The organism is Streptomyces sp. NPDC058620 (assembly GCF_042717135.1).
Taxonomy (GTDB): Bacteria; Actinomycetota; Actinomycetes; order Streptomycetales; family Streptomycetaceae; genus Streptomyces.
The window spans coordinates 1-110398 of the sequence record NZ_JBHXQO010000002.1 but is presented as its reverse complement, the minus strand read 5'-3'; the positions used below and the strand labels follow the sequence as shown (position 1 = coordinate 110398).

The 110398-nt window shown below is 70.9% G+C and carries 114 protein-coding genes, 1 tRNA gene, 2 rRNA genes and 6 pseudogenes (1 of these 123 cut by a window edge); 65 read left to right on the top strand and 58 right to left on the bottom strand.

Annotated elements, in window-relative coordinates; translation table 11 throughout:
- Together ACFWSK_RS02895 and ACFWSK_RS02890 are read left to right on the top strand one after the other, a co-directional pair.
- On the top strand, nt 1-180 hold the 3' end of the coding sequence (locus ACFWSK_RS02895; protein WP_328905060.1) for a TerD family protein. 396 nt of this gene lie to the left of the window's left edge; only the last 180 of its 576 coding nucleotides appear in the window; the start codon falls outside the window, past its left edge; it ends in the stop codon at nt 178-180.
- A gap of 120 nt (nt 181-300) precedes the next feature.
- On the top strand, nt 301-819 hold the full coding sequence (locus tag ACFWSK_RS02890; protein ID WP_383781072.1) for a GNAT family N-acetyltransferase: 519 nt from the start codon (nt 301-303) through the stop codon (nt 817-819).
- Between the two features lie 86 nt (nt 820-905).
- Here ACFWSK_RS02890 and ACFWSK_RS02885 read toward each other — a convergent pair whose 3' ends face one another.
- From ACFWSK_RS02885 to ACFWSK_RS02870, 4 genes and pseudogenes are all read right to left on the bottom strand, one after another.
- A complete protein-coding gene (locus ACFWSK_RS02885) occupies nt 906-2345 on the bottom strand; it encodes a M1 family metallopeptidase (RefSeq protein WP_383781068.1) in 1440 nt (479 codons plus the stop codon).
- 46 nt (nt 2346-2391) lie between these two features.
- Nucleotides 2392-2859 (bottom strand): annotated as a pseudogene (locus ACFWSK_RS02880) (YncE family protein); the annotation flags it as partial.
- A gap of 182 nt (nt 2860-3041) precedes the next feature.
- Complete coding sequence (locus tag ACFWSK_RS02875; RefSeq protein WP_383781066.1) at nt 3042-3191, bottom strand: hypothetical protein; 150 nt, start codon at nt 3189-3191, stop codon at nt 3042-3044.
- 34 nt (nt 3192-3225) lie between these two features.
- The gene (locus tag ACFWSK_RS02870; protein ID WP_383781063.1) at nt 3226-3783 is read right to left on the bottom strand and encodes a heme-binding protein; all 558 of its coding nucleotides are present in this window, start codon (nt 3781-3783) and stop codon (nt 3226-3228) included.
- A 259-nt stretch (nt 3784-4042) separates the two neighbouring features.
- Between ACFWSK_RS02870 and ACFWSK_RS02865 the strand changes: the two genes are divergently transcribed.
- The 3 genes from ACFWSK_RS02865 (at nt 4043) to ACFWSK_RS02855 (ending at nt 6546) form a co-directional block, all read left to right on the top strand.
- Complete coding sequence (locus tag ACFWSK_RS02865) at nt 4043-5335, top strand: sensor histidine kinase (RefSeq protein WP_383781060.1); 1293 nt, start codon at nt 4043-4045, stop codon at nt 5333-5335.
- 8 nt (nt 5336-5343) lie between these two features.
- On the top strand, nt 5344-5982 hold the full coding sequence (locus ACFWSK_RS02860) for a response regulator (protein WP_383781889.1): 639 nt from the start codon (nt 5344-5346) through the stop codon (nt 5980-5982).
- A gap of 66 nt (nt 5983-6048) precedes the next feature.
- Nucleotides 6049-6546 carry a hypothetical protein gene (locus tag ACFWSK_RS02855; RefSeq protein WP_383781057.1) on the top strand — a complete coding sequence of 166 codons (498 nt, stop codon included), beginning with the start codon at nt 6049-6051 and terminating at the stop codon, nt 6544-6546.
- A 45-nt stretch (nt 6547-6591) separates the two neighbouring features.
- Here the strand turns inward: ACFWSK_RS02855 and ACFWSK_RS02850 are convergent, their stop codons facing one another.
- Nucleotides 6592-7299 carry a pentapeptide repeat-containing protein gene (locus ACFWSK_RS02850; protein ID WP_383781054.1) on the bottom strand — a complete coding sequence of 236 codons (708 nt, stop codon included), beginning with the start codon at nt 7297-7299 and terminating at the stop codon, nt 6592-6594.
- A 119-nt stretch (nt 7300-7418) separates the two neighbouring features.
- On the opposite strand from ACFWSK_RS02850, the gene ACFWSK_RS02845 reads away from it, so the two are divergent.
- Entirely contained in the window at nt 7419-8612 is a 1194-nt protein-coding gene (locus tag ACFWSK_RS02845) for an NAD(P)-binding protein (protein WP_383781051.1), read from the top strand.
- 70 nt (nt 8613-8682) lie between these two features.
- Nucleotides 8683-9684 carry a zinc-binding dehydrogenase gene (locus tag ACFWSK_RS02840; RefSeq protein WP_383781049.1) on the top strand — a complete coding sequence of 334 codons (1002 nt, stop codon included), beginning with the start codon at nt 8683-8685 and terminating at the stop codon, nt 9682-9684.
- A gap of 19 nt (nt 9685-9703) precedes the next feature.
- Here the strand turns inward: ACFWSK_RS02840 and ACFWSK_RS02835 are convergent, their stop codons facing one another.
- Both ACFWSK_RS02835 and ACFWSK_RS02830 read right to left on the bottom strand, forming a co-directional pair.
- Nucleotides 9704-10180: a GNAT family N-acetyltransferase gene (locus ACFWSK_RS02835; RefSeq protein WP_383781047.1), complete on the bottom strand. Its 477-nt coding sequence runs from the start codon at nt 10178-10180 to the stop codon at nt 9704-9706.
- Nucleotides 10181-10234: 54 nt separating this feature from the next.
- Nucleotides 10235-11155: an aminoglycoside phosphotransferase family protein gene (locus tag ACFWSK_RS02830; RefSeq protein WP_383781887.1), complete on the bottom strand. Its 921-nt coding sequence runs from the start codon at nt 11153-11155 to the stop codon at nt 10235-10237.
- A gap of 24 nt (nt 11156-11179) precedes the next feature.
- Here ACFWSK_RS02830 and ACFWSK_RS02825 point away from each other — a divergent pair, with 24 nt between their 5' ends.
- Together ACFWSK_RS02825 and ACFWSK_RS02820 are read left to right on the top strand one after the other, a co-directional pair.
- Nucleotides 11180-11848 (top strand): rhomboid-like protein, encoded by a 669-nt coding sequence (locus ACFWSK_RS02825; protein ID WP_383781044.1) that lies wholly within the window; start codon nt 11180-11182, stop codon nt 11846-11848.
- Between the two features lie 31 nt (nt 11849-11879).
- On the top strand, nt 11880-13280 hold the full coding sequence (locus tag ACFWSK_RS02820; protein WP_383781041.1) for an NAD(P)/FAD-dependent oxidoreductase: 1401 nt from the start codon (nt 11880-11882) through the stop codon (nt 13278-13280).
- A 2-nt stretch (nt 13281-13282) separates the two neighbouring features.
- Here the strand turns inward: ACFWSK_RS02820 and ACFWSK_RS02815 are convergent, their stop codons facing one another.
- Both ACFWSK_RS02815 and ACFWSK_RS02810 read right to left on the bottom strand, forming a co-directional pair.
- Nucleotides 13283-13840, bottom strand: coding sequence for a DUF1990 family protein (locus tag ACFWSK_RS02815; RefSeq protein ID WP_383781038.1), 558 nt, complete (start codon nt 13838-13840; stop codon nt 13283-13285).
- 70 nt (nt 13841-13910) lie between these two features.
- Nucleotides 13911-13984 (bottom strand) — tRNA-Thr (locus tag ACFWSK_RS02810).
- Between the two features lie 179 nt (nt 13985-14163).
- Between ACFWSK_RS02810 and ACFWSK_RS02805 the strand changes: the two genes are divergently transcribed.
- The 3 genes from ACFWSK_RS02805 (at nt 14164) to ACFWSK_RS02795 (ending at nt 16718) form a co-directional block, all read left to right on the top strand.
- The gene (locus ACFWSK_RS02805) at nt 14164-15300 is read left to right on the top strand and encodes an ABC transporter ATP-binding protein (RefSeq protein WP_383781036.1); all 1137 of its coding nucleotides are present in this window, start codon (nt 14164-14166) and stop codon (nt 15298-15300) included.
- 246 nt (nt 15301-15546) lie between these two features.
- On the top strand, nt 15547-15963 hold the full coding sequence (locus ACFWSK_RS02800; RefSeq protein ID WP_383781033.1) for a hypothetical protein: 417 nt from the start codon (nt 15547-15549) through the stop codon (nt 15961-15963).
- 35 nt (nt 15964-15998) lie between these two features.
- A complete protein-coding gene (locus ACFWSK_RS02795) occupies nt 15999-16718 on the top strand; it encodes an NDP-sugar synthase (protein ID WP_383781030.1) in 720 nt (239 codons plus the stop codon).
- 96 nt (nt 16719-16814) lie between these two features.
- Here the strand turns inward: ACFWSK_RS02795 and ACFWSK_RS02790 are convergent, their stop codons facing one another.
- From ACFWSK_RS02790 to ACFWSK_RS02765, 6 genes are all read right to left on the bottom strand, one after another.
- Complete coding sequence (locus tag ACFWSK_RS02790) at nt 16815-18413, bottom strand: DoxX family membrane protein (RefSeq protein WP_383781028.1); 1599 nt, start codon at nt 18411-18413, stop codon at nt 16815-16817.
- 436 nt (nt 18414-18849) lie between these two features.
- Entirely contained in the window at nt 18850-19806 is a 957-nt protein-coding gene (gene rlmB, locus ACFWSK_RS02785; RefSeq protein WP_383781025.1) for a 23S rRNA (guanosine(2251)-2'-O)-methyltransferase RlmB, read from the bottom strand.
- Between the two features lie 106 nt (nt 19807-19912).
- Nucleotides 19913-21313: a cysteine--tRNA ligase gene (gene cysS, locus ACFWSK_RS02780; protein ID WP_383781023.1), complete on the bottom strand. Its 1401-nt coding sequence runs from the start codon at nt 21311-21313 to the stop codon at nt 19913-19915.
- 274 nt (nt 21314-21587) lie between these two features.
- Nucleotides 21588-22109, bottom strand: coding sequence for a 2-C-methyl-D-erythritol 2,4-cyclodiphosphate synthase (ispF, locus tag ACFWSK_RS02775; RefSeq protein ID WP_383781020.1), 522 nt, complete (start codon nt 22107-22109; stop codon nt 21588-21590).
- The gene (gene ispD, locus ACFWSK_RS02770) at nt 22099-22863 is read right to left on the bottom strand and encodes a 2-C-methyl-D-erythritol 4-phosphate cytidylyltransferase (protein WP_383781017.1); all 765 of its coding nucleotides are present in this window, start codon (nt 22861-22863) and stop codon (nt 22099-22101) included. The genes ispF and ispD overlap by 11 nt, the downstream gene beginning before the upstream one ends.
- Nucleotides 22864-23148: 285 nt before the next feature.
- Entirely contained in the window at nt 23149-23631 is a 483-nt protein-coding gene (locus ACFWSK_RS02765; RefSeq protein WP_006380568.1) for a CarD family transcriptional regulator, read from the bottom strand.
- A 590-nt stretch (nt 23632-24221) separates the two neighbouring features.
- Here ACFWSK_RS02765 and ACFWSK_RS02760 point away from each other — a divergent pair.
- Nucleotides 24222-24896 (top strand): DUF461 domain-containing protein, encoded by a 675-nt coding sequence (locus tag ACFWSK_RS02760; RefSeq protein WP_383781014.1) that lies wholly within the window; start codon nt 24222-24224, stop codon nt 24894-24896.
- Nucleotides 24897-24975: 79 nt separating this feature from the next.
- On the opposite strand, the gene ACFWSK_RS02755 is transcribed toward ACFWSK_RS02760, so the two are convergent.
- Nucleotides 24976-25656, bottom strand: a complete 681-nt coding sequence (locus ACFWSK_RS02755; RefSeq protein WP_173314495.1) for a response regulator transcription factor — start codon at nt 25654-25656, stop codon at nt 24976-24978.
- Entirely contained in the window at nt 25653-26915 is a 1263-nt protein-coding gene (locus ACFWSK_RS02750; protein ID WP_382737265.1) for a sensor histidine kinase, read from the bottom strand. The genes ACFWSK_RS02755 and ACFWSK_RS02750 overlap by 4 nt, the downstream gene beginning before the upstream one ends.
- Before the next feature lie 201 nt (nt 26916-27116).
- Here ACFWSK_RS02750 and phoU point away from each other — a divergent pair, with 201 nt between their 5' ends.
- Both phoU and ACFWSK_RS02740 read left to right on the top strand, forming a co-directional pair.
- On the top strand, nt 27117-27800 hold the full coding sequence (gene phoU / locus ACFWSK_RS02745) for a phosphate signaling complex protein PhoU (protein WP_383781012.1): 684 nt from the start codon (nt 27117-27119) through the stop codon (nt 27798-27800).
- A 180-nt stretch (nt 27801-27980) separates the two neighbouring features.
- Nucleotides 27981-28130, top strand: a complete 150-nt coding sequence (locus ACFWSK_RS02740) for a hypothetical protein (protein WP_383781010.1) — start codon at nt 27981-27983, stop codon at nt 28128-28130.
- 114 nt (nt 28131-28244) lie between these two features.
- On the opposite strand, the gene ACFWSK_RS02735 is transcribed toward ACFWSK_RS02740, so the two are convergent.
- Nucleotides 28245-29585, bottom strand: a complete 1341-nt coding sequence (locus ACFWSK_RS02735) for an MDR family MFS transporter (protein WP_383781008.1) — start codon at nt 29583-29585, stop codon at nt 28245-28247.
- Between the two features lie 205 nt (nt 29586-29790).
- Between ACFWSK_RS02735 and ACFWSK_RS02730 the strand changes: the two genes are divergently transcribed.
- Entirely contained in the window at nt 29791-30552 is a 762-nt protein-coding gene (locus tag ACFWSK_RS02730; protein WP_383781006.1) for a phosphoglyceromutase, read from the top strand.
- 169 nt (nt 30553-30721) lie between these two features.
- Here the strand turns inward: ACFWSK_RS02730 and ACFWSK_RS02725 are convergent, their stop codons facing one another.
- On the bottom strand, nt 30722-32389 hold the full coding sequence (locus tag ACFWSK_RS02725) for an MFS transporter (RefSeq protein WP_383781003.1): 1668 nt from the start codon (nt 32387-32389) through the stop codon (nt 30722-30724).
- Between the two features lie 116 nt (nt 32390-32505).
- Here ACFWSK_RS02725 and ACFWSK_RS02720 point away from each other — a divergent pair, with 116 nt between their 5' ends.
- From ACFWSK_RS02720 to ACFWSK_RS02710, 3 genes are all read left to right on the top strand, one after another.
- Complete coding sequence (locus ACFWSK_RS02720; protein WP_383781001.1) at nt 32506-33417, top strand: TetR/AcrR family transcriptional regulator C-terminal domain-containing protein; 912 nt, start codon at nt 32506-32508, stop codon at nt 33415-33417.
- Between the two features lie 84 nt (nt 33418-33501).
- Nucleotides 33502-33750, top strand: coding sequence for a hypothetical protein (locus ACFWSK_RS02715; protein WP_383780999.1), 249 nt, complete (start codon nt 33502-33504; stop codon nt 33748-33750).
- 86 nt (nt 33751-33836) lie between these two features.
- Entirely contained in the window at nt 33837-34028 is a 192-nt protein-coding gene (locus ACFWSK_RS02710; RefSeq protein ID WP_382737363.1) for a hypothetical protein, read from the top strand.
- A gap of 109 nt (nt 34029-34137) precedes the next feature.
- On the opposite strand, the gene ACFWSK_RS02705 is transcribed toward ACFWSK_RS02710, so the two are convergent.
- The 3 genes from ACFWSK_RS02705 to mshA form a co-directional block, all read right to left on the bottom strand.
- Nucleotides 34138-34920, bottom strand: a complete 783-nt coding sequence (locus ACFWSK_RS02705; RefSeq protein WP_383780996.1) for a hypothetical protein — start codon at nt 34918-34920, stop codon at nt 34138-34140.
- Nucleotides 34921-35114: 194 nt separating this feature from the next.
- A complete protein-coding gene (locus tag ACFWSK_RS02700) occupies nt 35115-35627 on the bottom strand; it encodes a YbjN domain-containing protein (protein ID WP_383780994.1) in 513 nt (170 codons plus the stop codon).
- Complete coding sequence (mshA, locus tag ACFWSK_RS02695; RefSeq protein ID WP_383780992.1) at nt 35620-36972, bottom strand: D-inositol-3-phosphate glycosyltransferase; 1353 nt, start codon at nt 36970-36972, stop codon at nt 35620-35622. The genes ACFWSK_RS02700 and mshA overlap by 8 nt, the downstream gene beginning before the upstream one ends.
- Before the next feature lie 240 nt (nt 36973-37212).
- On the opposite strand from mshA, the gene ACFWSK_RS02690 reads away from it, so the two are divergent.
- From ACFWSK_RS02690 to ACFWSK_RS02680, 3 genes are all read left to right on the top strand, one after another.
- Nucleotides 37213-38073, top strand: coding sequence for a class I SAM-dependent methyltransferase (locus tag ACFWSK_RS02690; RefSeq protein WP_383780990.1), 861 nt, complete (start codon nt 37213-37215; stop codon nt 38071-38073).
- 284 nt (nt 38074-38357) lie between these two features.
- The gene (locus tag ACFWSK_RS02685) at nt 38358-39419 is read left to right on the top strand and encodes a C40 family peptidase (protein ID WP_383780987.1); all 1062 of its coding nucleotides are present in this window, start codon (nt 38358-38360) and stop codon (nt 39417-39419) included.
- A gap of 549 nt (nt 39420-39968) precedes the next feature.
- Nucleotides 39969-41330 (top strand): PP2C family protein-serine/threonine phosphatase, encoded by a 1362-nt coding sequence (locus ACFWSK_RS02680; protein ID WP_383780984.1) that lies wholly within the window; start codon nt 39969-39971, stop codon nt 41328-41330.
- Here the strand turns inward: ACFWSK_RS02680 and ACFWSK_RS02675 are convergent.
- From ACFWSK_RS02675 to ACFWSK_RS02665, 3 genes are all read right to left on the bottom strand, one after another.
- The gene (locus ACFWSK_RS02675) at nt 41312-41626 is read right to left on the bottom strand and encodes a DUF2516 family protein (RefSeq protein ID WP_383780982.1); all 315 of its coding nucleotides are present in this window, start codon (nt 41624-41626) and stop codon (nt 41312-41314) included. The genes ACFWSK_RS02680 and ACFWSK_RS02675 overlap by 19 nt on opposite strands.
- 177 nt (nt 41627-41803) lie before the next feature.
- Entirely contained in the window at nt 41804-42391 is a 588-nt protein-coding gene (locus ACFWSK_RS02670) for a hypothetical protein (RefSeq protein ID WP_383780980.1), read from the bottom strand.
- A 28-nt stretch (nt 42392-42419) separates the two neighbouring features.
- A complete protein-coding gene (locus ACFWSK_RS02665) occupies nt 42420-42962 on the bottom strand; it encodes a helix-turn-helix domain-containing protein (protein ID WP_383780977.1) in 543 nt (180 codons plus the stop codon).
- Nucleotides 42963-43006: 44 nt separating this feature from the next.
- On the opposite strand from ACFWSK_RS02665, the gene ACFWSK_RS02660 reads away from it, so the two are divergent.
- From ACFWSK_RS02660 to ACFWSK_RS02615, 10 genes and pseudogenes are all read left to right on the top strand, one after another.
- Nucleotides 43007-43156, top strand: coding sequence for a hypothetical protein (locus ACFWSK_RS02660; protein WP_383780974.1), 150 nt, complete (start codon nt 43007-43009; stop codon nt 43154-43156).
- Nucleotides 43157-43249: 93 nt separating this feature from the next.
- Nucleotides 43250-43795: a hypothetical protein gene (locus ACFWSK_RS02655; protein WP_383780971.1), complete on the top strand. Its 546-nt coding sequence runs from the start codon at nt 43250-43252 to the stop codon at nt 43793-43795.
- A 35-nt stretch (nt 43796-43830) separates the two neighbouring features.
- A pseudogene (locus ACFWSK_RS02650) lies at nt 43831-43979 on the top strand (dihydrofolate reductase); the annotation flags it as partial.
- Nucleotides 43980-44140: 161 nt separating this feature from the next.
- The gene (locus ACFWSK_RS02645; protein WP_383780968.1) at nt 44141-44470 is read left to right on the top strand and encodes a deoxyxylulose-5-phosphate synthase; all 330 of its coding nucleotides are present in this window, start codon (nt 44141-44143) and stop codon (nt 44468-44470) included.
- 82 nt (nt 44471-44552) lie between these two features.
- Entirely contained in the window at nt 44553-45041 is a 489-nt protein-coding gene (locus tag ACFWSK_RS02640) for a MarR family winged helix-turn-helix transcriptional regulator (RefSeq protein ID WP_383780965.1), read from the top strand.
- Nucleotides 45042-45177: 136 nt separating this feature from the next.
- A complete protein-coding gene (locus tag ACFWSK_RS02635; RefSeq protein ID WP_383780963.1) occupies nt 45178-46662 on the top strand; it encodes an MFS transporter in 1485 nt (494 codons plus the stop codon).
- Nucleotides 46663-46693: 31 nt separating this feature from the next.
- Nucleotides 46694-47224, top strand: coding sequence for a TIGR03618 family F420-dependent PPOX class oxidoreductase (locus ACFWSK_RS02630; RefSeq protein WP_383780961.1), 531 nt, complete (start codon nt 46694-46696; stop codon nt 47222-47224).
- Between the two features lie 58 nt (nt 47225-47282).
- Nucleotides 47283-47906 (top strand): annotated as a pseudogene (locus ACFWSK_RS02625) (HAD family hydrolase); the annotation flags it as partial.
- Nucleotides 47907-47936: 30 nt separating this feature from the next.
- Complete coding sequence (locus tag ACFWSK_RS02620; protein ID WP_383781883.1) at nt 47937-48650, top strand: HAD family hydrolase; 714 nt, start codon at nt 47937-47939, stop codon at nt 48648-48650.
- Nucleotides 48647-49447 carry a phosphotransferase enzyme family protein gene (locus tag ACFWSK_RS02615; RefSeq protein ID WP_383780959.1) on the top strand — a complete coding sequence of 267 codons (801 nt, stop codon included), beginning with the start codon at nt 48647-48649 and terminating at the stop codon, nt 49445-49447. The genes ACFWSK_RS02620 and ACFWSK_RS02615 overlap by 4 nt, the downstream gene beginning before the upstream one ends.
- Nucleotides 49448-49468: 21 nt before the next feature.
- On the opposite strand, the gene ACFWSK_RS02610 is transcribed toward ACFWSK_RS02615, so the two are convergent.
- A complete protein-coding gene (locus tag ACFWSK_RS02610; RefSeq protein ID WP_383780957.1) occupies nt 49469-50110 on the bottom strand; it encodes a TetR family transcriptional regulator in 642 nt (213 codons plus the stop codon).
- Between the two features lie 104 nt (nt 50111-50214).
- On the opposite strand from ACFWSK_RS02610, the gene ACFWSK_RS02605 reads away from it, so the two are divergent.
- Nucleotides 50215-51201 (top strand): zinc-binding dehydrogenase, encoded by a 987-nt coding sequence (locus ACFWSK_RS02605; protein ID WP_383780954.1) that lies wholly within the window; start codon nt 50215-50217, stop codon nt 51199-51201.
- 114 nt (nt 51202-51315) lie between these two features.
- On the opposite strand, the gene ACFWSK_RS02600 is transcribed toward ACFWSK_RS02605, so the two are convergent.
- Nucleotides 51316-52098 carry a TetR/AcrR family transcriptional regulator C-terminal domain-containing protein gene (locus tag ACFWSK_RS02600; protein ID WP_383780952.1) on the bottom strand — a complete coding sequence of 261 codons (783 nt, stop codon included), beginning with the start codon at nt 52096-52098 and terminating at the stop codon, nt 51316-51318.
- 87 nt (nt 52099-52185) lie between these two features.
- On the opposite strand from ACFWSK_RS02600, the gene ACFWSK_RS02595 reads away from it, so the two are divergent.
- Together ACFWSK_RS02595 and ACFWSK_RS02590 are read left to right on the top strand one after the other, a co-directional pair.
- Nucleotides 52186-53142, top strand: coding sequence for an ATP-binding cassette domain-containing protein (locus ACFWSK_RS02595; protein ID WP_383780949.1), 957 nt, complete (start codon nt 52186-52188; stop codon nt 53140-53142).
- Nucleotides 53135-53908, top strand: a complete 774-nt coding sequence (locus tag ACFWSK_RS02590; RefSeq protein ID WP_383780946.1) for an ABC transporter permease — start codon at nt 53135-53137, stop codon at nt 53906-53908. The genes ACFWSK_RS02595 and ACFWSK_RS02590 overlap by 8 nt, the downstream gene beginning before the upstream one ends.
- A 19-nt stretch (nt 53909-53927) precedes the next feature.
- Here the strand turns inward: ACFWSK_RS02590 and ACFWSK_RS02585 are convergent, their stop codons facing one another.
- From ACFWSK_RS02585 to ACFWSK_RS02575, 3 genes are all read right to left on the bottom strand, one after another.
- Entirely contained in the window at nt 53928-55178 is a 1251-nt protein-coding gene (locus tag ACFWSK_RS02585; protein WP_383780943.1) for a GNAT family N-acetyltransferase, read from the bottom strand.
- A gap of 127 nt (nt 55179-55305) precedes the next feature.
- Nucleotides 55306-56283, bottom strand: a complete 978-nt coding sequence (locus ACFWSK_RS02580; protein WP_383780941.1) for an asparaginase — start codon at nt 56281-56283, stop codon at nt 55306-55308.
- A gap of 47 nt (nt 56284-56330) precedes the next feature.
- Nucleotides 56331-57071, bottom strand: coding sequence for an ABC transporter substrate-binding protein (locus tag ACFWSK_RS02575; protein WP_383780938.1), 741 nt, complete (start codon nt 57069-57071; stop codon nt 56331-56333).
- A 114-nt stretch (nt 57072-57185) separates the two neighbouring features.
- Between ACFWSK_RS02575 and dtd the strand changes: the two genes are divergently transcribed.
- Entirely contained in the window at nt 57186-57635 is a 450-nt protein-coding gene (gene dtd, locus ACFWSK_RS02570) for a D-aminoacyl-tRNA deacylase (protein WP_383780936.1), read from the top strand.
- Between the two features lie 31 nt (nt 57636-57666).
- Here the strand turns inward: dtd and ACFWSK_RS02565 are convergent, their stop codons facing one another.
- The 6 genes from ACFWSK_RS02565 to ACFWSK_RS02540 form a co-directional block, all read right to left on the bottom strand.
- Nucleotides 57667-58632, bottom strand: a complete 966-nt coding sequence (locus ACFWSK_RS02565) for a YgfZ/GcvT domain-containing protein (protein WP_383780934.1) — start codon at nt 58630-58632, stop codon at nt 57667-57669.
- A gap of 51 nt (nt 58633-58683) precedes the next feature.
- On the bottom strand, nt 58684-59133 hold the full coding sequence (locus tag ACFWSK_RS02560) for a Fur family transcriptional regulator (protein WP_383780931.1): 450 nt from the start codon (nt 59131-59133) through the stop codon (nt 58684-58686).
- Nucleotides 59134-59178: 45 nt separating this feature from the next.
- Nucleotides 59179-59751 carry an FABP family protein gene (locus tag ACFWSK_RS02555; RefSeq protein ID WP_383780929.1) on the bottom strand — a complete coding sequence of 191 codons (573 nt, stop codon included), beginning with the start codon at nt 59749-59751 and terminating at the stop codon, nt 59179-59181.
- Nucleotides 59752-59987: 236 nt separating this feature from the next.
- Nucleotides 59988-60860: a hypothetical protein gene (locus ACFWSK_RS02550; protein WP_383780926.1), complete on the bottom strand. Its 873-nt coding sequence runs from the start codon at nt 60858-60860 to the stop codon at nt 59988-59990.
- The gene (locus ACFWSK_RS02545) at nt 60857-61678 is read right to left on the bottom strand and encodes a hypothetical protein (protein WP_383780924.1); all 822 of its coding nucleotides are present in this window, start codon (nt 61676-61678) and stop codon (nt 60857-60859) included. The genes ACFWSK_RS02550 and ACFWSK_RS02545 overlap by 4 nt, the downstream gene beginning before the upstream one ends.
- Nucleotides 61675-62583, bottom strand: a complete 909-nt coding sequence (locus ACFWSK_RS02540) for a hypothetical protein (protein ID WP_383780921.1) — start codon at nt 62581-62583, stop codon at nt 61675-61677. The genes ACFWSK_RS02545 and ACFWSK_RS02540 overlap by 4 nt, the downstream gene beginning before the upstream one ends.
- Nucleotides 62584-62689: 106 nt before the next feature.
- Between ACFWSK_RS02540 and ACFWSK_RS02535 the strand changes: the two genes are divergently transcribed.
- The gene (locus tag ACFWSK_RS02535; RefSeq protein WP_383780918.1) at nt 62690-63052 is read left to right on the top strand and encodes a DsrE family protein; all 363 of its coding nucleotides are present in this window, start codon (nt 62690-62692) and stop codon (nt 63050-63052) included.
- 21 nt (nt 63053-63073) lie between these two features.
- Here the strand turns inward: ACFWSK_RS02535 and ACFWSK_RS02530 are convergent, their stop codons facing one another.
- The 8 genes and pseudogenes from ACFWSK_RS02530 to ACFWSK_RS02495 form a co-directional block, all read right to left on the bottom strand.
- Nucleotides 63074-63334 (bottom strand): DUF3099 domain-containing protein, encoded by a 261-nt coding sequence (locus ACFWSK_RS02530; protein ID WP_383780916.1) that lies wholly within the window; start codon nt 63332-63334, stop codon nt 63074-63076.
- A 100-nt stretch (nt 63335-63434) separates the two neighbouring features.
- A complete protein-coding gene (locus ACFWSK_RS02525; protein ID WP_003968135.1) occupies nt 63435-63722 on the bottom strand; it encodes a DUF1416 domain-containing protein in 288 nt (95 codons plus the stop codon).
- A gap of 50 nt (nt 63723-63772) precedes the next feature.
- Nucleotides 63773-64618 carry a sulfurtransferase gene (locus ACFWSK_RS02520; protein WP_383780914.1) on the bottom strand — a complete coding sequence of 282 codons (846 nt, stop codon included), beginning with the start codon at nt 64616-64618 and terminating at the stop codon, nt 63773-63775.
- 146 nt (nt 64619-64764) lie between these two features.
- A complete protein-coding gene (locus ACFWSK_RS02515; RefSeq protein WP_350310325.1) occupies nt 64765-64845 on the bottom strand; it encodes a putative leader peptide in 81 nt (26 codons plus the stop codon).
- Between the two features lie 276 nt (nt 64846-65121).
- Nucleotides 65122-65811, bottom strand: a complete 690-nt coding sequence (locus tag ACFWSK_RS02510) for a DUF2993 domain-containing protein (protein ID WP_383780911.1) — start codon at nt 65809-65811, stop codon at nt 65122-65124.
- Nucleotides 65812-65989: 178 nt separating this feature from the next.
- Nucleotides 65990-67315 carry a hypothetical protein gene (locus ACFWSK_RS02505; RefSeq protein WP_383780908.1) on the bottom strand — a complete coding sequence of 442 codons (1326 nt, stop codon included), beginning with the start codon at nt 67313-67315 and terminating at the stop codon, nt 65990-65992.
- Nucleotides 67316-67325: 10 nt separating this feature from the next.
- Nucleotides 67326-67580, bottom strand: a complete 255-nt coding sequence (locus tag ACFWSK_RS02500) for a MoaD/ThiS family protein (protein WP_383780905.1) — start codon at nt 67578-67580, stop codon at nt 67326-67328.
- 40 nt (nt 67581-67620) lie between these two features.
- Nucleotides 67621-68471 (bottom strand): annotated as a pseudogene (locus ACFWSK_RS02495) (alpha/beta hydrolase family protein).
- 375 nt (nt 68472-68846) lie between these two features.
- On the opposite strand from ACFWSK_RS02495, the gene ACFWSK_RS02490 reads away from it, so the two are divergent.
- From ACFWSK_RS02490 to ACFWSK_RS02465, 6 genes are all read left to right on the top strand, one after another.
- Nucleotides 68847-69653 carry a response regulator transcription factor gene (locus ACFWSK_RS02490; RefSeq protein WP_383780903.1) on the top strand — a complete coding sequence of 269 codons (807 nt, stop codon included), beginning with the start codon at nt 68847-68849 and terminating at the stop codon, nt 69651-69653.
- Between the two features lie 24 nt (nt 69654-69677).
- Entirely contained in the window at nt 69678-70721 is a 1044-nt protein-coding gene (locus ACFWSK_RS02485; protein WP_383780900.1) for a LacI family DNA-binding transcriptional regulator, read from the top strand.
- A gap of 140 nt (nt 70722-70861) precedes the next feature.
- Nucleotides 70862-71971 carry a S1C family serine protease gene (locus ACFWSK_RS02480; RefSeq protein WP_383780897.1) on the top strand — a complete coding sequence of 370 codons (1110 nt, stop codon included), beginning with the start codon at nt 70862-70864 and terminating at the stop codon, nt 71969-71971.
- 49 nt (nt 71972-72020) lie between these two features.
- The gene (locus tag ACFWSK_RS02475; RefSeq protein WP_383780895.1) at nt 72021-72203 is read left to right on the top strand and encodes a hypothetical protein; all 183 of its coding nucleotides are present in this window, start codon (nt 72021-72023) and stop codon (nt 72201-72203) included.
- A gap of 42 nt (nt 72204-72245) precedes the next feature.
- Complete coding sequence (locus ACFWSK_RS02470; RefSeq protein ID WP_383780892.1) at nt 72246-72974, top strand: response regulator transcription factor; 729 nt, start codon at nt 72246-72248, stop codon at nt 72972-72974.
- A gap of 8 nt (nt 72975-72982) precedes the next feature.
- Complete coding sequence (locus ACFWSK_RS02465; protein WP_383780889.1) at nt 72983-74392, top strand: sensor histidine kinase; 1410 nt, start codon at nt 72983-72985, stop codon at nt 74390-74392.
- 37 nt (nt 74393-74429) lie between these two features.
- Here the strand turns inward: ACFWSK_RS02465 and ACFWSK_RS02460 are convergent, their stop codons facing one another.
- Nucleotides 74430-75323 carry a phosphatidylinositol-specific phospholipase C gene (locus ACFWSK_RS02460; RefSeq protein WP_383780886.1) on the bottom strand — a complete coding sequence of 298 codons (894 nt, stop codon included), beginning with the start codon at nt 75321-75323 and terminating at the stop codon, nt 74430-74432.
- A 164-nt stretch (nt 75324-75487) separates the two neighbouring features.
- The gene (locus ACFWSK_RS02455; RefSeq protein WP_383780884.1) at nt 75488-77293 is read right to left on the bottom strand and encodes a bifunctional metallophosphatase/5'-nucleotidase; all 1806 of its coding nucleotides are present in this window, start codon (nt 77291-77293) and stop codon (nt 75488-75490) included.
- A 298-nt stretch (nt 77294-77591) separates the two neighbouring features.
- Between ACFWSK_RS02455 and mshD the strand changes: the two genes are divergently transcribed.
- The 11 genes from mshD to pstB all read left to right on the top strand — a co-directional run bounded on the left by mshD (nt 77592) and on the right by pstB (nt 89376).
- Nucleotides 77592-78515: a mycothiol synthase gene (gene mshD / locus ACFWSK_RS02450; RefSeq protein ID WP_383780882.1), complete on the top strand. Its 924-nt coding sequence runs from the start codon at nt 77592-77594 to the stop codon at nt 78513-78515.
- A 92-nt stretch (nt 78516-78607) separates the two neighbouring features.
- Nucleotides 78608-79018 carry a GntR family transcriptional regulator gene (locus ACFWSK_RS02445; RefSeq protein ID WP_383780879.1) on the top strand — a complete coding sequence of 137 codons (411 nt, stop codon included), beginning with the start codon at nt 78608-78610 and terminating at the stop codon, nt 79016-79018.
- Nucleotides 79015-79920 carry an ABC transporter ATP-binding protein gene (locus tag ACFWSK_RS02440; RefSeq protein WP_383780876.1) on the top strand — a complete coding sequence of 302 codons (906 nt, stop codon included), beginning with the start codon at nt 79015-79017 and terminating at the stop codon, nt 79918-79920. The genes ACFWSK_RS02445 and ACFWSK_RS02440 overlap by 4 nt, the downstream gene beginning before the upstream one ends.
- The gene (locus ACFWSK_RS02435; RefSeq protein WP_383780873.1) at nt 79917-80906 is read left to right on the top strand and encodes an ABC transporter permease; all 990 of its coding nucleotides are present in this window, start codon (nt 79917-79919) and stop codon (nt 80904-80906) included. Before ACFWSK_RS02440 ends, ACFWSK_RS02435 begins: the two co-directional genes overlap by 4 nt.
- A gap of 270 nt (nt 80907-81176) precedes the next feature.
- The gene (locus ACFWSK_RS02430; RefSeq protein ID WP_383780870.1) at nt 81177-83429 is read left to right on the top strand and encodes an RNA degradosome polyphosphate kinase; all 2253 of its coding nucleotides are present in this window, start codon (nt 81177-81179) and stop codon (nt 83427-83429) included.
- Nucleotides 83416-84444 (top strand): CHAD domain-containing protein, encoded by a 1029-nt coding sequence (locus tag ACFWSK_RS02425; RefSeq protein WP_383780867.1) that lies wholly within the window; start codon nt 83416-83418, stop codon nt 84442-84444. Before ACFWSK_RS02430 ends, ACFWSK_RS02425 begins: the two co-directional genes overlap by 14 nt.
- On the top strand, nt 84441-84860 hold the full coding sequence (locus tag ACFWSK_RS02420; protein WP_383780865.1) for an NUDIX hydrolase: 420 nt from the start codon (nt 84441-84443) through the stop codon (nt 84858-84860). The genes ACFWSK_RS02425 and ACFWSK_RS02420 overlap by 4 nt, the downstream gene beginning before the upstream one ends.
- Before the next feature lie 371 nt (nt 84861-85231).
- Nucleotides 85232-86368 carry a phosphate ABC transporter substrate-binding protein PstS gene (gene pstS / locus ACFWSK_RS02415; RefSeq protein WP_383780862.1) on the top strand — a complete coding sequence of 379 codons (1137 nt, stop codon included), beginning with the start codon at nt 85232-85234 and terminating at the stop codon, nt 86366-86368.
- A gap of 120 nt (nt 86369-86488) precedes the next feature.
- Nucleotides 86489-87481 (top strand): phosphate ABC transporter permease subunit PstC, encoded by a 993-nt coding sequence (gene pstC / locus ACFWSK_RS02410; RefSeq protein ID WP_383780859.1) that lies wholly within the window; start codon nt 86489-86491, stop codon nt 87479-87481.
- Nucleotides 87478-88560 (top strand): phosphate ABC transporter permease PstA, encoded by a 1083-nt coding sequence (pstA, locus tag ACFWSK_RS02405; protein ID WP_383780856.1) that lies wholly within the window; start codon nt 87478-87480, stop codon nt 88558-88560. Before pstC ends, pstA begins: the two co-directional genes overlap by 4 nt.
- Before the next feature lie 39 nt (nt 88561-88599).
- Complete coding sequence (gene pstB, locus ACFWSK_RS02400) at nt 88600-89376, top strand: phosphate ABC transporter ATP-binding protein PstB (protein ID WP_383780853.1); 777 nt, start codon at nt 88600-88602, stop codon at nt 89374-89376.
- A 130-nt stretch (nt 89377-89506) separates the two neighbouring features.
- On the opposite strand, the gene ACFWSK_RS02395 is transcribed toward pstB, so the two are convergent.
- Together ACFWSK_RS02395 and ACFWSK_RS02390 are read right to left on the bottom strand one after the other, a co-directional pair.
- Nucleotides 89507-90505 (bottom strand): anion permease, encoded by a 999-nt coding sequence (locus ACFWSK_RS02395; RefSeq protein ID WP_383780850.1) that lies wholly within the window; start codon nt 90503-90505, stop codon nt 89507-89509.
- A 5-nt stretch (nt 90506-90510) separates the two neighbouring features.
- The gene (locus tag ACFWSK_RS02390) at nt 90511-91131 is read right to left on the bottom strand and encodes a DUF47 domain-containing protein (protein WP_073720505.1); all 621 of its coding nucleotides are present in this window, start codon (nt 91129-91131) and stop codon (nt 90511-90513) included.
- Nucleotides 91132-91330: 199 nt separating this feature from the next.
- On the opposite strand from ACFWSK_RS02390, the gene ACFWSK_RS02385 reads away from it, so the two are divergent.
- Nucleotides 91331-91711 carry a metal-sensitive transcriptional regulator gene (locus ACFWSK_RS02385; protein ID WP_383780848.1) on the top strand — a complete coding sequence of 127 codons (381 nt, stop codon included), beginning with the start codon at nt 91331-91333 and terminating at the stop codon, nt 91709-91711.
- Between the two features lie 33 nt (nt 91712-91744).
- On the opposite strand, the pseudogene ACFWSK_RS02380 reads toward ACFWSK_RS02385, so the two are convergent.
- Both ACFWSK_RS02380 and ACFWSK_RS02375 read right to left on the bottom strand, forming a co-directional pair.
- Nucleotides 91745-91946 (bottom strand): annotated as a pseudogene (locus tag ACFWSK_RS02380) (hypothetical protein).
- A gap of 99 nt (nt 91947-92045) precedes the next feature.
- Nucleotides 92046-92927, bottom strand: a complete 882-nt coding sequence (locus tag ACFWSK_RS02375; RefSeq protein ID WP_383780845.1) for a hypothetical protein — start codon at nt 92925-92927, stop codon at nt 92046-92048.
- A 246-nt stretch (nt 92928-93173) separates the two neighbouring features.
- Here ACFWSK_RS02375 and ACFWSK_RS02370 point away from each other — a divergent pair, with 246 nt between their 5' ends.
- Together ACFWSK_RS02370 and ACFWSK_RS02365 are read left to right on the top strand one after the other, a co-directional pair.
- The gene (locus tag ACFWSK_RS02370; RefSeq protein ID WP_383781880.1) at nt 93174-93386 is read left to right on the top strand and encodes a hypothetical protein; all 213 of its coding nucleotides are present in this window, start codon (nt 93174-93176) and stop codon (nt 93384-93386) included.
- 323 nt (nt 93387-93709) lie between these two features.
- Nucleotides 93710-94250 (top strand): annotated as a pseudogene (locus ACFWSK_RS02365) (BBE domain-containing protein); the annotation flags it as partial.
- Between the two features lie 61 nt (nt 94251-94311).
- Here the strand turns inward: ACFWSK_RS02365 and ACFWSK_RS02360 are convergent.
- From ACFWSK_RS02360 to ACFWSK_RS02340, 5 genes are all read right to left on the bottom strand, one after another.
- Nucleotides 94312-95043, bottom strand: coding sequence for a phosphatase PAP2 family protein (locus ACFWSK_RS02360; RefSeq protein ID WP_383780843.1), 732 nt, complete (start codon nt 95041-95043; stop codon nt 94312-94314).
- 298 nt (nt 95044-95341) lie between these two features.
- On the bottom strand, nt 95342-96352 hold the full coding sequence (locus tag ACFWSK_RS02355; protein ID WP_383780841.1) for an NlpC/P60 family protein: 1011 nt from the start codon (nt 96350-96352) through the stop codon (nt 95342-95344).
- A gap of 114 nt (nt 96353-96466) precedes the next feature.
- The gene (locus ACFWSK_RS02350; RefSeq protein ID WP_383781877.1) at nt 96467-96982 is read right to left on the bottom strand and encodes a hypothetical protein; all 516 of its coding nucleotides are present in this window, start codon (nt 96980-96982) and stop codon (nt 96467-96469) included.
- 20 nt (nt 96983-97002) lie between these two features.
- Complete coding sequence (locus ACFWSK_RS02345) at nt 97003-98790, bottom strand: alpha/beta hydrolase (protein ID WP_383780838.1); 1788 nt, start codon at nt 98788-98790, stop codon at nt 97003-97005.
- Nucleotides 98787-99176, bottom strand: coding sequence for a hypothetical protein (locus ACFWSK_RS02340; RefSeq protein WP_383780836.1), 390 nt, complete (start codon nt 99174-99176; stop codon nt 98787-98789). The genes ACFWSK_RS02345 and ACFWSK_RS02340 overlap by 4 nt, the downstream gene beginning before the upstream one ends.
- A gap of 354 nt (nt 99177-99530) precedes the next feature.
- On the opposite strand from ACFWSK_RS02340, the gene ACFWSK_RS02335 reads away from it, so the two are divergent.
- The 8 genes from ACFWSK_RS02335 to ACFWSK_RS02300 all read left to right on the top strand — a co-directional run bounded on the left by ACFWSK_RS02335 (nt 99531) and on the right by ACFWSK_RS02300 (nt 109391).
- On the top strand, nt 99531-100346 hold the full coding sequence (locus ACFWSK_RS02335) for a hypothetical protein (protein ID WP_383780833.1): 816 nt from the start codon (nt 99531-99533) through the stop codon (nt 100344-100346).
- Between the two features lie 110 nt (nt 100347-100456).
- Nucleotides 100457-101356, top strand: coding sequence for an oxidoreductase (locus ACFWSK_RS02330; RefSeq protein ID WP_383780830.1), 900 nt, complete (start codon nt 100457-100459; stop codon nt 101354-101356).
- 676 nt (nt 101357-102032) lie between these two features.
- The gene (locus ACFWSK_RS02325) at nt 102033-102341 is read left to right on the top strand and encodes a hypothetical protein (protein WP_014047394.1); all 309 of its coding nucleotides are present in this window, start codon (nt 102033-102035) and stop codon (nt 102339-102341) included.
- Between the two features lie 181 nt (nt 102342-102522).
- A complete protein-coding gene (locus ACFWSK_RS02320) occupies nt 102523-103389 on the top strand; it encodes a hypothetical protein (protein ID WP_383780827.1) in 867 nt (288 codons plus the stop codon).
- A complete protein-coding gene (locus ACFWSK_RS02315) occupies nt 103379-104740 on the top strand; it encodes a hypothetical protein (RefSeq protein WP_383780825.1) in 1362 nt (453 codons plus the stop codon). Before ACFWSK_RS02320 ends, ACFWSK_RS02315 begins: the two co-directional genes overlap by 11 nt.
- A complete protein-coding gene (locus ACFWSK_RS02310; protein WP_383780823.1) occupies nt 104737-106287 on the top strand; it encodes an SCO6880 family protein in 1551 nt (516 codons plus the stop codon). Before ACFWSK_RS02315 ends, ACFWSK_RS02310 begins: the two co-directional genes overlap by 4 nt.
- Nucleotides 106288-106423: 136 nt before the next feature.
- Nucleotides 106424-107842, top strand: coding sequence for an ATP-binding protein (locus tag ACFWSK_RS02305; RefSeq protein ID WP_383780820.1), 1419 nt, complete (start codon nt 106424-106426; stop codon nt 107840-107842).
- A gap of 1 nt (nt 107843) precedes the next feature.
- Nucleotides 107844-109391 carry a type IV secretory system conjugative DNA transfer family protein gene (locus tag ACFWSK_RS02300; RefSeq protein WP_383780817.1) on the top strand — a complete coding sequence of 516 codons (1548 nt, stop codon included), beginning with the start codon at nt 107844-107846 and terminating at the stop codon, nt 109389-109391.
- A gap of 83 nt (nt 109392-109474) precedes the next feature.
- Here ACFWSK_RS02300 and ACFWSK_RS02295 read toward each other — a convergent pair whose 3' ends face one another.
- The 3 genes from ACFWSK_RS02295 to ACFWSK_RS02285 form a co-directional block, all read right to left on the bottom strand.
- The gene (locus ACFWSK_RS02295) at nt 109475-110032 is read right to left on the bottom strand and encodes a GNAT family N-acetyltransferase (protein ID WP_383780815.1); all 558 of its coding nucleotides are present in this window, start codon (nt 110030-110032) and stop codon (nt 109475-109477) included.
- 97 nt (nt 110033-110129) lie between these two features.
- Nucleotides 110130-110246, bottom strand: a 5S ribosomal RNA gene (gene rrf, locus ACFWSK_RS02290).
- Between the two features lie 79 nt (nt 110247-110325).
- Nucleotides 110326-110398, bottom strand: a 23S ribosomal RNA gene (locus ACFWSK_RS02285); the annotation flags it as partial.

Genomic DNA, 110398 nt, shown 5'->3' with positions numbered 1-110398 from the left:
AACCAGGCCGGTGGCACGGAGCTCGCGCGCTACGACCTGAGCGAGGACGCCGCCACCGAGACCGCCATGGTCTTCGGCGAGCTCTACCGCAACGGTGCCGAGTGGAAGTTCCGCGCGGTCGGCCAGGGTTACGCATCGGGTCTGCGCGGCATCGCGCAGGACTTCGGCGTCAACCTCTGATTCCACCGCTCGGGCGTCCTCGGCGATGAACCGCCGGGGCTCGCCCCAGTGCTCCGGGAGCCCCCGGCCGCGTCCTGTCGGCCGGGGGCTCCCGCGCGTCGCGCGCGTAAGGTGCGCCGCATGATCATCGAACCGCTGGTGCCGGCCGACCACGACATCCCCGGCCCGCTGCTCACCGAACTCACCGCGCTGTACGCGTCGAACCGGGCCTTCCAGCAGCTCAGCGGCGACTTCCCGGACCCGGACGACATCAGCCCCGCCCAGGTCGCCACCGCGCTCGCCGACGAACTGGCGCACCCGGACGCCGAAGTGCTCCTCGCCCGGTCGCGGGGCCGCCTGGTGGGCGTCGCGATCACCCTCGCGCACCACCCCGACCCGGCCGACCCCGATCCGTGGATCGGCCTCCTGATGGTCGACGCCGCTCAGCACCGGTCCGGGTACGGGAGGGAGCTGGCGGAACGCGTCGAGGAACGCTTCCGGGCGGCGGGGCGGCACGGCGTGCGGCTCGCGGTCCTGGAGAACAACCCGGAGGCGCTCGCGTTCTGGACGGCGCTGGGTTACGAGATCATCGCCCACCGCCCCGACCGGCAGCTGAACCGCCCGTGCGCGGTCCTGCGCAAGCCGCTGACGGTTGTCTGACCGTCGCCGGGGTCAGGGGCGACCGGCGGGCCGGGGTCAGGGAGTGACCGGCGGGCCGGGGGTCAGGGCGTGACCGGCGGCCGGGGTCAGGGCGTGACCGGCGCGTCCGGGTCGTCCGGGCGGCCGTCCCCGTACAGCCAGGTGTCCCACAGTCCGCTCAGATCCAGGCCGGTCCGCTTCTCCGCGTAGGCGGTGAAGTCGTCCGTCGACGCGTTGCCGTGCCGGTGTGCCGTCGCCCAGCCCCTGAGCAGGCCGAAGAACACCTTGTCGTCGTCCACCGCCTGCCGGAGCATTTCGAGCACCATGGCCCCGCGCCCGTACACCGGCGGCGCGGACAGTTCCGCGGCGCTCGGCGGATCGCCCGGCGGAAACGCCCAGTTGTCGTCGTCCAGGAACGCCACGGCGAAGCTCTCCCGGGTCGGGGTGCCCTCGAAGTCCTCGGCCCAGAGCCACTCCGCGTACGTCGCGAAGCCCTCGTTGAGCCACATGTCCCGCCAGGTCGCGGGCGTCACCGAGTCCCCGAACCACTGGTGCGCCAGCTCGTGGACGAGGAGGCCGGTGGTGGGCGGGCCGGGGAAGACCGGCCGGTTCTGTGTCTCCAGCGCGTATCCGGCGTCGCCCCGCCGGTCGATGATCGCGCCGGTGGAGGAGAAGGGGTACGGGCCGAACCTCCCGGCCGCCCACGTCATCACCTCGGGGATACGGGCGAGGGCCGGGGCGCTCGCCCGCGCCACCTTCGGGTCGACGGCGGTGAACACCTCAAGGCCCTCTGCGGTCTTCGAGCTCTTCGTCGTGTAGTGGCCGATGGCGACCGTCGCCAGGTAGCTCGCCATCGGCTCAGTGGTGCGCCAGCGGTAGGTGGTGCGGTCTCCGGCCGTCCGGCGGGAGACGGGTTCGCCGTTGGACACGGCCGTCAGCCCCTTCGGGACGGTGACGGCGATGTCGTACGACGCCTTGTCGCTCGGGTGGTTGTTGCCGGGGAACCAGGCCATGGACCCGGTCGGCTGACCGAGCGCGAGGGACCCGTCGGCGGTCTTCAGCCAGCCCTCCTCCGAACGGTCCCGGTCGGTGATGGTCCGTGGGGCGCCGGAGTAGCGGACGACCGTACGGAACGTCCGGCCCTTGCGCAGACGGTCCTCGACGCCGGCGTCCGGGCGCAGGGTCAGTTCGCTGCCCGCGCGGTTGACGGCGGCCGGGCGTCCCTCGACGGTCGCGCTCGTGACGTCGAGCCCGGCGAGATCGAGGTTGAAGGAGCTGAGGTGCTGCGTGGCGCGGGCGGTGATCGTCGCGGTGCCGCGCAGCTCGTCCCGGCCGGAGCGGACGTCGACGTCCAGGTCCAGGTCGTAGTGCGTGACGTCGTAGCCCCCGTTGCCGAGCCTCGGGAAGTACGGGTCGCGCAGCCCGGCCGCGCCGGGCGTGCCCACCACCCCGGCGGTGACCGCGGTGCAGGCGGTGGCGACGGTGGTCAGGACGCACAGCAGGGCCGCGGCGGGCGCCGTGCGCCGTATCGGATTTCGCTGATCCACACCGTTGATCCTATGTGCGGAATGTCGGGTTGGGCGCGTCGCGGCGTCAGAGGACGGCGATGCCGAGGGGGCGCTCGCCGCCGCCGGACCTGACCGGTTTCCGGTCGCCCGTGAGGTCGACGACGGTGATCCCGTTCCAGTAGCCGTCGCGGGTGAAGCCTCCGGTGACGTACGCCGTCCGGCCGTCCTTGGACACCGCCACGTCCTCGTGCGGACCGTCCAGGGGGATGATGCGCTCCTTGCCGTCCGGCGTACGGATGGTGAGGGAGGCGGCCCGGTCGTCGGAGGTGATCGGGCCCGTGCCGACGACCAGGAGGGTGCCGTCGGGGGCGAGGGCCGCACCGTGCTGATGGGTGTCGGCGGTCATCTCCTCGATCGCGACCCTGCCGGTGCGCGGGTCGAGGACGGCGAGCCGTTCGCCCTCGAAGGGCAGGAGCAGCTTTCCGTCCTCGGGGCGTACGACGGCGTAGTGCGGCTTGAGCCAGGAGGCGAGGCCGCCCTCGGTGCCGTACGGGGTGTCACTGCCGAAGTCGGTGACGAGGAGGGTGCCGTCGCGACCATCGGGGGTGCCCCCGGTGGTCGCCACCGGTGTCCTCGGAGTCCCGGTCGTCGGGTCCGTCGCCCCGTTCGTCGTACCCGGCGCGCACCCGGCGAGTACGGCTCCCGCCACGAGGGCCAGCACCGCCCTGCGGGCACTCATCGGTCACCCCCGGCGTCCCGGAGCAGCGGTGTACGCGGTTCCTCGTCGCGGACGTCGGCGCGGGCACCGCCCTCGATCACGGCCCGCACGCCTTCGGTGTCGCCGGTGCGTGCGGCTTCGAGCAACTCGTGATCGAGGGCCTTCATGCGCTTACTCCCTGGGTGAGCCGGGCCGTGCTGACTAGCGGGCGAGCGAGGCGACGCCCGCGCGGGCGAACTTCTCGTCCAGGTCGCCGCTCGGGGCGCCGGCCACGCCGATGCCCGCGACCGGGGCGCCCTTGACCTGGACCGGGGCGCCGCCGCCGAGGAACAGGGTGCCGGGGATGTCCTTCAGCGTGGGGGCCTGGGCCAGGCGCTTGGCAAGCTCGGAGGTCGGTGCGTTCCAGGAGACGGCGGTGAACGCCTTCTTCTCGGCCGCCTCGTAGGACTGCGGGCCCGCGCCGTCGCCGCGCAGCGTCACGAGGGTCTTGCCGTTGCGGTCGACCACGGCGACGGAGACCCGCTGGTTCTCCTTCTTCGCCGCGTCCAGCGTCGCCTGCGCGGCCTCGGTCGCGGCGGCCACGGTGAGGTGCGTGGTCTGCTGGAGGTTCTCGTCGGTGGCGTCGGCCGCGATGGCCGCGGCGGGGGCGGCGGCCGGGGCGGAGGCGTTCGCGGACATCGCACCGAAGGTGCCGGCGCTCAGGGCTGCGGCGGCGACGGCGCCGGTCAGGACGCGGGTACGCATCGACATCTTCTTCATGGCGGGCTCCTCGGAGTAAGTCGTTCGGTGTTTCGTCTCTGCCATCGATCCTCCGGCCGGAACCGGCCCCGTGGCGTCGGCGTACCGGCTCGACGAGCTGCCCGGGACGGTTGACGGCCCCATCGGCCGATCGGTTGATGCGGGGGTCGCCCCAAGGGGTCACCATGGAGGTGTCTGCGCAGGTCAGCGTCGGATCGGCAGGTCGTCACAGGGCATCACAGCAGGGCATCACAGGTCGTCGGCAGGGACGGGGTACGCAGTGCAGCACCGAACCGGACCGGACCTGAGCACGGACCCCGACGCACGGTGGCTCGCGCTGCTCATGCACGCCGCGTTCTTCCTGCTGCTGGGCGCCTCGCTCGCCCGCTTCCTGCTCCGCCACCCCGGCGAGGCCCGCACCCCGTGGATCATCGCGCTGTCGGTCGGCCTCGCCGTGCTCTACCTCCTGGGCCCGGTGCTCGGCTCCCGGCCCACCCCCCGCCGGCTGGTCTGGCTGAGCGTCCTGGTCGTCGTCTGGATGGTCCTGGTCCTCCTCGCGCCGAGCTACGCGTGGTGCGCGGTGCCGCTCTTCTACACCGGGCTGCGGATTCTGCCGTCCCGTGCCGCGTACGCCCTCGTCGCGCTGCTGACCGTGTTCGTCGTCGTCGCGCAGCTGAGCCTGGCCAAGGGCTTCGATCCGAACCTGGTGCTGGCCCCGCCCGCCGTGGCCGCCGTGGCCACGGCCGTCTTCGTACAGATGCAGCGCCAGGCGGCACGCCAGCGGGAGCTGGCCGCACAGCAGCGCGAACTGATCGACGCCCTGTTGCGTACGCGGCGCGAACTGGCCGCCACCGAGCGGCGCGAAGGAACCCTCGCCGAACGCCAGCGGCTGTCCATGGAGATCCACGACACCCTGGCGCAGGGCCTGTCGAGCCAGCAGATGCTGCTCCAGGCCGCCGACCGCACCTGGGACGCCGACCCGTCCGCCGCCCGCCGCCACGTCCTCACGGCGACGGGCATCGCGGAGCGCAATCTCGCCGAGGCGCGCCGCTTCGTCCACGATCTGGCCCCGGCCGATCTGGCGGAGGGCGGCGGCCTGGAGGAGGCGCTGCGCGCACTCGCCGCCCGCGAGACGGTCCAGGGCCGGATCACCGTCCACTGCCATGTGGAGGGCACCCCGCACACGGCGCTTCCGGACCGGGTGCTGTCCGCACTGCTGCGGATCGCGCAGGGGGCCCTGGCGAACGTCCGCGAGCACGCGGAGGCGACGGCGGCGGCGGTGACACTGACCCACCTCGACGACCGGGTCGTCCTCGACATCGCCGACAACGGCCGCGGCTTCACGCCTTCCGCGCCGGTGGTCCGCCCGTCCGGCGGGCTGCGGGGGCACGGGCTGCCGGCGGTGCGGGCGCGCGTCCAGCAGCTCGGGGGGACGCTGACGATCGAGTCCGCACCGGGCGAGGGCACGGTCCTGACGGCGGCGATCCCCCTGTACCCGGCGCCCCCGCCGCCGTCCGCCCCGCCCATGTCATCGCCCACGTCACCGCCCACGTCACCGGAGGAACCCGTATGACCTCGCACATGACCGCGAACGCCCCGGGAACCGTACGCATCCTGCTCTGCGACGACCACGCCGTCGTACGGGCGGGGCTGCTCGCCCTGCTCGGCAGCGAACCGGACATCGAGGTCGTCGGCGAGGCGGGGAGCGGCGAGGAGGCCGTCGCGCTGGCCGCCCGACTCACCCCGGACGTCGTGCTGATGGACCTGCAACTGGGCGAGGGGATCGACGGCGTCGAGGCCACCCGCCGCATCGCGGCCACCGGCGGCGTCCACGTCCTGGTCCTCACCACGTACGACACGGACGCCGACATCACCCGCGCGATCGAGGCGGGTGCCACCGGCTACCTGCTCAAGGCCGAACGCCCGGAGGAGCTGTTCGCGGCGATCCGTGCGGCGGCGCAGGGCCGCACCACGCTCTCCCCGCCGGTCGCCAGCCGGGTCATGGCCCGGATGCGGAAGCCGCTGCCGACCCTCACCGAGCGGGAACTCGACATCCTGGGCCAGCTCTCGCAGGGGCTCGGCAACCGCGACATCGCCCGCGCGCTGTTCATCAGCGAGGCGACGGTCAAGACCCACCTGGGCCGCATCTACGACAAACTCGGCGTCGACACCCGGGCGGGCGCGGTCTCCGTGGCGAAGGAACAGCGGCTGCTGTCGTAGTGCCCGGAAACCGGGCCCCGGGGATCGTGGCCGGGGCCATGACGCCGGGCATGACACCATCGTCATGTGCTCGACATCGGCTACTCCCTCTCCCGGCGCTTCCCCGATCCTCCGCAGACCGACTACCGCCGCGCGGACGTCCGCGCACTGCGGCACGACCTGTTCTCCGGGGATGTCTACCTCGCGGACACCAAGGCGGACCGCGAGGTGTCCACAGCCTGGGGATGGGTGCCGGTGCTCGACTTCGCGTGGGCGCTGTGCGACATCGTCGAGCAGATCGACCAGGACCCCCGGGGCAACCGCTCGCACCGCCGGCAGTACGCCGAGCTGGACTTCACCGAGTCCTCGGACCGGATGATGTTCGAGCGCCGCTTCGGCTGGGTCGACGTCGAGGCCGACTGGATGCCCGGTGACGAGCCCCCGCTGACCTTCAGCCACTCGCTCCTGCGCCGCGAGGCCCGCGACTTCCTGCACGACCTGATCGCCGACCTGGCCGACATGCACGAAGGTCTCGCCGACAACCCCATCGTCTGGGGCCTCCAGTCGCGCTTCCCCCGCCTGTGACGCGCGGCCCGGTCCCCGGCCCGGCCCCCGCTCGGCGGCCCCCCGTCACGCCTCCACCCGCACCCCGATCTGGGCCGCGAACGCCGGGGCCAGCTCCATCAGCTGCGACGGGCTGATCACCGCCCCCGCCAACTGCTCCACACCCCGCGCGATATCCAGCTCCGCGACCGTCCGCAGGTCCACCGACTCCATCCGTACGGCGCTGAAGTCGGCCCGCTTCAGCACGCAGTCCCGGAACTCCACCCGCACCAGGTGGGCGCCCCCGAAGTCCGGCTCGGACAGCACACAGCCCTCGAAGACCACGTCCTTGAGCCGTGCCTTCCGCAGATTCAGGTAGTCGATCTTCCCGCCGCGCACCAGCACCCGCTCCAGCACGGCGCCGTGCAACTGCACCCCGCCCAGGCGCGCGTCCACGATCTCGACATCGCGCAGCGACGCCCCCGCGAGGTCGGTGCCCACGCCCCGTACGCCCGTCAGGACCGAGTCGATGAACCGGGCTCTCGTCAGCTCCGTACGGTCCAGGGCGCAGCCGTCCAGCGCGCAGTCCATGAAGCGGGCGCCCGGGCCCGAGTGGTCGGCCAGGTCCACCCCCTCGAAGCGCACGCTGTCGTAGTCCCCGTCGGGCTCCAGCTCCTCCCCGTCGTACGCCACGAGCGGCGGCAACCGGACCTCCGCCCGCCGCGCCGCCGCGACGGTGTCCTTCCTGCCCGTGCCCCTGCCGCCCCTGCTGCCCCTGCTGGTGGTTCCTGCCATGCCCCCATCGTGACGTACACCACTGACAACGCCCCGGCGCGGATGTCACGAAACCGGGCCCGCGGACCGTCCCCTGCGCAGAACCACCCCAGTCGCCCCACGGTCAAGGAGCTCCGGCCATGCAGCGCATCCACATCGTCGGCGGAGGTTTCGCCGGTCTCACCGCGGCCGTCACCGCCGCGGAGTCAGGCGCCCTCGTCACCCTGCACGAGGCCCACCACACCCTCGGCGGGCGGGCCAGGACCGCCGAAGGCCCCTACCTCACCAACGAGGGCCCGCACGCCCTGTACTGTCGCGGCCCCCACTGGACCTGGCTCAAGCAGCGCGGCCTCCTCGGCCCGATCGCCTCCGTACCGCTGCTCGAAGGCACCCGCTTCCGCTACCGCCGCAACGGCGTCAGCCGCAGGACCCCGCCCCTGGCGATGCTGAGGCTGAGCCGCCGCAGCCCCCGGGAGGCCCCCGTCGGCCGCGACTTCCTCGGCTGGGCCACGGACCAGGTCGGCGACGAGGGTGCCCGCGCCGCCGCGCACTACATGGGAGTGGCCCTCTTCCACCACGATCCCGGTTCGCTGTCCGCCGCGTTCGTCCAGGAGCGGCTGCGCCGGGCCACCGCGCTGCCACCCGAGGCGCGCTACCCGGTCGGCGGCTGGGCGCAGGTCATCGACCGGATGGCCGCCCACGCCTGGAACCTGGGCGTACGGATCGAGACCACCGAGCGCATCGACGCCACCGCGCTCGCCGCCCTGGCCCAGGGCGGCCCGGTGATCGTCGCGACCTCCCTCGACGGCGCCCGCACCCTGCTCGGCGACCCCACGCTGGCCTGGGAGAGCGGCCGGACGGTCCTGATCGACCTGGCGCTGCGGACCCGGCGGGGCGACGCGTTCGTGGTGTCCGACCTCGACGCACCCGGCTGGATCGAGCGCTTCACCGCCCAGGACCCCGGCCTCGCCCCGGCCGGCGAACAGCTGATCCAGGGCCAGATCCCGATCGCGCCCGGCACCCCCAGGGCGGAGGGCATCGCCCGCGCCGAGCACCTCCTCGACCTGGGCTTCCCCGGCTGGCGCGAGCGGACCACCTGGCGGCGCGAGGCGCTGGCCACCGGCCGGACGGGTGCGGTCGACCTGCCCGGCACGACGTGGCGGGACCGGCCGGCCATCGACCGCGGCGACGGGATCTTCCTGGCGGGCGACCAGGTCGCCGCACCCGGGCTGCTCAGCGAGGTGTCGTTCAACAGTGGGATCGAGGCGGCGGTGCTCGCCCTGAAGGGGGTGGAGCGGCGTTCGGGACGGGGACTTGACCTCAAGCGCGCTTGAGGTCGGAGGCTGGGCGCAGCAGCCGAGAAGCAGACGGGTCCGGCCGTCGACACCACCCAGGGGAGCCCTCATGCACGCCATCCGCCTCCACGCCTTCGGCCCGGCCGAGAACCTCACGTACGAGCGGACGGAGGACCCCGTCCCCGCCCCCGGCCAGGTCCGGATCGCGGTCGCCGCGGCGGGCGTGCACCTCCTCGACACCGCCCTGCGCGAGGGCATGACCGGCCCGTACCCGGTGCCCTCCGAGCTGCCCACGATCCCGGGCCGCGAAGTGGCCGGAACCGTCGAGGCCCTCGGCGAGGGGACCGATCCCGGCTGGCTCGGCAAGCGCGTCGTCGCCCACATCGGCATGGCGCCGGGCGGCTACGCAGAACTGACCGTCGTCGACGCCGACAAGCTCCACGAGATCCCGGCCGGGCTCGGCGAGGCCGAAGCGGTCGCCATGATCGGCACCGGCCGCACCGCGATGGGCATCGTCCAGTTCACCGAACTGGGCCCCGGCTCCGTGGCGATCGTCCCGGCCGCCGCCGGCGGCATCGGCACCCTGCTCGTGCAGTACGCCAAGAACGCCGGGGCCACCGTCATCGGCCTGGCGGGCGGCCCCGCCAAGGTCGCCGCCGTCCGGGCGAACGGCGCGGATCTCGCGGTCGACTACACCCTCCCCGACTGGCCGCACCAGGTCCGCGAGCACCTTGGCGAGCTGGGCCGCGGCGCCACGGTCGTCTACGACTCCGTGGGCGGAGCGACCGCCCGCGCAGCCGTCGGCCTCCTCGCCGAGGGCGGACAGCATATCGTCTTCGGCTGGTCGAGCGAAGGCATCCGCGACGGCCAGGCCCTCACCTTCACCCCCGAGGAGCTCGCCGAACGAGGCATCACGTCCGAGGGCGTGCTCGGCCCCGTCATGGTGCAGAAGGCGGGCGGCCTGCGCGCCCTGGAGGACCGGGCCCTGGCGGAAGCGGCATCGGGCCGGCTCCGCCCCGCGGTCCAGCGCTACCCGCTCGCGGAGGCCGCTGCCGCCCACCGCGCGCTGGAGAACCGCGGCACGACGGGCAAGGTCGTCCTCGTCCCGTAGGACCGGGTCGCCGCGCGCGTCACTTCCCGCCGAGCTCCGCCAGCGCACCGTCCGTCAGCCGGTACACCGTCCACTCGTCCTGCGGCCGGGCGCCCAGGGACTCGTAGAAGGCGATGGACGGTGCGTTCCAGTTCAGGACCGACCACTCCAGGCGCCCGTAGCCCCGCTCCGTGCAGATCCGCGCCAACTCCGTGAGCAGCGCCTTCCCGTGGCCGCCACCCCGACGCTCCGGGCGTACGTAGAGGTCCTCCAGATAGATGCCGTGCACCCCGCGCCAGGTCGAGAAGTTGAGGAACCAGAGCGCGAAGCCGACGACCTCACCGTCCTCGTCGGACACGGCGATGTGGGCGTACGCGGCGGGCCGCTCACCGAACAGCGCGTCGCGCAGCTGCTCCTCGGTGGCGTTGGCCTCGTCGAGGGCCTTCTCGTATTCGGCCAGCTCACGGACCATGGCGTGGATGGCGGGGACATCGGCGGGAGTAGCGGTACGAATCATGGGGGCAGCGTAAACACTCGACCCCCGAACACTCCTGCGGATTACCCGGGCCGACTACGCGCGCTCCAGCAGCCGCCGCCCGGTCGCGACCTGCTCGGGCGCCATCCGCGACTCGCCCTCACGCACCCCCCACAGGGCGTTCTGCAGGATGCGCCCCAGCGTCCAGGCCCGCGCCCGGTCGCGGTCCATGCCCAGCGCCTCCGTCAGCACGTCGAAGCGCCACCGCACCTCCCCGGCGTCGAACCGGTTGACCAGCGCGGGAAGGAGGTCGAACCCCGGGTCCCCGGCCAGCGGCTTGGGGTCCAGGGCGGTCCACTCCCCCGCCCGGCCCTCCTCGGCGCGCCCCGCCAGGACGTTGTCGAAGTGCAGGTCCCAGTGCAGCAGCCGGTCCCCCGGTTCGCCCGCCACCTCCCGTACCGCCGCCGCGCAGTCCTCCAGCAGCCGCCGCTCCCCCTCGTCCGCCAGTGCCGACAGCGCCCCGGGTGCCTCGTCGAGCATCCGGGCCGCCGCGTCGCCCAGCCGGCGCATCCCCGCAGGAGCCGGGACGGCCGTCAGCCGGGCCAGCAGCCCCGCGAGGATTCGCACCGCCTCCCGCTCGTCGGTCACCGCCGACAACGGCCGCCGCTCGTCAAGCCGTTCGAGCAGCATGGTGCCGGTCTCCGCGTCGTGGTCCAGCAGCCCCACGGCCCCGGCCCCCGCCGCACCCCACACCCGCAGCGCCACCGGCTCCCCGGCCGTCTCCTCGTCCGGCGCCTGGAGTTTCAGCGCGGCCCGCCGCCCGTCCGCCTCCCGCACCACCGGCAGCACCAGCGCGCACATGCCGTACATGGCGTCGCCGTCCCGCCGCAGCCCCCAGGTGTCGAGGAACCGCCCGGCGAGCCCGGGCAGCGCTGCGGCGAACGTCCGCCCGGGCGCACCGCCGTATGCGGACAGGGTGGCGATCAGCGCATCCGGAATGTCGGTCACACCCTCGATCGTAGGACCGTGCGTCAATCGTCCATGCCCCGAAAACGTCCGGCCGCGCGCGCCCTCACCGCGATCCGCCACTGGATCACCGGCGCTCCCGGTACGTACGCCTGGCTGACGCTCCTCCTCGTCACCACGGTCGTCCTGCACCGGCTGGCCCCGGACTTCGAGCGGGAGTTCCTGGTACAGCGCTCGGCCGACGTCCACGAACTCACCCGGGACCCGCTGCGCGTCCTCGTCTCCGGCGCCCTGTGGATCAGCGGCGGTCACTGGCTCCTGTACGCGGTCCTGTTCACCGTCTTCCACGCCACCGCCGAACACTGGCTCGGCACCCCGCGCTGGCTGGCCGTCGCCGCCGCGGCCCAGTTCCTCGCCCCCTTCGTCACCGCCGCCGCCCTGACCTGGGCCGTCCACCACGGCCACGCCCCGCGGTACGCGGCACTCACCCTCGACACCGGGCCCGGTTACGCGCTCGCCGGGGTCGCCGCCGTCCTCACCTACCGCATCCCCCACCTCTGGCGCGCCCTGTACGCCTTCGCCGTGCTCGTCGCCCACGGCGTGCCGCTGGTCAGCGGCCGTACCTTCGCCGAACTGGGCCACTTCACCGCCGTACTCACCGGCTTCGCCTGCTACCCGCTGGTGCGAGGTCTCCCCCGGCGCAAGACTGGACGGGCTCCGCGCAGTAACGTCCCGGCACAGTAGCTCGGCCGAACACCGGACAAGCAGGGGAAACATGAGCACCGTCAGTACCGTCAACGGCGGCATATCGTTCTGGTACGCGCAGGAGGGCACGCCCGCCCCGCGCGAACCGCTGCCCGGCGACGCGAGCGCCGACATCTGCATCGTCGGCGGCGGATACACCGGACTCTGGACGGCGTACTACCTCAAGAAGGCCGTCCCCTTCCTCAACATCACTGTCCTGGAAGCCAAGTTCTGCGGTTACGGCGCCTCCGGGCGCAACGGCGGCTGGCTCTACAACGGCATCGCCGGCCGCGGCCGCTACGCGAAACTCCACGGCCACGACGCCGCCGTCCGCCTCCAGCATGCGATGAACGACACCGTCGACGAAGTCGTCCGGGTCGCCGCCGAGGAGGACATCGACGCCGACATCCACCGGGGCGGCGTCCTCGAAGTCGCGTACACACCCGCCCAGCTCGCCCGGCTCAAGGCCTTCCACTCGGTCGAGATCGCCTTCGGCGAGACGGACCGCGTCCTGCGCGGCGCCCGCGAAACCGCCGAGCGCATCCGGATCACCGGAGCCGTCGGCTCCACCTGGTCCCCCCACGGCGCCCGCCTGCACCCGGCCAAACTGGTCAAGGGTCTCGCCGACACCGTGGAGGCCCTCGGCGTCACGATCCACGAATCGACGCCCGTCACCGAGATCAAGCCCAAGCACGCCATCACCCCGTACGGCACGGTCCGCGCCCCCTACATCCTGCGCTGCACCGAGGGCTTCACCGCAAGCCTCAAGGGCCAGAAGCTCACCTGGCTCCCGATGAACTCCTCCATGATCGCCACCGAACCGCTCCCCGCGTCGGTGTGGGACACCATCGGCTGGGAAGGCCGCGAGACCCTCGGCGACATGGCCCACGCCTACATGTACGCCCAGCGCACCGCCGACGACCGCATCGCCCTGGGCGGCCGCGGGTTCCCGTACCGCTTCGGCTCCGCCACCGACAACGACGGCCGCACCCAGCCCGCCACGATCGAGGCACTGCGCGACCTGCTCGTCCGCTTCTTCCCCACCACCGCGGGCGCCCGCATCGACCACGCCTGGTCCGGCGTCCTCGCCGTCCCCCGCGACTGGTGCGCCACGGTCACCCTGGACCGCTCCACCGGTCTCGGCTGGGCGGGCGGCTACGTCGGCTCCGGCGTAGCCACCACCAACCTCGCGGCCCGCACCCTGCGCGACCTGATCCAGCAGGACTCCGGCCAGGCGGGGCCCACCGACCTGACGGCCCTGCCCTGGGTCAACCACAAGGTCCGCCGCTGGGAACCGGAACCCTTCCGCTGGCTGGGCGTCCACGGCATGTACGCGGCCTACCGCACGGCGGACCGCCGCGAAGCCACCTCTCCCCGCCTCGGCACCGACCCACTGGCGAAGGCGGCGGACCGGATCGCGGGCAGGCACTGAGGTCAGCGCCGGCGCGCACCGCCGCCCCGGAGCGCGCGCCGGTAGCGGCCCCGGTACACCCGCTGCGCCACCAGCAGCAGCGGAAACAGGTGCCGCCACACACCCCCGGGCGCCCGGCTCGTCAATGACCGCAGGGTCAGCGTGACCCGGCCGTCCGGGGCCCGGCTCACGACGAACGCCTCCTCGCCGGAGACCGGGTGGCCCGGCAGCGTGCCGTACGCGAAACCACACCGGTCGGGCGTGTCGACGACGGCGACGACGAGCACCGGTTCGTGCACGGCCAGCGGCCCCCAGGCCGCCGTGATGCGGTACTCGTCCCCCTCGGAGACCCGCTCACCGGCGGCCCCCAGCGGCGTGACACCGAAACCGCTGCGCCGCTTGACCCCCCAGCGCAGCACGGCCTCGGACGCCGCCCGCCAGTCACTGTCCCCGTGCCCGATGACCACGGACCCCTCGTAACGCCGGTAGCCGGCGGCCCCCGTCACCCACCGCGCCTCACCCGGACACGTCGCTCCGGCCGGAGCGTAGGTCAGGGCACCGGCCGGGGTGTCCGAGGGCATGGGGGCTCCTGTCAGAGTGCGGAATCACCAAGGGCCCAGGGCGGACAGTGTCCGGCCTGGGCCCTTCAAGAGCCCCCTGTCGGATTCGAACCGACGACCTACGCATTACAAGTGCGTTGCTCTGGCCAGCTGAGCTAAGGAGGCATTCCGGAGCAGTGTAACCAACGTCCCGGCCCGGACCGGACGAGATATTCGAGTGTTCTGGACTACTGACAGATTCGAAATGGCCAGGTAGCGTCGCGGAAGGTTCACTCCGGTGGACCAGACCACTCCCATACTCGGATCGTCCGGCACGTTCCTGCCGGTAGAGGAGAAGTATCGCCATGGCTTCTGTCACGTTCGACAAGGCGTCCCGCGTCTACCCCGGCTCCACCAAGCCCGCGGTGGACCAGCTCGAAATCGACATCGAGGACGGCGAGTTCCTCGTCCTCGTCGGTCCCTCCGGTTGTGGCAAGTCGACCTCCCTGCGCATGCTCGCGGGTCTTGAGGACGTCAACGGCGGCGCGATCCGCATCGGTGACCGCGACGTCACGCACCTGCCGCCGAAGGACCGGGACATCGCCATGGTGTTCCAGAACTACGCGCTCTACCCGCACATGTCCGTCGCGGACAACATGGGCTTCGCGCTCAAGATCGCCGGTGTGAACAAGACCGAGATCCGGGCGAAGGTCGAAGAGGCCGCCAAGATGCTCGACCTCACCGAGTACCTGGACCGCAAGCCGAAGGCGCTCTCCGGTGGTCAGCGCCAGCGTGTGGCGATGGGCCGCGCGATCGTGCGTGAGCCGCAGGTCTTCCTGATGGACGAGCCGCTGTCGAACCTCGACGCCAAGCTCCGTGTCTCGACCCGTACGCAGATCGCCTCCCTCCAGCGCCGCCTCGGCATCACCACGGTGTACGTCACCCACGACCAGGTCGAGGCCCTCACCATGGGCGACCGGGTCGCGGTCCTCAAGGACGGTCTGCTCCAGCAGGTCGACTCGCCGCGCAACATGTACGACCGCCCGGCGAACCTCTTCGTCGCCGGCTTCATCGGCTCGCCCGCGATGAACCTGATCGAGGTCCCGATCACCGACGGTGGCGTGAAGTTCGGCAACAGCGTCGTCCCGGTCTCCCGCGAGGCGCTCACCGCCGCCGCGGACCGCGGCGACACGACCGTCACGGTCGGCATCCGCCCCGAGCACTTCGACATCGTCGAGCACGGTGGCGCCGCCGCGCAGACCCTCACCAAGGACTCCTCCGACGCCCCGGCCGGCCTCGCCGTCTCGGTCAACGTCGTCGAGGAGCTCGGCGCCGACGGCTTCGTCTACGGTTCCTCCCGCGTCGGCGGCGAGGACAAGGACCTGGTCGTCCGTGTCGGTGGCCGCGCCGTCCCGGAGAAGGGCACCGAGCTGCACGTCGTGCCGCGCCCGGACGAGCTGCACGTCTTCGCGACCTCGACCGGTGAGCGCCTCACCGACTGACCCCGCCGCACCGGCTGACGCCGTCGCACCACGTACGGCCCCCGCACCCCGCATCGCCCGGGTGCGGGGGCCGTTTGCGTGGCGCGCGATGTTTGGGGTTTCGATCTCGGCCGTCCACAAATACCCCGGCACACCAGGCATTTCGCCCACGTTCGTCAACCGGGGATTCGAAAAGACTCCTCGAACCATCCCCCGCAAGGGTGACGAAATGTCGCCAAATCATCACTGACCGCTACGCTCGCCTGCGTGACCCACACCGCGCGCCGCATCGGCCGAACTCTCGCTCTCGTCCTGCCTGTCGTCATGGTCCTCTCCGGCACCCTCGCGGTGACCCGCGTGCCGTGGGCGGCAGCCAACCCCGAGTCCCAGCTGCTGACCGCGGCTTCGGAGACCCTGTCCAAGCAACCCGCCAAGGCACGCACTCCGCAGGACATTCTGCGCGACAAGCTGCTCGTGGAGCTCCAGGAGAAGGACCCGGCCGTCGCGTTGACGGGCCTCCAGCGCGCCGTCGAGGCCCGCCCCTCGCTCGCCCGCCACTGCATGTCCATCGCCAGGGCGCTGGGCAAGGCCGCGGTCGAGCAGTACGGCCCGACGCGCGCCCACCGCTTCTCCCGCCCGGTCTGCGACACCTCGTTCGCCTCGGGCGTCGCCCGGTTCAGCTGACCGCCGACGCGATGGCACGGCATATCGTGCCTCGCATGCATACGTATCCGACACAGGCCGTGATCCTGGCAGGTGGCCAGGGCACGCGACTGCGCCCGTACACCGATGACCGCCCCAAGCCGATGGTCGAGATCCCCGGAACCGGGACCCCGATCATCGGCCATCAGCTTTCCTGGCTGGCCGCCGAGGGCGTCACGGACGCCGTGGTCTCGTGCGGCCATCTCGCCGAGGTGCTCCAGGACTGGCTGGCCTCGGCCGATCTCCCGCTCAACGTGACGACGGTCGTCGAGACCGAGCCGCTGGGACGCGGCGGCGGCCTCAAGTACGCCGCCGCCCGGCTGCCCGATCCGGACCAGCCCTGGTACGCCTCCAACGGCGACATCTGGACGCGCTTCTCGCTGCGCGAGATGGCCGCCTTCCACGCCGAACGCGATGCCACCGCCACCCTGGCCCTCGCCCGCCCCCGGATTCCGTGGGGCGCCGTGGAGACGGACGCGTTCGGGCACATCACCGACTTCATCGAGTCGCCGCCCTCGCCGTATCTGATCAACGCCGGCGTGTACGTCTTCTCGCCGACGTTCACCACGCTGCTGCCCGAGCGGGGCGACCACGAGCGGACGACGTTCCCCGGACTGGCCCGCGAGCGCCGCCTCGCCGGGTACCCCCTGCCGCACGGGGCCTACTGGCGGGCGATCGACACCGCGAAGGACCTCACCGAGGCGGCCAGGGAACTCGGGGCGCACACGGGCAGGTAGCGGTCTCCACGGGTACGTACGCGCTCACGCGGGAGGGGCGGTCACCGGATGTCCGGTGACCGCCCCTCCCGCGTGTCCGTCCCTGGCCCGCCCGTCTCAGCCGAGCAGGCCGCCGATCGGGTTGCGGCCACCGCCGCCACCGGTGCCGCCGCTGGTGCCGCCGCCGTCCGTGCCGCCCGTCGAGTCCCCGGCGCCGGCGGAACCGGAGGAGGTGGGCCCGGCACTGGTCGTCGGGGGCTGCTCCTGCGGGGTCGTCTGCTGCGGGGGCGCCTCCTGCTGGGTGGTCCCCTGCGTCTGGCTGGGCTGCCTGGTACCGGCGGCCGGTTCCGACTCAGGGACCGTGGCCGCGCCGGGAGTGGTCCGCTCCACCGAAGGTGCGGTGGAGGCGCTGGAACTGGACGGCGCGGGCCGCCGCTCGTCCGGGGTACGCGACGCCTGACGCTTGCCGGTGGACTCCCGGGGAAGCGGGGAGCCGGGCAGCTGGTTCGTCGGGTAGTCGTGCGGGCCCGGTACGGTCACGACCTCGCTGGAGCGGACCGCGCCGCCCAGCAGGGAGCCGACCAGCAGGGTCAGGCCGACGACGACGGTGGCGACGACCGTACCGCGACGCAGCACACGACCGCGCAGGTCCCAGATCGAGGACCGCGGGCCGAGCTTGCGCCACGCCTCCCCGGCGAGACGTCCGTCGACCGAGTAGACGGGAGCGCCCGCGATGATCAGCGGGCTCCAGGCGGCCAGGTAGATGATGTCGGGCGCGTCGTAGACGGCGACGGACCGCCAGCTGACCGTCACCAGGAGAGCCGCGGAGAGCAGCGCCCCGACCGAGGCGGCGACACGCTGCCAGAGGCCGAAGACGGTCAGGACACCGACGACGACCTGGAGGAAGGCAACGGTGAGTCCGGCACCGACGGGGTGGGAGAGGGCGAAGTCGCGGAGCGGCTCGGCGAGTGCCCAAGGGTGCAGCGAGGTCAGCCACTTGACCATGGAGCCCCGGTCGCCGCCGTCGAAGTAGACGGGGTCGGAGAGCTTGCCCATGCCCGCGTAGATCGTGATGAAGCCGAGGAAGACGCGCATCGGGAGCAGGACGACCCCGAGGTTCATCCGGCGGCCCGGGTAATAGGCGTGCCTGACGGGGTCGTTGCCGTGGCGCCGCTCCTGGGCGGCCCTGGTGTCGTCCTCGTCCTCGTCGTCGTACCCGTCGTCCGCACCGGTGTCGACCGGGTCGAACGCACCGACCGCCTGCCGCATCGGAGGCAACAAGGGCCCGACACGACCCCGTTCGGGCTGGTGGGGGGCGGTCAGCAGACGATTGGGCTGGGTCTCTTCGATGCGCGGGATGACCTGGGTGGCGCCCGCCGCGTGACCGCCGGAGAGCTCTGCGCCGAGCCCTCCCTCCAGCCGGCCCGCGGTGGAGTTCCGTACGGCCTGGAGGAGTCCGCCGGCTCCGGGATCACCCGGCTCGGACCTGCCGCTCCAGACGACGGGCGCCCTCCTGCGACGGCCCGCGGCACCGCTCATGGCGGGAATCCGGGCCGTGTCGGCGGCGCCACCGAGCAGCCGTGCACGCTGGCCCGGGGCGAGCTGCACCCGGAAGCTGGCGTGGTTGACGATGACCTGCGCGGGGTCGCAGTCCACCTTGGTCATGCTCAGGGCGGGTTGTTCGTCGAACCGAGGCGTTCTGGTGTCCACACTCATCTAACCGAGTGATGTGTGTTTAGGACACTGCCTTGACACGGCCGAAGTGTCCGAGACCCGTCAACAGTCTGTAGCGGTATGGGTATCCGCGTACGCGAGGCAGGTGGCGTAGTCCGGTAGCTGTCCGGCGGCTGCGGCTTCGGCGAGGGCCGGTGCACCGGCGTCCTTGTCGGACAGGGCGGGGCGTACGTCTTCGGGCCAGGCAATGGCGAGTTCGGGGTCGAAAGGTGAACGCCGCGCTCGCCACCTGGTGCGTAACCCTCGGAGCAGAGGCGTCACCGACCATCGGCACCGCACTCGGCTGACCCGCGCCAAACGTTCGGCGCGACGCCGGGCCCGCCTGCGCGGGCTGCTCTGAGCACGGCCCCGCCGCGTCACCACTCAGGGCCTGTCCGGTGGCACATCACCGGGCAGGCCCGTTGTCCGTACCGACCGGTTATGCCCGGCGGCGCGCCACCTCGTACAGCACGATGCCCGCCGCGACACCGGCGTTCAGCGACTCGGCGCCGCCCGGCATCGAGATCCGCACCCGGTAGTCACAGGTCTCGCCGACCAGCCGGCCCAGGCCCTTGCCCTCGCTGCCGATCACGATGACGACCGGACCCGCCAGGGCCTCCAGGTCCTCGACCGTGTGCTCGCCGTCGGCCGCCAGGCCGACGACCGTGATCCCGGCCTTCTGGTAGCCCTCCAGGGCCCGCGTCAGGTTGGTGACACGGGAGACCGGGGTACGGGCCGCCGTACCGGCGGAGGACTTCCAGGCACCGGCCGTCATCCCGGCCGCGCGGCGCTCCGGCACGACCACGCCGTGACCGCCGAACGCGGACACGGAACGGACGATCGCACCGAGGTTGCGCGGGTCGGTGACACCGTCGAGGGCGACGATCAGCGGGTCCTCGCCGTTGTCGTACGCGGCGGCGGTCAGGTCCTCCGGGTGCGCGTACTCGTACGGCGGGACCTGGAGGACGAGGCCCTGGTGGTTCAGGCCGTTCGTCATCCGGTCGAGCTCGGGGCGCGGGGCCTCCATCAGGTGGATGTTGCCGCGCGCGCCGGCGAGCTGGAGCGCCTCACGCACCCGCTCGTCGTTGTCGATGTACTGCTGGACGTAGAGCGTGGTCGCGGGGACACCGTCGCGCAGCGCCTCGAAGACGGGGTTGCGGCCGACGACCATCTCGGACGTGCCCTTGGCCCCGCCGCGGCGGGGAGCCGGGCGGCGGACGGCGGCCTGCTTGGCCTTGGCGGTCGCGATGCGGTTCTTCTTGTGCTTCTTACGGGCTTCGGCGGGCGGCGTCGGTCCCTTGCCTTCGAGACCACGGCGTCGCTGACCACCGCTGCCGACCTGCATGCCCTTCTTGTTGGACGTGCGGCGGTTCCTGCGCTGGCTGTTCCCGGCCATGACCTACCTGTTTCGTTGCTTCAGAAATATGTCTTCAAGTGAAAGTGTGCCGCCCGGAACCCCGGGCGGCACATTTGCGCCGGTCAGACCGGTGCGGAGAAGCTTGCTAGCGCGGCCCGAGGGTCCATCGGGGACCGCTGGGGCTGTCCTCGATGACGAGACCGGACTGGTTGAGCTGGTCGCGGATCGCGTCGGCGGCGGCCCAGTCCTTGCGGTCGCGTGCCGACTGGCGCTGATCAAGAACGAGCCGTACGAGCGTGTCGACGACACCGTGCAGGTCCTCGCCGCGGTCGCTCTCGCCCGCCCAGTGCGGGTCGAGCGGGTCGAGGCCGAGGACGGCGAGCATGGCGCGTACCTCGGCGAGGCGGGCGACAGCGGCTTCCTTGTCGTCGGCGGCGAGGGCGGAGTTGCCCTGGCGGACCGTGGTGTGGACGATCGCGAGCGCCTGCGGGACCCCCAGGTCGTCGTCCATCGCCTCGGCGAACGCGGGCGGCACCTCGGCGGCGGGCTCGACGGTCTCCCCCGCCTTCTCGGTGACGCGCTGCACGAAGCCCTCGATCCGCGCGAACGCGGACTCCGCCTCGCGCAGTGCCTCCTCGCTGTACTCGATCATCGACCGGTAGTGCGGGGTGCCGAGGTAGTAACGCAGCACGATGGGGCGCCACGCCTTGACCATCTCGCTGACCAGCACGGAGTTGCCCAGCGACTTCGACATCTTCTCGCCGGCCATGGTGACCCAGCCGTTGTGCACCCAGTAGCTCGCGAACGCGTCGCCGTACGCCTTGGCCTGCGCGATCTCGTTCTCGTGGTGCGGGAAGATCAGGTCGATACCGCCGCCGTGGATGTCGAAGGCGGTGCCGAGGTACTTGTGCGCCATGGCGGAGCACTCCAGGTGCCAGCCGGGGCGGCCGCGGCCCCAGGGCGTCTCCCAGCTGGGCTCGCCGGGCTTCGCGGACTTCCACATGGCGAAGTCGCGCTGGTCCCGCTTGCCGGTCTCGCCGTCGCCTGACGGCTGGCGCAGATCGTCCAGCTCCTGGTTGGAGAGCTCCAGATAGCCGGGGAACGACCGCACGTCGAAGTAGACGTTGCCGTCGGACTCGTACGCGTGACCGCGCTCGATGAGACCGCGCATCATCTCGACCATCTCGGTGATGTGGCCGGTGGCGCGCGGTTCGTAGGTGGGCGGGAGGCAGCCGAGCGCGTCGTAGCCGTTGTTGAACTCGCGCTCGTTCTCGTACCCGATCGACCACCAGGGGCGGCCGTGTTCGGCCGACTTGTTGATGATCTTGTCGTCGATGTCGGTGACGTTCCGGATGAACGTGACGTCGTAGCCGCGGTACTCGAACCAGCGGCGCATGATGTCGAAGTTCAGGCCCGACCGGATGTGCCCGATGTGAGGGGCGGCCTGGACAGTCGCGCCACAGAGGTAGATCGAGACACAGCCCGCTGTGAGCGGAACGAAATCACGGATCTTCCGGGCGCTGGTGTCGTGCAGGCGAATAGTCACCCCTCAAGGGTAGTGGGCCCGCACCAGTGCCCGGGCCCCTCGCGGAGGGTTGCGTGTGACACCCCGGTCCCTGGGCGCCGGTTCCGTCCTCGGGCACCGGACGGGCTGTGGTGGCGCCCCGGTCCTCCCGGTGGCCGGTCCGGGGCGCTCCGGGGCCCTTCGTGCACGGAGGGCCCCCGCAGGGGCGGGCGTGCGGCCCGGGTCGCTTACGTACCGGGTGCCGCGCCCGTCCTGGGGAGACACTCCGGAGGGGCCCCACCCCACCACCCACCGGTCAGGTGGACGAGCCCGGCGCGACCGCTCGGTACACCAGCGCCGTCGCGATGCCCGCGATTCCCTCGCCGCGGCCCGTGAAGCCGAGGCCGTCGGACGTGGCGGCGGAGAGGGAGACCGGCGCGCCGACCGCGGCGGCCAGGACCTTCTGGGCCTCCTCGCGGCGCTTGCCGATCTTCGGCCGTACGCCGACGACCTGCACGGCAACGTTGCCGATCTCGTACCCCGAGGACCGCACGATCCGCGCCGCCTCGGTGAGCAGCGTGACGCCCGAGGCTCCCGACCATTCGGGGCGCCCCGTGCCGAAGTGCCGGCCGAGGTCACCGAGACCGGCGGCCGAGAACAGTGCGTTGCAGGCGGCGTGCGCGACCACGTCCGCGTCGGAGTGGCCGGCCAGCCCCGGGCCCTCGCCCTCCCACAGCAGCCCCGCGCACCACAGCTCACGGCCCTCTTCGAACGCGTGGATGTCGGTCCCGATCCCGACCAGGGGGATCACGGGAGCCGGCTGCCGGTCAGAAAGCATCGTTCGCCCTCCGGCGTGCGAGAACCGCTTCGGCCAGCAGCAGGTCGAGCGGCCGGGTCACCTTGAACGCCTCTTCGTGCCCGGGTACGACGACGACCGGAGCTCCGAGCCGTTCCACCATGCCCGCGTCGTCGGTGGCGCCCTCGCCGTCGACGGCCGCGGTCGTGTGGGCGCGGACCAGCGTGTCGCGGTCGAAGCCCTGCGGTGTCTGCACGGCGCGCAGCCTGTCGCGTACGGGAGTGGCGAGCACCGGCTCCGGCTCGCCCCGGGGGCCCGGCTCGACTTCCTTGACGGTGTCGGCGAGCGGCAGGGCGGGTACGACGGCGGGCGCCCCGTCGCGTACGGCCTCGACCACGGCGTCCACCGTGTCCACCGGCACGAGCGGGCGGGCCGCGTCGTGGACGAGGACGACGGAGATGTCGGCGGGCAGCACGTCGAGGCCGAGCTTCACCGACTCCTGGCGGGTCTTGCCGCCGGGCACGACCAGATAGTCGGTGCGCTCGGGCAGCGCGTGTTCGTCGAGGAGGTTCTTCACCTCGGGCGCGCCGTCCGGCGGAGCGACGACGACGACCAGGCTCACGGCGCGGGACGCCGCCATGGCCCGGACCGCGTGGATCAGCATCGGGGTCCCGCTGAGGGCCCGGAGCGCCTTGGGCGCGCCCGGCCCGAGACGCACGCCCCGGCCGGCTGCGGGGATCACCGCGGCGGTGCGGGGAGGGCGCGATTCGTCAGGCGTCGGTGACATCGGTGACATCGGTTGCACTCCGAAGCTTCGGCAGGTTTGTTTCCACGGCCGACATGGGTATGGCCCCAGCGAGCCGGGCGGGACGCTTGACTTGACCAGGACCCTTCCGTGACACCTGGTCGAACGAGCCTCACCGGCCGCTCAATGCGCGCGCATGGCTGAATTGAGCTGGTGAAGAACGGCTGAAAAGGCACCGGTTTTGGAGCCGAACATGCCGCAGCGCCCGGCGACACAGCGTAAATACGGCTGGTCAGCGGGCACCGCGGCACATTCATACGACCGGTGCGATCCGTTTCAGGACGCGAGGACCTCGTCGAGCAGAGCCTCGGCCTTGTCCTCGTTCGTGTTCTCCGCGAGTGCGAGCTCACTCACCAGAATCTGGCGGGCCTTGGCGAGCATGCGCTTTTCACCTGCGGAGAGACCGCGCTCGCGCTCACGACGCCACAGGTCGCGAACCACTTCCGCGACCTTGATGACATCGCCGGAGGCGAGCTTCTCGAGATTTGCCTTGTAACGCCGGGACCAGTTCGTCGGCTCTTCGGCGTACGGTGCGCGCAGCACCTCGAAGACCCGGTCCAGTCCCTCTTGCCCGACCACGTCGCGCACTCCGACGAACTCCGCGTTGTCCGCCGGGACACGAACCGTCAGGTCACCCTGGGCGACCTTGAGCACCAAGTAGGTCTTGTCCACGCCTTTGATCTGGCGAGTCTCAATAGCCTCGATCAGCGCGGCCCCGTGATGGGGATAGACCACGGTGTCGCCAACCTTGAACGTCATGTGACAGGTACCCCTTCCGTGGCTATCCAGAGTAACACGAGAACAGCTTCTCCTGAATGGCGTTTTCGCAGGTCAGGGCATATCTCGGGGCTTGACAACAGCAACAGGAACGTGCTGCGGAAGGCTTCTGGAACGCGGTATTCGCAGGTCGGAGCGGCTGTGCGGTCGACGTGAAACGCGGGTGTCACATCTGCCGGAACCTGCTACGAAGGTGTCGAACGTCCCGTTTTGCCTGGTTCCAGATGATGAACTTTCCGTGTGCCGTTCGGAGATCGATCACCCGTACGGACGTAAGTGGTCGATGGTCATTGAAATTGATCAACGGTCGGCACGGGTGTGGATTATGTGCGCGGAATACGCCACGCCCGGAAATTGATCACCGGGGTTATGCGAACGGAGCGTGAATCGGCGCGGGCGCCGCCCGCTGGTCACACCCCGGATGCCGTAGGAGGCGGGTCGGGTGCGGGACGGGTGGCGCGGCTCGGTAACCTGAGCGCGCTGACACACACTTAGGGCGGCTTTACGCCGCTCGCCTCGCGTCCGCAGAGTCCGAAGTCCGCAGTCCGATCGTTCAAGGAGTTGCCGCCGCCGTGAGCCGCAGCCTTCGACACGGCGCCCTCGCCGCCACTGCCATCGTGTTCTCGATCGCCTCGATGTCCGCGTGCAGCGCGGGCAACGACGCACAGACGCTCCAGGTCAGGCCGGACAACGCAGCCACTGCCGTCGACAACATCAAGATCCAGAACGCGAACGTCATCACTCAGCCCGAGCACGGCGCCGAGGGTCCGGCCGTCGTCTCCGCCCTGCTGTTCAACAACGGCACCAAGCGCGAGGTCCTGGAGGCCATCACGCTGCCGGGCAGCGACACCCCGGTGAAGCTGCACGCCGCCAAGGGCGAGGGCCCGGTCGTCGTACCGGCCGGCGGCTCGGTCATGCTCGGCGGAAAGGGCAACGCGGCCGCCGTGATCGAGAAGGGCCACGAGGCCGCTCGCAACGGTGACGTCCAGACGGTCGTCTTCAAGTTCAGCGAGACCGGCGACGTCGAGCTCGGTGCCTCCGTCGTCCCGGCGACGAGCTTCTTCAAGGGCTTCGGCCCGAACTCGCTGCCCGCGCAGGCGAAGCCCACGCCCACCCGGACGACGCCCTCGGGTGCCGCCTCCGGGACGCCGGGCGCCCCGTCCGGCACGCCGACGGAGCCGGTGACCGGCTCGGCGAGCCCGGACGCCGCGGCGTCCGCCTCGGAGACCTCGGCGACGGGTCACTGACCCCACGTACGTACACGCGAGAGGGGCGCCCCCCGGCCGGGAGGCGCCCCTTTCGCATGTGGTCCGTTCAGCTGCCGGTTTACGGCTCGAACTTGTAGCCCAGACCACGGACCGTCACCAGGTAGCGCGGCGCCCCCGGGTCCGGCTCGATCTTGGCGCGGAGCCGCTTGACGTGGACGTCGAGGGTCTTGGTGTCGCCGACGTAGTCCGCGCCCCAGACACGGTCGATCAGCTGCATCCGGGTCAGCACGCGGCCCGCGTTGCGCAGCAGCATCTCCAGCAGGTCGAACTCCTTCAGCGGCAGGTCGACCTTGCCGCCGGAGACGGTGACCACGTGACGGTCCACGTCCATCCGCACCGGGCCCGCCTCCAGGGCGGCCGGGGCGACCTCCTCCGGCTCGCCGCGGCGGCGCAGGACCGCGCGGATGCGGGCGACCAGTTCCCGCGAGGAGAAGGGCTTGGTCACGTAGTCGTCGGCTCCTATTTCCAGCCCGACGACCTTGTCGATCTCGCTGTCCTTGGCGGTCACCATGATCACCGGGACGTTGGACCGGACGCGCAGCTGGCGGCAGACCTCGGTGCCGGGCAGGCCCGGCAGCATCAGGTCCAGCAGAACGAGGTCGGCGCCGTTGCGCTCGAACTCGTCGAGTCCATCGGGGCCGGTCGCCGCGATGGCGACCTCGAAGCCTTCCTTGCGAAGCATGTAGGACAGGGCGTCGCTGAAGGATTCCTCATCCTCGACGACAAGCACTCGGGTCACGGAAGAGCCTCCGGGGCAGGGAATGGTTCAAAGGTGTCGGTCTCGAACGGTGCCTCGTCGTCGCCGTTGACGATAAGCGGTCCGCCGGTGGTGTGTTCCCGTACGACACCCGATTCGGGCAGTCGCAGGGTGAAGGTGGAGCCCTGACCCTCGGAGCTCCAGACCGTGACCTCCCCGCCGTGCGAGGCGGCCACGTGCTTGACGATGGCGAGGCCGAGACCGGTGCCACCGGTGGCCCGCGACCGGGCGGGATCGACGCGGTAGAACCGCTCGAAGACCCGTTCGCGGTCCTTCTCGGAGATGCCGATGCCCTGGTCGGTCACGGCTATCTCGATCAGATCCCCGCCGGGTGCCACGATGCGGCGGGCGGCGATCCCGACGCGCGTGCGGGCGGGGCTGTAGTTGACGGCGTTCTCGACGAGATTGCCGAGTGCCGCGGCGAGCTGGCCGCGGTTTCCCCAGATGAAGAGGTCCGCGGTGCCGCCCGAGGCCATGGTGATCTGCTTGGAGCCGGCCTGCTGCCGGCAGCGGTCGATGGCCTCGGCGACCAGTTCGTCCACCCGGACGGGCTCGGCGTCCTCCAGCGGGTCGTCGTTCTGCACCCGGGAGAGGTCGATCAGTTCCTGTACGAGGTTGGTGAGCCGGGTCGCCTCGATCTGCATCCGTCCGGCGAACCGCTCCACCGCCTCCGGATCGTCCGAGGCGTCCATGACAGCCTCGGAGAGCAGGGAGAGCGCGCCGGTGGGGGTCTTGAGTTCATGGCTGACGTTGGCGACGAAGTCGCGTCGTACCGCCTCTATCCGGCGGGCTTCGGTGAGGTCCTCGACCAGCAGCAGCACCAGGCGTGAGCCCAGGGGGGCGACCCGGGCGGAGACGGCGAGCGCCTCGCCACGGCCCGTACCGCGCCGTGGGAGGTCCAGTTCGACCTGACGTATCTCACCGTCCCTGCGGGTGTCCCTGGCCATGTGGAGCATGGCGTCGACGGAGAGCCGGCCGCCGCGGACCAGGCCCAGCGCGTATGCGGCGGAGCTGGCCTTGACGACGCTGTCGCTCTCGTCGAGGACGACGGCGGATGAGCTGAGTACGGAGAGGACGGTGTCCACTCCGGGGGGCAGTGCTGCGTTGCCGTCGGGCCGCAGGGACGTACGCGTGGGTCTGTTCTGTTCGCGCTCGCTCCAGCGGAACGCCAGCATGGCGATCACACCGGTCAACAACCCGGCGATCGCTGCAGCTGCGGCGACCGCCGCGTTCACGTCCATGCTTCAAGGTTATGCGTGCTCGACAACTCTCTCCCAGCCATCCGAGTGCCATCTCGAACACTCGTCGCCCAGAGTTCACCGAGGAGCAAGTATCGGTTCACTTCTGCGGTCGGAACCCGACGCGTTCCACCCGCACCGTGGGAGCGTGGGGGTCGGTCCAAGAGACCCCGGCCTCAGTAAGGAAACTGGAGAGGGACTTCCATGCGCGACGCTTACCACGAGGAACTCGACTCGATCGGCGAGGGCCTGGTCGAGATGGCCCGGCTCGTCGGCTCCGCGATCGGGCGGGCCACCACGTCCATGCTCGACGCGGACCTGAAGCTCGCGGAGAGTGTCATCGCCGCGGACCAGAAGGTCGACGACCTCCAGCACGACCTGGAGGCACGTGCCATCGCGCTCCTCGCCCGCCAGCAGCCCGTGGCGACCGATCTCCGGATCGTCGTCACCTCGCTGCGGATGAGCGCCGACCTGGAGCGCTCGGGCGACCTGGCCCAGCACGTCGCGAAGCTGGCCCGGCTGCGCTTCCCGCAGTCGGCGGTACCGCACGACCTGCACGCGACCATCCTGGAGATGGGGCAGCTGGCGCAGCGCCTGATGGCGAAGGCCGCCGAGGTCATCATCACGAAGGACGTCGACCTGGCGCTCCAGCTGGAGCAGGACGACGACGAGATGGACCTGCTTCACCGCACGCTGTTCCAGCACCTGATGGACGACCGCTGGAAGCACGGCATCGAGACCGCCGTCGACGTGACGCTGCTCGGCCGTTACTACGAGCGTTTCGCCGACCACGCGGTGTCGGTGGCCAAGCGGGTCGTCTACCTCGTGACCGGTGAGCACGCCGACGACCTCCAGGCGGCGACCCCGAACCCGGTGGAGAGCGCGTAGCTTCCGCGCTCGGCACACACGCGGCGTGCGCTCCCCGTGCACTCTGGCGGGTGCGCGGGTCGCACGCGTGTTCTCCATGTGTGCGCCGTTGATGCGCCCGCAGGAGTGGGCATCCAATGGGATGGGGGCGGCACACCATGTCCGTACGCCCTCGTGAGCGCGTACGACCGAGGAGGAAGCATGGCCGATTCCCCCGTCAACGAACCCCAGCTGGAGGCACCGACCGAAGTGGTGCACCTGTCCGTGCTCGCCGCCTGCGGCTGCGGTTCGGGCTGCGGGTGCGGCTGCCAGTCGGGCGGCCCGTGCCAGTGCGGTGGCTGCTCCGGCTGACGGTCAGGTGTGGTGCGCCCCGCGACGGAAGTCTTCGTCGCGGGGCGGTGCGGTGCTGTGCGGTGTTGTGCTGTGCCGTGCTGTGGAGGTCTCCGTGCGCGGGCGGTGCGGCGGTCAGCCGACGGGCTGCCCGGCCCCCGCGCTCTCCACCTTCTCCGCCTTCTCCGTCTTCTCCACCTGCACCGCCGCGGCCGCCGTGGGAGCCCCGCTCTCCACGACCGTCGCCTCCCCCGCCACGTACTCCTGCGGCAGGTTCCGCGTCAGCAGCCAGTAGCCCGCTGCCGCGACCGTGCCCAGTACGGCGCAGGCACCCCAGAGCCACTCGGCGCCGTACCGGTCGATCACGAAGCCGGACATCAGCGGGGCGACCAGGGCCGCCGCCGACCAGGACATCGTGTACATGCCCTGATAGCGCCCGCGCCCCTGCGCCGGTGACAACTGGACGACCAGGCCCGTCTGGGTCGGCGCGTTGATGATCTCGGCGAGGGTCCACACGCAGACCGTCAGCGCGTACACGGCGATCGAACCGGCGAACGCGGTCAGCCCGAACCCGTACCCCGCGAGCAGCGACGAGATGACGAGCAGCTTGCGCGGGTCGCGGTACTGGATGAAGCGCGTGACCGGGATCTGGAGCGCCACGATCAGCACGCCGTTGACGGCGATCGCCGTACCGAAGTCCGAGGCGGAGAACCCGTCCGTACCCATGGCGACCGGCAGGCCGACGTACCCCTGCTGGAAGATCAGGGCGATCACGAACGACAGCCCGACGACGCTCATGAACCGGCCGTCACGCAGCACGGTGGAGAGCCGGACGTCGTCCTGGGCGGGGGCCTTGGCGCCGGGTGCGACGGGCGCCCTCTCCGGCCGGGACTCCGGGACCTTGATGAAGACGAGGACGGCGCAGACCAGGGTCATCGCGGCCTCCCCCATGAACCCGGCGAGGTAGCTGTACTCGGCGATGAACCCGGCCCCGGCGGACGAGATCGCGAAGCCGAGGTTGATGGCCCAGTAGTTCAGGGAGAACGCCCGCACCCGGTCCTTCGCCGGGACGATGTCGGCCATCATCGCCTGCACGGCGGGCCGCGAGGCGTTGCTCGCCATGCCGACGAGGAACGCCACCCCGGCGATGGCCAACGGGTGGACCATGAAGCCGAGCAGCGCCACGGACAGCGCGGTCGACACCTGCGCGATCAGCATGGTGGGCCGGCGCCCCAGCCGGTCCGTCATCACCCCGGCGCCGAGGGAGGAAATGACACCGCCCAGCCCGTGGAGGGCGGCGACGAGACCGGCGTAGGAGGCGGAGTACCCGCGGTCCAGGGTCAGATAGAGCGCCATGAAGGTCGCGACGAACGCCCCGAGGCGGTTGATGAGGGTGCTCGTCCACAGCCACCAGAACTCCCTGGGGAGACCGGCGACCGTCTCGCGTGCGGCCCTTCTGAGACCGTCGACAGACATGCGGAATTCCCCCCGGGGACGTACGGAGCCTGACGCGGACCGTAAGTGGTCCGATGGCACTCCGAATATTACGAAGCCGGGTTTCGCGTCCGCCACTGGATTGACGCCTCCCGTCAATCGACGCCCCGGACCCCGCTCCTGCGACCGCTGTCCGCCCTGTGGCCGGGCGCACGCGGGTCCCACGGGTTCGATTACGCTCGGACCCATGGCCGACGCACCGTACAAGCTGATCCTCCTCCGCCACGGCGAGAGCGAATGGAACGCGAAGAACCTGTTCACCGGTTGGGTGGACGTAGACCTCACCGACAAGGGCGAGAAGGAGGCGGTCCGCGGCGGTGAGCTGCTCAAGGACGCCGGCCTGCTCCCCGACGTCGTGCACACCTCCCTCCAGAAGCGCGCGATCCGCACCGCCCAGCTCGGGCTGGAAGCCGCGGACCGCCACTGGATTCCGGTCCACCGCTCCTGGCGCCTGAACGAGCGCCACTACGGCGCCCTCCAGGGCAAGGACAAGGCGCAGACGCTCGCCGAGTTCGGCGAGGAGCAGTTCATGCTCTGGCGCCGCTCGTACGACACCCCGCCGCCGCCCCTCGAGGACGGCGCCGAGTTCTCCCAGTCCGACGACCCGCGCTACGCGACGATCCCCAGCGAGCTGCGTCCGCGCACGGAGTGCCTCAAGGACGTCGTCGAGCGCATGCTGCCGTACTGGTACGACGGCATCGTCCCCGACCTGCTCGACGGCCGGACGGTCCTGGTCGCCGCCCACGGCAACAGCCTCCGCGGCCTGGTCAAGCACCTGGACGGCATCTCGGACGAGGACATCACGGGCCTCAACATCCCGACCGGCATCCCGCTCGCGTACGAACTGGACGCCGACTTCCACCCCCTGAAGCCGGGCGGCACGTACCTGGACCCGGACGCGGCCCAGGCGGCGATCGAGGCAGTGAAGAACCAGGGCAAGAAGAAGTAGCGCGTACCCGTACGCGATCGAGCCCCCACCCGCGGTGTGTCCGCGGGTGGGGGCTCGTTCCGTTGAGGTGCGGGGTGGGCCGGGGCGTTGCTCCGGTCCGGCCGCGCGGTTCAACGCGTATCGCGGAGGGGACGGAGCGTTGCACGCAACGCTCCGTCCGCAATCTCGGTCAGGGGGTGCCCCCGATGTCCGCCGGCCGCTTGGCGTCGGGGCGGGAGGGGCCGGAAGGGCGGGAGGGGCCGGAAGGGCCGGAAGGGCGGGAGGGGCCGGTAGGGCCGGAAGAGCGGGAGGGGCCGGTAGGGCCGGGAGGGGTGGCGGTATCGCTGTTCGTCTTCGTCGTTCCCCGCAGCAGTGCCAGTGACAGTGCCGCGGCTCCCGCCATCGTCGCCGCGGCTCCCACTCCCGCGTAGCTCATCCCGTGGGTGAACGCGTCGCGGGCCGCCGTGAGTACCGCGTCCGCCGTCGTCTCCGGCAGGTGGGACGCCACCGCCGTGGCGCCGCCCAGGGTTTCGCGTACCGCGTCGGCGTCCGGGAGGCCGGGCGGCAGGGTGTCCGCCATGTCCCGGCTGTAGACCGCCGCGCCGATCGAGCCGAGGACGGCCATGCCGAGGGAGCCGCCCAGTTCCTGGCCCGATTCGAGTACCGCCGCCGCCGAGCCCGCGCGCTCCGGCGGGGCCGCGCCCAGGGCGAGTTCGTTGGCCAGGGTCATGGCCGCGACCAGGCCGCCCGCGTAGACGGCCCCGCCGGTGAGGGTGAACCAGAGGGCCGAGTCCGTACGCACCTGGGTCAGCCAGAGGAAACCGCAGGCGGAGACGAGGAACCCGCCGCACATGACGTACGCCCGGTCGAACCGCTGCGCGAGTGCCGCGCCGGTCGGGGCCATCACCGCGACGCCCACGGCCGGTACCAGGCTCCACAGGGCCGCCTCCAGCGGTCCCATGCCGAGGACGGACTGCAGGTACTGCGTGAAGAAGACGGCCATGCCCACCGTGGCGAACATCGCCGTCAGGTTCGCGCAGACCGCGCCCCCGAAGGCGCGCTGCCGCAACAGGGCGAGGTCGACCATCGGGTGGGACAGACGTTTCTGGCGGCGGACGAAGACGTAACCGAGCACGAGCCCACCGCTGATCCCGAGCGCGGGCAGGGGCGCGTAGCCGTGCCGGGCGAGTTCCTTGATGCCGTAGATGACCGGGAGCAGAGCGGCCAGCGAGAGCACCGCGCTCGCCAGGTCGAAGGGTTCGCGGTCCTTGGACCTGAACTCCGGTACGAGGAAGGGGACCAGGACCACGAGGAGCGCCATCGCGGGCAGGTTGATCAGGAAGACCGAGCCCCACCAGAAGTGCTCCAGCAGCAGGCCGCTGACGACCGGTCCGAGGGAGACTCCCGTGGTCATGACGGCGGTCCAGACCGTCACCGCCGTGGCACGCTGCCGTGCGTCGTGGAAGAGGTTGCGGATGAGGGCGAGGGTCGACGGCATCAGGGCGGCGCCGCCGAGGCCGAGCAGGGCGCGTACGGCGATGAGCGCCTCGGCGGACTGGGCGTACGCGGCGGCCACCGAGGCGGCGCCGAACACGACGGCTCCGGCGAGCAGTACGGTACGGCGGCCGAGCCGGTCGCCGAGCGCGCCCATGGTGATGAGGAGCCCGGCGAGCACGAAGCCGTACATGTCGAGAATCCACAGTTGCTGGGTGGCGCTCGGCGTCAGGTCCTCGCTCACGTACGGGATCGCGAAGTAGAGGACCGAGACGTCCATCGATACGAGGAGCAGGGGCAGCATCAGGACGCCGAGGGCGATCCATTCCTTGCGGCCCGCGCGGGGGCCGGCGTGTGTCTCCATGGGTCCGTACGGAAGCGGCTCGGCGCGTACACCGCAAACCGCTCCCTAGTGCACCGGGTGCATAACCCTTGCCGCGCCCGGGAGAAGGCGTTGCGGTGCACTAGTACAGTGCCGCCATGGTCAGCGATCCGCCCTACCTTCGCATCGCCGCGGACATCCGCCGCCGCATCACCTCGGGGGAGCTCTCGCCCGGCGATCCCGTCCCCTCGACCCGGCGCATCACGCAGGATTGGGGGGTCGCCATGGCCACCGCGTCGAAGGCGCTCGCGGCGCTGGCGCAGGAGGGTCTGGTGCGGGCCGTGCCCGGGGTCGGCACCGTGGTGGCGGAGGCCCGGCGCGAGGGCAGGACGGCACCGGGCCAGGGACTCACCGCCGAGCGCATCATCCGCACGGCGATCGAGCTGGCCGACGCGGAGGGCCTCGGCGCCCTGTCGATGCGCCGGATCGCGACGGAGTTCGGTACGTCCACCATGGCCCTGTACCGGCATGTGCCGAGCAAGGCCGAACTCGTACGGCTGATGTCGGAAGCGGTGTTCACCGAGGAACCCACGCGTCCGTCGGGCGGCTCCTGGCGGGACCGACTCTCCGTGGAAGCCCGGTGGTTGTGGGCTCGGTACGAACGTCACCCCTGGCTGGCGCGGGCCATGGCCGCGCTCACCCGGCCGATGGTCTCGCCCCACGCCATGCGGTACACCGAGCGCGCCCTGGCCTCCCTCGCGGGACTGGGCCTCACCCCGGCCCAGATGCTCCACACCCACCTGACCCTGCTCGGATTCGCCCAGGGAGTCGCGATGGCGATGGAGTTGGAGTCACAGGCGCGGCAGGACACCGGCATGACCCCGGACGAGTGGATGGCGTCCAACGAGCCGCGTATGGAGGCCATTCAGACATCCGGGGCCTATCCGGTCCTCTCCACCCTCTTCGGTACGGATCAGTTCGACCTCGAACTCGGCACACTCTTCGAGTTCGGCCTGCAACGCATTCTGGACGGCGTACAGGTGCTCACCGACCAGGCCGCGACCCTATGATCGTGCGCATCGTGGACTGTCCCTGACACACCCGTGGATGCGTGCGAACGGGCGTGGAGAGCAAGGAGATCGGGGAGAACGATCATGGGCGAGCCTCTCAAGACTTTCGTCGGCGGCACGGAGGTCGACGTGCCCAACAGCATCCCGGCCATCCGCACCGCCCTGCCCGAGGACAGACGCACGGACTTCGACCGTGCGATCAACGAGGCGGGTGTGGACGAGATCCACGCCGTCATGCGGCACTGGATGCTGGAGGCCGTCCCCGATCCGGAGGCCGAAGGCATCCTGGTCCGACTGGCGCAGGACGAGGCCGAGAGGCGGCAGATCTCTTGAGCCGCCACCGCAAGGACCGCGGCCGGCCGAGTGCCGGCGCGTTCCGCATCTCGTACGCGCCGCCGGCGGACGACACCCTCGCCAAGATGCGGGACGGCGATCCGTTCCGCGACGAGATGGCCCGCACCCTGGGCCGTGATCCGTACGGGCACGGGTCGTGCGCCGTCAAGAGCGAGCATGACCGTCGCGAGGCGACGGTCCTCGGCGCGATCGTCCTCTATTACGTCTCCGGGTCGGTCCTCACCGTCACCGTGGTGAGGCTCGTACCCCTGCCTTGACAGGCGTGACAACGCAGCAGTTGCCGCTACTGCCGCGGAACGCGGGCGCGCCCCGCCTGTTCGGCAGGGCGCGCCCGGTCCCGGCGGGTGGGGATCGGCGAAGGCGAAATCAGGCGAGCTTCGACGCCTGGGCCGCGACCACGGCCGCCGGCAGTTCGAGCGTGCCCTTGCCGCTGGCCGCCGCGAGGTTGAACGACGTGAACGTGGCGACCGTGCCGCCCTGGCGCAGCGCGACGAGTGTCAGCGGCATGCTTTGGCCGTCCTGCTCGGCCGCCAGCGTCCAGGCGAGGGCCTCCTCGCCGCCCGAGACCTTCTCCTCGGTGATCTTGGTGACCTTCTGGGTCTCTCCGCCCGTGGTGACGCTGAAGCCGCCGGCGCAGTCGGTCGCGGCCTTGCGGAGGGCGGCGATGTTGCCCTCGGCGGTCGCACTGTCGTACGAGGAGAGCGTCAGCAGCGTGGACGTCAGGTCGAAGGCCGACTCGAGGGTGTCCTCGACGTCCCCCTCGGTCACGTCGCCGCCGTCGACCTTGGGCTCGCTGATCACCTGGCGCTTGGTGGTCGCGGTCGGCTTGCCCTCCTCAGCGCCGTAGAACGCGCGGGCCAGGGGGGCGCACGCCTCCTTGTCGGAGGTGACGTCGGCGGCGGCGACCGAGTCCTCGGGGCCGGCCTTCGTGATCTTGTGAGCCTCGACGTCGCCCTGGGCCAGGGACGCCTTCTCCAGCTCGGCGGCGGTCAGCGCCTTGACGGCGGGCTTCCCGGCGGCGCCTTCCTTGGCGCCGTCCTTGCCCTCATCGCCCTTGCTGGGCTCGGAGCCGCCGCAGGCCGTGGCCAGCAGGGCCAGGGCCGCCACGGAAGTGGCGAGGGCGGTACGGCGTACAGCGGTGGCGCGCATGGTTCATCTCTCCGTCTCATGGAGCAACGCCCCTTGCCCGGTGCGGTAGTTGCACGCCACTCGGGGTGGGTCGTCGCAGTGCGTCACACTCTAGATTCGGACACCTGTCCGGTGATCGGCTTGACCAGCCACGGGATGGGATTGTGATTCGTCTGTGATCACTCTGTGAATGCGCCGGAGCCGAGGAACGGGTGTCAGTCGGCCGGGCGCTGGGTCAGGTGCGCGAACGCGTCCAGATTCCGGGTGGACTCGCCGCGCGACACCCGCCACGCGTACTCCTTGCGGATCGCGGTCGCGAAGCCGAGCTCCAGCAGGGTGTTGAACGATCCGTCGGCCGCTTCGAGGACCGTCCCGAGCAGCCGGTCGAGCTCGTCCGGGGTGACGACGGCCAGCGGGAGCTTGCCGGCCAGGTAGATGTCACCGAGGGGGTCGACCGCGTAACTCACGCCGAAGAGGCGGAGGTTGCGCTCCAGCAGCCACCGGTGCACGGCGGCGTCGTTCTCGTCGGGGTGACGGATGACGAAGGCGTTGATGGAGAGGGAGTGCTTGCCGACGAGCAGGGAGCACGTGGTGAAGAGCTTGCGCGTGCCGGGCAGCTTCACGACGTAGTTGCCGGGCTCCGGGCTCTCCCATTCGAGCTCCGCGTCGTTCAGCGTCGCCTCGATGACCTGCGCCGCCACTGCTGCTTCGTCGGGTACGTCAGCCATGGTGGGAGCGTACGTGACGGCGGTGCTCGTACATCGCTGCCGTGTACACATCGGATGTCGCCGACGCAGCCGTGTCCCAGCCGAACGACTGGGCGTGCGCGGCGGCCGCCGCCCCCATCCGGCCGACCAGCTCCGGCGTGTCCACGAACCGGCCCAGTGCCCCGGCGTACGCCTCCGGGTCGTGCCCGGGGATCAGGAATCCGCTGACCCCGTCCCGTACCGCCACCGGGAGACCGCCCACGGCCGCCGCGACGACCGGGGTGCCGGCCGCCTGGGCCTCTATGGCGACGAGGCCGAAGGACTCGCTGTACGAGGGCATGACCAGCACGGACGCGGCCCGGAACCAGTCGGCGAGCTGGTCCTGCCCGACCGGCGGGTGGAACCGCACGACGTCGGCGATGCCCAGCCGCGCGGCCAGCTTCTGCAGGCCCTCCGGCTTGGCGAGCCCGCTGCCGCTCGGCCCGCCGACGACGGGTACGACCATCCGGTGGCGGAGCGAGGGCTCGCGGTCCAGGAGCACGGCGACGGCCCGCAGCAGGATGTCGGGTGCCTTCAGCGGCTGGATACGGCCGGCGAAGAGCGGGACGAACGCGTCCTGGGGCAGTCCGAGGCGCGCGCGGGCCGCCGCACGGCCGTCCGCGGGGCGGAAGCGGTCCAGGTTCACGCCCGGGTGCACGACGGCCACGCTGCCGGCGTCCGCCTCGTAGAAGCGGACGAGCTCGTCCGCCTCCTCCGCCGTGTTCGCGATGAGCCGGTCGGAGGCGCGCACGATCTGGGTCTCGCCGATGACACGGGCGGCGGGCTCGGGGGTGTCGCCCTCGGCGAGCGCCGCGTTCTTGACCTTCGCCATGGTGTGCATCGCGTGGACCAGGGGGACGCCCCAGCGCTGCGCGGCCAGCCAGCCGACCTGGCCGGAGAGCCAGTAGTGGGAGTGGACGAGGTCGTAGTAGCCGGGGCGCTGACCGGCCCATGCCTGCATCACGCCGTGCGTGAAGGCGCAGAGCTGCGCGGGCAGCTCCTCCTTCGCCAGCCCCTCGTACGGGCCCGCGTCGACGTGCCGGACCAGGACGCCGGGCGACAGCTCCACCGTCGGGGGCAGGGCGCCGGTCGTGGCCCGGGTGAAGATCTCGACCTCGATGTTGATCGCGGCGAGGCGCTTGGCCAGCTCCACGATGTAGACGTTCATGCCGCCCGCGTCGCCCGTACCGGGCTGGTGCAGCGGAGACGTGTGCACGGACAGCATCGCGATCCGCCGCGGTCTGCGGTGCGTGCCGGGGAAGCCGCCGGGGAACCGGATACGCGGCGCCACGCAGCTGCCGCCGAGCCGAGAGACGTACTGGCTCACGTCGTCCGGTCCTCCTCGCTCAAGGCATGACTTCTCGGGGGCGCGCTGGTCCCTACGCAGATCCAGAACAGCGACATGCGGCAGTTCATTCCGCTTTACCGAACCATGACCATGCCGCGCGCCCGCGGGGCAGCCGAGGGGGCGGCGCGTGACGGTCCCTGGCAAGCCCCCCGCAGGCCGCCTGCGGGCCCCCGGGAGGACCGTCTTCCCCGTCCTCCGGCGTCGCATACGCTCGCTGTCATGCGCCAGCGCCCCATCGGCACCGCGACCCGCGGGACCACGAACCCGAACCGTCTGCGCCGTATGGACCGCTGGATCGCCGCGACCCACGGCCCCGCCCTGCGCCGCTCGGACTTCCCCGTCGCCGTCGACCTCGGCTACGGGGCGGCCCCCTGGACCGCCGTCGAACTGCTGGCACGGCTGCGCACCGCCGAACCGCGCACGGCGGTGGTCGGCATCGAGATCGACCCGGAGCGGGTGGCGGCGGCGAAGCCGTACGAACGGGAGGGGCTGACGTTCGTCCACGGCGGCTTCGAGATCCCCGTCCCGCCGGGTACCGCGCCGAGCGGCGGGGCGAGCGGCGGGGCGAGCGGCACGGCGGGGCAGGCCGCCGGGGGCGGCGCCGGGCGGCCTTCGCTGATCCGGGCGGCGAACGTCCTGCGGCAGTACGACGAGGGCGAGGTAGCCGCGGTGTGGCAGCGGCTCTGCGCGCGGCTGGCACCGGACGGGCTGCTCGTCGAGGGCACCTGCGACGAGATCGGGCGCCGGCACGTGTGGGTGGCGCTGGGCCCGGAGGGCCCGCGCACGGTCACGTTCGCGACCCGGCTGGGCTCGCTGGAGCGTCCGTCCGACCTCGCGGAACGCCTCCCCAAGGCGCTGATCCACCGCAATGTGCCGGGCGAGCCCGTCCATGCCTTCCTGCGGGATTTCGACCGGGCCTGGGCAGCGGCCTCCCCGTACGCCTCGCTGGGCGCCCGGCAGCGCTGGATCGCGACGGCGCGGGCGCTCTCCGGGGAGTGGCCGCTGACGGACGGGGAACGGCGGTGGCGCCAGGGTGAGATCACGGTGCGGTGGGACGCGCTGCGCCCCAGCGGTTCGTGAACGGGTGCCCGCGCGGGCGCCGTCGGGTACGGACGACACGCCCGTACCGGCAACTCCGGGAACACGGGCGGCTCACCGTTCGTCGACACGACGGGATGTCATTCGCCTGCCCGCCGGGGGCGGGCCGTGTGATGCGTCAGGTGGTGTCAGGTGGTGTCAGCCTCTGTTGCTTTACGGGGCTACATGGCACGATCGCGACGTTGCTGAAAAGTTACTGACGGTAAGTCAGAAATCCGTATTCGTACGGTCTGGCTTGTGTCGCTTTGTGCCCGGAGGGGGAGTCCGTGAACCGACGCCACTGTGCCGCTGCCGCGATCACACTGGTCTGCGCGCTGGCTGTACTGGCCGCGCCGGTCCAGGCGATGGCCGCACCACTGCCCGAGCCCGCCCCCACCGCTCCGGCGGCGGCGGGTAAGAGCCTCGAAGAGGTGCGGGAGGAGATCGACACCCTCTACCGCAAGGCGGGCGCGGCCACCGACGCGTACAACCTGGCCGAAGAGCAGACGGCCAAGCAGTCCGGCGAGATCGTCAAGCTCGCCAAGGCCGTCGTCGACGGCCAGGCGAGGATCGCCGAGCTCAAGAACACGGCGGGCGCCCAGGCCCGCGAGCAGTACCGCAACGGCGGGCTGCCGCCCGGTGCGCAGCTCGTCCTCAGCAGCGATCCGCAGCTCTTCCTGGACGGGGTGAACCAGGTCAGGCAGGGCCAGCAGGCGTCCAAGGGCGTCCTGGCCGAACTGACCCGCACCCAGGAGGACTTGGAGACGTACACCAAGGACGCGAGCATCAACTGGGAGAAGCTCGAAGCCAACCGCCTCCAGCAGGCCAAGGCCAAGAAGGAGATCAACTCCCGGATCGAGGCTGCGAAGAAGCTCGAATCGCAGCTGGCGAAGGAGGAGCGGGCGAGGCTGCTCCAGCTGGAGCAGCAGGCGGAGTACAAGGCGCAGACCGCCTGGCTCAGCTCGGGTGCGCTCAGGGACATCGACCGCGAGGCGAGTGCGAGCGGCAAGCAGGCCGTGGCGTTCGCGACCGCGCAGATAGGCAAGCCGTACGTGTGGGGGGCCGAGGGCCCCGGTTCGTACGACTGCTCGGGGCTGACCTCCCAGGCGTGGGCGTCGGCGAAGCGCCCGATCCCGCGTACGTCCCAGGAACAGTGGCGCCTGCTCCCGCGCATCGCCGTCGAGGACATGCGCCCCGGCGACCTGATCATCTACCACGCGGATGCCAGCCACGTCGGGATGTACGTCGGCGACGGCGCGATCGTCCACGCACCGCGCCCCGGGCGGAACGTCACGCTGGCGGGTGCGGGATCGATGGCGATCCTGGGAGTGGTCCGCCCGGACAAGTAGGCCCCGGACAAGCAGGCCCCGGACAAGCAGGGCCCGGACAAGCAGGGCGGCGGCGGGCCGTGCGGACGAGCCGTGGCCGGCGGCGGGGGAGCGCCTTCGCCGGGGTGCGTCTGCGCCGAGTAGCGCGCCTTCGCCGGGGTGGGCGCCCGTGCCCGGGTGGGTGCCCGTGCCCGGCGGCCCGTCCCTGACCGACGGACATCCGCGCCCCGGCCCGCCCACCGCTCCCCAGTCCCCCGCCCGTCCTCGCACACCGCGCACGACGCCCGCCGGACCGTGAGCCACGCCACCCCGCCCCGCCGCCCCGACGTGAGCCGGGCCACGCGGCGGCACGGGAGGCGGGTGATGTTTGTCATGGCCCGCATCCCCCTCCGAGGTGCGCGCATCTCGCCGGTTCCGTGACAGGAAGCGGCTTATGACTGCGCATATGACGGAGGCCGGGTGCCATGCGCCATTCCGCTCCCCTGCCACGGACCGCTATCGTCCCCGTCTGGCGGGTCGTCGATCGTCGTCCCGCCGCGCCCTCGGGGGGAGGGAAGGAAACCCGAACCGATGCCCGTACCCGAACCGCAGCACCGAGCCGTGCCCGCTGCGGACGCCACCTATGGCGCCGACCTCACCCTCCTGGTGATCGAGGCCGACCCCACGGGCACTTTCAGCGTCCCCGAGCTGCCGTCCGCGGCCGGGGCCCGGGTCCGCGTCCGTTCGGCCCGCAACCTCACCGAGGCGGGCCGGCTCCTCACCGACGACGTCGACTGCATCCTGCTGGACCTGGCCCTTCCCACCGGCTCCGAGACCCGGGCGGAAGCCCGTACCGACGCGCGCCCCGACGGGGACCACACCGGCGCGGAGGTGGACGGCCTCGCCACGCTCAAGCACGTGCTGCGGATCGCGCCCCGCCACGCCGTCCTCGCCCTCACGGCGGAGGACGACGCCGAGCTGGCCGCCGAGGCCGTACGGGTCGGCGCCCAGGACTATCTCTTCCGCGGCGAGCTCGACGGCAGGCTGCTGAGCCGTGCCATCCGGTACGCGGTGGAACGCAAGCGCGCCGACATCGCCCAGCACCAGCTGACCGAGTCCCGGCTGCGTGCCCAGGAGAACGCCCGGCTGGAACGCGGCCTGCTGCCCACGCCCCTCCTCCAGGGCTCGGACCTGAGCTTCGCCTCCCGTTACCGGCCCGGCCGCAGCCGCGCCCTGCTCGGCGGCGACTTCTACGACACGGTCCGCACCCCGGACGGCACGGTCCACGCGATGATCGGCGACGTCTGCGGCCACGGCCCGGACGAGGCCGCGCTCGGTGTCGAACTGCGCATCGCCTGGCGGGCGCTGACGCTGGCGGGCCTGTGCGGGGACGAGCTCCTCTCCACGCTCCAGCAGGTGCTGGAGCACGAGAGGGAGAGCGAGGAGATCTTCGCGACGCTCTGCACCGTCGACATCTCGCCCGACGGCCGCCGCGCCGGGCTCTGCCTGGCGGGCCACCCCGCACCGCTGATCGCCCGGCAGGGGCGTGCGGCGCACCTGCTGCCGTACGAGGACGGGGGCCCCGCCCTCGGTCTGCTGCCGCGTGCCCGCTGGCCGCGCCGGCAGGTCGAACTGGGCGGCTCCTGGAGCCTGATGATGTACACCGACGGGCTCATCGAGGGCCGCGTCGGACCCACCGGTACCCAGCGCCTCGGCCAGGACGGCATGGTCGCGATGATCAACCGTCAGCTGGAGCAGGGACTCGGCGGCGAGGAACTGCTGGAGGCCGCGGTCGCGCAGGTGCGGGAGCTGAACGGCGGCGAGCTCACCGACGACGTAGCGGTCCTGCTGCTGAACCGCGACGAGGACCTCATACGCCGACGGGGGCGGAGTCTCCCCCGCCCCCGCTCGGGCTCGTCAGCACCCGCGAGCGCTCAGCGCCCGCCGTTGTAGGGGCCGTACGGCCCGTCGCTGCTGGAGCCGCCGCGGCGTCCGCCGCCACCGCCCGAGATCTGCCGCACGGCGGGCCGCACGTCGACGATGTAGACGATCGTCGCGATCAGCCCGATGACCGGCAGGAACGACATGATCGGGAAGAGCCAGATCACGACGAACGCGATCGCAAGGATGATCAGCCAGAAGGGCTTGGTCTGCTTGTCGGCCGCGCGATACGCGTCTTCACGGCGGATCACCGCGTCCACCAGAGCGAAGCCGCTCAAAAGAATCAGTGCCAAGCTCAAGAGGGACATCAGTCCCGCGAAACCCTGCATCAACACAGTGCCCACCGCCTGTCGGACCGGCCATAACGTGGCCACGCTACCGGGAGAACGGACCGGACACCGCGAGGGTGCCCGGGCCGCGATCCCGTTCTTCGGTTCTCGGCCTCGCGCCGGCGAGCGTTCACCGGCGCATCGCTTGCGGCCCGGTCACTTACCGGCGGGCGGCGTGGTCTTCTTCGCCACCGGCTTGCGCGCGGGCGCCTTCTTGGCGGGCGCGGCCTTGGCATCCGCCTGCTTCGGTACGGGCTTCGCCGCAGGGGCCGCCTTCGGCTTCGGCTTCGGCTCGGCCTCGACGACGGCGGCGAGCTCGACGATCTCGTCGGCGGTCTCGCCGCGCCACGTCCTCACGGTCTGCTCGCCGCGCTCGGCGACCTTCTCGTACGTCTCACGGGCCTTGACCGCGTACTCGGCGGCCGCGCCCACGCTGCGCAGAGCCAGGTCCTGAGCGGTCCCGCCGAGCTTCTTCAGATCGGCGTCGAACGCCCCGATCACCTCGGTGACCTTCGCCTGGACGGTGGCCTGAGCCTCCTTGGCCTGCGCGGTCACCTTCTCCTGCACGGCCTTGGGGTCGCTGTTGCGTACGGCCTCGATGCGCTCGGGCGCGTCGGCCCGCAGCTGCTCGATCAGCGCCGGAACCTTGCGTGCCTGCTGGACGGCGAGGTCGGCCGTACCGGCGGCGAAGTAGAGGGGGGTCGGGTCGGTGAGGGTCTTACGCAGGTCATCGGTGATGGCCATGACTGTGGTCCTCCCGGATCATCAGAAGTCAGCTTGAGGGTGTGTGTGCATCACTGCCGCCGGCCGTGCGGGGGCCGCGGGCACCCACGTCGGTGCCGAAGTCCACTGTGTCGTCCCCGGCACCCGGATCCCCGTCACCGACGTGCCCAACGACACCTGTGTCGCGAACGCCGGCCTCGGGTTCGGCCTCGGTACCGGTCTTGGCCTCGGCCTCGATCTCGGCTTCGAAGCCGTTCTCCTTGCGGAACGAGTCGTAGATCTGGAGCAGCACGTTCTTCTGCCGCTCGTTGATGGACGGGTCGGCCAGAATGACCGCCCGCGTCTCCAGCTCGTCCCGCTCCCGCTCATCAAGAATCCCGGCCCGTACGTACAGCGTCTCGGCGGAGATCCGCAGGGCCTTGGCAACCTGCTGCAGCACCTCCGCGCTCGGCTTGCGCAGGCCGCGCTCGATCTGGCTGAGATACGGATTGGACACCCCGGCGGCATCGGCGAGCTGCCGCAGCGAGAGCTGCGCCGTGCGCCGCTGCTCACGGAGGTACTCACCGAGACTGCCGACGTTGAGTGATGCCATGCCTCGATACTGCAACACTCTTGCTAACTTTTGCAAGCGTCTGCTTGCAAAAGTGTTCCCACCTGGCCCAGGGGCACGGCGACACCCTCCTGATGGAGCTCTGCCTCCTCTGCGGGCACGGATTGGACGAGACCGAGGCGTCGGGTTCACCCCCGGCCGTGCAGTCCGCCTTCTACGTCACCTACTACTCGTGAACGGCGGCCGTACGCGCGTCTCCCCCGCACGGCGGAGGCGGAGGGGCCCGTAGGCCGACGTGCTGCGGCGTGGCCGCGACAAGCATGAACCGCATGATGAAAGTGAACGCGTTACCCGACGTGCCGCGCTGGGCCGCCCTGGCCGCCTACGCAGTGCCCCTGGTCACCCTGCCCTCGGGGCTGTGGCGGATCGCCCTGGTCGCCGGGCTTCCGGTGGCTGCTGAACCGGTCGCGAGCAGCGGCGAGGCGCTGTACATACTCTCGCTGACCGTCGTCTCCGAAGCCCTCGCCCTGCTCACCCTCGGCCTGGTGCAGGCGTGGGGCGAGACCGTGCCCCGCTGGATACCTCTGCTCGGCGGCCGCAGGGTGCGGCCGCTCGCGGCAGTGGTCCCTGCCCTGCTGGGCGCGGCCGCGCTGTTCGCTCTGTGCGGCTGGGTGGGGTACGTCCAGGGCACGAACCTGTCGACGGGCAGCATCACGGATACACCGGCGCAACAGGCGCTCCTCGTGCTCTGCTACCTCCCGCTCCTGGCCTGGGCACCCTTGGTGGCGACGTCGGCGATTGCCTATTACCGGCGCCGGACGGCATCCGCCCCGTGCCCCGCGGTGAGTTCCGCCCCGTCCGGCGGTCCTAGCTGACGTACCCCGTACACGGAACCCGAGGAGTGAGCCCCATGCGCATCGTGATCGCCGAGTTCATCAGCCTGGACGGCGTCGTGCAGGCCCCCTGCGGGGGCGTGAGGACGAGGACGGCGGGTTCGCGCACGGTGGGTGGACCCATCCGTTCCTCGACGAGGTCGTGGGCGGGGCCTTCGACGAGGGCTGACCCGCCCCTTGTCGCACAGGGCCAGGCCCGGGACCCCCTGGGGACCCGGGCCTGCCTGGGCGCGAGCTCGAAAAGCGCGCGAGCTCGAAAAGCGCGCGAAAGAGGCGCGCGAGGAAAAGCGCTCGAAGAGCGGAGCGCGCGCCGCCTACCCTCGGCCCATGTCCCCCGTGAAGACCGCGTACGTCTGTCTGCCGTGCAGGGCCTCGTACAAGCAGCCCTACGACGGGTCACGCGCCCGCGCCTGCCCCCGCTGCGCCGAGCCGCTGATCCACGTCGGTTCGGCCTTCGCCGCGCCCAAGCGCAGGGACATCGCGGCCTGGCGGACCCTCTCGGTCCTGCTGCACGCGGGCATTCGCTTCCACAAGAACTGCTGCGGCGGGCCGGGCTACCGGCCCCGCACACTCCGCGAGATCCGCGAGCGGATGGCGTACGCCGAGACCACCGGGGAGCCCTTCGCCCACGCCCTCGTACGGCGCGAGCTCCCCTGAGTACAAAGCGCCGCGGGGCGGGAGCGCCAGTCCATCTTCTACCGGACAATCCGTCACGGACCTAATTGTTACGCTGGTGAGCATGACCGCCATGACTCCCGCCCGCACGGAACCGGACCTCTCCTTCCTCCTCGACCACACCAGCCACGCCCTGCGCACCCGGATGTCGGCCGCCCTGGCCGAGATCGGGCTGACCTCCCGCATGCACTGCGTCCTGGCCCACGCCCTCGAAGAGGAGCGCACCCAGATCCAGCTCGCCGAGATCGGCGACATGGACAAGACCACGATGGTGGTGACCGTGGACGCCCTGGAGGCCGCCGGCCTTGCCGAGCGCCGCCCCTCGAGCCGCGACCGGCGCGCCCGGATCATCGCGGTCACCGACAAGGGTGCCCAGCTGGCCGTCCGCAGTCAGGCCATCGTCGACCGTGTGCACAAGGACGCGCTCGACACGCTCCCCGAGGGCGACCGGACAGCACTCCTCCGGGCCCTCAACCACCTGGCCGCCGAGCATCTGGCCACGCCGGTGGAGAGTCCCGGCCCCGTCAGGCGCGCCCGGCAGAGCAAGAAGTAGGCGGGCGCGCAGGCAGGAAGCAGACAGGAGCGGAAGCCGGAGGCGCTACGGCGAAAAGCAGGACCGCTAGAGATAGTCTGCAACAAAACCATCTGCTACGGTTTCTCATGTCGACCCAACCGACAGGAGACGACCGATGCCTGCCACCGCACCGTCCACACGCTCCACCCCGCCCACTCCTTCCCCCTCCCACTCCCCCGCGCCGACGCCGACAGCCGCGCCCACCCTCCGCACCCGCAGGCTCGCTCTCGGAGTGATCGCCACCGGGATGCTGATGATCGTGCTCGACGGCTCGATCGTGACCGTGGCGATGCCCGCCATCCAGAGCGACCTGGGATTCACCCCCGCCGGCCTCAGCTGGGTGGTCAACGCCTACCTGATCGCGTTCGGCAGCCTGCTGCTGCTCGCCGGACGGCTCGGCGACCTGATCGGCCGCAAGCGCATGTTCGTCGCCGGTACCGCGGTGTTCACCGCGGCCTCCCTGCTGGCCGGTGCCGCCGCCTCGCCCGCCGTCCTGATCGCCGCCCGCTTCCTCCAGGGCGTCGGCAGCGCGATGGCCTCCGCGGTCGGCCTCGGCATCCTCATCACCCTCTTCACCGACCCACGCGAACGCGCCAGGGCCATCGCCGTGTTCTCCTTCACCGGCGCGGCGGGCGCCTCCATCGGCCAGGTGCTCGGCGGCGTCCTCACCGACGCCCTCGACTGGCACTGGATCTTCCTCATCAACCTGCCGATCGGGCTCGCCGCCCTCGCGATCGCCGTGCGCGTCCTGCCCGCCGACCGCGGCCTCGGCCTGGCGGCGGGCGCCGATCTCCTCGGTGCGCTCCTCGTCACCTCCGGCCTGATGCTCGGCATCTACACGGTCGTCAAGGTCGAGGAGTACGGGTGGACTTCGGCCCCCACGATCGGCCTCGGAGCACTCGCGATCGCCCTGCTGGCCGCCTTCGTCGCCCGCCAGGCCACGGCCCGCACCCCGCTCATGCCCCTGCGGATCCTCCGGTCCCGCGCCGTCGCGGGAGCCAACCTGGTCCAGGCGCTCATGGTGGCCGCGCTGTTCTCGTTCCAGATCCTCGTGGCCCTCTACCTCCAGAACGTCCTCGGGTACGGCGCCGCCGAGACCGGCCTGGCCATGCTTCCGGCCGCCGCGGTCATCGGAGCCGTATCGCTGGGTGTCTCGGCCCGCCTGAACGCCCGGTTCGGTGAGCGCGGTGTCCTGCTGGCCGGGATCGTGCTGCTGGTCGGCGCGCTCGGGCTCCTCACCCGCCTTCCCGCGCAGGCGGACTACGTCACCGACCTGCTGCCCGTGCTGCTTCTCGCCGCAGGCTTCGGCCTCGCGCTCCCGGCCCTGACGACACTCGGCATGTCCGGTGCCGGGGACGAGGACGCCGGGCTCGCCTCGGGGTTCTTCAACACCACGCAGCAGATCGGGATGGCGCTCGGTGTCGCCGTGCTCTCCACCCTGGCGGCCACCCGCACCGACAGCGTCCTGGCGGCGGGCCACACCCGGGCCGAGGCCCTGACCAGCGGCTACCACCTGGCCTTCGGCGTCGGCACCGGGCTGCTCGTCACCGCCTTCGCCGTCGCGCTCCTCGTACTGCGCCGCCCCACGACCGACGCCTGACCCTCCCTCCACGAACGAAAGGGACCTCGCCATGAACGCGGCGAACACCACCGCCGAGCCGGCGCACACCGCCACCGACGCCGAGGCTGGCGAGAAGTCGTCGGGCGGTCCCGGGCCCCGCGTCCTCACCGGGCCCGAGTTGTCCCGGCTGCTGCGGGAGCAGCAGTTCGGCGTCCTCGCCAACGTCCGGAGCACGGGCCATCCCCACCTGTCGACCGTCCTCTACCACTGGGACGAGGAAGCCCGCGTCGTGCGCGTCTCCACCACCGACGAGCGGCTCAAGTCCCGTCTCGTACGCCGTAATTCGCGCGCGGCCCTGCACGTCCAGGGGCCCGACGTCTGGTCCTTCGCCGTGGCCGAGGGCGAGGCCGAGGTATCGGAGACGACCACCGAACCCGGTGACGCGATCGGACGTGAACTCCTCTCCCTGACCCCCGGTTTCGAGGACCCGGCGGACGAGGCGGCGTTCCTGGAGCAGCTGGTCGCGGAGCGCCGCGTGGTGATCCGCATCCGGGTGTCCCGCCTGTACGGAACGGCCCTGGACATCCCGTCGGCCGAGTGAGCCGAACGGGGCCCGTGCATACTCGACGACTCAGTCACGAAGCAGGAGGAGATCTTCGATGCCCGCGAAGTACGTGCTCTTCGACGTGGACGGCACCCTCGTCGACGCGCTCGCCAACCAGCGTCGCGTCTGGAGCACTTGGGCACTGCGGCACGGGCTCGACCCCGACGAGGTGTACCGGACCGCCCTGCGCACCCGCCCGCTGGAGACGTTCGCCGAGGTCGCGCCCGGCCTGGACCCCGCGGCCTGCCTGGCCCTGCTGCACGAGCTGGAGGACGAGGACGTCCTGACCGGCCACTACACGGCCTTCGAGGGCGCCGCCGACCTGCTGGCCGCTCTGCCCGCCGGGTCGTGGGCCCTGGTGACGTCCAACTACGAGCACCGGGTGCGCGGCCGGTTCTCCCGTACGGGGCTGCCGATGCCGGACGTGATCGTGGACGCGGCCTCGGTCGACGAGGGCAAGCCGTCGCCCGCGCCGTATCTGCTGGCGGCCGAGCGGCTGGGCGCCCGGCCCGAGGACTGCCTGGTCATCGAGGACGCCCCGTCCGGCGTACGGGCGGGGCTGCGGGCCGGGATGACCGTCTGGTCGGTGAACGCGCCCCGCGCCACGGCCGGCGCCCACCGCCACTTCACCGGCCTGCGCGAGGCGGCGCGCGACATCCTCGGCTTCGCGACAGGCGCGGGCTCTCCGGCCGGCCGCCCCTTCGACGCGGTGCTCTGCGACCTCGACAACGTGATCCGTTTCTACGACACGACGGAACTGGCCGCCCTGGAGCGGGTAGCGGGCCTCGCCGAGGGCACCACGATGGACATCGCCTACGCCCCCGAGGTGGACCTGCCGCTCCTCCTCGGCCGGATCACCACGGACGAGTGGGTCACGACCATCGCGTCCCGCCTCGCGGGCCGTCCGACCGGTCCCGCGACGCACGCCCCCGTCACCCCGGCCGAACCACACCTCCACGCACCCACCCCGCTGACCGAACCGCAGGCGTACGCGTTGGGGCACGCGCTCGCCCGGGCGCCGTTCCGGGCCGACGAGGCCGTGGTCGCGTTGTTGCGCCGGGTGCGGGACCGGCTGCCGCTGGTCCTGGTCACCAACGCGTCCGACCAACTGGAGGAGGACCTGGCCTCGTTGGGCATCGACGACCTGGCCGACCATGTGGTCAGCAGCGCCCGGGAGGGCGTCGCCAAACCGGACCCGGCCATCTATGTGACGGCGGCGGCCCGCGCGGGGGTGCCGGTGAAACGGTGCCTGTTCGTGGACGACCGGCGGGAGAACGTCGACGCGGCTGTCGCCCTGGGCATGACCGGGGTGCTCTACCGCGAACTCGCCGATCTGTACGCGCCGTTGAGCGCGGCGCTGGAGGGCGGTGGCCTGGAGGACGGCGGCCAGCAGGACGGCGGCCAGCAGGACGAGGCGGCATGACCGGCCACGTCCTGTCCGGAGGCATGGCCAACGCGGGTGCGGTCGTCCGTCGCGGGTCCGTCGTGGAACGCCCCGCCCAGCCGCACGCCGCCGCGATCCACACCCACCTCCGCGCGCTGGCCGCGCACGGCTTCGACGGTGTTCCGACCCCGATGGGCACGACCGCCGACGGCAGCCGCGAGCAGCTCTCCTACGTGCACGGGGACGTGCCGGTCCCGCCCCACCCGCCGTGGGCCTGGACGGATGACGCACTGCGTTCGGTGGGCGCCCTGCTGCGACAGATGCACCGGGCCGCCGCGTCCGCGCCCATCGACCGTGCGGTGCCCTGGCCGACGGAACTGGCCGACCCGGAGGGCCCGGAGGCGGCGGAGGGAGCGGAGGTGCCGCTGCTCTGCCACAACGACGTGTGTCTGGAGAACGTGGTCTTCCGTGACGGCCGCGCGTATGCCCTCATCGACTTCGACCAGGCCGCCCCCGGGCGCCCAGTGTGGGATGTCGCGATGACGGCGCGGTACTGGGTGACGACGTCCGGGCGCGAGGGCCTCGACCGGCCGCACCGGCTCTCGGTGCTGGCCGATGCCTACGGTCTGGGGCCGCGGGGCCGCGCCGCCCTGCCCGGCGTGATCGAACAGGCCACCGCCGTGTGCCGCGCTTTCGTCGCACGCCGGGTGGCCGGCGGTGACGCGGTCTACGTACGGGCGCTGGAGCAGGGTGGCGGCTGGGCGCGGTGGGACCGCCATCAGGACATGCTGGTCGCGCAGCGGGAAGCGTTCGCCGCGGCGCTGGCGGCCACGTGACCCGCAGCGCGACCCCCAGCTCTACTCCAGGCCCGACCTGAGCTGCACGAAGGCCAGCTCCGCGGCTTCCACCGCGCCCGGGTACACCTGCTCCGCGCTCTCCCCCGCGTCGATCCGCCGCCAGTTCTCCTCGGCCAGGATGCGCAGGACGGCCACGATCTGACCCGCGGCGAGCCGTGCCGTGACCCCGCCGCCGAGTGCGCGGGCGAGCGACGCCTCCGAGCGGCCCTGGTACGCGTACAGGCGGGCGACCAGCGCCGGGGTGCCGTACAGCAGACGGTGGAAGGCGAGGACGTGCGGGACGTCGCAGAGGCCGGTCACCGGGTCGCGGTCGGTCAGCCCGGTGAGGAAGTGGCGGTGCAGTGCGTCCAGCGGCGATTCGCCGTCCGCACGGCCCGCGACGGTCCGGGCTGCCTCGTCCTCGTGGTCGGCGAACCGGTGCAGCGCGAGGTCTTCCTTGGCCGGGAAGTACCGGAACAGCGTCGGTTTGGAGATGTCGGCGGCGGCCGCCACCTCCGCCACCGAGACCTTGTCGAAGCCCCGCTCCAGGAACATCGCGATCGCCGCGTCGGAGACCGCCTGGTAGGTCAGTTGCTTCTTGCGCTCACGCAGACTGACCGGCGCGTGCGCCGCCGCCCCGGACCTGGACTTCTCTCCGCTCATGACTGCTTAGCCTACGCCCTTGACCTCAAGTGCACTTGACGTCCCAGGGTGGTTCCCACGGCTCCGGAACGACCGGTCGCCGGCACGGGAGAGGCGTGATCCGTATGCGTGTGGCACTGGCGGAGGAGTTCGGCGGCCCGGAGGTTCTGGTCGCGGCGGAGCGGCCGGACCCGGTCGCGGCACCGGGAGAGGTACTGATCGACGTGGCGTACGTCGACACGATCTTCGTGGAGACCCAGATCCGCTCCGGCGGCTTCAGCGAGGTGTTCCCGGTCCAGGTGCCGTACGTCCCCGGCGGCGGCGTCGCCGGGACGGTGCGTACCGCCGGTGAGGGCGTGGACGCCTCCTGGGCCGGGCGCCGGGTGATCGCCTCGCTGGGCTTCTCCGGCGGCTACGCGGAGCGGGCCACGGTCCCCGCCGAGCTGCTCGTGCCCGTACCGGACGCGCTCGGGCTGCGTGAGGCGGCGGCGCTCGTCCACGACGGTGTGACGGCCCTGGCCCTGATGGAATCGACGGCCCCGAAGCCGGGTGAACGGGTCCTGGTCCTCGGCGCCTCGGGCGGCATGGGAACCCTGCTCGTCCAGCTGGCGCACGCGGCCGGCGCGCATGTGGTCGCGGTGGCACGCGGTGAGCGGAAGACCGCTCTGGTACGGGAGTTGGGCGCCGACACGGTGATCGACGGGGCGGCGGCGGACTGGGTGGAGCGGACCCGCGCGGCCCTCGCCGATGCGGGCGGCCCGGCCGATGTGGTGCTGGACGGCGTCGGCGGGCAGGTGGGCCTTGCGGCCGTGCCGCTGGTGGCGGACGGTGGACGGTTCTCCGCGCACGGGGCGCCGACCGGTGGGTTCACACCCGTGGACCCGGAGGAGGCGGCGCGGCGCTCGATCACCCTGCTCGGCATCGGGGACGTACAGCTGTCGGACGCGGAGCACGTACGGCTGGCCGGCCTGGCGCTCGCGGAGGCCGCCGCCGGGCGGCTGCGACCGGTGATCGGCGAGGTGTTCCCGCTGGAACGGGCGGCGGGGGCGCACGCGGCGATAGAGGCGCGCAGCCTGCTCGGCAAGGCACTGCTCGCCACCGGAACCGGCTGAACGATGGCACCACCCGGGCCGGGCCCCGCCGCGCCTCGACGCGGCGGGGCGGGGCGCGGCGGGGCACGGCGGGGCACGGCGGGGCGGGGCACGGCGGGCGCGGCCCGGCGCCCGTCAGGCCCCGTCGTCAGTCCGCCGCCGCTGGAGGAGCACGTCGATGCCGTCCAGGAGCCGGTCCAGGCCGAAGGTGAAGTCGTAGTCCGGTTCGTCGGGCTCGTTCAGCACACCGGACTCCATCAGCCGTGAGAGCGCCGGATGCCGTACGGGGTCGACGAGCCGGTTCAGGGTGTGTTCCCACGCGGCCATCACGTCCTGCGCGGGGACGCCACGCGCCTCGACGGCAGCGGCGAGATCGCTCATCAGCAGTGCCTCGTTCCGCACGAAACCGGAGATGAGGAGGATGACGGAGATCTTGTCGCCCTCGTGGAGGCCGCTGCCGTCCAGCGCCTGGAGCCCCTGCTCCCACCAGGCGACCGAGTGGGGACTCGCGGGCGGACCCGCGATCGGGATGCGGAGCATCCAGAGGTTGCGGTGGAACACCTCGCGCTGCGACCGGGCCCACTGGCTGATCGCCTCGCGCCAGCCCGCCCCCGTCTCCAGGGCGGGCAGCGGCGGGGGCGGGCCCATGGCGGCCTCCTGCATCAGGACGTAGAGCTCGTCCTTGGCGGAGACGTACCGGTAGAGCGCCATGGTCGACGCCCCCAGTTCCTTGGCGACCCTGCCCATCGAGACGGCCGCCAGCCCCTCCGTCGCCGCGACCGCCATGGCGGCGGCCACGATGCGGTCCAGGGCCAGCCCCGGCTTCGGCCCCTTGACCGGGCGCGCGCGCAGTCCCCAGGCGGCCTCGATGCTGGCCGGCAGACCCGTATCGCCCGGCGTGCCGTTCTTCTCAACCACCTGGACCCCACCTTCTCTTGACCTCCATCCTAGGTATGCGTAATGCTTACGCAATAGTGCGTATGCCATACGCAGAAGGAGAAGGTCATGAGCGACACGCAGGCGCCGCCCGGCACGATCGAGGCGCACGGCCTCACCAAGTCCTACGGGAAGCCCGCGGTCCGGGTCCTTGACGGCATCGATCTCCACGTCGGCCCTGCCACCGTGTTCGCCCTGCTCGGGCCCAACGGGGCGGGCAAGACCACGGCCGTACGCATCCTCGCCACGCTCACCGAGGCCGACTCCGGCACCGCCCGCGTCGCCGGGTACGACATCGCCACCGAGCGCGGCAAGGTCCGCCGGGCGATCAGCCTGACCGGCCAGTTCGCCGCCGTGGACGAGACCCAGACCGGCGAGGAGAACCTGCGCATGATGGCCCGCCTGACCGGCCTCTCCCGCGCCGACGCCCGGCGCCGCGCGGACGAACTCCTCGTCCGCTTCGGCCTCACCGACGCGGCCCGCCGCCTCGTCCGCACCCACTCCGGAGGCATGCGACGCCGCCTCGACCTGGCGGCGGGGCTCGTCGGCTCACCCGAACCCGGTGTGTTCTTCCTCGACGAACCGACCACCGGCCTCGACCCGCGCAGCCGCCAAGAGCTCTGGCAGGTGGTCCGCGACCTCGCCGACCAGGGCGCCGCCATCCTGCTCACCACGCAGTACCTGGAGGAGGCCGACCGGCTCGCCGACCGCATCGCCGTGCTCGACAAGGGCCGGATCGCCGCCGAAGGCACCCCCGCCACCCTCAAGTCCCGTGTCTCGGGCCACCGGCTCGACCTCGTGCTCACCGACGGCGCGGCCTACCTGCGACTGGCCGGCCGCGCCGTCCACCACTCCCCCGAGACCCTCACTCTGGGCCTCCCCACCGACGGCACGGCGGCCCACGTCCGGGCGCTGCTCGACGAGATCGATCCCACCAGGACCGACGTCGCACGCTTCAGCGTGCACGGCGCGAGCCTCGACGACGTCTTCCTCGCCCTCACCACGGAGGTACCGGCCCATGTCTGACGCACCGGGCGTCCTCGCCCACGCCACGGTCATGACGGGCCGCAGCCTGCGCATCAGCCGCCGCAACATCGACGCCGTCATCACCTCGATGATGCTGCCGATCATGCTGATGCTGATCTTCGTCTACTTCTTCGGCGGCGCGATCGAGACGGGGACGGCGTACGACTCGTACGTCACGTACGTCGTCCCGGGCGTCCTGCTCCTCTGCGCCGGCTTCGGCTCCGCGACCACGGCGGTGGCCGTCAGCGAGGACATGAAGGGCGGCATCATCGACCGCTTCCGCTCCCTCGACATCGGCGGCACGGCGATCCTGGCGGGTCACGTGGCGGCGAGCACCGTACGCAACCTCGTCTCCACGGCCCTCGTCTTCGGCGTCGCCCTCCTGATCGGCTTCCGCCCGGCCGCCACCCCGGCCGGCTGGCTCACGGTGACCGCCGTCCTGCTGGCCTACATCGTGGCCCTGTCGTGGATCTCCGCGGCGTTCGGCCTGCTCGCCCGCACTCCGGAGGCGGCGGGCGGCTTCACGTTCTTCATGTCGTTCCTGCCGTACCCGAGCAGCGCGTTCGTCCCGATCGACTCGATGCCCGCCTGGCTGCACGCCTTCGCCGACCACCAGCCGATCACGCCGGCCATCGAATCGCTCCGCGCCCTCCTCCTGGGTCAGCCCGCGGGAAACACCCCGTGGATCGCGCTGACCTGGGCGGCGGCGATCCTGCTGGTGGCGGTGGGACTGTCGGGGGTCCTGTTCAGGGTCCGGACGCGGTAGCGGCTGCCCCTGAGCGCCCTCAGAACATGTCCGGGCACCACGCCCGGCGGCCCGTCCGGAACGCCGCGTCCGCCGTCGCCGCCGCACCCGCCCGGTTCTCCTCGATCCGGCCGAGGTCCACCAGCCGGAGTACCGATTCGTCGCCCAGGTACAGCGTCCCCAACTCACGTACGTCCAGGGTCAGATCGGCGCTCTCCGTCGTCGGTACGCAGGAAGCCCCGGCCGGGGAGGCGTCCAGGCGGAAGCGGCCGGCGGTGAGGCCCGCCCCGTCCTGGACGTCCAGGACCAGGGTGGCTTCGGTCGCGTAGGTACGGGCCTCCAGCGCACGGGCGACGTCCAGGACCCGCAGCCACAGCCAGTCGGCCTGCGTCACGATGCGCGCGGCCCGGGGGTCCGGGAGGAAGAGGGGAAGGAGATCGTCGGGGGCGCGGAAGCCCGAGCGGACCGTCGTGATCCAGTCGATCGAGCAGACGAACTCCCACAACGCCCGTTCGGCCGCCGGGGTCGCCGCGGTCAGGGTCTTCACCGTCGCCTTGTTCAGCGGCTGCTTCGCGTCACCCCAGTGGTCGTCGGCCCGGTACACGGCCAGCCCGTCGACCTCGCCGTCCGCCGAGCGGTAGACCGCGTAGAACGGGTCCGTCCACCTGTCGGCCGCCGTCACGCCGACGCCCGTGCTGAGTTCCCACCAGCGCTCGTCGCGGCTGATCACGCCGGGGACGCGTGCCGCCGGCCGGCTGTGGAGTGCGGGGCCGATCCTGCGTACCTCCGCGCCGTCCACCAGGTCGATCCGGCCGCCGTCCGCCGCCGGGGGGACCGGCCGGCGCGGGTCCAGGCCGGCACGCGTGACGTCGATCTCCCACTCCGTCGTCCACGTCGCCGGGCCGAAGCCGTACCGCCCGTAGATCGGGTACTCCGCCGCGATCAGCGAGGCGACCACGTCGCCGCGCTCCTTCGCCGCCGACAGATCCGCCGCCATCATCCGGCCGAGCAGTCCCCGGCGGCGATGCGTGGGCGTCACCGTCACCGCGCTGATCGCGTCGGCCCGCACGGTCGCGCCGCCGACGACGGTCAGCTCCTGGGCGAACGACCGGAAGGTCGCCACACACCGCTCACCGTCGAAGACGCCGCGCACACGGCTCAGATCGGTATGGGCCAGACGCCCCTTGATCTCGTCGTCCGCCGGCGCCGCCGCGCGGAGGAATCCGGTTCCCACGGCCCGCAGCCACTCGGGGTAGCCGGACTCGGAAACGGTGCGGAGATCGAGGCTCATGGGCCCACGCTAGCCACAGCCCCGCCGGGATGTCGCGTGCATTACGGTCCGGCAGGGACCCCTGGCGGAACCACCTCCCGGACACCGGCCGACAGCCACCTCACAGCCGCCCCACGGCCGTCCGAGGTCAGAACGCCGCGCGGATCCCGCCCACTTCGGCGGCGCCGCCCAGCAGCGGCGCCCGGCCGATCCGGGAGACCACCGGAGCGTCGATGCCCAGCAGTTCCAGCGAACGGGCCAGCACCGGACCCAGGGCCCGCGTCGCACCGTCGTCGATCTTGAAGGTCAGGGCCCTGCCGTCCGCGAGGGCCACCGCCTGGACCGCCTCCGCACCCATCTTGGAGAGCGTGCCCGGCACCTCCCGCATCAGCCAGGTGTCGGGGCGGCGCGTCCCCGCGACGTACTCCGGGTGGGCACGCATCGCATCCGCGACCCGGCGCTCCGCCGTGCCCGGCTCGGCGAGGACGAAGGACCGGAACGCGCGCGCCAGGCCCACCAGACCGATCGCCATCAGCGGGGCCCCGCAGCCGTCCGTACCGACCGAGGCGACCGGCTCGCCCGCCGCCTCCTCGACCACCTGGTGCACCAGCCGCTGGAGCGGGTGCGCCGGGTCGAGATAGCTCGCCGTGTCCCAGCCGTTCTGTACGCAGACCGCGAGCATCGCCGTGTGCTTGCCTGAACAGTTCATCGTGAGGCGCTCCCGGACCTGCCCGGATGCCAGGTACGACTCGGCCTCGACCGCGTCCAGCGGCAGATCCGGCGGGGTCTGGAGATCGTCGGGGGTCAGTCCGTGCTCGGCGAGCATCTTGCGTACGAGATCGAGGTGGAAGCCCTCTCCCGAGTGGCTCGCCGCGGCCAGCGCCAGCCGCTCCCCGCCGAGGTCCAGCCCGGCCCGCAGGATCGCGGCGGCCTGCATCGGCTTGTTGGAGGAGCGCGGGAAGACGGGCGCCGCCGGGTCCCCCAGCGCGTACTCCACACTGCCGTCGGCCGCCAGTACGACCAGCGACCCCCGGTGGAGGCCCTCGACGAAACCGGACCGTACGACCTCGGCCAGGACGGGCCGGGCGGAGGCTATGGCGGGCGAGGGGGCGGCGCTGGAGGTCATGGTGGCCTTCCGGGGACGGGCGGTGACCCACCCCCGGAAGGATTGCCTCAGGCGAGCAGGTCGTCTACTTGTGCTTCCCCGTCACGGTACCTGCGCGCGATCTCCGCGCTGCAATCGTCGGCGGTGCGCTGGAGGCGGTGACGGCGCCGGGAGACCTGCTGCTCGTAGCGGACGAGCCGCCCCATGGCGCTGTGCAGCTCGTCGTCCGTCCGGGCGTCGAGGTCGGACAGTTCCACGTCGGCGAGCGTCTCCGCGGCCAGTTGGCGGTACTCGTCGCTGCGCGGCGTGGTGAGGGTGACGTGCCGGGCGGAGGTCCGGTGCAGGGACGGGGTGTCGGCGAGGATCTCCGAGAGCCGGTCGACGACCGGGGTCTCCGGGTCCCGGCGGCGGGCCAGCTCGGCCTTGAGGATGTCGATACGGCCCTGGACCAGCCTCCGTACGTAACTGAGGTCGGCCTCGTCGCGCTGCGCGTCCTTGCGGAGCGTGCGCAGCTCCGGCAGGCGCAGGCCGCGGAACTCGGGCTGGGCGCGCACAGCGGACAGTGCCTCCCCAGCACCGGCCACGACGGGCTGGCCGGGCACGGCGGACGCTTCGGGTACGACGGACTGTCCGGGTACGGACACGTGTCCGGGCGCGGGCAGGATCGCGGCCGCCGGGCCCAGCCCATGGACCGCGCCCTGCTGTCCCGGCCCCTGTGGGACACCGGTCCGCTGTACGGGTGGCCGCATGATGCCGGTACGGGTCGTCGGTACGGCACCGGGTGCTTGCCCGGCTCCATATGTACTCATGCTGTTCCGTCCCCTCGACCGGTGCGTCGGCACACCGGCACGTGCATGGTGCCACCCCACATGCTTCCCACGCAGGTGCTCTGTACCCGTTCAGCCCAAGATAGGTTGGTCTGTATGCGTGCAGTGGTGCAGAGAGTGGACGGCGCGTCCGTCACCGTGGCCGGCGCCACGGACGGCCCGTCGGGGACCGGAGTGGTCGGCGAGATCGTCGGCGAGGGCCTGTGTGTGCTGGTGGGGGTCACCCATGGGGACACACCGGAGAAGGCGGCACAACTCGCCCGGAAGCTGTGGAGCGTACGCGTCCTGGAGGGCGAGAAGTCCTGCTCCGATGTGAATGCGCCGCTTTTGGTCATCTCGCAGTTCACCCTCTACGGGGACGCGAGGAAGGGCCGCAGGCCCACCTGGAACGCCGCCGCACCAGGAGAGATCGCCGAGCCCCTGGTCGACGAGGTGGTGGCGCAGCTGCGGGCACTCGGCGCGCACGTGGAGACGGGCCGGTTCGGAGCGGACATGCGTGTCTCGCTCACGAACCACGGCCCGTTCACGGTGCTGATCGAGGTGTAGCAGCGGCGGTGGACACCGGCGCGTAGGAGAACTACGGCTCGACGACCGTCTCCTGGGCCGCCGCCGTGTCCCCCGCCATCAGTTCGGCGTCCACGGCCACGTTCCGCTTCACCAGGGCCAGCGCGATGGGGCCCAGTTCGTGGTGGCGGGCCGACGTCGTGATGAAGCCCAGCTGACGGCCCTCGGGACCGTCCGCCGCCAGCCGTACCGGCGTTCCGTGACCCGGCAGCAGCACCTCGCTGCCGTCCAGGTGCAGGAAGACCAGCCTGCGTGGCGGCTTCCCCAGGTTGTGGACGCGCGCGACGGTCTCCTGGCCGCGGTAGCAGCCCTTCTGGAGGTGGACGGCGGTGCCGATCCAGCCCAGCTCGTGCGGGATGGTGCGGTGGTCGGTCTCGAAGCCGACCCGCGGGCGGTGCGACTCGATGCGCAGCGCCTCGTACGCGAGGATTCCGGCCGCCGGGCCGTGCGCGGCGGCGTACGCCTCCAGGTCGGCGCGGGGCAGGAAGAGGTCCCGGCCGTGCGGCGTCTCCCGTACGGCCACGCCCTCGGGGGCCTCGGCGATGGAACCGGCCGGCAGGTGCACGACGCCGAAGCTGCCGGTGCGGTCGGCGACCTCGACCCGGTAGAAGAACTTCATCGACTCCAGATAGGCGATGAGCTCGCCCTGCGTGTCCGGCTCGACGTGCATCCACACGGTGTCGCCGTCGTCGACGAGGTAGAGGGCGTGCTCGATGTGCCCGTTCGCGGAGAGGATCAGCGCCTCGGTGGCCTGGCCGGGCGCGAGTCCGCTGACGTGCTGGGTCAGCAGCAGGTGCAGCCAGGCCAGCCGGTCGTCGCCGGTGACCGTGACGATTCCGCGGTGGGACAGGTCCACGAGGCCGGTGCCGCCGGCGAGGGCGCGTTGTTCGCGGAACAGGTCACCGTAGTGCCCGGCGACACCTTCGTCGCGCCCTTCGGCGGGGACGGCGCCGGGCAGGGACAGCAAGGGGCTCTTCATGCGCCCAGCCTACGGCCCGGGGGCAACCGGCCGCCGGGGCCCTCGGTCGCCTCAGTCCCCGGACGGGACCGGCTCGCCGCCGGCCTTCGCCGCGCAGTCCGCGCAGCGGCCGAAGATCGCGAAGTGCTTCATGTCCGTCTCGAAGCCGAACGTGGCCCGGAGCTTGGCGGTGAAGTCGTCGACCACGCCGACGTCGGCCTCGATGACGTTCGCACAGTCCCGGCAGACCAGGTGGATGTGGTGGTGGCGGTCCGCCAGGTGGTACGTGGGAGCGCCGTGGCCCAGATGGGCGTGGCTGACCAGACCGAGTTCCTCGAGGAGCTCCAGGGTCCGGTAGACGGTGGAGATGTTCACACCGGACGCGGTCCTGCGCACCTCGGAGAGGATGTCGTCGGGCGTCGCGTGCTCCAGCGCGTCGACCGCCTCCAGGACAAGCTGACGCTGCGGCGTCAGCCGGTAGCCACGCTGCCGAAGATCTGTCTTCCAGTCGGTGCTCACCACAGGCCCAGTGTAGGTGTCGGTGAGCACCGGCCCCAGGTGCTGCGCCTACTTGAAGAAGGCGATGCCGTCGTCCGGCATGTCACCGAGGCTCTTCGCCATCTCGGCGACCTCCTCCGGCGTGACGACCTTCTTCAGGTGCGCCGACATGTAGGGGCGCAGCTCGACGTCGGGGGTGGCCTTCTCGCCGACCCACATCAGGTCGCTGTTCACATAGCCGTAGAGCCGCTTGCCACCGCTGTACGGGCCGGAGGCCGCGGTACGGGCCACCGCGTCGGTGACCAGGTCGATCTGCGGCTTCTTGTCGGCGAGCTCGCCGTACCAGATCTCGACGATGCCCTGGTCACGGACCATGACGGCCTCGACCTTGCGGTCCTTGTCGACACGCCAGTAGCCGGACTCGCTCTCCAGCGGGCGGACCTTGTTGCCCTGGTCGTCGAGCACCCAGGAGTGCGAGACGTACTCGAGGAAGTCCCGGCCGTCGTGCGTGAAGGAGACTTCCTGGCCGAAGTTGCACTTCTCGGCGCCGGGGAAGTCGGACACGCCCGCGCCCGTCCAGTTACCGAGGAGGAAGACCAGCGGGACCAGGTCCGGATGGAGGTCGGACGGAATCTCGATCATGAGCGGCTCAGACCATCTGTGAGGGAGAGGCGGAGTTCGGCGAGGGTCAGCGCTGGCCCTGGTAGAGCTTCTTCACGGTCAGACCGGCGAAGGCGAGCACGCCGACACACACCAGGATCAGCAGGGCGGAGAAGAATGCCTCAAGCACGGGAGCTCCTCGGAACGAACGATGTGGCCGCAGTACGGGGCCGGGCCCCAGCCTAATGGGTTGGGGCCCGGCGCTCTCGTCCAGGTCCTCAGCCGAGCAGCTGGTTCTGCAGGATCACCGACTGCTGGAACGGAATCCGCTCCGTGGCCGCCCTGCCGTCCCTGGAGTGCACGATCAGGGCGACGGTGTCCCCGGAGACGATGTACGCCTGGCGCACGTGCTCCGCACCGGACGGCTTCTTCTCGCTGAAGACGTACGACACGGTGTCGTGCACCCGGCCGGAGCTCTTCCAGCTCTCGTCGAAGTCCGTGTCCGGCGCCGTGGCGAGCGGCAGGCCCGCGGTCGCGCCGATGTGGAGGTCGTCGCGGAACCCTTCGGCGTACGCGGTCGAGTTGAAGCGGAGCAGATAGATCCGGGACTCGGTGCCGTCCGGCATCGTCCAGCCGCGCGCCGCGATGTGCCGCAGCGCGGAGTCGCGGAGCGTCCGGGTGATGTCGGCGCGCTTCTCCGCCCGGTACTCGGAGGCGTACTGCCCGGGTGTCACCCAGCCGCCGGTCAGCTTCCCGTCCGCGGTGGCTCCGGCCGGGACGGGCAGCAGAAGCTTCCGCAGGTCGGCATGGTGCACCCCGGCGGCATTGCCGTACGAGAGGGGCCTCGGCGCTCCGGACGGCAGTGCGGGCAGGGCCAACTGCGGGTAGTCCCAGCGGCCGTCGCCCTCGGTGGCGAGCCCGGGTACGTCGGTGCGCTCCATGGACGCGATCCCGTACGCCGTCCCGGTGCCGAGGCCGCCGCACACCAGCACGGCGGCGGTCCAGCGGGCGACGGCGCGCAGCGCGCGGCGCGACGGCCGGGGGCCTGCGGCCGGGGCGGGCGGTGCGGGTAGTGCGGGTAGTGCGACTGGTGCGGGCACTTCGGCCGGGGCCGTCGGCTTTTCGGTCGTCGGCTCGGTCGGCTCGGTCATACGTACTCCCCCGGGGACGCGACGTGGTCCAGCTGGTCCTTGAGCAGGTCCGCGACGGCGCTCGCGTCGAACGGCTCGCTGCCCGTCGCCGCGAGGATCAGGAGCACCCCGCCGTCGTAGGCGGCGCAGTGCATGCCGTCGAGGTCGGTCTTGCTGTCCTTGGGCATCCGGAAGCACGTGGCGTGCTTGTGGCCCTTGATCTTCGGGCCGTCGCGGAACACGCCGACGGCATCCATCAGGCCGGTCCTGAAGGTGTACATGTCGCGGACGGCCTTGCGGTCCTTCATCTTGACGATCTGCGTCTCCACGACGAGATCGTCGGTGTCGGCGACGTACGAACGCCGCACGAGTCCCTGGATGTCGTACCGGTCGATCCGCTTCTCCAGCTCGCGGCGCTGCTTGCCGGCGAGCCCGCGGCCGGACTCCTTCATCGCCGCCGCGGCCTTCCGGCCGCTCGTCTCGCTGTCGTTGCCGTCGGCGCCCATGTCGGGGCCGAGCCGGTAACCGGAGGGAGCGGGCAGCAGCAGCTTGCTCAGCTCGGTGACGGCGCGGCCGCGGGGCGGGTCGCCCGCCGGGTCCTTGGCCGGTTCGCGGTCCGGCTTCTGCCAGACGGTGGTGGTGACGGTCCGGTCGGCCCCGTCCACGGTGGTCTTCGTGTACGCGGCGGCCCCGCCCACGGCGCCGAGCACCAGGACGAAGGGCAGGACCCCGAGGACCACCCGGCGGACCCTCCCGGGCCGTGCGGGAGCCTCGGCCGGGGCGGGCGTTACCGCGGGCTCGGGTGTCACGGCCGGGGCAGGTGTGACGTCGTCGTTCACAGGCGCTCCAGCTGTCGCTCGGCCAGCGTGCGGATGTCCTTCTTGGCGATCGACTTGGTGTCGAAGATGTCGATCTCCATCATCACGTCGCCCCGCTGGGCGACGGCGCGGGCTTGGTGGAGCGGCAGATAGCCCGCCTTGTTCTTGACCGGGTAGAGGTAGTAGCGGCCGTTGCCGCTCCCCTTGATGGCGTCTCCCGCGTTGCCCGCGCCGTTCTCGCTGCCGTCCATGTAGGACAGCTGGCCCTCGGCGTGGTCGACCGCCCCCAGCTCCGTACCGCTGCGGAACTGGACGAGCCGGATGTGGACCTCGCGCTGACCGCGCTCCCAGCTCGCACCCGCGATCCGGCGCAGGTCCGTGGAGACGAGCTCTTCGTACATGTACGCCTCGTCCTCGAAGTGCAGGGCGTAGTCCTCCAGGCTCACCCAGCCGTCGTGGAGCGTCGGCTCGTCGAGCGTGCCCAGGCCCTTGGGCTTGGCGAGCAGCAGCTTGCGCAGATCGCCGTCGGTCGCGGCCTGGCGGTCCTGCGAGGCGGGCAGCGGGTCCGGGACCTGGTCCGCGGACAGCGGCTTCGCCGGGTGGGCGAGGCCGGGCTGCGACAGTGCGGTCAGCGGAGTCGGCGCGCGCTCGGCCTGGATGCCGTATCCGACGGCCGTACCGCCCGCGATGCCGAGCACCGCGGCGGCGGCGATCAGCAGGGTCGTACGGCCGCGCGGGCGGCGGCGCGGCGGCGCGACCGGGTCCGGACCGGCTGCCGGAACCAAGGGTGGCCCGGGCGGCGCGACGGGCGGCGCTTCGGGCGGCGCGGACGCGACCGCCTGCGCGGCCTGCCCGGCCTGCGCGGCCTGCGCGGCCTGCGCGGCCTGCGCGGCCTGCGCGTCGGAAATGGTGTCGTTCAGTTCCAAAAGGGGTCCCCCCACGAGACCTGAGGCGCAGATTCCGTTACCTGCGCACCCAACTGACCCTCAGGTACCCGGGGAGGTTGCACGGCCGCCGATTACAGTTCGGCATATGTCGAAGAAGCTCGTGATCAAGGTGACCGCCGGGGCCGACTCCCCCGAGCGCTGTTCACAGGCGTTCACCGTGGCGGCCGTGGCCGTCGCAAGTGGCGTGGAGGTCTCGCTCTGGCTGACCGGCGAGTCCGCCTGGTTCGCCCTGCCGGGCCGGGCCGCCGAGTTCGAGCTGCCGCACTCCGCCCCGTTGCCCGACCTGGTCGAGGCGGTCCGGGCGGGCGGCCTGATCACCCTGTGCACGCAGTGTGCGGCGCGGCGCGACATCTCCGAGAAGGACGTCCTGGAAGGCGTACGGATCGCGGGCGCGCAGGTCTTCGTGCAGGAGATCATGGCGGATGGCGTCCAGGCCCTCGTGTACTGAGCGCCCGCCGCTTCCGCCCCCTTACGGGCGGCGCTTCTTGCCGTCCAGCTCGTCCCACCACTCGTCCGACGTCCGGTCACCGGAGGGGTCGTCCCACCAACGGTCCTCCGGGCCGCGCCGGTTGGCGACGATTGCCGCGACCGGCGGGATGACCATCGCCACGACGCACATGCCGACGGCGACCGGAATCGACCAGAGGCGCACGAACGCCCAGGCGGAGACGAAGAGGACGATGCATCCGCCCATCAGCAGGAAATAGGCGCGGCGGCGCCGTGCGTACATACCTCCAGCGTAGGTCCAGACGGCGCGAAGGGCCGCACCCCTGTCCAGGTGGCGTCCAACCCCCTGGGGTGCGGCCCTTCGGCCGGTCGTGCGCTACGGATCACACAGCGATGGCGACCTCGGAGAGGCCACCGGTCTGTGCGACGACCGTGCGGTCCGCGCTGCCGCCCGGCACGAGGGCGCGCAGCGTCCAGGTGCCCTCGGCCGCGTAGAAGCGGAACTGTCCCGTCGCCGAGGTCGGGACCTCGGCGGTGAACTCGCCGGTCGAGTCCAGCAGACGGACGTAACCGGTGACGGGCTCGCCGTCGCGGGTCACGCTGCCCTGGATGGTGGTCTCACCGGGCTTGATCGTCGAAGCGTCGGGGCCGCCGGCCTGTGCTCCACACATGGTGTTCTGTCCTTCTGGTCGGGTGTCGTGCTGGTATGTGGTCCGCAGACTTACTTGTTGGCGCCGAGCTCGATCGGCACACCCACGAGGGAGCCGTACTCGGTCCACGAGCCGTCGTAGTTCCTGACGTTCTCCTGGCCGAGCAGCTCGTGCAGCACGAACCAGGTGAGCGCGGAGCGCTCACCGATGCGGCAGTACGCGATGGTGTCCTTCGCCAGGTCGACCTGCTCGGCCTCGTACAGGGCCTTGAGCTCGTCGTCCGACTTGAAGGTGCCGTCGTCGTTGGCGTTCTTCGACCACGGGATGTTGCGGGCGCTCGGCACGTGGCCGGGGCGCTGCGACTGCTCCTGCGGGAGGTGCGCCGGGGCGAGCAGCTTGCCGCTGAACTCGTCGGGCGACCGCACGTCGACCAGGTTCTGGCTGCCGATCGCCTTCACGACGTCGTCGCGGTAGGCACGGATCGACTCGTCCTGCGGCTTGGCCTTGTACGCGGTGGCCGGGCGGGACGGGATCTGGTCGCCGTCGACGAGGTCGCGGGAGTCGAGCTCCCACTTCTTGCGGCCGCCGTCGAGGAGCTTGACGTCCTGGTGACCGTAGAGCTTGAAGTACCAGTAGGCGTACGACGCGAACCAGTTGTTGTTGCCGCCGTAGAGGACCACGAGGGTGTCGTTGCCGATGCCCTTCTCGGACAGGAGCTTCTCGAAGCCGGCCTGGTCGATGAAGTCACGGCGTACCGGGTCCTGGAGGTCCTTGGTCCAGTCGATCCGGATCGCGTTCTTGATGTGGTTCTTCTCGTACGCCGAGGTGTCCTCGTCGACCTCGACGATGGCAACCTTCGGGTCGTCGATGTGGGCCTCGACCCAGTCGGCGTCTACCAGGACGTCTGCGCGGCTCATGTGGTTCTCCTCCGGGGCAGTCTGCGGCGGGGTGGTGCGATGTGCGGGGTGTACACGCGGATGCATGGGGCCAGTGCGTGTACGGAGGCACGGGGCGGGCCCTGACAACGGTCGAAGGGCCGGGGGGAAACGGGAGGCGATCCCGCTCAGAAGGTGCGACAGAGCATGGCGGCGACGCGGCACAGGTCTACTGCCCGCCGCTTCGTGAGATCCGCCTGTCGCTTCATGCGTCCGATCGTAGGGAGGTACGGGCGGAGATGTCACCGTCGTGTCGGATGGTGAGACACGATCGTCCGCGATACGAGACGCGAAACGCCTCACACCGTGCCGCGGGCCGCCGCCGGGAGGTCCGCGCCCGAGAGTCACCCGAGGGCCGGACGCGGCCGTCTCAGTATGTGGATGAGCGGGCATACGACCTGGTCTTGCCCCATATGCGCCGTGTGTCCGAGCGGTACGTCAGGACGTCAGGTCGGGACCTGGGGTCTTTCGCCAAACGAGAGGCCCTAGCCGGCGAGTGGGACGTCGGCGCCCGTCACCGAGATCTCCAGGCCGCCTTCGGTGACCTCGATCTTCTGGAGCTTCAGGCCGTTCGGCAGGCCGCCTATCCTGCGCTCGAAGTCCGTCTTCTGCCGGACCAGGCCCTCCAGGCCGGGGATGCCCTCACCCGGGACCTCGTCCGCGTGCACCCGGACGGTGTCGCCGTCGACCAGCGTGACGGTGGAGAGCACGCTGCGCGAGAGGGTGCGGCCGAGGATGCCTATCTCGCCGGTGACCTTCACCTTGCCGTTGCCGCCGTAGGCCACGGTGACGCCCTTGTCGGCCGCCTCGGTGAGGTCGTCGTACGAGACGACGGCCGTACCCGTGGCACGGGCGGCCGTCGCGCTCGTGTAGCCCTCGCCCAGGGTCACCTGGTGCAGCTGGGCCCTGATCTCGCTGATCCGGAGCGTGCGGCCGGCGGCGTTCGCCTGGATGCCGGTCAGCTTGACGTCGACCTGGCCGAGCTCCGATCCGGCCACCTGGGTCAGGAACGGGAAGCCCTTGATCGAGACGTCCGTCGAGCCCGCTTCCGCACCGCTGAACCGCACCCGGCCCTCCGCCTCGGACTCGGCGAAATACACCGCGGCGCGGTCGACGGCGACGAAGACGCCACCCAGAACCACCGCGATGATCAGCAGTATCCGCAGTGCACGCATGCCTGTTCCTCCCCCACCTGAGCGCTCGGACCCCCGGTGCGCGTGAGCCTACTGCGACGGCGCAGCACGCCCGTGGTGATCGACGAGCCGGAACACCACCCGGTTCCCCGGGCGGCGGCGAACGGCCGGAAAGCGACGAAGGACACGTGGGGGCGTGCGACCTGGGCGGAGGGGGACGTCAGGCGATCGCGCGGCCGATCAGATAGACGGCGGGGGCCGCGGCGGTCAGCGGCAGTGCCACCCCGGCCGTCATGTGCACGAACCGCGACGGGTAGTCGTAGCTCGCCACCCGCAGCCCGATCAGCGCGCAGCCACCGGCGGCGAGCCCGAGGAACGCCGCCTTGGAGCCGTAGTCGGTGAACCCGCCCATCGCGACACCCGCACCGGCGGCCGCGAGCAGGGCCACGACGACCGAAGCGGCACCCGGCAGCGGGAGCGCCCTGGCGAGCACGGCGGCGGCCACGGCGACACCGCCCACGGTCACCGCGTCCGGGACGGCCGCCAGATGTCCGGCCGCGAGGACGGAGAGCGCCGCCGACACGACGGTGGCCATCAGCCCGTACATCCGCTCGTCGGCGCCCGCGTGGCTGCGCAGCTGGAGGACCAGCGTGAGCAGCACCCAGACGCCGAGCGTGCCCAGGAGCGCCGCCGCGGCGTTCTCCCGGCCCGCGGCGAGCAGAGCGACATCGGCGGCGAAGCCGCCCATGAAGGCGAGCGCGATGCCCTGGCGGGCGGGCCACATGCCGTTGAGCCTGAACCATCCGGCGGCCGTCACCGCCTGGAGCAGCACGAGCGGCACGAGCAGGGCGTACGACCCGATCGCCGCACCGAGCGCGAGCAGCAGACCGAGGGCGGCGGTGATGCCGGCCGGCTGCATACCCGGCGCGATGATGGGCGAGCGGCCCTCGGCGCGGGCGCGCTGGGCATCGGTGATCCGGGCGTTGCCCGCGGTGGTGGGCGAGCTGTAGGTGGCGGCCTCCGGCGCACCGGAGGTGCCGTCCGGCACCCCGGCCGGGGCCGTAGGGGCGGCAGGGGCGGCAGGCACCTCGGGAGGCAGGGGGTAAGAACCCGACGCGCCCTGGTGCGGCGCCTGCGGCTGCTGGTGCGACTGCTGCTGCGGCGCCTGCGGCTGCGGCTGCGGCTGCGGCTGCGGCTGCACGGTCGGCTGGTACTGGGTGTCCCAGGTCTGCCCCTGCCAGGTCTGCGTCGCACCCTGGCCGGACCGGCCCCAGTTCTCCGGCGACGCGGTCTGCTGCGCCTGGTGCGTGGGCCAGGCCGCCTGCGGGTCGTACGGGGCGGGGTCGCCGTACGGCTGCTGCGGCTGCGCGTGGGCCGGGTCCGTGTGCTGACCGGCGTACGGGTCGGCGTACCGCTGACCCGCGTACGGATCGGGGTACGGCCCGCCCGCGTACTCACCGGCGGGCGGCTGCGGCTGCTGCGCGCCGGGGTGCCCGTCCCCGTCCTCGTACTGCTGACCGTACGGATACTGCTGATCGCTGCTCATGGTCTGCGGTTCACCCTCCTGCGAACGGCGGGAGCACCTCGACCGTGCCGCCCTCGGCAAGCCGTACGGTCTCATGGCCACGGGTCCCGACGGGGTCACCGTCGATGAGGAACGAACACCTCTGCAGCACGCGGGTCAGCTCGCCCGGGTGCCGTTCGCGCACCGCGTCGAGCGCCTCGGCGAGCGTCGCCGCTGCGTACGGTTCCTCCGCGGTCCCCGCGGCGGCCTTGGCCGCGGCCCAGTAGCGGATCGTTCCCGCTGCCATGGCTCCACCCTTTCCTCGTGCGTCAGTTGTCCATCATCGGTCACAGCGCGGCCGTCCAGTCGGCGATGCGCGTGAGCAAGCTCTCGTCGGCCGCGTTCTCCGCGTGCCCCATGCCGCGCTCCAGCCACAGTTCCGCGCTGCCCCCGGCGGCCCCGGCCAGCATCCGGGGGTGGTCCAGCGGGAAGTAGGGGTCCTGGTCGCCGTGCACGATCAGCAGCGGCGCCGGGGCGATCAGCGGGACGGCGGAGACCGGGGAGAGCGGCACCGGGTCCCAGTCCCTGCGGTCGATCCGGGTGCGGAAACCGTAGCGGCCGACGAGCCGGCCTGCCGGGCGGGTGACGATCCAGTGCAGGCGCCGCATCGGAGCCGTACCCCGGTAGTACCAGCGCGCGGGGGCGCTCACGGCGACCACGGCGTCCGTGTGCGCCGCAGCGCGCGCCTCTATGCGCCCTTTGTGCGCCGCAATGCCTCCGCCACCCCTGTCCGACGCCCCGACGAGTGACAGGGCGTCCACGGCTGCGACCGGTCCGTATACAGCCCGGCATGGCGCAGCACCACGGAACCGCCCATGGAGAACCCGACCGTAACGACCCGCTCATGCCCCAGTGCCCGCGCCCAGGCCACCGCGGCCGCCAGATCCTGAACCTCGCGGTCCCCCACGGTCGACACGCCGCCGGACCTCCCGTGCCCCCGGAAGGAGAACGTGATCACGGCCGCACGCTGCGCGAACGCCCGCGCGGCGCGGCGCACCGCCGGCCGGTCGGCCGCGCCGGTGAAGCCGTGCGCGACGACGATCGCCGTCCCGGCGGCCACCCCGCCGGCCGCGGCTGCGGCACCCGCCGTACACGGCTCGTACACCGCCTCGATCCGGGTCCCGTCATCGGTCCGCAACGTGGTGCGGAGAGGCGCCCGCGTGATCAAGCGAACAGAAGAACTCGGAAACGGACCCTCGGAGACAGAGCGCATGTGGGTTATTCTGCTTCGAAGAGGACTCGGGCAATGCAGCCCCCGGGTCCTTTTGTGCTTTCCACGCGTTGTTACGGAGACGTTTCAACAAGCTCAGCGGCCCCCGGGCGCGGGGCCGTACCAGTTAAACCCGTATGACGAGCGGCTCGGGCCACACGTCGTACGGCCGTACGAAGCAGTGCCGCACTACTCCCCCGGGTCCGACCCGGGAGTGCCCCTCTCGCAGGGAACGAGGAGGACTGACGTAATGGGCGAGCGAACCGTGCACGATCGACCGATGACCCAGGCAGGTGGGCGGCGATGAGTTCACTGCTGCTTCTGACCAATGCGCTCCAACCGTCGACGGAGGTGCTTCCCGCCCTCGGTCTACTGCTGCACAGCGTGCGGGTCGCCCCCGCCGAAGGACCCGCTCTCGTCGACACCCCGGGTGCCGACGTCATTCTGATCGACGGCCGGCGCGACCTTCCGCAGGTGCGCTCGCTCTGTCAGCTGCTGCGGTCCACGGGACCCGGCTGTCCGCTGATACTCGTCGTCACGGAGGGCGGCCTCGCGGCCGTCACCGCCGACTGGGGCATCGACGACGTACTGCTGGACACCGCGGGCCCGGCCGAGGTCGAGGCACGGCTGCGGCTGGCCACCGGACGCCAGCAGATCGTCGCCGACGATTCCCCGATGGAGATCCGTAACGGTGATCTTTCGGTGGACGAGGCGACGTACAGCGCGAAACTCAAGGGACGGGTCCTCGACCTGACCTTCAAGGAATTCGAACTGCTCAAGTACCTCGCACAGCACCCGGGCCGGGTTTTCACCCGCGCCCAGCTGCTCCAGGAGGTCTGGGGATACGACTACTTCGGCGGTACGCGGACGGTCGACGTCCATGTCCGGCGGCTGCGCGCCAAGCTCGGCCCCGAGCACGAGTCGCTGATCGGCACGGTCCGCAACGTCGGCTACCGCTTCGTCGCACCGGAGAAGGTGGAGCGTGCCGCGGCCGAGGAGGCCAAGGCTCAGGCGGCGACGAGGGCCACCCCGGAACCCGTAACCCGTTCGGAGCAGCCGGAGGAGTCCGAGGTCACGGAAGAAGCCCCGGTCCGGCCTGCCGCCAGGTAGGTCCATCCGCGTAGACTGCCGCGCGTGGCCAAGGTGACGCGGGACGATGTGGCGAGACTGGCGGGGACGTCGACCGCGGTCGTCAGTTACGTCATCAACAACGGACCCAGGCCGGTCGCCCCGGCCACGCGCGAGCGGGTACTCGCCGCGATCAAGGAGCTGGGCTACCGGCCCGACCGGGTCGCCCAGGCGATGGCCTCGCGGCGGACCGACCTCATAGGCATGATCGTGCCGGACGCCCGGCAGCCGTTCTTCGCGGAGATGGCGCACGCGGTCGAACAAGCCGCGTCCGAACGCGGAAAGATGGTCCTCGTCGGCAACTCCGACTACCGGGACGAACGCGAGGTCCATTACCTGCGCGCGTTCCTCGGTATGCGGGTCTCCGGGCTCATCCTGGTCAGCCAGGGGCCCAGCGAGCGGGCCGCGGCCGAGATCGAGGCGTGGGACGCCCGCGTGGTGCTGCTGCACGAGCGGCCCGAGGCGATCGACGACGTCGCGGTCGTCACGGACGACGTCGGCGGCGCCCAGCTCGCCACCCGTCACCTGCTGGAGCACGGCCACGCGTACGTGGCCTGCCTCGGCGGTACGGAGCAGACCCCCTCGGTCGGCGACCCGGTCGCGGACCACGTCGAGGGCTGGCGCCGGGCGATGCACGAGTCCGGGCGGTCCACGGAGGGCCGGCTCTTCCAGGCCCCGTTCAACCGTTACGACGCCTATCAGGCGGCCCTGCGGCTGCTGGCAGGCCCCGACAGGCCCCCGGCGATCTTCTGCTCCACGGACGACCAGGCCATCGGTGTGCTGCGGGCGGCGCGCGAGCTGCGCATCGACGTGCCGGGCGAGCTGGCGGTGGCGGGCTTCGACGACGTGAAGGAAGCCGCTCTCACCGACCCGCCGCTGACGACGGTCTCCTCCGACCGGCCTGCGATGGCACGGGCCGCGGTGGACCTGGTCCTCGACGACTCGCTGCGCGTGGCGGGTTCGCGCCGTGAGCGGCTGAAGCAGTTCCCCTCGGCGCTGGTCATCCGGCAGTCGTGCGGATGCGGGGAACCTGCGGCCCAGGCTCCGTAGCCTCCCTGCTCCGAACAGCGCGCCGGCGTCTCCCTGCCCCCGCAGCCCGCCCCCGGCCTTATATGGGGCATACAGGGTTCTGCCGGGCTTCTCAGAGCACCCTCAGCCTCCTCTCATATTCGCCGGACACGCTCGTGTACATGACTGAGAGCCACCGCCCGAGCGGCGAGTACCCGACGTACCCCTCGTACGGCAACGGCGAAGCGGCCTACCCGCCGCCGCCCCCGTACGAGCCCGCGCAGCCGATCGCCGCTGGTCCCGGCACCACGGTCTGGCCCGGCGGCGGTGGCGCCGACGCCGGTGGTCCCGGTGGCTACCCGCCGCCGCAGTCCGCGCCCGAGCCCCCGAAGCCCGCGCGCCGTGCCAAGCGCCCGGTCGCGCTGCTGGCGGCCGTGGCGATCGCGGCGTCGGTGGTCGGCGGGGGCACCGCGACCCTCATCGGACAGCTCACCGACGGCGGCACGAACACCACCGGCTCCGGCGGCGCCGTGCAGGGCACAACCGTCTCGCAGAGCAGCGCGGGCACCGTCTCCGGTGTCGCGGCGGCCGTGTCGCCCGCGATCGTCGAGATCGGCGCGACGTCGACGGCGGGCCAGTCCACCGGCTCCGGCGTCGTCATCACGTCCGACGGCGAGATCGTCACCAACAACCACGTCATCTCCGGCGCATCCGAGATCGAGGTCACGCTCAGCACCGGCAAGAAGTACACCGCCGATGTCGTCGGCACCGACGCCGACAAGGACCTCGCGCTCATCAAGCTCCAGGGTGCGAGCGGGCTGAAGACGGCCTCGCTCGGCGACTCCTCCGAGGTGAAGGTCGGCGACCAGGTCGTGGCGATCGGCTCGCCCGAGGGCCTGACCGGCACCGTCACCAGCGGAATCGTCTCGGCCCTCGACCGCGACGTCACGGTCGCGAAGGACTCCGAGGGCTCGGACCAGAGCCAGCAGCAACAGGGCGGCAGCGACTGGCCGTTCGAGTTCGGAGGCCGGCAGTTCAACGGCGACACGGGTACGTCGAAGACCACGTACAAGGCGATCCAGACCGACGCCTCGCTCAACCCCGGCAACTCCGGCGGCGCGCTGATCAACATGAACGGCGAGATCATCGGCATCAACTCCGCGATGTACTCGCCGAGTTCAGCCAGCTCCGCGGGAAGTTCCGCAGCGGGCAGCGTGGGCCTCGGCTTCGCCATCCCGGTCGACACCGTCAAGGCCGACCTGGACACCCTGCGGGCGGGCGACGACTCCTGACCGAAGCGTCACAGCGACGTCCCCGCGTCAACAGGCCGAGGAGGCCGACATGAACGACAGCTCAGACGACTCCGCCACCGGCCCGGCCGGCCTGGCCCTGCCCCTCGCGCTCGCCACCGCCATGGCCGCCCTGACGGCCCCCGGGCGCGCCCACGAGATCAGCGCCACCTCGGCCCCCACCGGCCGCAAGCGTCGCGCCGCACGCCGTCGCACCACGGCCGTGCGAGGCTGACAGCACCCCGATGAGGCCGGAACGAGAAGAGGACGACCAGCGATGAGCCCCGCCGAAGACGATCCGCAGCGCATCCTGATCGTCGACGACGAGCCCGCCGTGCGCGAGGCCCTGCAGCGCAGTCTCGCGTTCGAGGGGTACGGCACCGAGGTCGCCGTCGACGGGTACGACGCCCTCGCCAAGGCGGAGTCGTACGCCCCCGACCTGATCGTCCTGGACATCCAGATGCCGCGCATGGACGGCCTCACCGCCGCCCGCCGCATCCGGTCCACCGGCACCACCACGCCCATCCTGATGCTCACCGCCCGCGACACCGTCGGCGACCGGGTCACCGGCCTCGACGCGGGCGCCGACGACTACCTGGTCAAGCCCTTCGAGCTGGACGAGCTGTTCGCCCGCATCCGCGCCCTGCTGCGCCGCAGCTCGTACGCGGCTGCGGCGGGCGGCGACGTCCCCGGCAACGACGTGCTGTCCTTCGCCGACCTGCGGATGGACCTGACCACGCGCGAGGTCACGCGCGGCACCCGCCGCGTCGAGCTGACCCGCACCGAGTTCACGCTCCTGGAGATGTTCCTGGCCCACCCGCGGCAGGTCCTGACCCGCGAGCAGATCCTCAAGGCGGTCTGGGGCTTCGACTTCGAGCCGAGCTCCAACTCCCTGGACGTGTACGTGATGTACCTGCGCCGCAAGACGGAAGCGGGCGGCGAAACCCGCCTCGTCCACACGGTCCGGGGCGTGGGGTACGCGCTGCGGTCGGGGGGTGGGGAGTGAGGGGGCCCTTGCGCCGCATCCGTGCGCTGCCGCTCCGCTCGCGGCTCGCGCTGCTGGTCGCCACGGCGGTGGCGGTGGCGGTCGCGGCGGTCGCCCTCGCCTGCTGGGTGACCACCCGCGACCGGCTCACCGAACAGCTCGACACGACCCTGAGCCAGGTGAAGCCCAACAGCGAGACGGTCCAGGTGCTCCAGTTGGGCTGCACCGACCGGCTGCCCGAAAATCTCCGCCTGCTGCCGACCCCGTACACACTCCAACTGGTGTCGGCGACGGGAACGGACCCCTGTACACAGCCGGAGAAGTCCTCGATCCCCGTCCAGACCGCCGACCGTGCCGTGGCCGCCGGACTGCGCCGGGATGCAGTCCACACCACTGAGGCCGAGGACGGCACCGAGATGCGCGTCTACACCTCGGCCGGCCCGCCGGGCCGCCAGACCGGGCTGGCCGTGTCCGTGGCCATGCCGATGGACCAGGTCACCGACCCCCTCAACGAACTGGCGCTCGTCCTCCTCATCGTCTCCGGCATCGGCGTCATCGGCGCAGGCGCCGCCGGCCTCTGGATCGCCCGCTCCGGCCTGCGCCCGGTCGACGAACTCACCGAGGCCGTCGAGCACGTCGCCCGCACCGAGGACCTCACCGTCCGCATCCCGGTCGAGGGCGAGGACGAGATCGCGCGCCTCTCCCGGTCCTTCAACTCCATGACCGCCTCGCTGGCCACCTCGCGCGACCGTCAGTCCCAGCTCATCGCGGACGCCGGCCACGAGCTGCGCACCCCGCTCACCTCACTCCGGACCAACGTCGAGCTGCTGGCCCGCAGCGACGAGACCGGCCGGGCCATCCCGCCCGACGACCGCAAGGCACTGATGACCTCGGTAAAGGCCCAGATGACCGAGCTGGCCTCCCTCATCGGCGACCTCCAGGAACTGGCCCGGCCCGACGCCGCCCAGCCCGGCCCCCTCCAGGTCGTCGCGCTGCACGACATCACCCGCACCGCCCTGCAACGGGCCCGGCTGCGCGGCCCCGAGCTGAGCATCACGGAGGAGCTGGCCCCCTGGTACGTACGGGCGGAACCGGCCGCGCTGGAGCGGGCGGTCGTCAACGTCCTCGACAACGCGGTGAAGTTCAGCCCGCCGGGCGGCACGGTCGAAGTCACCCTGCACCGGGGCGAGCTGACCGTCCGGGACCACGGCCCCGGCATCCCCGCCGAAGAACTCCCCCACGTCTTCGAGCGCTTCTGGCGCTCCCCGTCGGCCCGCCAGCTCCCGGGCTCGGGCCTCGGCCTCTCCATCGTGGCGCGCACGGTCCACCAGGCGGGCGGCGAGATCACGCTGCGCCCGGCGGCCGGCGGCGAGGGCACGGAGGCGTCGATCACGCTGCCGGGCGCGCCGCAGCCGCCGCCGGACGCGCCGCCGGCCTGACGTCCGCCCTGTCGCGGCCGTGGGCCCGCCGGGCGGGTCAGCCCACGGGGTTGTGCCGTATCAGGGATTCGACCAGTCCCGAGCGGGTCGCCGGATAGTCCAGCGGGACGATGCCGAGACCGGTCCAGCCCGCCGTCCCAGCCCCGTCGAGGAACGCGTGCACCTGCGGGTTGAGCCGGTCCGCGTTCCAGCGGGGTGGCATCAGGGCGGAAGTGCTCACGTAATTCATGAAGAGCTTGCCCGGCTGCTGGGCCGCCCTGCGGAACTGGGCTTCGATCTTCGGGTACTTCGCGAACGGCTCCGCCATGTAGTCGTCCTGAATGTCGAAGACCGCCGGATCGGCGTACCGGACCCCGGGCAATCCTCCGTTGTCCGCGAGGAGCACCACCTTGCCGCGCGCCCCGCCCAGGTCGGGCAGCGTGGGATCGAGCCGGAACAGCGACCGCCAGCCCTTGGTGTCGAGGTACTGGTCGAAGACGCGCCGGAACGCGGCGTCGCTCTCCTGCGAGTGCTCCTGCTTGACCCGCATCAGCACCGTCTCGGCCGGCCGGGCGGCCAGGAAGTCCCGGCAGGCGATCAGGACGTCACCGAACATCATGTTCTGGAAAGCGGCTCCGTGGTGGATCGCGAAGGAGTCGCCGGTGATCCGGCAGCGTACGTCGAGGAAACGGATACCGCTGCTCAGCTGCTGGGCGATCGTGGTGTTCTGGCACTCCGCCCAGGGCCCGCCGTACCGCGCCCCGGAGTCGTGCGAGCCCGGAATGGTGAGGCGCTGGAGCGTTGTGGCGTCCGGGAGTGCGCCCATCCAGTCCTGTGTGCCGAGAGCCCGCCGGGAGGCCGCGGTGGCCTGCGCCCCGCCGACGACGGCGGTGGCCGTCGCGGCGAGGGCGCCGGTGAGGAAGGTCCGGCGGGTGGCGGTGTACGGGCTCATGCGGGGGTGCCTCCGTCAGCCGTGGGATCAGGCTGGGATTATGACGCGTACACCTCAAAATCGGAACAGGGCCCGGCGCTGCGAACCCGAGCGCACGCGCCGAAACGCGGAGCGGGGCGGAGGGCCCATCGGCCCCCCGCCCGCCCACTCGCACGTATGCGGAGTTACTTGATGATCGTGATCCGGTCCGTGGCCGGCGGGGCCAGCGGCGCGGAGGCCGTGGAGTGCGCCGCCAGGTAGGCGTTGAACAGGTCCAGGTCGGAGGGGCCGACCAGCTTGTTCGTGCCCTGACCGAGGGCCGCGAAGCCGTCGCCGCCACCCGCGAGGAACTCGTTCATCGCGACGCGGTAGGAGGCGGCCGGGTCGATGGCCGCACCGTTCAGCCTCACGCTGTCGGCGACCAGACGGGCCGCACCCGACTTGGTCATGTCCAGCGTGTAGGTGAGACCCCTGGACACCTGGAGGATCTTGGGGGACGCCTCGTTGGAGCCGCTGACCTGCTGCTGGAGCGCGGTGATCAGCTGCGCACCGGTCAGGTCGACGACGTTCATCATGTTGGTGAACGGCTGCACGGTGAACGCCTCGCCGTACGTCACCACGCCGTCGCCCTCACCGGCCGACTGCGCGTACACGAGGTCGGAGCGGATACCGCCCGGGTTCATGAAGGCGAGCTGCGCCCCGCCCTTGTCCGCGGGGGCCAGGCCCTCCAGCTGCGCGTCGGCGATCAGGTTGCCGAGCGGCTTCTCGGGGGCCGTGGAACCGCGGCCGTTGATGTCGGCGGCGATGAAGCCCTGCGGCCGGCCGGCGATCGGAGCCGCGAGGGTGTTCCAGCGGGCGATCAGGGCCGTCATGTCGGTGGCCTTGGCCTGGTCCCGCCTGACGACGTGGTTCGCGGACCTCACCGACGTACGGACGATGTCCTTGGTGCGGCGGTCGTACGTGAGGGTCGTGTCCGTGTAGATCTTGCCGAACGACGAGGCCGAGGTGACCATGCGCGGCTTGCCCGCCGGGTCCGGGACGGTACAGACGTACGCCTGGTGGGTGTGGCCCGTGACCAGGGCGTCGACCTTCGGCGTGATGCCCTTGGCGATGTCGACGATCGGCCCGGAGATGCCGTCACCGGCGCCGGGGCTGTCGCAGTCGTAGTTGTACGCGGTGGAGGCGGGCGCGCCGCCTTCGTGGATCAGCGCGACGATGGACTTGACGCCCTGGCGGTCCAGCTCCTTGGCGTACTTGTTGACCGTCTCTATCTCGTCGTGGAACTTCAGGCCCTTGACGCCGTTGGCCGTGACGATGTTCGGGGTGCCCTCCAGGGTCACTCCGATGAAGCCGATCCTGACGCCGTTCTTCTTCCAGACCGTGTACGGCTTGAGGACCGGCTTGCCGGTCTTCTCGTTCGTCACGTTGGCCGCGAGGTACGGGAAGTCGGCGCCCTCGAAGGTCTTGCCGGGCTCGTAGCAGCCCTCGACCGGGTGGCAGCCGCCGTTCTGGAGGCGGCCCAGCTCGGTGGCCCCCTCGTCGAACTCGTGGTTGCCGACCGCCGACACGTCGAGGTCGAGCCCGTTGAGCGCCTCGATGGTGGGCTCGTCGTGGAAGAGACCGGACAGCAGCGGGCTCGCGCCGACCATGTCGCCGCCTGCCGCGGTGACGGAGTACGGGTGGCCTTCGCGCGCGGTGCGCAGCGAGGTCGCGAGGTACTCGACGCCCCCGGCCGGGATGGCCTTGGTCGTGCCGTCGGCCTGCTTCTCGGTGACCGAGCCGGCCGAACCGGCGGGCGGCTCCAGGTTGCCGTGCAGGTCGTTGAAGGACAGCAGCTGCACGTCGACGGTGCGCCCGGACCCGTGGCGGTCCGCGCCGCGGTCATCGGCACCGGCCGGCATCGCGGCGACGAGTGCGCCGACGGTGGCAAGACCGGCCGCGGCGGCGAGCACCCGCCGGGACGCCCGGTTCTTCTGCGAAGTCGCTGACATCGGTCCCCTTTGAGTTCAGCGGGAGGGTTTGGGAGTTGCGGTAAGGGTGAAGACTTCCGGACGCAGCCTAGAGTCAACGCGCGTAGCGCGACAGGGCTTTCGGGTTACGACCGGGTTGCTTCCCGGTCGGTACGGGGACCAGCTGGCGCACATCCCTCCTTTGGCGCACATAGCCGGGCAGAAACGTCACGGCACGCAGGGGCGTCACCAGCCGGTACGCCCCGGGCGGCCCCCGGGCAGGTGCCGACCCGCGCCGCACCCCCACCTCCGCCACTCCGCCCGCCGTACGCTCGTACACATGACGACAGACGTACCCCTCCCCTCTCCCGGACGCGAGATCCAGACCCTCGACGCGCTCACCCCCGAGCAGGCCGACGCCGTCCTCGACCTGCTCGCAGAGGCCACCCGGAACGACGGCAGGCAGGCGGTCTCCGAGCAGGGGCGTCTACAGCTCACGGGCGGGCACCGCGAAGGCGTACGGCACTTCCTGCTCACCGCCGACGGCATCCTCGCCGGGTACGCGCAGCTGGAGGACACCGACCCCGTCGAGGCGCCGGCCGCCGAACTCGTCGTGCACCCCTCCCACCGCGGCCACGGACACGGGCGCGCGCTCGGCGCGGCGCTCCTCGCGTCGACCGGGAAGCGGCTGCGGGTCTGGGCGCACGGCGGCAAGTCCGCGGCCCGGCATCTGGCCCAGGTGCTCGGCCTCTCCCTGTTCCGGGAACTGCGCCAGCTCCGGCGCCCCCTGGCCGGTTCCGTCATCGCCGAGCCGGTGCTGCCCCCGGGGGTCACCATCCGTACGTTCGTACCCGGCGAGGACGACGCGGCGTGGCTCGACGTCAACCGTGCCGCCTTCGCCCACCACCCCGAGCAGGGCTCCCTGACCCAGCGGGACCTGGACGACCGCGAGGGCCAGCCCTGGTTCGACCCGAAGGGCTTCTTCCTCGCCGAACGCGACGGCGAGCTCGTCGGCTTCCACTGGACGAAGGTGCACGCCGAGGAGCAGCTCGGCGAGGTGTACGTGGTCGGCATCCGCCCCGATGCCCAGGGCAGCGGCCTCGGCAAGGCGCTGACCGCGATCGGCCTGCGCCATCTGGCGGCCGAGGGGCTGCCGACCGCCATGCTGTACGTCGACGCGGACAACCCGGCGGCCCTGAAGGTGTACGAGCGCATGGGTTTCGTGACGCACGAGGTGGACCTGATGTACCGCACGGAGTCCTGAGCAGCGACAACTTCCCCGGGGGCGGCGTCTCTTGACGCCGCCCCTTCTTTGCACCACCCTTTCACTACTCAATTAGTGAAAGGGTGGTGAACATGGCAGAGCCCGCAGCGGTCGAGTTCCGCATCGACCGGCGCAGCGGCATCGCCACGTACCTCCAGATCGTCCAGCAGACCAAACAGGCCCTGCGCCTGGGCGTGTTGGAGCCGGGCGACCGGCTGCCCACCGCGCGCGAGGTCGTCGAGGCCACGGCCATCAATCCCAACACCGTGCTCAAGGCCTACCGCGAACTGGAGCGCGAGGGCCTCGTCGAGGCACGCCGCGGGCTCGGCACCTTCGTCCGGCGCACGCTCGGCAGCGCGGCGACGGCCACCGACGCGCCGCTGCGCTCCGAGCTCACCGACTGGGTACTCCGTGCCCGCACCGCAGGACTGGAGAAGGACGACGTGAGTGCGCTCTTCACCGCCGTACTGGACAGCACGTTCAAGGGGGACAAGGACCAATGACAGGCTCCGCGATCGAGGCGAACGGCCTCGGTATGAAGTACGGCCGCGGGGCGGGCGGGTGGGCGCTTCGCGACTGTTCGTTCCGGCTGCCCGCCGGACGGGTCTGCGCCCTCGTCGGACCCAACGGGGCGGGAAAGTCCACCCTGCTCGCACTGACGGCCGGGCTGCTCCGGCCGACCGAGGGATCGGTCCGGGTACTGGGCTCCGGCGCACCGGGCGACACGCGTGACCGCATCGCGTACGTGTCCCAGGACAGGCCCCTGTACCCGCAGCTCACCGTGGCCGACACGCTCTGGGCGGGCCGGGAGCTCAACCCCGCGAGCTGGGACCGGGCCACGGCCGACCGGGTCGCCTCGTCGCTCCCGCAGGACGCCAAGGTCCGTTCGCTCTCCGGGGGCCAGCGCACCCGGCTCGCCCTCGCCCTGGCGCTGGGCAAGCGGCCCGCGCTGATGCTGCTGGACGAACCGATGGCCGACCTCGACCCGCTCGCCCGCCACCAGCTGATGGGCGTCCTGATGGCGGAGGCCGCCGAGCACTCCACCACCATCGTGATGTCCTCGCACATCCTCACGGAGCTGGAGGGCGCCTGCGACTACGTCCTGCTGGTCGACGGCGGACGGGTCCGGCTCGGCGGCGAGACGGACGACATCGTCGCCGCGCACGCCGTACTGACCGGGCAGGCCCGGGACCTCGCCCCGCACACCGTCGTCGAGTCCCGCACGACGGGCCGTCAGCTCACCGCACTCGTACGGAAGGAGGGCCCGGTGGACGCCACCGCCTGGGACCTGACGGATCCGTCCCTGGAGGAACTCCTCCTGGCCCACCTCCGCTCGCCGGACGCCCCGGCACTCCTCACACCGAGCGCGCGTCACGAGAGCCGTGAGGCGGTGGCGTCCGCATGAGCACGCTCACCGCACCGCATCGCCCGGCACCGGACACCGGCAACAAGCGCGGCCCGGTCCGCGTCCTGCTGCGCCAGCACCGTAAGGCACTGTGGGGCGCGGGCGCCCTGGTGGTGGTCGGCATCGGTGTCATGGTCGCGCTCCAGATCTGGGTGGCGTCCGGGAAGGAGCGGTGCCCCGACGGCGACACCACCCGGTGTGGCGACGGCAGCTACCTCCCCACCTACGCACGCACGTCGACCGAGCTGTTCCTGTCGGACGGCGGCACGGTTCTGCTCGTACTCGCAGGCCTCATCGGCGTCTTCGTCGCGGGCCCGCTGATCGCCCGCGAGCTGGAGAGCGGCACGTTTCGGATGGCGTGGACCCAGTCGGTCTCGCCCGCCCAGTGGCTGGCAGCACGGCTCGCCGTTCCCGCCGCCGTGGCGGTCATCGGGATCACGGCCCTGTCCGTCGTCTACCGCTGGGGATGGACGGTCCTCCGCGAAAAGCCGCGCTCGTTCGGGCTCTCCTGGTTCGGGCCCGGCGTCTTCCCCGGCATCGGCCCCGTAGCCCTCGCCTACGCGCTGCTCGCGGTTGCCCTCGGCGCACTGTGCGCCGTGCTCATCCGCCGCACCCTGCTGTCCATGTCCGCCACCGCCCTCGCACTCGGCGTGATCATGCTCGGCTTTTCCGAGCGCCGCTACGAACTGTGGCCGACCGTTCAGCATCGCGGCCAGGACATGTCGTGGGGCAGCGGCTGGCACGTCGAGGGGGGAATGCTCACCGCATCCGGCGAGAAGCTGCTCTGGCAGGACTGCCTCGGGACCAGCCCTCACTTCGACTCCATGGCCTGCATGCGCGAGCGCGGCGGCGTCACCGATTTCGCCGAGGTCCACCCCGCCTCCCACTTCTGGCCCCTCCAGCTCGTCGAGACCGGCATCCTGCTCGCCCTCGCCGCGATCGCCGTCGCCCTGGCCTTCCGGGCCCTGCGCCGCCTGCACAGCTGACCCGGCCGTGAAAGCCGCCCTGTCCGGGCCCCGGGGGGAGTCCGGGCAGGGGGTTCACCCACGGTGTACGAGCGACCGCACCGCAGTCACACCGCAGCCTGCATGTCATGTCGCCGTTACCGGCCATTCAGACGCGCTTGCGACCCTCACGGGATGCAGCCAGCTGTGCCCGCCCCCCGCAACGGCAGACCTCGTGGGTCCGCCGGGCCTTCCGCGATCTTTCCCGGCTCCGACGCGCCTCTTGAGCCGTCGACGCGGAACAATAGGTCCATGAGCCAGCAGCCCAGCTCCGAGGTCCCGGTCCAGCCCACCCAGCCGTCGGTCGGCTCGCTTGCCGCGCACCGGCCACGCGCCGTCGCCGACTCGGCGTCCAACGGCGTCGGTTTCTCCACCGCCGCCGATCTGGACCCCGGTCTCGACGCCGACGCGGATGCGTACGAACCGGACCGCGACGGCGACGAACTGCCCCAGGGCCGCTTCCTGGACCGGGAGCGCAGTTGGCTCGCGTTCAACGAACGCGTCCTCGAACTGGCCGAGGACCCCGCGACCCCCGTCCTCGAACGGGCTAACTTCCTCGCGATCTTCGCGTCGAACCTGGACGAGTTCTTCATGGTCCGCGTCGCCGGCCTGAAGCGCCGCATCGCCACCGGGGTCGCCACCCGCTCCGCGTCCGGGCTCCAGCCGCGCGAGGTCCTCGACCTCATCTGGACCCGCTCCCGCGAACTCATGGCCCGGCACGCCGCCTGCTACCAGCAGGACATCGCGCCCGCACTGGCCGACGAGGGCATCCAGCTGATCCGCTGGCCCGATCTGACCGAGAAGGAGCAGGCCCGCCTGTTCACCTTCTTCCGGCAGCGCGTCTTCCCCGTACTGACCCCGCTGGCCGTCGACCCGGCGCACCCCTTCCCGTACATCTCGGGACTCTCGCTCAACCTCGCCGTCGTCGTACGCAACCCCGTCAGCGGCCACCGCCACTTCGCCCGGGTCAAGGTGCCGCCGCTGCTCACCCGCTTCCTGGAGGCGTCGCCGCAGCGGTACGTCCCCATCGAGGACGTCATCGCGGCCCACCTGGAAGAGCTCTTCCCAGGCATGGAGGTCCTCGCCCACCACATGTTCCGGGTCACCAGGAACGAGGACCTGGAGGTCGAGGAGGACGACGCCGAGAATCTGCTCCAGGCCCTGGAGAAGGAGCTCATGCGGCGCCGCTTCGGCCCGCCCGTCCGGCTGGAGGTCGAGGAGTCCATCGACCCGTACGTCCTGGACCTGCTGGTACGCGAGCTGAAGATCTCCGAGACCGAGCTCTACCCGCTGCCGGGACCGCTCGACCTCACCGGACTGTTCGGCATCGCGTCCCTGGACCGGCCCGAGCTCAAGTACCCCAAGTTCATCGCGGGCACCCACCGCGACCTGGCCGAGGTCGAGTCCGCGTCCGCGCCCGACATCTTCGCCGCGCTGCGCGAACGGGACGTCCTGCTGCACCACCCGTACGACTCGTTCTCCACCTCCGTCCAGGCGTTCCTGGAGCAGGCGGCGGGCGACCCGGACGTCCTGGCGATCAAGCAGACGCTGTACCGAACCTCCGGCGACTCCCCCATAGTGGACGCCCTGATCGACGCCGCCGAGTCCGGCAAGCAGGTCCTCGTCCTCGTCGAGATCAAGGCCCGCTTCGACGAGCAGGCCAACATCAAGTGGGCCCGCAAGCTGGAGGAGGCCGGCTGCCATGTCGTCTACGGCCTCGTCGGGCTGAAGACCCACTGCAAGCTGTCGCTCGTCGTCCGCCAGGAGGGCGACACCCTGCGCCGCTACTCCCACGTAGGCACCGGCAACTACCACCCGAAGACGGCCCGGCTGTACGAGGACCTCGGCCTGCTCACCGCCGACCCGCAGGTCGGCGCGGACCTCTCGGACCTCTTCAACCGGCTCTCCGGCTACTCACGCCGCGAGACGTACCGGCGGCTGCTGGTCGCCCCGAAGTCCCTGCGCGACGGGCTGATCGCCCGCATCAACAAGGAGATCTCCCACCACCGCGCGGGCCGCCCCGCGTACGTCCGCTTCAAGGTCAACTCGATGGTCGACGAAGCGATCATCGACGCCTGCTACCGGGCCGCGCAGGCGGGCGTCCCCGTGGACATCTGGGTACGCGGCATCTGCGCGATACGCCCAGGCGTCCCCGGCCTCTCCGAGAACGTGCGGGTCCGCTCGATACTGGGCCGCTTCCTGGAGCACTCCCGGGTCTTCTCCTTCGGCAACGGCGGAGAGCCCGAGGTCTGGTTCGGCAGCGCCGACATGATGCACCGCAACCTCGACCGCCGGATCGAAGCACTGGTCCGGGTCACCGACCCCGCCCACCGCGCGGCCCTCAGCCGGCTCCTGGAAACAGGCATGGCCGACACCACCTCCTCCTGGCACCTCGGTCCCGACGGGAACTGGACCCGGCACGCCACGGACGGGGACGGGCAGCCGCTGCGGCACGTACAAGAGATGCTCATTGACGCCCGGAGGCGCCGGCGTGCGACGCCCTGATCATCAGACCACGACGCGGGAGACCGCGGAACTCTCCGCAGGAGGGGTCCTCGGACCGTACCTCCAGGAGCAGGCCGGAGACTTCCTGCGCAGCCTGCGGCTGCACCGCGAACACAGCGCGCCCACCGACGGCGGCAGCCGTGGCGCGGACGAGGCGGCCGGTGCGCTGCGCCGCTCGGCCCGCCGGATCGGCGGGTCCCTGCATACGTTCCGGGGGCTGCTCGACGCGAACTGGGCCGACCAGCTCCGTACGGAACTGGCCTGGCTCTCCGGCACGCTCGCCCGCGAGCACGCGTACGCCACACGCCTGACCCGGCTGCTCGAAGCGCTGCACGCGCTGTCGGGAACGTCGCTGCCGGGCGCCCGTACCGCCACACCGGGCTCACCTGGCTCACCGGGCTCCGACGCCACCGCCTCCGACAAGGAACGCGCCGCACTCGGCGTCGGTGCCGCGCGGGCCGGGGCACTCCTCGAACGGCAGCTGACCCTCGCCCGGACGCGCGCCCACTCCGCGGCGCTCCAGGCACTCGGCTCCTCCCGCTTCCACGCGGTCGCCGACGCCATCGCGCTGCTCGCCTCCGACGTGCCGCTGGCCGCCTCGGCCGCGGCTCCGGCCGCCGAGGTGCTGTACGGCCCGGCGGAACGCGCCGAGAAGCGGCTGCTCGGCGCGGTGGCGGCCCTGCCGCCCGACGAGACGGTGGAGCCGTACAACGAGGCGCAGGACGCGCCCTGGCACCAGGCCCGTCTGCTGCTGCGCCTGCACCGCTACGCCGACGAGGTGGTGCGGGGCACGCCCGATCCGGTCCTGGCGGGGGCGGGGAAGGCACTCGATCTGCACCGGGACGCGGCGGAGGCGGCCTCGGCCGCCGCGGCGGCCGCCCGGACCCCTCGGATCGCCCCGGCGACGGCGTACGCCCTCGGGGTGCTCCACGCCGACCAGCGGCACGAGGTGGAGGCGGCCCGCAGTGTCTTCCGGGAGACCTGGCCGTACGCGGCGGCCGTGACGGGGCCATGAGCGGGCCGGCCGGCCCCGTCCTGGCCGCCGGCTGCGTGCTGTGGCGCCGCTCGCCGTTCGACGGGGGGCTGGAGATCTGCCTGGTGCACCGGCCCCGGTACGACGACTGGTCGTTCCCCAAGGGCAAGCTGAAGCGCGGCGAGCCCGCGCTGGCGGGCGCGCTGCGCGAGGTCCTGGAGGAGACCGGCCACCGGTGCGCTCCGGGGGCCCGGCTGCCCACGTCCCGGTACGAGGTGAACGGCCGGCCGAAAGAGGTCGCGTACTGGGCGGCGGAGGCCACGGACGGCTCCTTCACCCCGAACGACGAGGTCGACCGCGTTCTCTGGCTCTCCCCCGTGGCAGCCCGCAACCGCCTGACCCGCGCCCGCGACCACGACCAGCTCGACGCCCTCATGACCGTGCTGCGGTCCGCCTGACCGGTGGGTGGTCCGAAGCCCCTCCGGAGGCGCCCCGGACCACCCCGAACCGGCCACCGAAGGAGCGGGGCACCACCACGGCCCGTCCGGCGCTCAAGGACGGAACCGGGGCCCGGGACGAGGACGGAACCGCACCCAGGACCAGCGCTCAGGAACCGGCGCACTACAGCGAGCCACACGGACACGGCCACCAGAACCAGCCTGCCCGACACGGTTCACCTTCCGTTCACCCTGCCCCGTAGGCGGCTTCACCTGTTCTGCCTAATTTCGGACGTACACGGTGCGCGGCGCCAAGCCACAGCACCTTTCCTCATCGCACGCCGTCGTAGAACGAGACAACCACGGCGGCTCCTGGAAGGAACACCCGAAAAGTGAAGCTTCAGCGCAAGAACCGGCTTCGTGCCACCGCGCTCGGTGCCCTCGCCGTCTCCGGCGCCCTGGTCCTCACGGCGTGCGGTTCGGACGACAACACCAGCGGCGACACCGGTGGTAACGGCGGGAAGACCAACGCCGCCACGAACATCAAGTGCGACGGCGCCAAGGGTCAGCTCCTCGCCTCCGGGTCCAGCGCGCAGAAGAACGCCATGGACCTCTGGATCAAGAACTACATGGCCGCCTGTTCGGGCGTGGAGATCAACTACAAGTCCTCCTCCTCCGGCGAAGGCATCATCGCCTTCAACCAGGGCACCGTCGGCTTCGCCGGCTCCGACTCGGCGCTGAAGCCCGAAGAGGTCACCGAGTCGAAGAAGATCTGCAAGACCGGCCAGGGCATCAACCTGCCGATGGTCGGCGGCCCGATCGCCGTCGGCTTCCACCTGGAGGGTGTCGACAGCCTCACGCTGGACGCCTCCACGCTCGCCAAGATCTTCGACAACAAGATCAAGAAGTGGAACGACCCGGCGATCGCCAAGCTCAACGAAGGCGCCAAGCTGCCGGACAAGGCGATCCAGGCGTTCCACCGCTCCGAGGACTCCGGCACCACCCAGAACCTCGGCAAGTACCTCGGTGCCGCAGCGCCGAGTGACTGGAAGTACGAGGCCGAGAAGAAGTGGCCGGCCCCCGGTGGCCAGGCCGCGTCCGGCTCCTCCGGTGTCGCCGCCCAGGTGAAGCAGGTCGACGGCGCGATCGGTTACTTCGAGCTCTCGTACGCCTCCTCGCAGTCCATCACCACCGTGGACATCAACACCGGCGGCGCCACCCCGGTGAAGGCCACCTCGGAGAACGCGTCCAAGGCCATCGCCGCCGCCAAGATCAAGGGCACCGGCAAGGACCTGGCGCTCGACCTCGACTACACCACCAAGGCCGAGGGTGCGTACCCGCTGGTCCTGGTGACGTACGAGGTCGTCTGCGACGCCGGCAACAAGTCCGACACCCTCTCCACGGTCAAGTCGTTCCTGACCTACACCGCCTCCGACGAGGGCCAGAAGGTCCTGACCGAGGCCGGCTACGCGCCGATCCCGGCCGAGATCAACGCCAAGGTCCGCGAGACCGTCGCCGGTCTCTCGTAACACTCGGCAACCCACGGCAGGCCGGTCCGGCGCACCCCTCCGGACCGGCCCGCCACCAGCCCCATCCGGTGCACCGCCGCCAGGGGAGCCACTCGCTCCCCCACACAGACCGGAAAGACCATGGCTTCCATCACACCGATAGACACACCACCGGCCCCGCCCGCCCAACCAGAGCGCGCCAAGTCGACCGGGCGCGCAGGCGACAAGATCTTCCTGGGCCTCTCGCGGGGTTCGGGCATTCTGCTGCTCGTGCTCATGGCGTCCATCGCCGTGTTCCTGAGCTACCGCGCCGCTCTCGCCGTCTCGAAGGACGAAGGCAACTTCTTCACCACCTTCGACTGGAACCCGGCCGGTGACCCGCCGGTCTTCGGCATCGCGGTCCTCCTCTTCGGCACCGTCGTCAGCTCGATCATCGCGATGGCCATCGCGGTTCCGATCGCTGTCGGCATCGCCCTCTTCATCTCGCACTACGCGCCCCGCAAACTGGCCGCGCCCCTCGCGTACGTCGTCGACCTGCTGGCCGCAGTGCCGAGCATCATCTACGGCATCTGGGGCGCCCTCTTCCTCGTGCCGTATCTGGAGGGCCTGAACCTCTGGCTCGACCAGTTCCTCGGCTGGACGTACATCTTCGAGAAGACCGAGGTCGGCGTCGCCCGCTCGCTCTTCACCGTCGGCATCCTGCTGGCGATCATGATCCTGCCGATCGTGACGAGCGTCAGCCGTGAGGTCTTCCTCCAGGTCCCGAAGATGAACGAGGAAGCGGCACTCGCCCTGGGCGCCACCCGCTGGGAGGTCATCCGCCTCTCGGTACTGCCGTTCGGCCGCTCAGGCGTGATCTCCGCCTCGATGCTGGGGCTGGGCCGTGCGCTCGGGGAGACGATGGCCGTAGCCACGGTCCTCTCGCCGAGCTTCCTCATCTCGCTGCATGTACTCAACCCGGGCGGCGGCACGTTCGCCCAGAACATCGCCGCGAAGTTCGACGAGGCCAACCAGCTCGGGCGTGACGCCCTGATCGCCTCCGGTCTGGTCCTCTTCGTCCTCACCCTGCTGGTCAACGGCGCCGCGCGGCTCATCATCGCCCGCCGCAAGGAGTACTCGGGGGCCAACGCATGAGCACCACACACACGAGCGTCCAGGAACGTCCGACGCCCACACCGCCCGAGAGCAAGACCACGCTGCGCAGCCGGTCGCTCCCCCGCTGGGCCCCGCTCGGCTTCGCCGCCGTCTCGATCGCCCTCGGCGTCGGGATCGGCACGGTGGCCGGCTGGGAGAGCCGCATCCAGTGGGGTCTGATCTCCGCCCTGCTGTTCGTGGTCATCTCGTACATCGCGACGACCGCGGTCGAGAACCAGCGGCAGGCCAAGGACCGCCTCGCCACCAGCCTCGTCTGGGTCTGCTTCCTCCTCGCGATCGTCCCGCTCGCGTCCCTGATCTGGACGACGGTGAGCCGCGGCATGAAGGTGCTGGACGGCTACTTCCTCACCCACTCCATGGCCGGAGTGCTCGGCACGGAGCCGGGCGGCGGCGTCTACCACGCACTGATCGGCACGCTGGAGCAGGTCGGCATCGCCACCGTGATCTCCGCCCCGCTCGGTCTGCTGACCGCCGTGTACCTGGTCGAGTACGGCAAGGGTGCGCTGGCCAAGGCCGTCACCTTCTTCGTCGACGTGATGACCGGTATCCCGTCCATCGTGGCCGGTCTGTTCATCCTGTCGATCATGCTGATGGCGGGTCTCCAGCCGTCCGGCCTGATGGGCTCGCTGGCCCTGACGATCCTGATGATCCCGGTCGTGGTCCGCTCCACCGAGGAGATGCTCAAGCTCGTACCGAACGAGCTCCGCGAGGCGTCCCTCGCCCTCGGCATCCCGAAGTGGCGCACCATCCTGAAGGTGGTCATCCCGACCGCGCTCGGCGGCATCACGACGGGCGTCATGCTCGCCATCGCCCGTATCGCCGGTGAGACCGCACCGATCATGCTGCTCGTCTTCGGCGCCCAGCTGATCAACCCGAACCCCTTCGAAGGCGCCCAGTCGTCTCTCCCCTTCTACATCTGGGAGCAGTACAAGATCGGCAGCGAGGCGTCGTACGACCGCGCCTGGGCCGCTGCACTGGTCCTGATCGTCTTCGTCATGCTCCTCAATCTGGTGGCTCGCGGCATCGCCCGCTGGAAGGCCCCCAAGACCGGTCGCTGACGCGGCCAACAGCGACCTCCGAAAGAAGCAGTGATCCCCATGGCCAAGCGAATCGACATCGGCGGTCTCACCGCCTACTACGGCAGCCACAAGGCCATCGAGGACATCTCGATGACCGTGGAGCCCCGCTCCGTGACCGCCTTCATCGGCCCCTCCGGCTGCGGCAAGTCCACGTTCCTGCGCACCCTGAACCGGATGCACGAGGTCACCCCCGGTGGCCGCGTCGAGGGCAAGGTGCTGCTGGACGACGAGAACCTGTACGGCGCCGGCGTCGACCCGGTCACCGTGCGCCGCACGGTCGGCATGGTCTTCCAGCGCCCGAACCCGTTCCCGACCATGTCGATCTTCGACAACGTCGCGGCGGGCCTCCGGCTCAACGGCTCGTACCGCAAGAGCGAGCTGAGCGACACGGTCGAGAAGTCGCTGCGCGGCGCGAACCTCTGGAACGAGGTCAAGGACCGCCTGAACAAGCCCGGCTCCGGTCTCTCCGGCGGTCAGCAGCAGCGTCTGTGCATCGCCCGCGCCATCGCGGTCGAGCCGCAGGTGCTCCTCATGGACGAGCCGTGCTCGGCCCTCGACCCGATCTCGACCCTCGCCATCGAGGACCTGATCGGTGAGCTGAAGGAACGCTTCACGATCGTCATCGTGACGCACAACATGCAGCAGGCGGCGCGCGTCTCGGACCGCACGGCCTTCTTCAACCTCTCGGCGGTGGGCAAGCCGGGCCGTCTCATCGAGATAGACGAGACGGAGCGGATCTTCTCCAACCCGTCCGTCCAGGCCACGGAGGACTACATCTCCGGCCGCTTCGGATAAACCCCCTGAACGCCTGCGGGTGCTGCATGGCGGTGCCACCCGCACGGCAAAGGGTCCGCCCCGCTCTCCTCCTGGAGAGCGGGGCGGACCCATGTGCGCGAGCGATGCCGAAGCGGTCACCGCGTCCCGGTCACCCGAAGAGCAGCAGCACGAGGCCGTAGCTCAGCGCGGCGACCAGCGCCGCCGCGGGCATGGTGATGAACCATCCGAGGATGATGTTCTTGGCGACACCCCACCGCACGGCGTTCACCCGCTTCGTGGCGCCCACACCCATGATCGCGGAAGTGATCACGTGCGTCGTGGAGATCGGCGCGTGGAACAGGAACGCCGAGCCGAACATGATCGACGCACCGGTCGTCTCGGCCGCGAACCCCTGCGGCGGGTCCAGCTCGATGATCTTCCGGCCGAGCGTACGCATGATGCGCCAGCCGCCCGCGTACGTACCGAGCGAGAGCATCAGCGCACAGGCGATCTTCACCCACACGGGAATCTCGTCGTTGGGGCCCTCGACATCGGCGATGACCAGGGCCATCACCACGATGCCCATCGTCTTCTGCGCGTCCTGAAGTCCGTGCCCGAGCGCCATGCCCGCCGCCGAGACCGTCTGCGCGATGCGGAACCCGCGCTTGGCCTTGTGGGGGTTGGAGTTCCGGAACATCCACATGATGCCGACCATCACCAGATAGCCCGCGATCAGACCGACGAACGGCGAGAGGAACATCGGGATGACGATCTTCTCGAGCACGCCGTCCCAGTGCACCATCGTCCCGCCGGCCAGCGCCGCGCCGACCATGCCGCCGAAGAGGGCGTGCGAGGACGAGGACGGCAGGCCGTAGTACCAGGTGACGAGGTTCCAGATGATCGCGCCGACCAGCGCGGCGAAGAGGATTCCCATCCCCTTCGACCCCTCGGGCGTGGCGATGATCCCTTCGCTGACGGTCTTGGCGACCCCCTGGCCCAGGAAGGCGCCCGCGAGGTTCATCACGGCGGCCATCGCCAGGGCCGCACGCGGGGTCAGCGCCCGGGTGGAGACCGAGGTGGCGATGGCGTTCGCCGAGTCGTGGAAGCCGTTCGTATACGTGAAGCCGAGCGCGACACCGATGGTCACGATCAGCGCAAAGGTGTCCACGAGGTTCAGGACTCCTTGACCGCGATGGTCTCCACGGTGTTCGCGACGTGCTCGAACGCGTCAGCGGCCTCTTCCAGCACGTCCACGATCTGCTTGAGCTTCAGCACCTCCATGGCGTCGTACTTGCCATTGAAGAGCTGCGCGAGCAGCTTGCGGTGGATCTGGTCGGCCTGGTTCTCCAGACGGTTGACCTCGATCCAGTACTCGGTGAGGTTCTCCATGGTCCGCAGGCTCGGCATGGCCTCGGCGGTCAGTTCCGCCGCCCGGGCCAGTACCTCGATCTGCTGCTCGACGCCCTTGGGGAGCTCTTCGACCTGGTAAAGCACGACCAGGTCGACGGCCTCCTCCATGAAGTCCATGATGTCGTCGAGCGACGAGGCGAGGTTGTAGATGTCTTCGCGGTCGAAGGGCGTGATGAACGAGGAGTTGAGCTGGTGGAAGATCGCGTGGGTGGCATCGTCCCCCGCGTGCTCCGCTGCCCGCATACGCTCCGCGATCTCGACTCGGGAGGCAGAATCCGCCCCGAGCAGTTCCATCAGGAGCTTCGAGCCCGTGACGATGTTGTCCGCGGATGCGGAGAACATGTCGTAGAAGCTCGTCTCCCTGGGGGTCAGACGAAAGCGCACGTGGGGTCCTCGGGGTGCTTTGGATTCGGTCAGGCTGATGCTAGGCGCATCATCCGGCCACGGCTAACCGGCGTTATTCAGTGTCGCCCATCGGGCACAGTGATCAACACGGACCCCCGGTCACGTTTCGGCTGGATTCGGTACCATATACCCGGCAGGGGTATATGGACGCTGGGGCAACAGACAACGGGAGGATGCAATGACCACCACCGAGGCCACTGAGGCAAACGGTTCCGCGGGTGCGGAGCCGGGCACGGAAGCCGCAACGGCCACCGTCGTCACCGACCACGACCGCGGTATCCACGGCTACCACCACCAGAAGGACGAGCACCTCAAGCGCCTGCGCCGGATCGAGGGCCAGGTCCGCGGCCTGCAACGGATGGTCGACGAGGACGTCTACTGCATCGACATACTGACCCAGGTCTCGGCGTCCACCAAGGCCCTCCAGTCCTTCGCACTCCAGCTCCTCGAGGAGCACCTGCGCCACTGCGTCGCCGATGCGGCGGTCAAGGGCGGAGAGGAGATCGACGCGAAGGTCGAGGAGGCCACGAAGGCGATCGCCCGCCTGCTCCGTACATGAGCCGAAGCGTGGCCCCGCTCAACGTGCGGGATGTCACCCCCGGCGGGCCGGCCTGCCGGGGAACCGGCTACCGGTCGCCGGTCCTGACGTTGAGCACCTCGTCGATACGGTCGGGACTGAGCCGGTCCTCACGGGCGGCAGAGGCCGCGATCATGAGCTCGCCGCAGAGTTCGATCTCGGCCAGAGCCAAACAGTCCTGAGCATTCGGGGCGCTGAGCGTCACCACGTGCGTCACCTCTCTCTGCCGTCGCCGACTCCTGGCGCACCGGCTTCCTAGCGTAGGGAGCGGAACACCCACCGCGCATGGCACGGACGGACCATTTCGGCCCCCTCCCTACCGGTCCCCCTCACCGCCCTGCCCCTGTTGGATCAAGCCCGTGTAGAGGTCGGTCCCCTCCGGCAGCCGCACGGTGACCGGCACTCCGAACCCGTACAGCAGCATCGTGGACACCACGGCCACCTCCGGCCCCTCGGAGGCGAAGCTGAAGCGGTGACGCACCTTGCGCAGCCGCCCGTCCTCGTCGAGGTACGCGTCGAACGGCACCGTGTCCGTGCTGAACCCTTTCGCCGCCGCGGTCAGCGCACCCCGCGACTCCGCCGACGCGACGCGCGCAGCCCGTCCGAGGTCGGCGGTCCCCCGGTAGTGATGGACCGTCACTCCGGCGAGCTCCGTTTTCCCCACGTACGTCACATCCCGCGCCCCGCGCAGCAGTTCGGCGGCGGCCATCGGATCGGTCACCCCGCCCGTGACGAGGTTGCCGTCCTCCAGCGCCGTCGTGTCGACCCGCACCCACTTCTCGTCGGGCACCCCGGCCCCGCGGTTCTTCATGTACAGCGCACCCGGGGCCAGCAGCTCGGTGATCGGCCGGTGCCCGGTCTCCCCCGCGGCGTCCTTCGGCAGGACGACCTTGACCCGCCCCAGCTGCCTGCGGAAGTCGTACGCCCCCTGGCCTCTGATCGTCACCCGCGTCCCACCGGCCGCGGTCTCCATCGACGTACGCATCTCGGCGCTGCCCGCCGCGGCCAGCACGTCCGCCGCCCGCCCGAGCGCTTCCTCGGGACCACCGGCTCCGGGCACCCCGGCGCTGAGCTGCTGCCCGCGCCCGCTGCCGTCGCTCCCGGGGGAGCACCCGGCGGCCACCGCCATCACGCCCGCCACCGCGAGGGCGCAGACAGCCAGGGCCCCGCCTCCGCACCTGCGCTGCTGCACCACCATCGCCTGCCAACCCCCAACGACCTACCCGGCACGAGCCCCCCACCCACCCCGCCTAACGACTACCGGGGTCCCCCGTCACGCCGCCCGCGTCCACCCTTGTCCACGGGCACCGCTGACCGGTACATCGATCGGTGCACTGACCCGCCGTTCGGGCGCCGCCACCAGTACCGTGGACGCGTGCATGAGGAAGCCCCCACCCAGGCCCCGGACCACGCCCGTATCCCGGTTCTCCACACGGCCGGCCGGATGAGCCCGCCCCAGACCGGCACCACCTCGACCGACGCGCATGCCGCCTCTTCGCCGCACAGCGTCACGACGATCGAACGGGGCTCGTTCTGTCTGGCCCGCTGTACCTGCGGCTGGCGTGGACCCGCACGCCGGTCCCGCGACCGGGCCCGTACGGACGCCGAACAGCACCTGTCCACATCCGACGAAGCACCCGTATCCCGGAACCCCTGACGCCCACGGCCACCTGAGCACCGCTCGACGACCTGATCGGTGCTCACTGCCCTGCCCCTGCCCCTGCCCCTGTCACCCTGACCGCCTCACCGCCTGATCGGCCGATCACGCCGGGGCCCGGCCCGGAGCCGCCCATGAACCGGCCGCACAACCCGAAGGCCCCGAATCCGGTCCACCCACCGTCCCCACCCCCGGCCCCTGGTGCCTGCCGCGCCCGGCCGCCGTACCGTGCTCAACACCGGTGGCCGCGGGCGCGGCCGCCGCGCTGACCGCTGACGTTGCCCGCGCCGCGCCGCGCAGCGCAGCGACGCCGGCGCCGGTGGGGAGGTATGCCGACGCTCTCGATCGCCACGTTCTCGCTCGGCACGTACGGGGATCTGCAGAACGCCATGGACCGGCTCGCCGAGAGGATCGGCGCCTCGGCCTCCTCCATATCGCTGCGCAGCCGCGGTTTCCTGGGGGCGATGCTCGCCTACGCGGGCAGCTCGGGCCTCACAGATGCCCAGTGCCGCCTGCCGGGCACGACGCCGGGCCGCGATGAGGGCGGGGCGATGAGGGCGGGGCGATGAGGGCGGGGCGATCAACCGGGTCGCCCCGCAAGCGACGGCGTTCGTCCACCGCCGCTCACGGATACTCGCCCAGTACATCGGCGCCTGGCGCAGCCCGGGACCTCGGGAACGGCCCAGCAAGGCTGGCTGAAAACCACTCACGCGGCGATGCGCCGGTATGCGTCCGGGGCCGCGTACAGAACTACGTCGACCCGAATCTGGCCGACTGGCGGGAGGTGTACTACGGCGAGGCCGCCGACCGGCTCACCCGCCTGAAGGGCGGTACGACCCGACCCGCCCCTTCACCTTCCCCCAGCCCAGTCCCTCTGAAGGAGCCGGGTCCATTGACCCGGGCCCCCTGGACCCGCTGCCGCCCGTCAGGCGGCGAGGTCCTTCTCTCCCGCACCACCGCCGCCCGACCCGGGCCGCGGCTCGGGAATCCCGAGCGCCCTGCCCCGGTCGTCGGCCGACGAACCCACCGGCCGGCTGGAGCGCACGAGGCGGCCGACCCGGCCGGACCGGGACACCGCCGTCACGAGCGGCGTCAGCAGCGCCATGGCCAGGGGCGCGAGGAGCAGCGCCACCGCCGTACCGAGAGCGAAACCGCCGATGACGTCCGTCGGGTAGTGCACACCCATGTAGACGCGGCAGAGCCCTTCGACGAGCGCGAGGGCGAGGGCGGCGATCCCGAACTTCCGGTTGGCCACGAAGAGGCCGACGGCGATCGCCATCGCCATCGTGGCGTGGTCGCTGACGAACGAGAAGTCCGTCTTGCCCGCCACGAGGACGTCGAGCCCGTCGTGGTCGTTGAACGGGCGTGGCCGCTCCACGAAACCCCGGATCGGGATGTTGATGAGCAGGGCGATCCCGGCGGCCAACGGCGCCCAGATGATTCCCGCGACAGCCGTCACCGAGTCCTCGGCGGTCCCGCGCCGGCGAACACTCCACCAGCACCACAGGGCCACCAGGACCATGCCGAGCATGATCCCGTACTCACCGACGAACTCCATGACCCGGTCGAACCAGGCGGGAGAAGCCTTCGCCAGCCCGTTGATGTCGTAGAGCAGGCTGACGTCGGGGTTCGACCCATCGAGTACGAGTCCAGCCATCTGCTGCGGCCCCTTGCCTTGTCTGCTGCTGCGGCGCACACAGGAGTGCGCTGCTTCGGTCGACCCCCGTTTTCGGTGCGATACCGCGTGTCCCGGGCAGCGCTGCATGGTCAGTGCGCATGCTGCCCCAGTCCAGGAAACGGTCTGTCAGCTGCGTACGTTCCGACCTCCACCGAATGATCACCATGACGTTATCGAAGAGTGACTCATCGTCGCAGCTCAGGGCCCAGGCTTCACGGAGAGTTCCGGCCACGGCGACTGTCCGTCAGATGCGCGTCGCACGCCCGTCTCGTACGCGTCAGGCTTGCGGCAGGTCGGTCGGAAGAGCCGCCGCGCCGTCCTTTGTGACCCGCGTCGCACCGAAGTAGTCGGGGGTGTCGATCTTGTCGAACCGGATCACGGACCCGGTGTACGGGGCGTTGATCATGTACCCGCCTCCGACATAGAGCCCCACGTGACGGATGGTCCGAGAGTTGGTCAGATCGTCCGAGAAGAACACGAGGTCCCCGGGAAGCAACTCGTCCCGCGAGGGATGCGGCCCGGCGTTGTACTGATCGTTGGCGACGCGTGGCAGCTCGATGTCAACGGTCCGGTACGCGGCCTGGGTCAGCCCGGAACAGTCGAACCGCCCGCCCTGCTCGGGCGTGCCGTTGCCGCCCCAGAGGTAGGGCGTACCGAGCTTCTTCTGCGCGAAGTAAATGGCTCCGGCCGCCTGCCGCGAGGGCGCGACGCGGCCGACGGGCCTGGCGAAGCTCTTCTCCAGCGAGCGGATGATCTTGACGTAGTTCTGCGTCTCCGAGATCGCGGGCACCCCGCCCGACCTGATCACCCGGTAGGCACCGGCGTTGTAGGCGGCCAACATGTTGTTGGTCGGATCACCGGGGACCTTCTTCACGTACCCGGCCAGCTCGCAGTCGTACGAGGCGGCGGACGGAATCGCATCGGCCGGGTCCCACACGTCCCGGTCCCCGTCGTTGTCCCCGTCGATGCCGTGCGAGGCCCAGGTCCCGGGGATGAACTGCGCGATGCCCTGAGCGGCGGCATGACTCTGGGCGCGCGGGTTCCATCCGCTCTCCTGGTACAACTGCGCGGCGAGGAGGGCGGGGTTGATGGCGGGACAGAGGTTGCCCCACTTCTCCACTAGGGGCTGATACCGCGCGGGAACGGCCCCTTTGGCCAGCCCGACGACTCCCCCACCACCGCCCCCGGCAAGACCGGCAGCGGCGGAGTACGTACCGACGAGGAGCAGCGCCACGAAGCACAGACACAGCCCGATCCCACCGCCGACGACCACCCAGTATTTCCGCACCCCTCAACCATCCCCCATCCGGGCCTGGTTCATGGGCCGATTCGCTGGTGTGTACGGGTGGGAGGGGGCGCGGCGGGGGTGCGGGGGTGGGCACGCAGGCGTAGTGACGCGGGGTCAGGATGCTCCGGCCGACCAGAAGGCGGAGCGGATGTTGGGGCGCGGGATGTGCTCCATGCCCTCGTAGGTGGGGGCGGTGGGCTTGGTGGTGGAGTCGGCCACCTCGGACTTCTCTACGCAGGGGCTGTCAACCCGGAAGAAGGCTTGCCCTTCACCGCCGAAGCGAAGGCTCACCACAAATCCGTCCTGGGTCTGGGCATAGATTGCCGGAAATTCCTCGTCGTTGTTAATTGCTTCCAGCCGGTACTCGCCTTTCCGCCAGAACCGGTCTACGAGACCGAGGAAGCTACCTCTCCGCTCCGGCGAAATGACAGTCATAACTGTGCGCCTACGGGATACTTCACAGCCCCCAGTCGTGGTTGGGCCATGAGTCCAGCGTACCGCTGGCTGAACTTCATCCAGCACTGCGTCGAGAATTACATCAGATCGCTCAGCCGCCCCTTGCATATCCATACCGTCTCGCTCTCCGCTCACGCACCCCGACAGCAAGACACTCAGCAGCACAACCGACATCGTATCCCGAGATGGTTTCATCAACGAGGCTCCTCCACCTTTACCCTGTGCGCCCTACCAGAGGCGATAAGAGCAATACTGTCCGCCGACGTAGTATCTTTTTCCGGATCAAAATAATTAGAGTGCGCGTCGCCTGAGACCCCACGCGGGCCAATCAATGGCGGCCCGTCATCAACGCGGAAGCGTCTAGCACCAAAAGCTTCACTCGCCGGGTCCTTACCGAACCACAGGTCGTCATCCTCTCGATCCGCCAGCCCGCCCATCACATACCCAACGGGACCAAAGGCAGCACCGAGATTGCCCTGCAACTTCGTTGGAGCCTTGGTCACCACGTCATTCTCTGCCGACCCAACAAAGACGTGCTCGCCGCCCAAGCCAAGATCCTCAGCGCGATCCACACCTACTCCAGGGCTACCAACCAGCACAATGTCGTCCACTCCCGGCAGTCCAGCTCCATGCTGTGTGCCTGCACCCACAGTCCGCGACCCGTACGAATGCCCAATTGCCGTTATATGCGGATTCTCATTGTGGTTGGTCTCCTCCAAGCCGCCCATGAATCCGTGGAAGGCGCGCCCGCCCTCCTCTGCCCTTTCATCACCCGCTACAGCCAGGCTGTCCAGACCATCGGGCGCCTGCGGGGCGTCATAACCAAGCCAGACAATCGCAGCACTGGATGAGTCGATGTCACGAGTAGCCACGGCCGTATCGCGTGCCCGCTTGAGGTCTGAGTCCACGAACTTCATATCCAGCGACGTATTCAGCCCGGGAACGTATGCCGCCACGTTCCTCGACGTATCCGGATTCCCATAGGAAACGATCGCCCGACCGTTCCCCTGATCTCCGATGCCCAGCAAATACATCGGCGGCTCACCAGGTTTGGGCACTGCCTGCAACTGCCGGTCAATCTCCCGCAGCGCCGCCAACCGCGTAGCCGACACCTCGTCGTCCCGCCCCTCCAGCTTGCCGATCAGGAGTTGGAGGTTGTCCCGGTTGGCGGTGTCGCGTACCAGCGCCGGAATCCCGTCCAGGTTGCCGATCTGGTCCGGGTACACCGCCAGGTACTCCTCGCGCTGTTCCTGCGTCAGGCCGGCCCACCACGCGCCGCGTTCGGCCGGAGTCGCGTCCAGCGGGATCTTGTCCTTGAGGTACCCACGCGCCGCACCCCGTACCGCCGCCGCGTCCTCCGCCGCGTCCGTCCACGTCGTGTCCGGAACCTTCAGGCCCTCTTCCGCCTTGAGCCTCCGCAGAATCCTCGCGTACCGCCAGTCGATCTCGGCCGCCGTCCGCACCGCCTTCACGACCCGGTCCGCGATGTCCTGCGCCTTCGCCGCGTTGGGGTTCGGCGCAACGAGGCCGGACGGTGCCACCAGCCCCGGTACCCCTCCCCCGGCCGCCGTCCCACCCGCCAAGGGTTTCCCTTCGACGAGTCCCTCGCCCGCCGCCGGATACGTCACCGACCCGTCCGCGTGCACCGTGAACTTCAGCGCGCCCGCATCGTCCAGCGCGTCCGCCAGCACGCGCTGCTGGGCCCTCATCTCGTGGGCCAGGCTGTTCAGCGTCGTACGGACCAGACCGCACTCCGTATAGACGTACTGGAAGTTCCGGCTCAGTTGCCGCAGCCTCCCGACCGCCGCATCGGCCGCCTCGCCCTGCTCCGTCTCGCGCAAGCCGTTCAGCAACTGCTGCTCGATCCGGTCCCGAGCCGCGTCCGCCCGGTTGCTGGCCCGGCCCCACCCGTCGGCCGCCCCTTCCAGCTCGGCGCACTTCAGGTCCCGTAACTTCGCCCACGTAAGCGCCGATCCACTCATCGCGCCCCGCCCCCGCCCGCCACCGGCGCGAACGACGACCGCACGGCCTCGTTCGTCTCACCCTGCGCACGCGCCACGGCCCGCAGCTTTCCCGCGAGGCTCGCGCACTCACCCTGCGCGGTCGCGATCCGCCGTTCCCACGACTCGCGTACGGTTCCCAGCTCCGCCAGCGCGGTGAGGTCACCAGCCCCCACGAGCAGCCCTTCGTGCGCCGCCGCCAGTTCGGACTTCACGGGCGCCAAGTGCGTCCCCATCGCCTCCGCGCCGCCGGCGGCCCGCGTCCACGGCCCGTCGCTGTGCTTCAGCGCCCGGCTGCCACCACCGCCGCCCCGCGGACCGGCCAGGTCACTAAGCCTCTGCTGCCCCACCACGGCCACACCGCTCACCCCGCTCCTTGATCGTGGAGCGGCACTGTCCCAGTTAAGCCGTGCACGACATGCCGTGCCCGCACGGCACCGCGAGCGCCCTGGCCTGCCCGCGCCCCTGAATCACGGGCGTCACGGACGGTGCGGACCGACGGCCCGAATCACCCGATCGGTGGAGAACCACGCGCCGTGGTCGGCGCTATCACCCGTCATGTCCATGCCCATACTCATGTCCGTACAAGACCCATGTCCCTACCGCTGATAACCTGCCGCCCCGCCAGTCGGCACCGGGTCCCAGCCATCGGGCGCGCCGGGCGGGTTCCGCATCGCTGTACGCAGTAAGACGACATCCCCGTACGCAATAAGAGGTGTGTATTGAAGGCAGGCAGCAGAACCGGCACCGCGGCCGCGATCGTGGGAGCCCTGGCTCTCTCGGTGTTCAGCGCCCCGACGGCGCAGGCCGCGGACACCGGCATCACCGTCTCATCGGTGGTGATCAACGGAGGCAGGCCCATCGTGGTGGGCACCTCGGACGTGAAGACCCCACCCGTCACGTTCCGAGTAGCACTGCCCTCCGGTTACAACACCGCGGATCCGTTCCCCTGGCACGCAGAACCGTTCCTCTACCACGACACCACCGCCGCACGGGGAGCCGACAACGGCGGCCTCTACATGGAGTCGTACACGTGTTACGAGGAGAGCACCCGGGCAGCGCGCTGCGAGGGCGAACTCAGGATCGACCCGCGCTACGGTCTGGATGCGAACGGCGACGCCACGACCTGGAAGATCGGCGTCATAGCGCGCCTCTTCACCTCCAGCGGCGGGCTCAAGGCCGAGGAGTACGCGACCCTTTCCGGCGGTGTCCAGGTCAAGCGGTGGGCCAAGGCCACGGTCAACGCCTCCCCCGAACCGGTGGCCAAGGGCAGGACCCTCACCGTGACCGGCAGCCTCAAGCGCGCGGACTGGGTGAAGCACGCGTACACCGGCTACGGCAGCCAGTCGGTCAAGCTCCAGTTCCGTAAGAAGGGCACCTCGGTCTACTCCACCGTCAAGACGGTGACGGCCGGCTCCACAGGCGCCCTGAAGACCAGCGTCACCGCCTCCGCGGACGGTTACTGGCGCTGGACCTTCGGCGGCACGTCCACCACCGGAACCGCGACCAGCTCGGCCGACTTCGTCGACGTGCTCTGATCCTCACCTCCCAGCGCACATCCGCGCGTACCCCGTACCAGCCGCTTCGCCAGGAGCGGCCGGTACGGCGTCCGGACCACGGCGTCGAAGACCGGTGACAGAATCCGCTGATGACCTCAGAGGGAACGATCAACGCAGCAGCCGCAGGCACCTGGAAGCTCGGGGACCTGACGGTCAACCGGATCGGTTTCGGCGCCATGCGCCTGACGCAGCACGGCGAGGCACTCACAGCCGACGCCACGCCCAGCGATCGTGGCCGCGCGATCAACGTGCTGCGCCGAGCGATCGAACTCGGCGTGAACCACATCGACACGGCGGCCTTCTACTTCTCGCCCCTGCGCTCCGCCAACGAGCTGATCAACCACGCCCTCGCCCCCTACCCGGACGACCTCGTCATCGTCACCAAGGTCGGCCCGGGCCGGGACCCCTCCGGCGAGTGGATACAGCACGCCACCCCCGGACAGCTGCGCGGCCAGGTCGAGGAGAACCTGCGCCAGCTCGGCCGCGACCACCTCGACGTCGTGAACCTGCGCATCGTCGGCACCGGTTCGATCGCCGAGCGCTTCGGCGCACTGGCCCAGCTGCGCGAAGCCGGCCTCATCCGCCACCTCGGCCTCTCCAATGTCACGCCCGAGCACCTCACCGAAGCCCAGGCGATCGCACCGGTGGTCTGCGTACAGAACCAGTACGGCATCGGCGCCCGTCCCGAGCAGGACGCGTTCCTGCGCAGGTGCGGTGAGGAAGGGATCGCGTTCGTGCCGTTCTACGCGATCGCGGGCGCCGGACGCGAGGCGGGTGCCGACACGGGCACGGCGGAGAGCGACCAGGTACAGACCGTCGCCCGCGCCCACGGAGTGTCGCCCGCGCAGATCCGGCTGGCGTGGACCCTGCACCGCGGACCGCACGTCCTTGCGATCCCGGGCACCGGCAATCCGGACCACCTGGTCGACAACGTGGCCGCAGGCGCGATCGAACTCTCCGCCGACGACCTGGCCCTGCTCTCCGCATGACCGGCCCAGGTGGCGTACGGAGTTCCCGGGCGGGGCCCACCTCCGGGACATCGCTCCGCATGAGCGTCCGGCCCACGGGTACCCCGTCACGGCGGACCGCTGGCCGATGGGCAGCGCCCTCATCCACCAGCGCGCGGGGGCCGGCCACGCGGCCTTCTGGTTCTTCGGGCGGAAGCAGCAGTCGGCAAAAGAAGCGGTGCCCATCCGACCGTAGAGGTACGCGGGGTGCGGCTAGCCGAGACCGGCGCCTTCCCGTTCGACGGCTCCTGGTGCGATTTCACGCCACCTTCGCACTGGCCGAAACCGAAACGTGCCACCGCTCCCTGTCGCACGGCGCCCTGACGGCACGTCGCCGGCAGTCCACCGGCGCGCCAACGGCTCTCGAACGGCGCGTACGAACACCGCACCCGGGCCAGAACGCTGCAACCGCATCAGGAACCCGAGGCCATCCTCGTTGCTCGTGGTCACACCCCGTGATACACAGAGTAACCATGCGTATGCACGCAGATGCCGTTACGAGTCGCAGGTCAGGGCGGTCGTCCCGGTCAAACGTGCGAGATCCGGGTAAAGAGACACGGGAAGGCGTCGTACGGGCGCGGTTTCATCAGCGAAGATAGAAGGCGACCCGTGCCGGACGGTACGGGCGGCGAACTACCCAACAGGGGCGGTGACTTACATGATCCTGGCAGCTGAAAAGGGCGACATCACCACCATCATCGGCGGAATCGCCCCGAACTGGGGGCCGTTCGGGACCCTCGGCAACGAGGCGCGCATCATGATCGAGGTGGTGATGGCCGTAGCCATCCTGCTCTGTCTCGGCATTGCCATCTGGGGCGCGGCCAAGCAACGCATCGGCGCGACGGCTCTGCGTGACACCTTCAGCGCCGAACAGGGCAAGGGTCTGATCGTGGCCGGACTCACGGGCGTCTTCATCATCGGCTCGCTCGGCACCCTGTTCACCATTGTGTACGGCATGGCGGTCTGACTCGACGTCATTCGCTCCACCCCGGGCTGTCCCCGCCCACCTCACACCATCCGTCCGTCGTGCCCACCGGCTGAGGTTGCGTCTCCCTGATGTCCAGTCACCACACCGCGCACGCGCGGCAACCAGCACAGCTACCGTCGTACTACACGGCATCGCAGACGGCTGAGGGGGCTTACGCGGCATGAGCCAGGGCGACGACCACGGTTACGGCGGCGACTCGGGCGGCCGCAGCGACGACCCGTACAGCACGCTGGGCGGCACCCGCCAGACCCGCACACGCCTCCCCGACGGCGACGGCGGCGACCACGGCCGCCGCCCCGCCCGCACCTCCCGCTCCCTCGTCATGATGGTCGGCGTGGTCGTCCTCCTCATCGCCGCGATCGCTTTCGCGAACCGCGGCGGAGGCAGCAACGACGAGGCGTCCGGCGGCAACGCGAAGAAGCCGGACGCCACGGGAACGGGCCCCACGGCCGCCACGGGCACGAAGCCGGTCCAGGGCAAGAACGGCACCATCCCCTCGGGCTTCGCCCACGACGAACAGGGCGCGCAGAGCGCGGCGGCGAACTACGCGGTGGCGCTGGGGTCGGTCGGGATGTTCGACTCCGCGACCCGCCACGACATCATCCAGGCCACGCACGACCCAAGCGTGGTTGCCGACCTCCAAGCGGACCTGGATGGCGCCTACTCCCCGGCCTTCTTGACGAACGTCGGCCTGAACGACGACGGCAGCGCCCCCAGTGGGCTGACGTTCGTCTCCCGGACCGTCCCTGTCGGCACCAAGGTCGTCGCGCAGAGCGGCGACCGAGCCACTGTCGAAGTCTGGTGCACAGGACTCGTCGGATTGGCCGGACAAGGCTCCACCAAGCCCGTCACGGAGACGTGGTTCACCATCAGCGAGAAGCTCAAGTGGGTGGGGGACGACTGGAAGATCGAGTCGTCGACCCAGACGGAAGGCCCGACACCGGTCAATGGTGACAACCGGGCGTCAACCGCAGATGACATCGCTGGTGCCGTCGAAGGATACGGAGGCTTCACCTATGCCCGATAGCCGCCGCGTACTTTCCCTCACCGCGGTCCTGGGAAGCCTCCCCGTCACGGCAATCCTTCTGGCGTCCCGGGCATACGCAGCACCCAGCCCGACGCCTACTCCGTCACCCAGCAAGAGCGACAACCCCTGCGACCTCATCGTCGGGCTCGCCAGGGACTACTGCGAGGACGGCGAGAAGGCCGCCGGCTCCGCCCGCCGCGCCCCCACCACCACAGACGACGCCCTGGACCCCCTCTCCTCCCTGGCCCGCGGCTGCGCCGACGCCGCCTCCTGGATCGTCGGCAAGCTCAGCGAGGCCGTGAAGAGCACGGCGAACGTCGACTTCACCAACCCCACGTTCCTCCAGCAGTACGCGGTCGTCTTCGCGGCCTCCACCGTCCTGACCCTCGTCCTGTGGCTGCTCGCCGTGGCCAAGCGCGCCATCCGCGGCGTGCCGCTGGCCACCGCGATCTCCGAGGCCGTCGGCTTCCTCTGGCTGACGGTCCTCGCCTCCGCCTTCACCCCGCTCATCCTCTACACGGTCGTCTCCGCCACCGACGGCGTCACCGAAGTCATCTCCTCCGCGAGCGGCGGTCAGACGGACGTCTTCTTCGGATCGTTCGCCAAGGCCCTCGAAAAGGGCGAGGACATCGGCGGCGGACCGATCATGCTGATCGTCGTCTCGCTCGTATCGATCCTCGCCGCCGGAATCCTGTGGCTCGAGCTCGTGATCCGGGCCGCCCTGCTCTACGTCGGCGCACTCCTCGGAGTCGTCGTCTACGCCGGGCTCGTCGACAAGAACATGTGGGGCCACGTCCGCCGCTGGGCAGGCATCATGATCGCGGTGATCATGGTGAAGCCGGTCATCGTCATCGTGCTCGGCCTGGCCGGGGCCCTCTCCCAGGACGAAGGCCCGGACGCCTTCTCCGCGGTCGTCTCCGGCCTCGCCATCATCCTGCTCGCCATCTTCGCCTCCGCCATGATCTACCGCTTCGTCCCCGGCTTCGGCGACGAGATCCAGGGCGCCCGCACCAACCGCAAGCAGGCCACCGACGGCTCCCAGGCCACCGCCCTGATCAGTTCGCCGGCCGCCCTCGTCTCCCAGGGCATCAAGACCCACAGCGGCCGCAACGACCAGAACAGCGGCGGAGGCGGAGGCGGCGCCCGCTCCGCCAACCCGGCCAGCGGAGGCGTCGCCGCCCACAGCTCCCGCAGCACCGGCGGCAGCGGGGGAGGCGGTGGGTCCGCCGCCGCGCCCTCGCCCCGCAGCGGCTCCGGTCCCACCTCCGGGACCCCCCACAGCAGCCGCCCCGCACGGGGCGGCAGTTCAGGCAGCACAGGTAACAACAGCACAGGAGGTGGAGGGCGTTGACGACGCAGTCCCACACCATCGCGCCCCGCCGTACTTATCTCATCGGCCGCGCCCGCCCCAACGCCATCGTCGGCAAGAACCGCGAGACCGGCGAGATCGCCCTCATCATCGGCGGCGCGTTCCTCGGCATGATGAGCGGGCTGATCGTCCCCGTCCTGTCTCTGCGGATCGTGCTCCTCATGGGCTTCCCACTGCTGGCCCTCGCCATCGTGTACGTCCCGTACAAGCACCGGACCTTCTACAAGTGGTTCGAGATCAACCGCAGCTTCAAGCGGTCCCTGCGCCGGGGCACCGCCTACCGCTCCTCCGCCATGGAAGCCGGCGTCAGCTCCGACGGCCGTGAGGTCGAGATCGGCCCGCCCCCCGGCATCGGCCGGATCAGCTGGCTCGCGGCCCCATTCGGCCCCGACGAGATCGCCGTGCTCCTGCACGCCGACCGGCGTACGGTCACCGCCGCCATCGAGATCGAGGGCCCCGGCGTCGGCCTGCGCGACAGCGAGGACCAGGAAGCGCTCGTCGACCGGTTCGGCACCCTCCTCAAGCACGTGGCCAACGGCGACGGCTTCGTGACCCGCCTCCAGATGCTGGCCCGCACACTGCCCGCCGACCCCGACGCCCACGCCAAGGACGTCGCCCAGCGCGGCGACAAGTCGTCCCCGGGCTGGCTCCAGGAGTCCTACGACCAACTCCAGTCGATGGTCTCCACCTCCAGCGAGCAGCACCGCGCCTACCTCGTCGCGTGCATGCACTACAGCCGCGAACTGGCCGCCGAGGCCAACGCCATGGCCCGCGCCGCCCGCCCGAACGGTGGTCGCAAGCTCGACCGCGACTCCGGCCTCGCCGTCGTCATGGCCCGCGAGCTCACCGACATCTGCGCCCGCCTCGCCGAGGCCGACATCCGGGTACGCCAGCCGCTCGGCCAGAGCCGCCTCGCCTCCCTCGTGCACTCCATGTACGACCCCGACCACCCCATCGACCACATCCAGGCGATGACCAAGCGCAACGCCTGGCCGGCCGAACTGGACGCCGTCGAGCCGACGTTCCTCCAGGCCAAGACCCGCGAGTCCACCACCCGCGCCCCCTGGTGCCACGCCACGGCCTGGGTGAAGGAGTGGCCGATGACCCCGGTCGGCGTCAACTTCCTGGCCCCTCTGCTCGTACACACCCCGGACGTCATCCGCACGGTCGCGGTCTGCATGGACCTCGAACCCACCGAGGTCGCCATCGAGCGCATGCTCACGGAGAAGACCAACGACGAGGCCGAAGCCAGCCGCCAGGCCAAGATGAACCGGACCGTCGACCCCCGTGACATCGCGGCCCACGGACGACTCGACCAGCGGGGTGAAGATCTGGCCAGCGGCGCGGCCGGAGTGAACCTGGTGGGGTACATCACCGTGTCGTCCCGTTCACCCGAGGCACTCGCCCGCGACAAGCGGACGATCCGGGCCTCGGCCGGCAAGTCCTATCTGAAGCTGGAGTGGTGCGACCGCGAGCACCACCGCGCCTTCGTGAACACCCTGCCGTTCGCCACCGGCATCCGCCGCTGACGGGCTTCCGCCCGCCCACCACACACGCCAAGACACCACACACGCCAGACACCACGCACAGCACACCACCACGCACGACAAGCCGCCACCACACCGAACCGAGTTCCGCGAGACCGAGAGGGAGGTCATTCACGCCATGCGAGATCCGCTGTCCGCGTTGTCGGACGCCTTTACCGCCTTCCTCTTCGGGAAGGTCGAGACGACCCGGCTGCCCGTCCGTACGTCCACGGGCCAGGCCCAGGCCGTCTATCTGCCGACCGCCGCCCCCGGCCTCGGCGACTCCGGCGTGATCATCGGCCGCGAGGTGTACTCCGGCAAGGGCTACATCTACGACCCCTTCCAGCTGTACGGACAGCAGCTGCCCGCCCCGCACTGGCTGGTGCTCGGCGAGTCCGGCAACGGCAAGTCGGCGCTGGAGAAGACGTACGTGCTCCGCCAGCTCCGCTTCCGCGACCGCCAGGTCGTCGTCCTGGACGCCCAGGGCGAGGACGGCGTCGGCGAGTGGAACCTCATCGCCCAGGAGCTGGGTATAACCCCCATCCGGCTCGACCCGACCGCCGCCCTCAACGGCGGCATCCGGCTCAACCCGCTCGACCCGGCGATCACCACGACCGGCCAGCTCGCCCTGCTCCGCACGATCATCGAAGTCGCCATGGGTCACGGCCTCGACGAGCGCTCCGGTTTCGCGCTGAAGGTGGCTCACGCCTATGTGAACGACACCATCACCGACCGCCAGCCGGTCCTCATGGACATCGTGGAACAGCTGCGCCACCCGAAGCCCGAGTCCGCCGAGGCGATGAACGTCGACATAGACGACGTACGGGCCTGGGGCCTTGACGTCGCCCTCGTCCTGGACCGCCTGGTCGACGGTGACCTCCGCGGCATGTTCGACGGCCCGACGACGGTCGGTATCGACCTCGACGCGCCCCTGATCGTCTTCGACCTCTCGCACATCGACCGCAACTCGATCGCGATGCCGATCCTTATGGCGATCGTGGGCGTATGGCTGGAGCACACCTGGATCAGGCCCGACCGGAAGAAGCGCATCTTCCTGGTCGAAGAGGCCTGGCACATCATCAACTCCCCGTTCGTCGCGCAGCTCTTCCAACGCCTGCTGAAGTTCGGCCGGCGCCTCGGTCTGTCCTTCGTCGCCGTCGTCCACCACCTCAGCGACGTGGTCGACGGAGCCGCGGCGCGGGAGGCGGCGGCGATCCTCAAGATGGCGTCCACACGCACGATCTACGCGCAGAAGGCCGACGAGGCGAGAGCCACCGGAAAGGTGATCGGCCTGCCCAGGTGGGCCGTCGAGATCATCCCGACCCTCACCCCGGGCATCGCCGTCTGGGACGTCAACGGCAACGTACAGGTGGTCAAACACCTCATCACCGAAGCCGAACGGCCCCTCGTCTACACGGACCGCGCGATGACCGAAGGCTCCGCGAACGACCTGCTCCCCGAGGACGTACGAGCCGCGGAGCTGGAGGCGGAGCAACGGGCGGTCCGGATCGAGCACCAGCAGCGGATGAACGAATCGTCCGAGTCAACGGTGGCCTGACATGGCGTCGAACGGAGAAGAACGCGGCACCGGCGGCCTCCCGGACGGACTCCTGGTCGGCCTCCTGGGCCTCCTGTTCGGGCTGACGATCCTCGGCTGGACGGCCACCGGGCTGGCCGGACTGTTCGCCCACGGAGCCTGGCCCCAGGGCGTCACGTTCACGCAGACACCCTTGGCCCTGCGCGCCCTGGCGACCGACCCGCAGAACCTCCCGGGCGCCTGGCCGGCAACCCCGCCGGGGCAACTCTCCGGGTACGGGCTGTTCTGGGGCCTGTTCATCGGCGAGCTGATGGTGCTCCTGGTCCTGACGGTGTTCGTCCTGGGGGTCGTGACCCGCTGGCGGGTCGTACGGGAGAGCCGCCGCGACGAACGGCTCGCACAGGCCCGGACGCGGACGCACCAGCAGGCCGTCCCCGCCCCCGTACACGAGCAACCGGCCCCGGCTCCTACCCCCGCATCCCCATCCGCATCCGCGTCCGCGTCCGCGTCCGCGTCCGCCCCCACCCTCATCAAAACCGGCCCGGACCCAACGCCATCCCCCGACACCCCAGCCCCACCCACGCCACTCCCCCCACTCACCACCCCACTCGTCCCTTCCCCCCGCACCCCGCACCTCGTCTACGGGCCCGCGGCCACCCGTCGCCCCGCCGCCGTCCAGGCCATCCTGGACGCCGAGGGCCCCGTCCTCGTGGTGACCTCCGACCCCACGGTCTGGGCGGAGACGAAGGACGCCCGCGGCAAGCTCGGCCCGGTCCTCGTCTACGACCCCGGCCACCTCTGCGACACCCCGGCCCGTCTCCACTGGTCCCCCACGGCCGGCTGCGAGGAGCCCGACGTGGCCGCAGCACGCGCCACCGCGCTCCTCGCCCCCGTACGCCCGCAGGCCCGCATAGACACGGCCACGGCGGACACCGCCGAGACGCTCCTGAAGTGCTGGCTGCACGCCGCCGCCGTCGACGGCCGCCCCTTCCGCCAGGTCCACCGCTGGGCCCTCGGCGGCAACGCCCACGAGGCCGTACGACTCCTCCGTACGCACCCGAAGGCCGCATCCGGAATCGCCGGCCTGCTCGAGTCCGCCCTGACCGCGTATCCCGAACGCCGGGAACTGGCACAGGAACTGACGGTACGGGCCTTCGCCGCCCTGTCCTCGGTCCACATCCGCGAGGCATGCAGCCCAAACCGAACGGATGCGCTCGCACTGGAATCATTTACGGGTGAAGGGGGAACGCTCTATGTGGTCGGTGAGCCCATCGAGGACCCCCGATCCCGCCCCGGTGCAATGCCTCTGCTCACTGCACTGTCCTCATACGTGGTCGAGCACGGCCGCCGCATGGCCGCACGGTCAACCGACGGTCGGCTCGACCCACCAATGACACTCGTCCTCGACGACGTCGCGGCTGTTGCCCCGCTTCCCCGGCTTCCGGAGCTGCTGTCGACCGGTCAGGACCAGGGCCTGCTGCCTCTGGTCCTGCTCCGCTCGCAGGAACAGGCCCGCGCCCGCTGGCGCCAGCCCCTGGAGACGCCCTCCACGGGCATCCACCAGGACTGAAGACACCGCCTCGAACCTTCGGCGTTGACCCGACGGCTCCACGAGCCGGCCCGGCCCGGAACGCACCACCACTGCTAGGACCGCTACGGGCGCTCCCGCTCGATCACGTACTCCAGCTCCCGGGCAGCCGGGTCATTCGGTACGGACACGGACTGCCCCGACGGTACGAAGCCGATCCTGCGGTACGCGGCCGCAGCCCGCGGGTTCCCCTCGTGCACATGGAGCCGCACGCGCTCGATACGCGGATCGGTGAGCGACCAGGACCAGTCGATCGCGGTACGGAACAGCTCGTCCGTCAGACCGTTGCCCCGGTCCTGCTCGTGCACGAAGACCCCGACCACGTGTGTCTGGTCGACCTCGGCGGCCGCCCCGAACCGTGTATCGCCGTCCGGTCGCTCCACCAGGACCGACACGGTGCCCGCAAGGCTGCCGTCGGGGCGTTCGGCAATGAACTGCCGCACCGCGACCCCCTCGGCCGCATCGTCCGTCCGCTGCTGCCAGAACGCGTCGGGCCGGGCCACCGCGTCCTCGTACGTCTCAAGGAAGGCGACGGGTGCCATCGGGTCCTGAAGTGCGGCGAGCCGGAGCTCCTTGGCCAACGGCCAGTCCTCGGCGCGAACTGCTCGAATCACATAGTCCATCGGCAGATCCTGCCCCGCCGACCGTGACCGGCGCAAACAGTATCTGAACGCAGAAAAGCCCCGTGCCACAAGGGCACGGGGCTTTCCCGGAATAATTGTTCGGCGGCGTCCTACTCTCCCACAGGGTCCCCCCTGCAGTACCATCGGCGCTGAAAGGCTTAGCTTCCGGGTTCGGAATGTAACCGGGCGTTTCCCTAACGCAATGACCACCGAAACACTATGAAATTAACCAACACCGGATGAAAACACGGCCGTTCGTTATTTCAGAACTAACACAGTGGACGCGAGCAACTGAGGACAAGCCCTCGGCCTATTAGTACCAGTCAGCTCCACCCGTTACCGGGCTTCCACATCTGGCCTATCAAC

Bases quoted from the DNA above. Each gene is read 5' to 3' on its own strand.
- ACFWSK_RS02890 (WP_383781072.1), top strand. From the start codon at position 301: ATGATCATCGAACCGCTGGTGCCGGCCGACCACGACATCCCCGGCCCG.
- ACFWSK_RS02875 (WP_383781066.1), bottom strand. From the start codon at position 3,191: ATGAAGGCCCTCGATCACGAGTTGCTCGAAGCCGCACGCACCGGCGAC.
- ACFWSK_RS02870 (WP_383781063.1), bottom strand. From the start codon at position 3,783: ATGAAGAAGATGTCGATGCGTACCCGCGTCCTGACCGGCGCCGTCGCC.
- ACFWSK_RS02860 (WP_383781889.1), top strand. From the start codon at position 5,344: ATGACCGCGAACGCCCCGGGAACCGTACGCATCCTGCTCTGCGACGAC.
- ACFWSK_RS02850 (WP_383781054.1), bottom strand. From the start codon at position 7,299: ATGGCAGGAACCACCAGCAGGGGCAGCAGGGGCGGCAGGGGCACGGGC.
- ACFWSK_RS02845 (WP_383781051.1), top strand. From the start codon at position 7,419: ATGCAGCGCATCCACATCGTCGGCGGAGGTTTCGCCGGTCTCACCGCG.
- ACFWSK_RS02840 (WP_383781049.1), top strand. From the start codon at position 8,683: ATGCACGCCATCCGCCTCCACGCCTTCGGCCCGGCCGAGAACCTCACG.
- ACFWSK_RS02835 (WP_383781047.1), bottom strand. From the start codon at position 10,180: ATGATTCGTACCGCTACTCCCGCCGATGTCCCCGCCATCCACGCCATG.
- ACFWSK_RS02825 (WP_383781044.1), top strand. From the start codon at position 11,180: ATGCCCCGAAAACGTCCGGCCGCGCGCGCCCTCACCGCGATCCGCCAC.
- ACFWSK_RS02820 (WP_383781041.1), top strand. From the start codon at position 11,880: ATGAGCACCGTCAGTACCGTCAACGGCGGCATATCGTTCTGGTACGCG.
- ACFWSK_RS02815 (WP_383781038.1), bottom strand. From the start codon at position 13,840: ATGCCCTCGGACACCCCGGCCGGTGCCCTGACCTACGCTCCGGCCGGA.
- ACFWSK_RS02805 (WP_383781036.1), top strand. From the start codon at position 14,164: ATGGCTTCTGTCACGTTCGACAAGGCGTCCCGCGTCTACCCCGGCTCC.
- ACFWSK_RS02795 (WP_383781030.1), top strand. From the start codon at position 15,999: ATGCATACGTATCCGACACAGGCCGTGATCCTGGCAGGTGGCCAGGGC.
- ACFWSK_RS02790 (WP_383781028.1), bottom strand. From the start codon at position 18,413: ATGAGTGTGGACACCAGAACGCCTCGGTTCGACGAACAACCCGCCCTG.
- rlmB (WP_383781025.1), bottom strand. From the start codon at position 19,806: ATGGCCGGGAACAGCCAGCGCAGGAACCGCCGCACGTCCAACAAGAAG.
- ispF (WP_383781020.1), bottom strand. From the start codon at position 22,109: ATGCTTTCTGACCGGCAGCCGGCTCCCGTGATCCCCCTGGTCGGGATC.
- ispD (WP_383781017.1), bottom strand. From the start codon at position 22,863: ATGTCACCGATGTCACCGACGCCTGACGAATCGCGCCCTCCCCGCACC.
- ACFWSK_RS02765 (WP_006380568.1), bottom strand. From the start codon at position 23,631: ATGACGTTCAAGGTTGGCGACACCGTGGTCTATCCCCATCACGGGGCC.
- ACFWSK_RS02750 (WP_382737265.1), bottom strand. From the start codon at position 26,915: ATGGACGTGAACGCGGCGGTCGCCGCAGCTGCAGCGATCGCCGGGTTG.
- phoU (WP_383781012.1), top strand. From the start codon at position 27,117: ATGCGCGACGCTTACCACGAGGAACTCGACTCGATCGGCGAGGGCCTG.
- ACFWSK_RS02740 (WP_383781010.1), top strand. From the start codon at position 27,981: ATGGCCGATTCCCCCGTCAACGAACCCCAGCTGGAGGCACCGACCGAA.
- ACFWSK_RS02735 (WP_383781008.1), bottom strand. From the start codon at position 29,585: ATGTCTGTCGACGGTCTCAGAAGGGCCGCACGCGAGACGGTCGCCGGT.
- ACFWSK_RS02730 (WP_383781006.1), top strand. From the start codon at position 29,791: ATGGCCGACGCACCGTACAAGCTGATCCTCCTCCGCCACGGCGAGAGC.
- ACFWSK_RS02725 (WP_383781003.1), bottom strand. From the start codon at position 32,389: ATGGAGACACACGCCGGCCCCCGCGCGGGCCGCAAGGAATGGATCGCC.
- ACFWSK_RS02720 (WP_383781001.1), top strand. From the start codon at position 32,506: ATGGTCAGCGATCCGCCCTACCTTCGCATCGCCGCGGACATCCGCCGC.
- ACFWSK_RS02715 (WP_383780999.1), top strand. From the start codon at position 33,502: ATGGGCGAGCCTCTCAAGACTTTCGTCGGCGGCACGGAGGTCGACGTG.
- ACFWSK_RS02710 (WP_382737363.1), top strand. From the start codon at position 33,837: ATGCGGGACGGCGATCCGTTCCGCGACGAGATGGCCCGCACCCTGGGC.
- ACFWSK_RS02705 (WP_383780996.1), bottom strand. From the start codon at position 34,920: ATGCGCGCCACCGCTGTACGCCGTACCGCCCTCGCCACTTCCGTGGCG.
- ACFWSK_RS02700 (WP_383780994.1), bottom strand. From the start codon at position 35,627: ATGGCTGACGTACCCGACGAAGCAGCAGTGGCGGCGCAGGTCATCGAG.
- ACFWSK_RS02690 (WP_383780990.1), top strand. From the start codon at position 37,213: ATGCGCCAGCGCCCCATCGGCACCGCGACCCGCGGGACCACGAACCCG.
- ACFWSK_RS02680 (WP_383780984.1), top strand. From the start codon at position 39,969: ATGCCCGTACCCGAACCGCAGCACCGAGCCGTGCCCGCTGCGGACGCC.
- ACFWSK_RS02675 (WP_383780982.1), bottom strand. From the start codon at position 41,626: ATGTCCCTCTTGAGCTTGGCACTGATTCTTTTGAGCGGCTTCGCTCTG.
- ACFWSK_RS02670 (WP_383780980.1), bottom strand. From the start codon at position 42,391: ATGGCCATCACCGATGACCTGCGTAAGACCCTCACCGACCCGACCCCC.
- ACFWSK_RS02665 (WP_383780977.1), bottom strand. From the start codon at position 42,962: ATGGCATCACTCAACGTCGGCAGTCTCGGTGAGTACCTCCGTGAGCAG.
- ACFWSK_RS02655 (WP_383780971.1), top strand. From the start codon at position 43,250: ATGATGAAAGTGAACGCGTTACCCGACGTGCCGCGCTGGGCCGCCCTG.
- ACFWSK_RS02645 (WP_383780968.1), top strand. From the start codon at position 44,141: ATGTCCCCCGTGAAGACCGCGTACGTCTGTCTGCCGTGCAGGGCCTCG.
- ACFWSK_RS02640 (WP_383780965.1), top strand. From the start codon at position 44,553: ATGACCGCCATGACTCCCGCCCGCACGGAACCGGACCTCTCCTTCCTC.
- ACFWSK_RS02635 (WP_383780963.1), top strand. From the start codon at position 45,178: ATGCCTGCCACCGCACCGTCCACACGCTCCACCCCGCCCACTCCTTCC.
- ACFWSK_RS02630 (WP_383780961.1), top strand. From the start codon at position 46,694: ATGAACGCGGCGAACACCACCGCCGAGCCGGCGCACACCGCCACCGAC.
- ACFWSK_RS02615 (WP_383780959.1), top strand. From the start codon at position 48,647: ATGACCGGCCACGTCCTGTCCGGAGGCATGGCCAACGCGGGTGCGGTC.
- ACFWSK_RS02610 (WP_383780957.1), bottom strand. From the start codon at position 50,110: ATGAGCGGAGAGAAGTCCAGGTCCGGGGCGGCGGCGCACGCGCCGGTC.
- ACFWSK_RS02605 (WP_383780954.1), top strand. From the start codon at position 50,215: ATGCGTGTGGCACTGGCGGAGGAGTTCGGCGGCCCGGAGGTTCTGGTC.
- ACFWSK_RS02595 (WP_383780949.1), top strand. From the start codon at position 52,186: ATGAGCGACACGCAGGCGCCGCCCGGCACGATCGAGGCGCACGGCCTC.
- ACFWSK_RS02590 (WP_383780946.1), top strand. From the start codon at position 53,135: ATGTCTGACGCACCGGGCGTCCTCGCCCACGCCACGGTCATGACGGGC.
- ACFWSK_RS02585 (WP_383780943.1), bottom strand. From the start codon at position 55,178: ATGAGCCTCGATCTCCGCACCGTTTCCGAGTCCGGCTACCCCGAGTGG.
- ACFWSK_RS02580 (WP_383780941.1), bottom strand. From the start codon at position 56,283: ATGACCTCCAGCGCCGCCCCCTCGCCCGCCATAGCCTCCGCCCGGCCC.
- ACFWSK_RS02575 (WP_383780938.1), bottom strand. From the start codon at position 57,071: ATGAGTACATATGGAGCCGGGCAAGCACCCGGTGCCGTACCGACGACC.
- dtd (WP_383780936.1), top strand. From the start codon at position 57,186: ATGCGTGCAGTGGTGCAGAGAGTGGACGGCGCGTCCGTCACCGTGGCC.
- ACFWSK_RS02565 (WP_383780934.1), bottom strand. From the start codon at position 58,632: ATGAAGAGCCCCTTGCTGTCCCTGCCCGGCGCCGTCCCCGCCGAAGGG.
- ACFWSK_RS02555 (WP_383780929.1), bottom strand. From the start codon at position 59,751: ATGATCGAGATTCCGTCCGACCTCCATCCGGACCTGGTCCCGCTGGTC.
- ACFWSK_RS02550 (WP_383780926.1), bottom strand. From the start codon at position 60,860: ATGACCGAGCCGACCGAGCCGACGACCGAAAAGCCGACGGCCCCGGCC.
- ACFWSK_RS02535 (WP_383780918.1), top strand. From the start codon at position 62,690: ATGTCGAAGAAGCTCGTGATCAAGGTGACCGCCGGGGCCGACTCCCCC.
- ACFWSK_RS02530 (WP_383780916.1), bottom strand. From the start codon at position 63,334: ATGTACGCACGGCGCCGCCGCGCCTATTTCCTGCTGATGGGCGGATGC.
- ACFWSK_RS02525 (WP_003968135.1), bottom strand. From the start codon at position 63,722: ATGTGTGGAGCACAGGCCGGCGGCCCCGACGCTTCGACGATCAAGCCC.
- ACFWSK_RS02520 (WP_383780914.1), bottom strand. From the start codon at position 64,618: ATGAGCCGCGCAGACGTCCTGGTAGACGCCGACTGGGTCGAGGCCCAC.
- ACFWSK_RS02515 (WP_350310325.1), bottom strand. From the start codon at position 64,845: ATGAAGCGACAGGCGGATCTCACGAAGCGGCGGGCAGTAGACCTGTGC.
- ACFWSK_RS02510 (WP_383780911.1), bottom strand. From the start codon at position 65,811: ATGCGTGCACTGCGGATACTGCTGATCATCGCGGTGGTTCTGGGTGGC.
- ACFWSK_RS02505 (WP_383780908.1), bottom strand. From the start codon at position 67,315: ATGAGCAGCGATCAGCAGTATCCGTACGGTCAGCAGTACGAGGACGGG.
- ACFWSK_RS02500 (WP_383780905.1), bottom strand. From the start codon at position 67,580: ATGGCAGCGGGAACGATCCGCTACTGGGCCGCGGCCAAGGCCGCCGCG.
- ACFWSK_RS02490 (WP_383780903.1), top strand. From the start codon at position 68,847: ATGAGTTCACTGCTGCTTCTGACCAATGCGCTCCAACCGTCGACGGAG.
- ACFWSK_RS02480 (WP_383780897.1), top strand. From the start codon at position 70,862: ATGACTGAGAGCCACCGCCCGAGCGGCGAGTACCCGACGTACCCCTCG.
- ACFWSK_RS02475 (WP_383780895.1), top strand. From the start codon at position 72,021: ATGAACGACAGCTCAGACGACTCCGCCACCGGCCCGGCCGGCCTGGCC.
- ACFWSK_RS02470 (WP_383780892.1), top strand. From the start codon at position 72,246: ATGAGCCCCGCCGAAGACGATCCGCAGCGCATCCTGATCGTCGACGAC.
- ACFWSK_RS02460 (WP_383780886.1), bottom strand. From the start codon at position 75,323: ATGAGCCCGTACACCGCCACCCGCCGGACCTTCCTCACCGGCGCCCTC.
- ACFWSK_RS02455 (WP_383780884.1), bottom strand. From the start codon at position 77,293: ATGTCAGCGACTTCGCAGAAGAACCGGGCGTCCCGGCGGGTGCTCGCC.
- mshD (WP_383780882.1), top strand. From the start codon at position 77,592: ATGACGACAGACGTACCCCTCCCCTCTCCCGGACGCGAGATCCAGACC.
- ACFWSK_RS02445 (WP_383780879.1), top strand. From the start codon at position 78,608: ATGGCAGAGCCCGCAGCGGTCGAGTTCCGCATCGACCGGCGCAGCGGC.
- ACFWSK_RS02440 (WP_383780876.1), top strand. From the start codon at position 79,015: ATGACAGGCTCCGCGATCGAGGCGAACGGCCTCGGTATGAAGTACGGC.
- ACFWSK_RS02435 (WP_383780873.1), top strand. From the start codon at position 79,917: ATGAGCACGCTCACCGCACCGCATCGCCCGGCACCGGACACCGGCAAC.
- ACFWSK_RS02430 (WP_383780870.1), top strand. From the start codon at position 81,177: ATGAGCCAGCAGCCCAGCTCCGAGGTCCCGGTCCAGCCCACCCAGCCG.
- ACFWSK_RS02420 (WP_383780865.1), top strand. From the start codon at position 84,441: ATGAGCGGGCCGGCCGGCCCCGTCCTGGCCGCCGGCTGCGTGCTGTGG.
- pstC (WP_383780859.1), top strand. From the start codon at position 86,489: ATGGCTTCCATCACACCGATAGACACACCACCGGCCCCGCCCGCCCAA.
- pstA (WP_383780856.1), top strand. From the start codon at position 87,478: ATGAGCACCACACACACGAGCGTCCAGGAACGTCCGACGCCCACACCG.
- pstB (WP_383780853.1), top strand. From the start codon at position 88,600: ATGGCCAAGCGAATCGACATCGGCGGTCTCACCGCCTACTACGGCAGC.
- ACFWSK_RS02385 (WP_383780848.1), top strand. From the start codon at position 91,331: ATGACCACCACCGAGGCCACTGAGGCAAACGGTTCCGCGGGTGCGGAG.
- ACFWSK_RS02375 (WP_383780845.1), bottom strand. From the start codon at position 92,927: ATGGTGGTGCAGCAGCGCAGGTGCGGAGGCGGGGCCCTGGCTGTCTGC.
- ACFWSK_RS02370 (WP_383781880.1), top strand. From the start codon at position 93,174: ATGAGCCCGCCCCAGACCGGCACCACCTCGACCGACGCGCATGCCGCC.
- ACFWSK_RS02360 (WP_383780843.1), bottom strand. From the start codon at position 95,043: ATGGCTGGACTCGTACTCGATGGGTCGAACCCCGACGTCAGCCTGCTC.
- ACFWSK_RS02350 (WP_383781877.1), bottom strand. From the start codon at position 96,982: ATGTCGGTTGTGCTGCTGAGTGTCTTGCTGTCGGGGTGCGTGAGCGGA.
- ACFWSK_RS02345 (WP_383780838.1), bottom strand. From the start codon at position 98,790: ATGAGTGGATCGGCGCTTACGTGGGCGAAGTTACGGGACCTGAAGTGC.
- ACFWSK_RS02330 (WP_383780830.1), top strand. From the start codon at position 100,457: ATGACCTCAGAGGGAACGATCAACGCAGCAGCCGCAGGCACCTGGAAG.
- ACFWSK_RS02325 (WP_014047394.1), top strand. From the start codon at position 102,033: ATGATCCTGGCAGCTGAAAAGGGCGACATCACCACCATCATCGGCGGA.
- ACFWSK_RS02320 (WP_383780827.1), top strand. From the start codon at position 102,523: ATGAGCCAGGGCGACGACCACGGTTACGGCGGCGACTCGGGCGGCCGC.
- ACFWSK_RS02315 (WP_383780825.1), top strand. From the start codon at position 103,379: ATGCCCGATAGCCGCCGCGTACTTTCCCTCACCGCGGTCCTGGGAAGC.
- ACFWSK_RS02305 (WP_383780820.1), top strand. From the start codon at position 106,424: ATGCGAGATCCGCTGTCCGCGTTGTCGGACGCCTTTACCGCCTTCCTC.
- ACFWSK_RS02300 (WP_383780817.1), top strand. From the start codon at position 107,844: ATGGCGTCGAACGGAGAAGAACGCGGCACCGGCGGCCTCCCGGACGGA.
- ACFWSK_RS02295 (WP_383780815.1), bottom strand. From the start codon at position 110,032: ATGGACTATGTGATTCGAGCAGTTCGCGCCGAGGACTGGCCGTTGGCC.